The following is a 111761-nucleotide window of genomic DNA, read 5'->3' on the forward strand; positions in this document are numbered from 1 at the left end:
TTGCCGCGTATGTCCGCGCTGGAAGGTAGCGTCATCGAAGTCGACTGCCAGAACCCGGCGCTGACCCTGTTCCTGCTCCCCGGCGGCGACGGCCTGAAGCTTTCCGCACATTGGTCCGCCCCCGCCGATTGCCGCCTGCGCGCGCCGGCCAGTAACCTGCTGAAGCTGGCCACCTCGAGGGAGAAGACCGCCGTCCTGCACAGCCCGGAAGTGACCCTTGAAGGCGACAGCGCCGTGCTGCTGGAACTGGCCGCCATCCTCCAAGACCTCGAACTGGACTGGGAATACGAACTGTCGCGCTGGTTGGGCCCGGTGGGTACCCAGTTGCTCGCCGGCCACCTGCGTAGCCGCGCCAACTGGGCCGGACAGGGGCTGGACAACCTGCGCCAGAACCTCGCCGACTACCTGGCCGAAGAGTCACGCACCCTGGTCGGTCGCCGTGAAGCCGATGCGCGCTTCGCCGAACTGGACCGCCTCAAGCTCGCCCTCGATCGCCTCGATGCCCGCGTCGAACACCTGAACCAGAGAACCAAGCCCAACGCATGAAGCTGCTCGCCGCCCGTCGCCTGTTGCGCATCCAGCAAGTCGTCATCCGCTACCAACTGGATGACCTGCTGCTCGAACTGCCACTGCCCTGGTGGCTGCGCACGTTGAGCTACGCCCTGCCGTGGCGCTGGTTGCCGCGCAAACCGTTGACGCTGACCCGCGGCGAGCGCCTGCGCCTGGCCCTGGAAGACCTCGGCCCGATCTTCATCAAGTTCGGCCAGTTGCTTTCCACCCGCCGTGACCTGATGCCGCCGGATATCGCCGATGAACTGGCGCGCCTGCAGGACCAGGTGCCACCTTTCGCCCCAGAGAAAGCCGTGGCACGCATTGAGGAACAGCTCGGCGCCAAGGTCAGCCAGGTCTTCGCGCGCTTCGATTTCGAGCCTTTGGCCTCGGCCTCGGTGGCTCAGGTCCACGCCGCGCAGTTGAAGTCTGGCGAAGAAGTGGTGGTGAAGGTGATCCGCCCCAACCTGCGGCCGATCATCCGCCAGGACCTCGCCTGGCTGTTCATCCTCGCCCGCCTCGCTGAGCGCGTGTCCGCCGACGCCCGCCGCCTGCGCCCGGTGGAAGTGGTGGATGACTACGAAAAGACCATCTACGACGAGCTCGACCTGCTCCGCGAGGCAGCCAACGCCAGCCAGCTGCGGCGCAATTTCGACGGCTCGCCGCTGCTCTATGTGCCCCAGGTCTACTGGGACTGGTGCCGCCCGAAAGTGCTGGTGATGGAGCGCATCTACGGCATTCCGGTGACCGATCTCGCCACCCTGGCCGATCAGCGCACCGACATGAAACTGCTGGCAGAGCGCGGCGTGGAGATCTTCTTCACCCAGGTCTTCCGCGACAGCTTCTTCCACGCCGACATGCACCCCGGCAACATCTTCGTCGCCACCCGCCAGCCCTGGAACCCGCAGTACATTGCCATCGACTGCGGGATCATCGGCAGCCTCACACCCGAGGACCAGGACTACCTGGCGCGCAACCTGATCGCCTTCTTCAAGCGCGACTACCGCCGTGTGGCGCAGCTGCACATCGATTCCGGCTGGGTTCCGGCGGAAACCAAGGTCAACGATTTCGAGGCCGCTATTCGTACGGTCTGCGAGCCGATCTTCGAGAAGCCGCTCAAGGACATCTCCTTCGGCCAGCTGTTGCTGCGCCTGTTCCAGACCGCCCGCCGCTTCAACATGGAAGTGCAGCCGCAGCTGGTGCTGCTGCAGAAGACCCTGCTGAACATCGAAGGCCTGGGTCGCCAGCTCTATCCGGATCTGGACCTCTGGAGCACCGCCCAGCCGTTCCTCGAGCGCTGGATGCGCGAACGTGTCAGCCCCCTGCACCTGCTGCGCAACCTGCAGCAGCAGGCCGAGCAGGTACCGCACCTGTCACAGATCGCCCGCGATACCCTGGAGCGCCTGGCCTTGCCGGCCAGCGCCCCGCAGAAGGCCGAACAACCGTCCAGCGCCCATTGGCCTGCGCGGTTGCTGGGTGCCCTGCTGATCGCCGGCGCGGCAACCCAGGGCCTCGCACTCACGGTCGGAACCTGGCCGAGCTGGCTGATGCTGGCCGGTGGTCTATATCTGGTGCTGCGCCGATAGCCAGCCCCGAGTGGCACTGGCACACTATTTCGATCCGAGCGCCGGCCCCGTGAGGCCGGCCCAGTTGTGGAAGACACGATGAAAGACTGGCTGGAAGAGATTCAATGGAACGCCGAAGGCCTGGTCCCGGCGATCGCCCAGGACCACAAGACGGGCCGCGTGCTGATGATGGCCTGGATGAACCGCGAAGCCCTTGCCCTTACCGTTGCCGAGAACCGCGCCATCTACTGGTCACGCTCGCGTGGCAAGCTCTGGCGCAAGGGCGAAGAGTCCGGCCATGTGCAGCACCTCCACGAGCTGCGCCTGGACTGCGACGCCGACGTCGTCATCCTGATGGTCGAGCAGTTGGGCGGCATCGCCTGCCATACTGGTCGCGAAAGCTGCTTCTACCGCGTATTCGAGAACGGCGGCTGGAAGACGGTCGATCCCGTGCTCAAGGACCCGCATGTCATCTATGCCGCAGGACACAGCCATGAGTGATACCCTCGCCCGCCTGGCCGAAGTGCTGGAAGAGCGCAAGAATGCCGCGCCCGACAGCTCCTACGTCGCCAGCCTGTACCACAAGGGCCTGAACAAGATTCTGGAAAAGCTCGGCGAAGAAGCGGTGGAAACCATACTCGCCGCCAAAGACGCCGCTGCCAGCGGTGACCATAGCGACCTGATCTACGAAACCGCCGATCTCTGGTTCCACAGCCTGGTCATGCTCGCCGCCCTCGGCCAGCACCCCCAGGCCGTACTCGATGAACTGGACCGTCGCTTTGGCCTGTCCGGGCACGCCGAGAAGGCCGCCCGCCAGCCATCCGCCTGACAAAGACAATCAAGAGGAACACACCATGGGTATTTTCGACTGGAAACACTGGCTGGTCATTCTCATCGTCGTCGTGCTGGTATTCGGCACCAAGCGCCTGAAGACCCTCGGCTCCGACGTCGGCGACGCCATCAAGGGCTTCCGCAAGGCCATGAACACCGAAGAAGGCGACAAGGCCCCCGAGCAGACCACTGCCCACCAATCCGGCACCCCGCTGAACGAGCCGCACACCATCGACGGCCAGGCGCAGAAGGTGCAGGATCCGGTGACCCGCAAGGACTGATGACCCATGTTCGGTATCAGCTTCGGTGAACTGCTGCTGATCGGCCTGATCGCCCTGCTGGTGCTCGGGCCCGAGCGGCTGCCCGGCGCAGCACGCACCGCAGGCCTGTGGATCGGCCGCCTCAAGCGCAGCTTCAATGCGATCAAGACCGAGGTCGAGCGCGAGATCGGCGCTGACGAGATCCGTCGCCAGCTACATAACGAACACATCATGGCGCTGGAGAAGCAGATCAAGGAAAGCATCGTGCCTCCGACAGTCGAGTCCCTGCTTTCCGACCCCGAGCCTGAACGCGACACGGCGGCCACACCGCCGGCTGCCCAAGTGGCACCGGCAGCACCCGCCACGGCTACGCAGAACCAGTCCGGCCAAAGCGCACCCGCCCAGTCGCCCACCGCTGCGCCGGCCAACCCGGCAACGCCCGCTGCGCCCCAGCCTCCCCTCGAACCGCAACAGCCGTCCCGCATCCCATGAGCGAACAGAAGCCGGAACAAGACCAGGAAATGCCCCTGGTCTCGCACCTCACTGAACTGCGCACGCGCCTGTTGCGCTGCGTAGTGGCGATCTTCCTGATCTTCGCCGGCCTGTTCTACTTCGCCCAGAAGATCTACACCCTGGTCTCGGCGCCGCTGCGCCAGTACCTGCCGGAAGGCGCCACCATGATCGCCACCGACGTGGCCTCGCCCTTCCTCACGCCGTTCAAGCTGACCATGGTGGTGGCGCTGTTCCTCGCCATGCCGGTGATCCTGCACCAGGTCTGGGGCTTCATCGCGCCTGGTCTCTACAAGCACGAGAAACGCATCGCCCTGCCGTTGCTGGTCTCCAGCATCGTGCTGTTCTACGGCGGCATGGCCTTCGCCTATTTCCTGGTGTTCCCGCTGATCTTCCACTTCTTCGCCAGCGTGACGCCCGAAGGCGTGTCGATGATGACCGACATCAGCAGTTACCTCGACTTCGTGATGACGCTGTTCTTCGCCTTCGGCGTGGCCTTCGAGATCCCCGTGGCCGTGGTGCTGCTGATCTGGATCGGCGTGGTCGACGTGGCCTACCTCAAGCGCATCCGCCCCTACGTGATCATCGGCTGCTTCGTGGTGGGCATGATCCTCACCCCGCCGGACATTTTCTCCCAGACCCTGCTGGCCGTGCCCATGTGGCTGTTGTTCGAAGTCGGCGTATTCTTCGGCGGCCTGATCCGCAAGCGCGGCGATCACCCGGAAGACGACGCCGAAGAGCCCGGCGACCAGCCGCCCGCCACCCGCCCGTGAACCTGCTCCTCCTCGAAGACGCCGACTTCATCGCGGCGGACCGGGTACGCCTGGAAGGCCGCCGCCTGAAGCACCTGCATGAGGTCCACCGCGCCGAGGCTGGCGATAGCCTGCGGGTGGGCCGCCTCGGTGGCCAGATGGGCCAGGGGCGCTTGCTGAGCCTGGAGGCCAGTTGCGCAGAGCTGGAAGTCAACTTCGACCAGACACCGCCCGCCAAGCTGCCCATCACCCTGCTGCTCGCGCTGCCACGGCCAAAGATGCTCCGCCGTCTATTCCAGACTGTCGCCGCCATGGGCGTGCCGCGCCTGGTGCTGCTGAACAGCTACCGGGTGGAAAAAAGCTTCTGGCAAACCCCCTTCCTCGAACCGGCGGCCATCCGCGAGCAACTGATCCTCGGCCTGGAACAGGCACGGGACACCGTGCTTCCCGAGGTGATCATCGAGAAGCGCTTCAAGCCCTTCGTCGAAGACCGCCTGCCGCAACTGGCGGCCGGCACACTGGGCCTGGTCGGCCACCCCGGTAACTACCCACCCTGCCCGCGGGCGGTGGATGAGCCCATCACCCTGGCCATTGGCCCGGAAGGTGGCTGGATTCCCTACGAAGTCGAGAAACTGCACGAGGCCGGCCTGCAACCCGTCCAGCTCGGCGAACGCATCCTGCGCGTGGAAACGGCCGTCACGGCACTGCTCGCCCGGCTGTTCTGAAACATCTTGCTGGCGTAGGCTGGCGGCATTCTCCCGAAATCGAGATTGAGCCATGCGACCGCTGACCATCGACCTCGACCAGATCGCCTTCGCCCTCAACACCGTGGGGCTGGACCACTACCTGGACCTGCTGAGCGGCAAGGTCCTGCTGATTCCTGAAGAAGACGCCGACCCCGAGCTCGAAGCCCTGTTGCGCGAAGAACCTGAGCGATTCCTGCTGGTGGAGCCGCTAGGCCAGGGCGACGAACTGGCGTTGATGCAGGAGTTCCTCCACGAAGTGGTCCACCCTCACGCCTACGCGGCCCTCGAGCAAGCCCTGGCCAGCCGCAAGCCCGCGCGCACATTCCGCCATGTACTGATGGAATACCCAGTGCTGCTGGAGGCCTGGCACGCCTACGAGGCCGCCCGACTGCGTGAACTGGCCCAGGACTGGCTGGAAGAGAACGAGCTGCAGCCGGCGATGCCGCTGCACTGAGCCCCCCTTTGTGGGAGCGAATTCATTCGCGACAGCGATTGGCACCGAGCCGGCCTTCAACCACCCGGCCCCTCTCCCAAAGGGCGAGGGGTGACCAGCCTTGTAAGTCGCCCGGGTCGAGCCCCGTTGGTGGATCGGTGAAGCGTGATCCCCCTACCGATGCCGGCTTCTAGGTTGAGCCTCAGAGCACTTGCCGCAGGAAGCTCTGCGCGCGCGGGTCCTGGGGTTGGGCGAAGAACTGCGCGGGGGGCGCGTCTTCCAGCAACTTGCCGTGGTCGAAGAACAGCACCCGGTCAGCCACTTCGCGGGCAAAACCCATCTCGTGGGTCACGCAGACCATGGTCATGCCTTCCTGGGCGAGCTGCTTCATCACGTCCAGCACCTCGCCGACCATTTCCGGGTCCAGCGCCGAGGTGGGCTCGTCGAACAGCATGACCTTGGGTTCCATGCACAGGGCACGGGCGATGGCCACGCGCTGCTGCTGGCCACCCGACAGGCGCGACGGGTATTCGTTGGCCTTTTGCGCGATACCCACCTTGGCCAGCAGCGCCTGGGCCTTGGCCTCGCGCTCGGCCTTGCCGCGCTTGCGCACCACCTTCTGCGCCAGGCAGAGGTTTTCCAGCACGGTCATGTGCGGGAACAGGTTGAAGTGCTGGAACACCATGCCGACTTCGCGGCGGTAGGCGTTCACATCGGTCTTCGGGTTGGCGAGGTCGACGCCGTCGATGCTCACCGAGCCGGAATCCAGCTCTTCCAGGCCGTTCAGGCAGCGCAGGAAGGTGGATTTGCCCGAGCCCGAAGGGCCGATCACCACCACCACTTCGCCACGCTTGACCTGCGTGCTGACGTTATCCACCGCCCGCACTTCGTGGCCGCGGGCATCGAAGACTTTCACCAGGTTACGGACTTCAATCACTTTTCCCGAGCCTCCGCTCCAGACGGCTGGCGATTTGCGACAGCGGCAGGTTGATGACGAGGTAAAGCGCCGCGACGCAGAACCAGATTTCGAAGGTGGAGAAGGACGTGGTGATGGCTTCGCGCCCGCTCTTGGTCAGTTCGGTAATGGCGATCACCGAGACCAGCGAGGTGTCCTTGACCAGGCTGATGAACTGCCCGGCCAGCGGCGGCAGCACGCGCTTGAACGCCTGCGGCAGGATCACGTGGCGCATGGACTGGCTGGCAGTCAGGCCCAGGGAGCGCGCCGCCTCGTTCTGCCCACGGGCAACGGACTGCACGCCGGCACGGACGATCTCGCCGACGTAGGCGCCGGTGAACAGCGCCAGCGCCGCCACCCCGGCAAACTCGCGGGAGAGGTTCAGCACGGTGCCGATGAAGAAGTAGAAGATGAAGATCTGCACCAGCAGCGGCGTACCGCGTACCAGCTCCACATAGACGGTGGACAGGTCGCGCAGGGTGGGGTTGCTCGACAGTCGGCAGAGGCCGGTGATCAGGCCGATCACCAGACCGAATGCGCTGGCAGCCACGGATATCCACAGGGTGGTCCAGAGGCCCCAGAGCAGCGGACCGGCGGCCCAGTGGCGGGTCACACCGACCAGGTCGCCCTCGGAAACGTCATCACCCTGGCTCACCTGCAAGCTGTCGCGGGCCACTTCCAGCACCTGTTCCCCACCGCCCTCGGAGGTCAGGGTCACGCGTGCTTTGTCGCCAGCGTCGGCAATGCTGGTAACGGTGCCGTAATCGGCGGCGCGCAAGCCTTCTTCCGCCTGGTAGGCGAAGTACTGGGGCACGCGGTTCCAGCGCCATTCGTAGGAAATCAGCGATGTGGAGTACCAGAGACCCCAGCCCACCACGACCAGGATAAGACTGGTCAGGATGTGCCAGGGCCAGGTGCGGCGATGTTTGCTAGTCACGGGAAATCTCGCTCATGACGGGGAAAAAGGCAGGCCCGGCCTTGTGGGTCGGGCCTGTCAAAGCCAGCGTCAGCTGACTTATTCCATCTCTTTCAGCCACTCGGTCTTCTTGAACCACTTGGCATGGATGCGATCGTAGGTGCCGTCGTTGCGGATCTGACGCATCCAGTTGTTGATCCAGTTCAGGCTGTCGTAGTCGTTCTTCTTCAGGCCGAAGGCCAGGGGTTCGAAGGTGAAGGGCTCTTCCAGGAACACCAGTTTGCCGGCACCGGCCTTGTTCACCGCCACCACGTTGTAGGGCGCGTCGTAGATGAAGGCGTCGGCCTTGCCGTTGACCACGTCCATCAGCGCTTCCTGCTCGTTGTCGAAGCCGTGGTACTGGGCCTTGGCAATCAGCTTCTTGGCAACCATCTCGCCGGTGGTGCCGATCTTCGAGGTGATGCGGTACTTGGCATCGTTCAGGTCCTTGTAGGACTTGATGTCGCCTTGCAGCTCCTTGCGGATCAGCAGGGTCTGGCCGACCACGATGAAGGGCTCGGAGAAGTTGATGCGCAGGTTGCGCTCCTGGGTCAGGGTCATGCCGGAACCGATCATGTCGAACTTGTCGGTCAGCAGGGCCGGGATGATGCCGTCATAGCTGGTGGACACCAGTTCCAGCTTCACGCCCATGGCCTTGGACATGGCTTTGAGCAGGTCGACTTCGAAGCCAATGATCTCACCGCGCTTGTTGGTCATCTCGAAGGGCATGTAGGTCGGGTCCATGCCGACGCGCAGGGTGCCGCGCTTGACTGCATCATCGACCATGCCAGCGTGGGCCAGGCCGGTCAGGGCGCTGGCAGCAAACAGCAGTGACGCGAGAAACTTTTTCATTCTTTCTCCTAATGGGGCAGCTCGTTATTCTTGTGCAGCCCACGGACGACGGGGCATGGCGCGCATGCTAAACCTCATCTCCGTGGATGGCGAGTCGCAAGAAGCAGATATCGGGCCAGCTCAGCTTTCGAGCAGAAAGGTGACTGGCCCGTCGTTGACCAGGTGGACCTGCATGTTGGCGCCGAAGCGGCCGGTGGCGACCTGTGGATGCTTGAGGCGGGCCTGGCGCACCAGGTAGTCGAACAGCTCCTCGCCGCGCGCAGGAGCGGCAGCGGTGGAAAAGCTGGGGCGCAGGCCGCTCTTCGTATCCGCCGCCAGGGTGAACTGGGAAACCAGCAGCAGGCCGCCACCGGCCGCGCCCAGGGACAGGTTCATCTTGCCCTCGGCGTCGGCGAAAACCCGGTAATTGACCAGCTTGTGCAGCAGCTTGTCGGCGCTGGCCTCGGTGTCCTGGGGCTCGACACCCACCAGCACCAGCAAGCCCTGATCGATGGCGCCAACCACCTCGCCTTCCACCTCGACTCGCGCGGCGCTGACCCGCTGCAGCAGTGCCTTCATCAGGCGTCTTCCTCCGGGGGAAGATCCAGCAGGCGCCGGGCCATCTGGCTGGATGCACGCACCAGGGCATCGGTGATGCCTGCCTCGGAGGCGGCATGGCCAGCGTCGCGCACGATCTGCAGCTCGCTGTTGGGCCAGGCCTTGTGCAGCGCCCAGGCGTTGTCCAGCGGGCAGATGGCGTCGTAGCGGCCATGCACGATCACGCCCGGCAGATGGGCGATGCGCGGCATGTCGCGAAGCAACTGGTTGGGTTCGAGGAACGCGTTGTTGACGAAGTAATGGCACTCGATGCGGGCGATGGACAGGGCGCGCATCGGCTCGCTGAAGCGTTCCACCACCGGCGCGCTGGGGCGCAGGGTGGCGGTGCGGCCTTCCCAGGTGGACCAGGCCTTGGCGGCGTGCATCTGGGCGATCTGGTCCTGGCCGGTCAGACGCTTGTAGAAAGCCTGCATCAGGTCGCCGTGTTCCTCGGCCGGAATCGGCGCCAGGTAGTCCTCCCAGTAGTCCGGGAACATCCGGCTGCAGCCTTCCTGGTAGAACCAGTGGAAGTCCTCCGGGCGGCACAGGAAGATGCCCCGCAGGATCAGGCCGAGCACGCGCTCCGGGTGCACCTGGGCATAGGCCAGGGACAGGGTGGAACCCCAGGAGCCGCCGAACAGCACCCACTTGTCTACCCCTAAGTGCTGGCGGATGCGCTCGAGGTCGGCGACCAGGTCCCAGGTGGTGTTCTTTTCCAGGCTCGCGTGGGGCGTGGAGCGGCCACAGCCGCGCTGGTCGAAGGTGACGATGCGGTACAGATTCGGATCGAAGAAGCGCCGGCTCATGGCGTCGCAGCCAGCACCCGGCCCCCCGTGGATGAACACTACCGGCAGGCCTTCCGGCGTGCCGCTTTCGTCCACGTAGAGCACGTGCGGCGCATCCACCGCCAGCTCGTGCCGGGCGTAGGGTTTTATCTCCGGATACAAAGTCTGCATGCTGGGCTCCCGAAACTGTGCGTAAGGTCGACCCCTGGACGAGTCCGGCCTTCTAATCTGCCGGGCATCATAACGAGGAAAAAGGAGTTCAGCATGCTACTCAGGAAGTTCGCGCTGCCGACGCTCTGCGTTCTGGCAATCCTAGCCGGTTGTGGGCGTAACGACCCGGCGGCGGAGCTGGATGCAGCGGTGCAGCAGCTACAGGACAACCTCGAAGCGAAGAAGACCAGCGCGGTGCTGGAGCAGTTGCACCCGCAATTCATCGCCCAGCAGCAGAACGACCAGGACTGGGCGAAACGCACCATGACACTGATGTTCCTGCGCCACAAGAATGTCAGCGTGATCGCCCTCAGCAAGGCCAATACCCTCGACCCGACCTATCGCGAAAAGGGCTACACAGATGCCCAGGTGGCCCTTGCCGGCGCCGAGGGGCTGATCCCCGACAGTGCGCGCCATTACGGCGTGAAACTGGAGTGGTGGCTGGATGACGGCGAGTGGCAGCTCGCCCGGCTGGACTGGCAATGAGCGCACCGCTCACCCATCGCATCCGTGCCGCCGGCCTGCTGGTAAGGGATGGCCGTATCCTGCTGGTCAAGCACGTGGTGGGCGACGACACCTACTGGATTCCTCCCGGCGGCGGCTTCGAATCCCCAAGCGACGAATCCACCCGCGACACGGTGCGCCGCGAGTTCATGGAAGAAACCGGCCTGAACGTGGACGTCGGCCCGCTGGTCTACGTCCGCGAGTTCGCCGAGCCGGCCATGGGACGTTTCCATTTGGAGCTGTTCTACCGGATCGACGCGTGGCGCGGCGAACTCAGCCTGGCCAACCTGAAGGGCCTGGGTGGCGATGAATTCGAAATCCGTGAACTGGGCTGGGTCAGCCGCGAGGAACTGGCCACACTGCCCTTCTATCCGGCGGAGCTGCTGGATGACATGTGGGAGCGGGTGGCCGGAGAGGTCGTGGTGATCCGTCACCTGGGGTTGCAGCGGTAGGATCGATCGCTGCATGTCCTTGTAGGGGCGAATTCATTCGCCAAGGGTCGCGAAGCGGCCCCCGATTGCTCCAGAGGGCAGGCCTTTGACCTGCTTGGCGAATGAATTCGCCCCTACACAAAAGCAGCGCATGTCCAGGCTCAACGCCCGTAGGCTTCCCGTCCCCAGTCCAGCATCGCCTGCAGCACGTTGCGCAGCACCGCCTGGGTCGGCACCGCCAGATCCTCGCGGTAGTCGAAGGGCACCTGCTCGTCCATGTAGGTGCACTGCGCCAGTTCCAGTTGCACGGCGTGGATGTGCTGTTCAGGCTGGCCGTAGTGGCGGGTGATATGACCGCCCTTGAAGCGGCCATTGAGCACATGGCTGTAGTCCTGCGCACCGGCGCAGACCGCCACCAGAGCGTCGGCCAGGCTCGGGTCACAGCTGGCACCGGCGTTGGTGCCAAGGTTGAAGTCCGGCAGTCGGCCGTCGAACAGGCGTGGGACGAAGGAGCGGATGGAGTGCGCGTCGAACAGCAGCGCGTAGCCGAACTCGGCCTTCATCCGCGCCAGCTCATCGCGGAGGGTCTGGTGGTAAGGGGTCCAGATTTCCGCCAGGTAACGCGCGCGTTCCGCCGGCGAAGGTTCCTCGCCCTCGTGATAGAGCGGCTCTCCGTCGAACAGGGTGGCCGGGTAGAGGCCGGTGGTGGCGGTGGCGTAGAGCGGCGTGTCGTCGGCGGGCCGGTTCAGGTCGATGACGTAGCGCGAATATTGCGCCGCCAGTGTGCTTGCGCCCAGCTCGGCGGCGAAGTCGTAGAGACGCGGGATGTGCCAGTCGGTGTCGGTGAGGTCCCAGCCGGCCTCGACCATGCCGGCCTCCACCGCCGGGGTCAGATGGATGCCGGGGTGCGGCATGCTGATCAACAGCGGTGCGCTGCCGCGGCTGAAACTCAGAACGTTATCCACAGTCGATCTCCTGTCCGTGTCGAATCACCCGCTTGGGCAGGTCACCGCCCAGCCAGTAGGCAAGTTCCGCCGGGCGCTGGATGTCCCAGACGACGAAGTCAGCCATCTTGCCCACTTCCAGGCTGCCGTGGCTGTCGGCCAGCCCCAGGGCCTTGGCCGCATGCAGGGTGGCACCGGCAAGCGCCTCTTCCGGGGTCAGGCGGAACGAGGTGCAGGCCATATTCAGCATCATCCGCAGCGATAGCGCCGGGGATGTGCCAGGGTTGAGGTCGGTGGACACCGCCATGGCGACACCGTGCTTGCGCAGCACATCGATGGGCGGCAGCTGGGTTTCGCGCAGCAGGTAGAAGGCACCGGGCAGCAGCACGGCGACCGTTCCGGCCGCCGCCATGGCAATGGCGTCATCCTCGGTCATGTACTCCAGATGGTCCGCCGACAGCGCCTGGTAACGCGCCGCCAGGGTAGAACCGTGCAGGGAGGACAGTTGTTCGGCGTGCAGTTTCACCGGAAGCCCCAGGCGCTGGGCCACCTTGAACACCCGCTCCACCTGCTCGGGGGAGAACGCCAGGTACTCGCAGAAGGCATCCACCGCATCGACCAAGCCTTCATCGGCCAGTGCCGGCAGTATCTCGCTGCAGATGTGCTCGATGTAGTCGTCGGCACGACCCGCATATTCCGGCGGCAGGGCGTGGGCGGCCAGGCAGGTGGCACGCACGGTAATGGGCAAGGTCTCACCGAGGCGACGGGCGACCCGCAGCATCTTGCGCTCGCTGGCCAGGTCCAGGCCGTAGCCGGACTTCACTTCCAGGGTGGTGACGCCGTCGCGCAGCAACTGGCGCGCGCGCCGGGTAGCGCTATCCAGAAGCTCGTCCTCGCTGGCCTCGCGGGTGGCGCGCACGGTGCTGGCGATGCCGCCGCCCTGGGCGGCGATCTCGGCGTAACTGACGCCTTCCAGGCGCTGCTCGAACTCGCGACTGCGGTCGCCGCCGAACACCAGGTGGGTATGGCAGTCGATCAGCCCCGGGGTTACCCAGGCGCCGCCTAGATCGACTTCGACGTCGTAGGGAATGGCGGGCAGTTCAGTGCGCGGGCCGATCCACTCGATGCGCCCGGCATAGGTCACCAGCACGGCGTCTTCGATGATCGAGTACTTGCCGCCCTGCATCGTGGCGACGTGGCAGTTGTCCCAGAGGTGTTTCATTGCAGTCCTCCCATGCGCGCCGCGATGGCGTCCAGCACGGTGTGGTCGCGCAGCAGTTCGGTGGCACGGGCGATGTCCGGTGCCAGCCAGCGGTCCTGGTCATAAGCCGGCACCCGCTCGCGCAGGGCCTCCCAGGCCACCCCGGTGCCCGCGCCGAATCCCGTGGGCGCGTGGAACTCGAACGCCTGGGCAGCCAACAGGTATTCGATCGCGAGAATGCGTCTGCAGTTCTCCACGGCCTTGCCCAGCTTGAGGGCGGCGCTGGTACCCAGGCTCAGGTGATCCTCCTGCAGGCCGGAGGTGACGAAGTTATCCACAACGGCCGGTTGCGCCAGTTGGCGGTTCTCGCCGGCAAGCGCGGCGGCAACGTATTGGGCAATCATCATCCCCGAGTTGACGCCGGGCCGGCTCACCAGGAATGCGGGCAATCCGCTGACCAGTGGATTGACCAGGCGATCCAGGCGCCGTTCGGCAATGCCGCCGAGTTCAGCGACGGCGATCGCCAGCAGGTCAGCCGCCATGGCCACCGATTCGCCATGGGGGTTGGCCTGGGAGACGATCTTGTAACTGTCCGGCGTCCCCAGCAGTAGCGGGTTGTCGTTGGCCGATGCCAGTTCGGTATCTACCTGCTTCGCGGCATGGGCCAGCTGATCACGGCAGGCGCCGTGCACCTGCGGGATGGAGCGAATGCTCAGAGCGTCCTGGGTGCGGATGCCCTTGCTTGCAGCGACCACTTCGCTACCGGCCAGCAGCGCCAGCAGGTTGGCCCCTACCGCCTGCATGCCGGGGTGCGGCTTGAGGGCGATGATGTCCGGGTCGAACGCGGCGATCTGCCCGCGCAGAGCCTCGAAGCTCATGGCACCGATCACATCGGCCCAGCGCATCAGGCGTTCGGCGTCATCCAGGGCGAGGCAGGTCAGGCCAGTCATGCAGGGCAGGCCGTTGACCAGGCAGAGCCCGTCCTTGGCACCCAGGCGCACGGGTTCGAGGCCTTCGGCCGCCAGCGCTTCGGCAGCGGGCACCACGCGGCCGCGATAGCTCACTTCGCCGACACCGAGCAGAGCGATGCCGACATGGGCCATGTGGGTGAGATAGCCCACCGACCCCTGGGAAGGCACCTGTGGGGTGATGCCGCGCTCCAGCAGCGCCAGCAGCGCTTCCACCACAGCCCGTTGCAGACCCGAGCGGCCATGGCTGTAGTTGACGATGGCGCAGCAGATGATGGCGCGGGTCTGCTCATCGGCCAGCACCGGACCGACGCCGCAGGCGTGGCTGAGCAGGGTGTTGCGTGACATCGTCGCAAACTGTTCAGCTGTCAGTACGACTTCACTGAGCGCGCCGAGACCGGTGCTGATCCCGTAGGCGCGCTCGCCCCGCTCGACGATGCGCTCGACGATGCCACGAGCATTCTCGATACGAGCCCAAGCTGCCGGGGTCAGCTCCAGGCGCGCGCCGTGGCGGGCCACCGCCACCACCTGGCGCCAGTTCAACGGCGAATCACCTAGCAGCACTCTCTCGGGTAACGACATTCAGCTGTTCCTTACAGATTGGCCACGCGGCGCTGAACGAAGCGGTCGACGTAGTCGTCCGCCGGCTGGTGGAGGATTTCCCTCGGCGTACCGACCTGTATCAGTTGGCCGTCCTTGAGGATGGCGATGCGATTGCCGATGCGCACAGCCTCATCCAGGTCGTGAGTGATGAAAACGATGGTCTTCTGCAGGGTCTTCTGCAGCTCCAGCAGTTGCTCCTGCATATCGGCGCGGATCAGAGGGTCGAGGGCGCTGAAGGCCTCGTCCATGAGGATGATGTCGGTGTCGGAGGCCAATGCACGGGCCAGGCCCACGCGCTGGCGCATGCCGCCGGAGAGTTGGTGCGGGTAGGACTTCTCATAGCCCTTCAGGCCCACGGTGGTGATCCAGTGCTGGGCACGCTCCAAGCAGTAGTCCTTGGTCTCGCCGCGCACCTTGAGGCCGTAGGCAACGTTCTCCATCACCGTCTTGTGCGGCAGCAGGCCGAAGCTCTGGAACACCATGCTGATCTTCTTGCGGCGGAATTGGCGGAGCTCTTCCATGTCGTAGCGCAGGATGTCCTCGCCATCGACCAGGATCTGCCCGCTGGTGGGGTCGATCAGGCGGTTGAAGTGGCGCACCAGGGTGGATTTGCCGGAACCGGACAGACCCATGATCACGAAGATCTCACCGGCGCCGATGGATAGCGACAGGTCGTTGACCCCGACCACGCAACCGGTATTGGACAGGACATCAGCCTTGCTCTTCCCCTGCTGGATCAGTGCCAGGGCCTCGTCGGCACGCTGGCCGAAGATCTTGAATACGTTCTTGACGACAATCTTGCTCATGTTCTCGCCACTCATTTGCTGGCTGCGTGCCGCGAACGGCCGTATGCCTGGGTGATGCGGTCGAAGACCACGGCCAGGATGACGATGGCCAGGCCTGCTTCAAGGCCCTTGCCCACATTGAGCGTCTGGATGCCCACCAGCACGTCCTCGCCGAGGCCACGGGCGCCGATCATGGAGGCGATCACCACCATCGACAGGGCCATCATGGTGGTCTGGTTGATACCGGCCATGATGCTCGGCATGGCCAGCGGCAACTGCACGCCGAACAGTTGCTGCCAACGGTTGGCGCCGAAGGCGTTTACCGCCTCCATCACCTCATGATCCACCTGGCGGATACCGAGGTCGGTCAGGCGGATCAACGGCGGGGCGGCGTAGATCACGGTGGCGAAAATGGCCGGCACCTTGCCCAGACCGAAGAGCATCAGCACCGGGATCAGGTACACGAAGCTGGGCATGGTCTGCATGATGTCCAGCAGCGGCATCAGCACCGCGCGCAAGCGGTTGCTGCGGGCCGCGAGGATGCCCAGGGGAATGCCGATCAGCACCGAGATGAAAGTGGCCACCAGCATCAGCGCCACGGTTTGCATCAACTTGTCCCAGAGCCCCACGGCGCCCACCAGGAACAGCAGGCCGGTGATCACCACCGTCGGCAGGATGCGCCGGGTGGCGTGCCAGGAAATCCCGGCGACCACGATCAGTACCAGCCACCAGGGCGTGGCGCGCAGGATGCCTTCCAGATAGACGATGGCCCAGAGCAGGGTGTCGGAGATGTGGCGGAATACATCGCCGTAGTTGGTCACCAGGCTGTCTACCCAGCCATTGACCCAGTCAGCGATGGAGAAGGTGAAGCGTTCGGGGAACATAGCTCGCTCCGGTCAGGTAGGAAGCCTTCCCCCGCAAAGGGGAAGGCTGGTATCAGGGTTCGCTGGCGGCCTCAGAGCGCGGCCTGGATCTTCTTCGCCGCGTCCTCGCTGACCCAGGCGTGCCAAACCTCCGGGTGCTCCTTGAGGAAGGCCTTGGCCAGGTCCGCCGAGTCCATCTTCTCCTTGGCCATCTTCGCCAGGTTCTGGTTCAGCAGGTCGATTGGCAGGTTGACCTTCTCCAGCACCGCCACCAGTTCCGGGGCCTCGTCATGGAAGATCTTGGACAGGCCGACCTGGATGGTCACGCGCTTGTCCACGCCGGGCTTCTCGTCCAACTTGACCAAGTCGGCCTGGCCCATCAGCGGCGTCGGCGACCAGTAATAGAAAAGGATAGGCTCGCCACGGCGATAGCTCGACAGCACGGCCGCATCCAGGGCCGGGCCGGTGCCAGGGCGGAAGTTGGTGAACTTCTCTTCCAGGCCGTAGCTCTTGAGCATCTCGCTGTTGTCAAGCTCGCAGGTCCAGCCAGCCGGGCAGTTGTAGAAGCGGCCTTTGCCCGGCTCTTCCGGGTCGCGGAACAGTTCAGCGTACTGGCCGAGGTCAGCGATGGCTTTCAGCTGTGGCGCCTTGGCCTCGATGCCCCGTTTGGCGTCGCCCTCGACCACGTAGCGCGGCACATACCAGCCTTCGGTGGCGCCGACGATCGGCGCGCCGACACCCACTACCTTGCCGGCGGCGGCAGCCTTGTTCCAGGCATCGCTGCGGCCGATCCACTCTTCCGCGAAGATCTGGATATCGTTGTTGCCCAGCGCCTGTTCCATAGTGATGGAGTTGCCCGGCAGGCTGTCGGTCTCGCAACCGTAGCCGTTCTTGAGCACGAACTGCAGGAGGTCGGTGAGCAACATGCCGCTCTCCCAATTGAGCCCGGCAAATTTCACCGACTTGCCGGACTCGCACCAGCCCGCCGCTTGGGCGGAAGCCGCCCCTGCCAGCAGACCCGCCGCACACATGAGGCTCAACACTCGCTTCTTGAATTGCATGTTCCGACGCTCCTGAAACTTGGTAAGGGGTTAAGGCAGTTCGTTCATCGGCAGAAGCCGGTTGTGCCGGCTTCCGGTGCCAGTGACTGGCAATTGTTGTTTTTGACGACCGGTGACGACTCGTGATCGTCCCGGGCACCTCAAGCAGTTGCGGTCTTCCCGACCCCGGGCGGGACGTTCGCGCCCCGCCTTACCGCTCCCTACTTCAGGTTCACAGGCTTGGCAGCAGCTTCGCCGGCATCAGGCGGTTCAGGCAGCCGCTGGCCAGCAGCGTGCTGGCGGTTTCGATGTCCGGGGCGAAGAAACGGTCTTCCTGGTAGTAGGACACCTGTGCGCGCAGCAGGCCGCGAGCCTCTTCAAGCTTCGGCGAGCTCTTCAGGCCTTCGCGGAAGTCCAGGCCCTGACAGGCGCCGAGCCATTCGATGGCGAGGATGCCGCGCACGTTCTCGGCCATGGCCCAAAGGCGCTTGCCGGCGTTCGGGGCCATCGACACATGGTCTTCCTGGTTGGCCGAGGTGGGCAGGCTGTCGACGCTGGCCGGGTGGGCCAGGGCCTTGTTGTCGCTGGCCAGCGCAGCCGCAGTGACCTGGGCGATCATGAAGCCGGAGTTGACCCCGCCGTTCTCCACCAGGAAGGGCGGCAGCTGGGACATGTGCATGTCCATCATCAGCGAGATGCGGCGTTCGGACAGCGAGCCGATCTCGGCGATGGCCAGGGCCAGGTTGTCGGCGGCCATGGCCACCGGCTCGGCGTGGAAGTTGCCGCCGGAAATCACATCGCCCTCTTCGGCGAACACCAGCGGGTTGTCGGAGACGGCGTTGGACTCGATCTCCAGCACTTCAGCGGCCTGGCGCAGCTGGGTGAGGCAGGCGCCCATGACTTGCGGCTGGCAACGCAGGGAGTACGGGTCCTGCACCTTGTCGCACTTCTCGTGGGAGCGGGCGATCTCGGTGCTGGCGGTGAGCAGGTCACGGTAGGCGGCGGCCACATCGATCTGGCCGCGCTGGCCGCGGGCGGCGTGAATACGCGCATCGAAAGGAGCACGGGAACCTAACATGGCCTCGACGCTCAGGCCACCGCACACGGCGGCGCCGGCGAACAGGTCTTCGGCCTCGAACAGGCCGCGCAGGGCGTAGGCGGTGGAGACCTGGGTGCCGTTGAGCAGGGCCAGGCCCTCCTTCGCGGCCAGGGTCAGCGGCTCCAGGCCGGCAACCGCCAGGGCCTCGGTAGCCGGCAGCCATTGGCCCTTGTAGCGCGCCTTGCTCTCGCCAAGCAGGATCAGGGACATATGCGCCAGGGGCGCCAGGTCGCCAGAAGCGCCCACCGAGCCCTTCAGCGGAATGTGCGGGTAGACCTCGGCATTGATCAGCGCGACAAGGGCATCGATCACCTTGCGGCGGATACCGGAGAAACCGCGCGCCAGGCTGTTCACCTTGAGCAGCATGATCAGGCGCACCATGGCGTCGTCCAGCGGCTCGCCGACGCCGGCGGCGTGGGACAGCACCAGCGAACGCTGCAGCTTTTCCAGATCGGCCGGGGCGATGCGGGTTGAAGCCAACAGGCCGAAGCCGGTGTTGATGCCGTAGGCGGTGCGGCCTTCAGCGACAATGCTCTCGACGCAGGCAACACTGGCGTCGATGGCCTTGCCGGCACTGGCGTCCAGGGTCACTTGCACGGGGGCGAGGAAGGCCTGGCGCAGTTGCGCCAGGGTCAGGGTTCCGGGTTTCAGGTTCAGCACGTTCACACTTAAGCTCCTTTGCCAATCATCGGCAGGTTCAGGCCCTGCTCGCGGGCGCAATCAATGGCGATCTGGTATCCGGCATCGGCATGGCGCATCACGCCGGTGCCTGGGTCGTTGGTCAGTACGCGGGCGATCCGAGCCGCAGCCTCGTCGGTGCCATCGCAGACGATGACCATGCCCGAATGCTGGGAGAAGCCCATGCCCACGCCGCCGCCGTGGTGCAGCGACACCCAGGTGGCGCCGCTGGCGGTGTTCAGCAGGGCGTTGAGCAGCGGCCAGTCGGAAACGGCATCTGAACCGTCCTGCATGGCTTCGGTTTCGCGGTTCGGGCTGGAGACCGAGCCGGAGTCCAGGTGGTCGCGACCGATGACGATGGGGGCAGACAGTTCACCGCTACGCACCATCTCGTTGAAGGCCAGGCCGAGCTTGGCGCGCAGGCCCAGGCCGACCCAGCAGATACGCGCCGGCAGACCCTGGAAGCTGATGCGCTCGCGGGCCATGTCCAGCCAACGATGCAGGTGGGCGTCGTCCGGGATCAGCTCCTTCACCTTGGCGTCGGTCTTGTAGATGTCCTGCGGGTCGCCCGACAGCGCGGCCCAGCGGAACGGGCCGATGCCACGGCAGAACAGCGGACGGATATAGGCCGGGACGAAGCCGGGGAAGTCGAAGGCATTGGCCACGCCCTCTTCCTTGGCCATCTGGCGGATATTGTTGCCGTAATCGAAGGTCGGCACGCCCATCTTCTGGAAGTCGAGCATGGCTTGTACATGTACGGCCATGGACTGCTTGGCGGCCTTGACCACGGCGGCCGGCTCGGTCTGTGCGCGGTCGCGGTACTGTTCCCAGGTCCAGCCGATCGGCAGGTAACCGTTCAACGGGTCGTGGGCGCTGGTCTGGTCGGTGACCATGTCCGGACGTACACCACGACGCACGAGCTCAGGCAGGATCTCGGCGGCGTTGCCCAGCAGGGCGATGGAGATGGCCTTGCCTTCGGCGGTGTACTTGGCGATGCGCGCCAGGGCGTCGTCCAGGTCGGCGGCCTGCTCGTCGACGTAGCGGCTGCGCAGGCGGAAATCGATGCTGGTCTGCTGGCATTCGATGTTCAACGAGCAAGCGCCGGCCAGGGTCGCGGCCAGGGGCTGGGCGCCGCCCATGCCGCCGAGGCCGGCGGTGAGTACCCAGCGACCGGCGAGGTTGCCGTTGTAGTGCTGGCGGCCAGCCTCGACGAAGGTTTCATAGGTACCCTGGACGATGCCCTGGCTGCCGATGTAGATCCAGCTGCCGGCAGTCATCTGGCCGTACATGGCCAGACCTTTGGCATCCAGCTCGTTGAAGTGTTCCCAGGTCGCCCAGTGCGGCACCAGGTTGGAGTTGGCGATCAGCACGCGCGGCGCATTGGCGTGAGTCTTGAACACACCGACCGGCTTGCCGGACTGCACCAGCAGGGTTTCGTCTTCGTTCAGTTCCTTGAGAGTCTCGACGATCTTGTCGTAGCACTCCCAGTTACGCGCGGCGCGGCCGATGCCGCCGTAGACCACCAGTTCCTTCGGGTTTTCCGCCACCTCGGGGTCGAGGTTGTTCATCAGCATGCGCAGCGGCGCTTCGGTCAGCCAGCTTTTGGCGTTCAGCTTGTTGCCACGCGGGGCGCGGATTTCGGTGTCACGGAATTTGGTCATGCCTGGCTCCTCGTAGGGTGGTAGCGGTGGGCAGCGTCTCTGCCTATCGGCAGGGGAAGCAGAAGATATCTGCACACATATGAACTTGTACATACAAGCATATGCAAGCCAAGGGCCAAAATCCGGCAGACAACCAGGGAGGACAGCTGGAGGCCTTACCGAGCAAGGGCGCCAGCCTATTATCCTGTATAGACAAGTATAGAAAAGAAAGGTGAGAAAACTGTTACCGACCGGGTGACATGCCCGATTTCGAAGCAGCCACGTACCCAGGTGAGTATTCAGGTAACAGTCATTTCAAGGACGCATCCACTCGCTGGGCCACGTCCGCCGGCACCCAGTGCGACCAGATATTCCGGTGCTCGCGGAAGAACGCATCAGCCATGGGGCCAGCCTCGATGCGTTCTTCGGCCATGCGCGCGAGGATGCGGTTGAACAACGGCAAGGGGATTTCCACCTTCTCCAGCACCTGCACTAGCGCCGGCGCTTTCTCGTGCAGGTCGCGGGATACGCCGATGGAGATCTTCGCCGGCAGCGAGCGGGTGCCGATCGGCTTGGGGTTGCTTGGGTCGATCAGGGTTTCCCAGGCTTTCTGGTCGAAGGGCGGCTCTTCCAGCTGCACCAACGGGTAACGGCCCATCAAGGGTGTTGGCGACCAGTAATAGAAGAGGATCGGCTGGCGCTGGCGAATGGCCGAGCTGATGGCCGCATCCAGCGCAGGGCCGGTGCCGGTGCGGAAGTTCACGTAGCTGTCTTCCAGGCCATAAGCCTTGAGCTTCTGGCTGTTGACGCCCTCGCAGGTCCAGCCGGTGGGGCAGTTGTAGAAACGACCTTTAGTGCGATCCTCCGGGTCCTTGAACAGCGCCTTGAAACGCGGCAGGTCGCTGACCGAGCGCAATCCCGCAGCGGGCGCGCCCTCCCCTTTCACCAGGTATTCGGGCACCCACCAGCCCTCGGTAGCGCCCTTGACCGGCTCGCCAACGGCGAAGACCTCACCCGCCGCCTCGGCCTTGCGCCACAGCTCGCTGCGTCCGGCCCACTGCTCGGCGATCACCTGGATGTCGTTCTGCCGCAGGGCGTTTTCCATGGTCAGCGTGTTACCGGGCAGGACGTCGGTCTTGCAGCCAAAGCCCTTCTCCAGCAGCACCCGCAGGACTTCGGTGGTGAACATGCCGCTTTCCCAGTTCAGCCCGGCCAGCACCACGGGCTTGGGATAAGGGCATTCGGCGGCTTCGGCCTCCAGCGAGGCAGGCAGGGCAAGGGACAGGGCGATGGCGGCGAGAACACTGTGGCGGGGCATGGACGGCTCCGGCAGGCATGGCGAGCGACAGGGTTAGGTGTAGACCCTGTAGCGGCATCGTGCCCGGTCCTGTAGATCCTATGCAAAGGCCGCCCGCACGCCGATTCTTAATCCGGGGGATAGAAGGTTTGGCCCAGAGGAGGAATCGACATGCGAACGGCCTACGTTGAACAGCATAGTGCGAACGAACCGGTCTTGGCAGTGGCGCTGGAGTTGGCCAGGGCCAGTTGGAAAGTGGCGCTGAGTGATGCCCGGCGCGCCCCCCGGCTGAAGACAGTCGACGCACCGCAACCCCTGGCGCGCCTGGAGCAGGTGGTGCAAACGATCGCGGAGACGCGCGCGCTCTGGGCGTTGCCAGCGTCCGCCAGAGTGGTCGTGGTGTATGAAGCGGGCCAGGATGGCTTCTGGCTACAGCGCGCCTTGCAGGCGCGTGCGCTGGAGGTCCTGGTGATCGATCCAGCGAGCCTGCTGATGGCGCGGCGGAGGCGTCTGGCCAAGACTGACCGGCTGGACGCCTTGCGCCTGGTGGAGGCCCTGCTGGCCTGGCTGCGTGGCGAGCAGCGGCGTTTTCAGGTGGTGTGCCCGCCCAGCGTCGAGGACGAGGATCGCCGGCACTGGGGGCGCGAGCGCCAGCAGTTGCAGCGCGAGCTGCAGCAGCACCGCAACCGGATCGAGAAGCTGCTGGCGACGGTGGGCTGCTGGACCCGGCTGGATCGTGCCGGCCGCCAACAACTGGCCGAGGGCACGCTGCAGGACTGGGCTGGCCAGGCGCTGGGGGCGGCGCTGCAGGCCCGCCTGCAGCGGGAGCTGCAACGCTGGCAGGAGGCCCGGACCCAGCTGCGGCGGCTGGAGCACGAACACGCGCAGCGCTTCGGCACCCGCCAGGCCGAACAAGTGGCGCGACTGAGCCAGTTGCGCGGCATCGGCACCGTCGGCGCCCGGCAACTGGTACTCGAGCTGTTCTGGCGGCAGTTTCGCAACCGCCGTCAGTTGGGGGCCTGCGTTGGCCTGGTGCCCTCGCCCTACGACAGCGGCACGCTGCGGGTCGACCAGGGCATCAGCAAGCAGGGTAATCCCCGGGTCCGCGCGCTGCTGGTCGAACAGGCCTGGCTATGGCTGCACTACCAGCCGAACAGCGCCCTCAGCCACTGGTTCGCCAAGAAGGCCGGCGGTGATTGCCGTCGCAGTCGACGGGTAGCGATCGTGGCCCTGGCGCGACGCCTGGTGATCGCCTTGTGGCGCTACCTGGAGCGCGGTGAGCTGCCGGCGGGTGCAACACTGAAAGCCGTGCCCTGACACCACCACTCAGCCAGCGAGCCGCGACGAAAGAGTTACGCAGTCAACACGCCCGTAATTCGCCCGGGTCATCAGCGCGATGACCGATCTTGTAGAAAGGGTGTGGTGCAAAGGGGTATGCCTGAGCGCAACGCGCAAGCAGGATCGTGTTGGTCCTCGTGACCAGCGGATAGAAGGTGGTGAGACGCTAGGTCTCACGAGCAGCATGCCCCGCTGCCTTGATGCGTGCCCCAAGTCATGAATCGGAGGAACAGGCCTTGACACCGAGATCTTCATAGAAGGGGCGAATTCATTCGCCGAGGGCAGCGCAGCTGCCCTCTTTCGGGCCTTGTAAGGCAGACCTCCGGCCTGCTTGGCGAATGAATTCGCCCCTACAAGATGAATTGGCCGTGCGCCTTAGCGCGGCGTCAGCTCGATCAGGCAGCAGGCGGAGCCGTTGCCGTTCAGCGTTACCTGGGCGAGAGCGCCGGGGTTTTCGAGGTGCAGGCAATCATGCCGACCCAGCACGTCGGAACGCTTGCCGTCGAGATCGAGGGTCACACCGTCGTCGGCAGCAAACAGCAGCAGGGTGCTCGCGGACGAGAAGAACCTGACCTCACCCTCGACCCGCAGCCATTGCAGGCGCGCGGCGCAGCGCTGCGGCGAGTAGATGAGGTTGAAGTCGCGGATCGGCCCGTCGATCAGCTCGCACTGCACCACGCTGCCGCCATCGAAGGCGAAGGCATCCAGGGCAGTGAGATCGCGGGAGCGCTGGCCATCCACCTCCAGGTGCATGCCGGCGCCTTCCAGCACGGTGATGACGCGCTGGTAGCCGGTGAACGCGGAAAAGCCGCCGGACTCACTGACATCGGCAATGGACAACCGCCAGCCGAAGCCGTCGAGACCGTCACCTGCATCGCGGGCGATTTCCAGGGTGGAACCGGCGCCGTTCTTCCACGGCATGCGGGGGTAATCGGCGGCGCGTAGCAGGCGGGATGGGGTCATGAACCGAAACGTCCTTCGAGGCGGTAGCGGGAGCCGGGGTAGAGAAGGCGCGCGCTGGTCACGGTATTACGCCCGGACCAGGTGCGCCGGCGAATCAGCAGGCAGGGCTCGCCGCGCTCGATCTGCAGCAGCTTGCATTCATCAGCGTCGGCCAGGATGGCCTCGACCACGTGCTCACCCTCAGTCAGCGGGGCCACGCTGGACAGGTAGGCGTAGGGCGTCTGGCGAGTGAAGTCCTGCTTCAGGTAATCCGGGGCGACGGACGGGTTCACGAAGCGGTCTTCGATCTGCACCGGCACATCGTTCTCGAAATGCACGATGCGCGAGTGGAACACCCGCTGCCCCTCACGCAAGTCCAGCGCCAGCGCACGCTCGGGGCCGGCCACTTCATCCACCAGGCTGACCACCACGCAATGATGGCGATGGCCGCGTGCGGCGATCTCTTCGGCGATGTTGTGCACTTCGAACAGCGCCGACTGGCCCTTGGGCTCGGCGACGAAGGTGCCCACGCCCTGCATGCGCACCAGCAGCCCTTCGGCGGTCAGCTCGCGCAACGCGCGGTTGATGGTCATGCGGCTGAACCCCAGTTCGTTGACCAGCTCGCTCTCGGACGGCACGCGATAGTGTGGCGGCCAGGCTCCGCTCTGGATCTGCTGGCTGATCATCTGCTTGACGCGCGCATAAAGCGGTGCGGGAGCGTCGCCGATCTGGGCGGAGAGTGAAGATGGCGCGGCGGGCGAACTGGGCACGGGAAACTCCTTGTCGGCGAAGAGGCAGGGCCCTGGGAAGTAGACAGGCGGAGACCGGAGCCGGTTATCCGCTTCCGGCATGTACCGGATTCGACAACTCCAGACAAGTGCGCGACTGACGTGAGTTTACGTTACCCACAAACATCTGTATATGTATATACAAATAAAACAACCCATCTCCGGGGCCTTACCATGTCCGCTTTCTTCGCAGAACGCGCCCTGCTGCCGCAGGGCTGGGCACGCAACGTCCGCTTCGAAGTTTCCTCCCTGGGCCTGATCGAACAGGTCGTTGCCGATGCCAATCCGCAAGGCGCCGAACAGCTCGCGGGACCGGTACTGGCGGGTATGCCGAACCTGCACTCCCATGCATTCCAGCGCGCCATGGCCGGGCTCGCCGAAGTGGCGGGCAACCCCAATGACAGCTTCTGGACCTGGCGCGACCTGATGTACCGGCTGGTGGGCCGGCTCGACCCGGAGCAGGTGGAGGTCATCGCCCGCCAGCTCTATATCGAGATGCTCAAGGCCGGCTATACCAGCGTCGCCGAGTTCCATTACGTGCACCACGATGTCGATGGCCGCCGCTACGCCGACCCTGCAGAACTGTCCCTGCGCGTCAGCCAGGCTGCCCGCGATGCCGGCATCGGCCTGACCCTGCTACCGGTGCTCTACAGCCACGCCGGTTTCGGCGGACAGGCGCCCAACGACGGGCAACGCCGCTTCATCAACAGCACCGACAGCTACCTGACCCTGCAGGAACGCCTGCGCGGCGAGATCGCCCGCCAGCCCAACCAGCAACTGGGCCTGTGCTTCCACTCCCTGCGCGCGGTGACTCCCGAACAGATCAACGCGGTGCTGGCAGCGGAGCACGACAAGCGCCCCATCCATATCCATATCGCCGAGCAGCAGAAAGAAGTGGACGACTGCCTGGCCTGGAGCGGCCGCCGGCCGTTGCAATGGCTGTATGAAAACGCTCCGGTGGATGAGCGCTGGTGCCTGGTCCATGCCACCCATGCCGAGCCGGACGAAGTGGCCGCCATGGCGTCCAGCGGCGCAGTGGCGGGCCTCTGCCTGACCACCGAAGCCAACCTGGGCGACGGCATCTTCCCGGCGGTGGACTTCCTCGCCCGAGGCGGTCGCCTGGGCATAGGCTCCGACAGCCATGTATCGGTCAGCGTGGTGGAGGAACTGCGCTGGCTGGAATACGGCCAGCGCCTGCGCGATCAGCGCCGCAATCGCCTCTACCGCGCCAACCAGCCCCAGGTCGGACGCACCCTGTTCGACGCCGCCCTGGCCGGCGGAGCCCAAGCCCTCGGCCAACCCATAGGCGCCCTGGACGTCGGCAAGCGGGCTGACTGGATTGTGCTGGATGGTAACGACCCTTACCTCGCCACGGTCGAAGGCGATGCCCTGCTCAACCGCTGGCTGTTTGCCGGCGGCGATCGCCAGGTGCGCGATGTGATGGTAGGGGGTAAGTGGGTGGTACGGGACGGCAGGCATGCGGCCGAAGTGGAAACGGCAAAGGCGTTTGCGGGGGTGTTGAAGGAAGTCCTGCGCTGACACGGATAACCCTCTCCCCCGCCCCTCTCCCTGAAGGGCGAGGGGGGCTTGTCCGTGCCGGTGGCAGGTTCAATGCCTGGAAGGACTCGGAGTCGCCGATGGTCTTCGCGGTGCCAGGCGCGAGTCACCCCTCTCCTCTTCAGGGGCGAAGAGGCACGCTTTTGGAAGCACTGCTTCCGGTGCCGATAAGCGCCCTGACGCGCAGCGTCAGGGCTGGGGCGCAGAGCGGGGGCTGGGGGTGAGGGCATTGTCCGGCACGCGCCAGATCAGCAGGTCGGTGTCGTATCCCTGTTCTTCCGCCACTTCCAGCAGTTGCTCGCGGGTCTTCGCCGATACCACCGGCGTGCGCGAGAGCAGCCAGAGGTACTTGCGATCCGGGTTGCCAACCACGGCGGTGCGGTAGTCGTCGTCCAGGTAGAGCACCCAGTAATCGCCTTTCGCAACACCCGGGAAGAGTCGGGAAAACCAGTTGTCGAAACGCACCCAGAGTTTGTCGGTATGGCCTTTCACCTGGGGCACGGCGTTGCCACGGGCTTCCTTCCAGTCGCCGTCCAGGGTGCGGCAGCGGTTCAGCACACCCACGCTACCGTCACCCTGCAGGCTGTAATGGGCCTCGGACTGAGCGCATCCGCGCTGGAAGAACATCGGCAACCGCGCCAACTCGTACCAGGTGCCCTGGTAACGCTCCAGATCCACCGCCGCCACCGTGCGCGGCGGCTGCGAGTCCTCGCCATGACTGGCGCAGCCTGCCAGCAGCAGCGCCGCCAGCAATGCGCCCAGGCGTTTCACTTGAGTCCCTTGCCGGAGAACATCAGCACCTTGTCTCCGGCGTACTGCACGCTGACGAACGCCTTCTCATCTCCCCAGGTGCAGCTGGTGAAGCCGACCGCGCCTGCGCATTCGGTGGGGTTGCCCAGCAGCTGCTCCACCTCGGCCTTGGTCATGCCGGACTTGAGCTTGGAATAGTTCTCTTGACTGAGTTTGTTGCAGGCCGCCAGCACCAGGCAGCAGGACAAGAGGGCGAGGGTACGCAGGGACATGGAGCACTCCTTGGTGGATAGGACGCGACAAGCTTGGCACAGCGGTCGCGAGAGTGCCCCATTTGAACCTAGAAGCGTGAGCCGGGTTCCAGCAGGAAAGCGGATTCTTCGGCGCTGGAGGGGCGGCCAAGAACGGCATTGCGATGCGGAAAGCGACCGAAGCGGGCGATGACGACGCGATGGCGCTCGGAGAAATCGAGAAAGCCTTCGAACAGCTCCCGTTCCGACGCAGCGGCGCCGTCCAGCAGCAGGCGATAGCAATAGAGGGCGCGCTCCTGGCTGGCCAGGTCCTCGGCGTGCTCCAGCACCAGATAGATGAACACCTGGCGAATGGGGGGTAGCTTCCGCTCCAGGCCACGGGCCAGGCCGTCAGCCACCAGCGCCTGGGCTCGGGCGTCGCCGGCGAAACCGCGCGGGGTGTTGCGGAAGATCATGCGCGGCAGCTGGTCCAGTAGGAGGACCAGCGCCAGCCAGCCATCGGGCTGCCCGGCCCAGTCGCCGAGCCCACCGGCCAGGGCCTGCTCGACGAGGTCACCGAAGCGCTCGCGCGCCTCGATGTCCTGGCTGTCTTTCTTGCCGAACCAGAGCTTCTGGCGCGCCGCTGCGGTCTCGCTGGCGATGGCCTCGGGGCCGAACCACCAGTCGAGCAGCGGCTGCCAGGGCGTCACGGCTTACTCCTGGTGGTAGCCAGTAACGCGGGCGACTTCTTCCTTGGAGCCCAGGAACACCGGCACGCGCTGGTGCAGGGAGGTCGGCTGGATATCGAGGATGCGCTGGCGACCATCGGTCGAGGCGCCGCCGGCCTGCTCGATGATGAACGACATCGGATTAGCTTCGTACATCAGGCGCAGCTTGCCGGGCTTCTCCGGCTCGCGGGCGTCCCATGGGTACATGAAGATGCCACCGCGGGTGAGGATGCGGTGCACGTCGGCCACCATGGAGGCGATCCAGCGCATGTTGTAGTTCTTGCTCAACGGGCCTTCCTTGCCGGCCAGCATCTCGCTGACGTAGCGCTTCACCGGGGCTTCCCAGTGACGCTCGTTGGACATGTTGATGGCGAACTCGGCGGTGGTTTCCGGCACGCGGATGTTGTCGTGGGTGAGCACGAAGCTGCCCAGCTCGCGGTCAAGGGTGAAGCCCTTCACGCCGTCGCCCAGGGTCAGCAGCAGCATGGTCTGCGGGCCATAGATGGCATAACCGGCAGCGACCTGCCTGGAGCCCGGCTGAAGGAAGGCCTGCTCGTTGAGGCTGTCATTCTGGGAGAGGTGCTGCTCGGGGCAACGCAGCACCGAGAAGATGGTGCCTACCGACACGTTCACGTCGATGTTGGAGGAGCCGTCCAGCGGGTCGAATACCAGCAGGTAGGCACCTTTCGGGTACTTGCCGGGAATCTGGTAGGCATTGTCCATCTCCTCGGACGCCATGCCGGCCAGGTGGCCACCCCACTCGTTGGCTTCCAGCAGGATTTCGTTGGACATCACGTCCAGCTTCTTCTGCACTTCGCCCTGCACGTTCTCGGTGCCCATGCTGCCGAGTACGCCACCCAGGGCACCCTTGGACACCGCATGGCTGATTTCCTTGCAGGCGCGCGCGACGACCTCGATGAGGAAGCGCAGATCGGCAGGGGTGTTGTGGCTTCTGGTCTGCTCGATCAGGTAGCGACTCAGGGTAACGCGGGACATGGAATGGCTCCGGAGGGTGGAAAAATGCGCGCAGTTTAGCGCGAGTCGATTCGCAATGCCTCTCAGCGGGATGGAAGGTGCTGAAACGGCCACGGTTGCAGCCGGTAAAGGCTACGAATTCATCTGACGCCGACGTCAGCCGGGGGTTCAGCCGGCAGCGGACTCCGCCAGCCATCGCACCTGGTTGCGGCCGTTGCGCTTGGCCTCATAAAGCGCGGCATCCGCCACCTGCATCAATTCTTCCAGCGTCTGCCCCTGCGCGGGCCAGACCGCCAGCCCCGCCGACAGGGTGACCGACAGCAGCCCCTCGCGCGTGGGCAATGGCTGACCGGCCAGCTCCTGGCAAAGCACATTCAGGCGCAGGCAGGCCTCTTCGGCCGTGGCGCCGGGCAACAGCAGCAGGAACTCCTCGCCGCCGATGCGGAACACGGCATCGCTGCCACGCAGGTTGCCCGTGAGGTGAATAGCCACTGCACGCAACACGTCGTCACCGACCAGGTGACCGTGGCGGTCATTGAGCTGCTTGAAATGGTCGAGGTCGATCAGCGCCAGGGCGATGGGCGTGCGCTCACGCTGGCTGCGCGCCAGTTCACGGGCGAACAGCTCGCCGAGGTGACGGCGGTTGTAGAGGCCGGTCAGCGGGTCACGCAGGGCCTGCTCCTGCAGCTGCTCGTGCAGGCGAGTAATGGTGCGCAGGCGTTCTTCGCTGGTGGCCAGGGCTTCGGCCAGCTTGAGCTCGCTGCAATGGCGCTCGGTGATGTCGCGCAGGTAGAGCATCTGCCCGAGGATGAAAGTGCCGCCACGGGTGACCCGTTCGATATCGCGCGAGCGCACCTCGAAATAGCGCGAGGAACTGGCCGGAATCAGCAACATCTCCCGCCCGCCCGCCGCCAGCATCGCCTCCAGCTCGACGCCATAGATCGGCCAGCGCGCCAGCGGCATGCCCTGCCAGGCACCGGGTTGCTCCGCCAGCGCCAGGGCTGCGGGGTTGGCGTCGATCACCCGACGCCGGGGGTCGACCACCAGCACCGGGTCGGGCAGCTCCTCCAGCAGCAGGTGACGGGCCACCGGCAACAGGTCGAACAGACGGACGCCGAGGATCAGGCAGGTGAAAGCCACCAGGGTGAAGGCGAAGCTGAACGGCGTGGGGTCGAAGCCGAACAACGTCCAGCCAAAGGCCACGTAACTCAGGTTGGCGCCCCAGGGCACACAGGTGACCAACACGAAGGCCAGGTAATGCCGCCGGTGCAGGCCCTGGCTCGCCAGGGCGGCGCGGGTTACCACGGCCAGGCAGAAAATCATGAAGACGTAGACGTAGACGGCCACCACATCGAAGAGCGGACCGTGGTCATAGCGGATCGCCGCGCCGGGCGTGTCGTCCATCGGCAGGCTGCCGGGGCCGTAGAACAGCTGGTGCCAGGGATTGCTGAGCGCCATGCCGGACGCCACCAGCGGGCCGATGCCCAACAGCATGAAGCCACGCAGGCTCAAGGGTTCACGAATACTGTTGACGTATTGCCAGAGGAACACCGCCCAGAAGGTCGGCACGCCGACGATTCCCGGCCACGCCATGCTGGCCCAGAACACCTTGCATTGTGGCCCTTGCGCGGCGAGTTCCAGGGCGGCGGCGACCAGCCACCAGAAGATGCCGGCGTGCAGGACAAGAAAGCTTTCGCGCCCGGGGAAATGCCGCTGCCGGCCGACCCAGCGGGCCATGAGGATCACCCCCAGGCCGAGCACCAGCGCCACCGCTGTCGGCAGGTTCAGGCTCCAGTCGCTGCTCAGGCAAGCGTTCATCGCCAGGCTCCGGACTGAGTGGCCTGGCGTTTATGCGGGCGCGGGTAAAACTGCTGAAGGCTGGGCACTGGCCGTCCTGACCTGAGGTTGGGGCCACATGCCGGGGCCCGAGCAGAAACAGGGCAAAGATACATCAAAAAGCCAGTACTGCCGCCGTCACGAGCGTGCGGCCGGTCGGCGCAGCAGGCTGAAAGCCATAGCACCGAGCAGGCCAACACCCAGCAACAACACCGCCCAGAGCCCGATTCGCTTCCAGACGACCTGCTCGCGCGTCTGGCGTTCGGCAGCGTACTGCCCGGTCTGCGGCGGAATCGCCACGGCCTTAGCGCGGCCCATCTCTTCCAGGCTGGCGCTGCTGAAGCCGGGCACCAGGGTGGCCAGGGGCAGCTCCGTGCGGCTCGCGTCGAGGTTGCCCAGTGCCAGGGTGAACGGCGGGTTGCCACGGGCGAGGAACACCACCTGAGTGGCATGCATGCCCACCTCAAGGCTCGGCACCTGCTGGCCGAAACCGCCGGCGCGCTGGTCGACAGTCAGGCGCAGTTGCTTGACCGCCATCCAGCCGGGCAGGTCCAGTTCTTCCTGGGCCACTTCCTTGCCCTCTTGTGGTAGCCGATAAAGCAGACCAGAGGCCAGGGACTGCCACTGCGGCGTCCCGTCGCGGCGCGCCTCCACCTGCACCGGCAGCAGGCTGCCAGGCCGTTCGACGGCAATGCGCAGGCGCTCGACAGGCAGGCCCAGGGGCAGGTCCCAGAGATACTGCCCGTCCTTGGCGCTGGCCGGCTCCAGCGGCGCCGACCAGGCCATCGCGGCGGGCAGACTTTCGCGGCTGGAGCTCACCACCTTTACCGCGGTCAGGGCCGGCGCCTGTTGAGGGCTCAGCCAGAGCAGGCGCAGGTAACGCGCGCGGCGGCCCGGCAGGCTGACGTCGTGCTGGTCGATGCGCTGATCGGCGAACGACAGCCGCGCGACCTGCCCGTCGCCCCAGGACGTCCAGTGCTGGAGATCATCGCTGGCCTCGATCCTGAAGTGCTGGAAGCCTTCGCTATCGGAAGCCCAGTCAAGGCTGAGCTTCTCCAGGGGCGCCTGTACGCCGCTGGTATCCAGCAACCAGCCGCGCAATTGCTCACCCGCCGAGACTGGGCTTTCCGGCACTACCTGCACCACGGTGCCGGTGGTGCTGCGCTCCACCCGCACGCCGGGCAGCCCGGCGGCGCCTTCGGCGGGCCCGCGCAGGGGGAACCAGCGCACGGCATGCTCATGGCGGGCACGGCGCTCGCTGCTACTGCTGCGAGTCAGGGCGTAAGCCAGGGCCTCGCCTTCGGCATTGAACACCCGCAGGTCGCGCAGGTCGGCGTGGCGCGCGGCGAAGTGCAGGGCCATGGGCAGGTCCAGCCGGTACCAGGGCCCCTGGCCGTCCAGGCTCAATTCGACGCGCGTGGTGAAATCGTCCGGCTGCTCGGCAGCGAGCAACGGTTGGCAAAACAGCCCGAGGCTGGCCAGCAGGGCCAGGCAAGGGCGGCGCAGATAGGAAAGTCCGATCATGCGTTGACCCGCTCCTGTTCAGATTCCGCGCGCCTGGGCGGCAGGGGCGCGAAGTAGCCGACGACCAGCAACAGGACGCCGACCCCAATGAAAGACACGATGCGTTCCAGGCCGCCCCGGTTGCCTAGTTCGACGAAGAACAACTTGGCCACGACCATCGCGATCAACCCCGCCCCCACCAGCCAGAGTTCGCGGCGGGCACGCAGGTGCCCCCCGACCATCAGGCCAAGGGCGATGCTGGTCCAGACGATAGACAGCCCGGCCTGTACCAGCATGGAGTCCAGTTGAGCGTCCAGCTGATAGGGCACGCCGCCCCAATGGTGGGCGCAGCGGAACACGGCGGCGGTGGCCAGGGCGAACAACGAAACGCCCGCCACCGCCTGCGGCAGCCAGACCGGAAGCGCGGGCAGGCCGGACTGCGGCAGGCAATCCCGCAACCACAGGCATACCCCGAGCAGTGCGAAGAGCAGGCCCAGCTCCAGGGGGTTGAGCAGCGGCAGATACGGCAGCGGCTCTGCGGCGCCGTCGCTCCAGGCATTGGCTATCCAGAACCAGGCGAGCATCAGCACGGCCAGCGGCAGCGACGCCCAGAGGCGGTACTCACGCGGGTAGGTGGCGACCGGCCAGGGCAGCCGCGGGCGCAGCGCCACCACCAGCAGCCAGGCACTGGGCAACAGCGCCCAACCCAGCCAGCGCCAGGCGTTGTACTGCTCGGACAACAGCAACAGCAGGTAGCGCAGCTCCAGCGCCAGCACCCCGAGCACCAGCCAGCAGCCCAGCACGTGCGCCGCGCCCCGCGCACCGGCAGGCAGCAATCCATCAAGACGGCGCAAGGCCGACAGGTGAACGACGAACAGCGCGCCCCAGCCCGCCCAGCCCAGGTGGGCCGCCGGGTGATACTGCGGTTCCCAGGCGACCGCCAGTGCCACAACGCCCGCCGGAGCGAGTGACAGACAGAGCAGCGCCAGCGCGCGCCATTGCTCACGCCCAGCCAGCCAGGTCGAGAATGCGACGCTGGCCGCCGCCAGCAGCAAGGCCAGCGGCACTTGCCGCTCCAGCTGGGCGAAGCGACCGATTTCCGCCAGCCAGCTCAGGGCCCACCAGCCGGCGCTCCAGGCCAGCAGCAGCTGCGCCAGGTGGCCCAGGCTGAGCGTCCCCATGGATGCCTCGCCGAGCGCCGCTCGCTGCAGCCGCCAGGCGCCCACAAAGGCAGCCAGGGCCAGCACTGTCGGCGTCCAGAAACCGGCATGGGCCAGCGGGCGCAGGCCTTCGCCGCTCAGCTCACCCAGAAGCACCGGACTCACCGCAAGGAAGCTCATGCCTGCCAGCAGTTGCAGGAACAGCCCGAAATAAAAGCCGGCGCGCTGCTGCAAGTGCAGGCTGAGCCAGAGAATCAGCAGCCCGCTGCCTGCCCAGACTGCGCCCGCGGTTCGCCACGGCAAGACGAACAGCACCGCCAGATTGACGAAGGCCAGCCCCGCCAGCAGCACCAGCGAAAGGCCGCGCAGCAACCCAGCGTCCTCACGTACCCGTTCGTCGCGGGCGGCCAGCAGCATGCCGGCGATCAGCGCCAATCCAATCAGCGAAGCCACCATCAGCCCACGCCAGCCCGGCACACCGCCGGTACCCAGCCCGGAGCCATCCAGATCCAGCAGGAAGATCGCGCCGCCGAGCAATTGCACCGCAAAGGCACTGAACAGGAACGCGCGGGACTGCAGGCGCAGCCCCACGAACAGCGTCGCCAACCCGGCCAGAGCCCAGGCGATGGCCGTGCCTTCAGCCGCGAACAGCTGCGGCGCCATCACGTAGAGGAACGCCAGCCCCGTGCAGGCCAGCAACGACTGGCTCCGTTGCTCCAGCGAAGTGGCCGCCTCGGCAGGGGCCTGGCGCAACTGCCAGAACACGAACAACAGCGCTGCGCCGAGCATCAGGGCACCGAGCGGCGAGCCATCCAGCAGGGTACCGTCGCCAGCACTCAGCCTACCGAGGAAGGCCACTGCCGCGCCGAACTGCAACAACAGGGCGAAAGCCCGCGCCAGCGGGCGCCCCTGGCGCAAGCCCAGCCAATAGATGCCGGCGCCTTCCACGGCCCAGGCGGCGGAGGTCCAGCGCGCATCCAGCCCCAGCGGAATCGCCAGGCTGCCGAACACCACGCCCAGCGCCAGGCAGGTTTCCACCAACAGCAGCGCGCGGCCTGCGGTACGGCCCGCCAGAATGCGCGCCAGAACGATATAGAACAGCCCCAGGGCGAGGGCACTGAAGGCAGCACCGAACTCGAGATGGCGGATCAACGCCACCTGCAGGCCGAAGCCGATGATCGGCGGACCGAAGAGTACGGTGCCGTCTACCGTGTCGCCCTGGCGAGCGGACCAGCGCAGCAACTCGCCGCGCTCCTCGGGGGCATCCACCGCCTCCGCCAGCTTGCGCCGGGCGAACAGCAGGCCGATCCCCACGTACATCAGGAAGAACAGCACCAGGAACGGCTCGGTACTGGCGAAGAGTTCCGGCCGATAGGAACGCAGACCCCAGGCGAAGCCGATGCCGAAGGTGCCGACGAAACCGATCAGGTTGAGCAGCCGCCAGGCCTTGAACCAGGCGATCGCGAAGATGCCCGCATTGAGCAGGGCGAAGTAGCTGAACAGTGCCACGTGGTTGCCGCTGCCGCTGGAGGTGAGGATGGGCGCAGCAAAGCCGCCCAGCGCGGCGACGGCAGCCAGACCGAGGGCGTTCTGGGCCACGGCGAGAATGGCGGAAAACAGCGTCACCGCCACCAACAGCCCGAAGGCCATCGCCGGGTCCAGCAGGGGATGCAGGCGCATGGCGGCGAAGATCGTCAGATACAGCACGGCAATCCCGGCGCCCTGCAGCATCAGGCCGTAATTGGGATTGCGTCGGCGCAGCCACCAGCCCAGCCCGAGCAAGGCAGTGGCCGCCAGGGCGACCCCGGCATAGCGCACCTCGATGGGCACCACCATGCCTTCGGTGGCGTAACGCAGCAGGAACGCCAGGCCCAGGAACAGCAGCACGATGCCGATGCGCAGCACTGTATTGCCGCCGAACAGCCAGTCGCGGGCGGCAGCCAAGCCACGTTCGAGCAACGAGGGTTCACGGGGTTTGGGCGGGATCGGAGGTACGTTGCGCGGCGCGCTGGGGCGGGTCTCCTGGCCCCAGGCATCGGCGGCTACCGGAGCCGGAGCTGGCGTGGGCGCAGGTTCAGCGGCAGCCACAGGCTCGGCCAGCACATCCGCCGGCAATTCCCAGACGAGGTCGGAGTCGTCCTCGGCTTCGGCTACCGCCTCGACAGGGGTGGAGGCAGGCTGGGCAGCGGGCGGCATCTGCTCGGCCTGCTGCGCCCTGCCCTGCTCCACCTTGAGCAATCGCTCGTGAATGGCCTGGGTGCCCTTGTCGAACCGGGCGGAAAAACTGGCGAGCGACTTGCGCAGCTCGGCGTTCTCCCGCGCCAGCCCCTGGAGGCGAACGGCCTGGCCCAGCCCCAGGCCCATCAGGCCACCAATCAGGGCTCCCACGACGCTTTCATCAATCCCGACCCCGAAGGCCAGGCCAACCAGCATGAAGATCCATTGCATGCAGCGTTCACTCGGATGATTGAGCACTCTGGACCGCATCCATCGCAGCCACGACCGGCCGGAAGCTACAGGAGATCCGGCGCCTACCCAATACAGACGCCTGTCATCTGGCTCACAGATACAGAGATTCCTACAGCTCAGTACGCCATCGGTACAAATACGGCAAGACAAAGGGAAATTTCGCATTCCCCGACGGGAAACTGTTCACTTTTTCACCGACATCGCTATGATGCCCGCCCCTCTTTCCTAGCCTGCTCGCCGACCATGAAGACCATGATGATCGTCGGTGCCGACCTCGACCGGACGGACACCTGGATCAAATACGAAAAGACCATGTGCCACGCATGCGTCTCCAGCTGCTGCACCATGCCGGTCGAAGTGCGGCTGAGCGACCTGATCCGCCTGGAGCTGGTGGCCGAGTTCGAACGCGGCGAACCGCCGAAGAACATCGCGAAAAGGCTGATGAAAGACGGTGTGGTGGAGCGCTTCAACCAGAAGTCCGGCATCTTCACCCTCACCCGCATGGGCAACAATGACTGCTACTTCCTCGACCGCAGGAGCCGTCTGTGCACCGTGTACGACAAGCGCCCGGAAACCTGCCGCAACCACCCGAAAATCGGCCCGCGCCCCGGCTATTGCGCCTTCAAGCCGAAGGACTGAGATTCAGCGGGTCCCGCCATGGTGAAGCTGTCGGCTGTGTGAGCGATTTCAATCGCGATGCGGACCGCAGGTTCGCCCGGCCAGGTTCCTGGGGCAGCTGCGCTGCCCTCTCGCGAATGAGTTCGCCCCGACCGTCAGATGGCCGGTTCTTGAAGGTTGTGGCTGAGCTCTGCAAAGCCCAACGCGCAGCCCGACCGGGAATCGTTGGGTTTCGCTTCGCTCTACACCAACCTACAGGACCGGCATCATCCTGCTGGTTCGCTGACTCGTAGGGTGCGCCATGCGCACCGGGAAACCTGCACCTTGACCTCGGTGCGCACAGCACAGCCACAAAATCGCAGGATGCAGAGACAGGGATCAGCCCCGGACGGCACCTAGCACCTTTTTCACCAGGCTCACCCCAGCCAGCACCAGCGCGCCGGCGGCGATGCCCGCCAGGCCATCGACCAGGATCTGCACCAGCCAGGAGAAACCGCCGGACGCGGCCAGCACCGGTTCCAGCAGGTGGTGGGCCGCGGGAATGCCATGGAGGATGATGCTGCCACCCACCAGGAACATGGCCGCAGTGCCCAGCACCGACAGCCCCTTCATCATCCAGGGCGCGGTGGCCAGGATGGCGCGTCCAATGGCCTGGGCCACTGAACTGTTCTGACGTACCAGGTAGAAGCCGAGGTCATCCAGCTTGACGATGCCGGCCACCAGGCCATACACGCCCACCGTCATGATCAGCGCAATGCCCACGAGCACCGCCACCTGGTTGCCAAAGGTCGCCGCAGACACGGTGCCCAGGGTGATGACGATGATCTCGGCGGAAAGGATGAAGTCGGTGCGGATGGCGCCCTTGATCTTGTCCTTCTCCATGGCCACCAGATCTACCTCCGGGTTGGCCACGGCTTCGGTCAGCGCCGCATGGGCCTGCTCATCCTCTTCGTGGCTGTGCAGCCACTTGTGCGCCAGCTTCTCGAACCCTTCGAAACAGAGGAAGGCGCCACCCACCATCAGCAGCGGGATGACCGCCCAGGGCGCAAAGGCACTGATCAGCAGGGCCGCAGGGACCAATATGGCCTTGTTCACCAGCGACCCCTTGGCCACCGCCCAGACCACTGGCAGCTCGCGCTCGGCGCGTACGCCGCTGACCTGCTGGGCATTGAGCGCCAGGTCATCGCCCAGCACGCCTGCGGTCTTCTTCGCAGCGACTTTGGTCATTACCGAGACGTCATCGAGCAGGGTCGCGATGTCGTCGATCAGGGTCAGCAGGCTGGCTCCGGCCATGGTGTGTCCTTCAAAGGGAGTCGGGGCGCCGTAGGTCGGCGAAGACGAACTACAGACAAAAACGCCCCGCGGGTCAACCCGGCGGCGCCGTTCTGCCAGCCCCTTTACCGTCTTCGCTGACCACTTTCAGGTCCGCCGCCCTGGCTTTGGGCTTGATCAGGCTGAAATCGATCAGTGCCTTTGGCTGGTACGGATCGCCGATCAGCAACGGCCGGGCCTGGAAACCGGCGTTGACCAGGCTTCGACTCGGGTCGAAATCGTCGAAGCGGAGCCCGGCAAGGTCCGCCCAGGTGTGAATGAAACTGGAACTGCTGTAAGGCCGCCCGAGGTTGGCGCCGAGCTCCTGGGGGTGCTCGGCGCGCCACTGAGGCGAGCGCCAGAGCATGAACGGAATGGTGTACATGGGCGCGGTAGGTGCCGCCTCGTTGCGCCCCAGCACGTGCGGGTGTTCCTGGTCGAACACCGCCTCGCCGTGATCGGAGAGGTAGAGCAAAAAACCATTGGCGCGGCTGCCGGAGAACTTGTCGATCAGGCTCGACACCACGTGGTCGTTGAACAGCACGGCGTTGTCATAGCTGTTGTAGGTGGGCAACTGGTCGTCGGTGACGTTGGCCGGTACGCCCTGGCGGTCGGTGAAGCGCTCGTACTCCGGCGGATAGCGGTATTGGTAGCTCATATGAGTGCCCAGCAGGTGCACCACGATGAACTTGCGCGGCGCCGGGTCGGCCAGCACCTTCTCGAAGGGCGGCAGCACATCATCGTCGTACTGGCGCGCGTTCTGGTTACGGTTGTTGTTCAGGTAGACCTGCTCATCCGCCTGCCTGGAGAAGGTGGTGAGCATGGTGTTGCGCTTGGTCAGCGTCTGCTGGTTGGTGATCCAGTACGTCTTGTAGCCGGCCTGCTTCATCATGTTCAGCAGCGACGGCTTGGTCAGGTAGAGGTCGGGGTTGTTTTCATCAGCGAAGGTCAGCACCTGTTGCAGCGCTTCGATGGTGTAGGGGCGTGGCGTGATGACGTTATTGAAAACGTCGAGCTGATCGCGGAGGCGATCGAGGTTCGGCGTGGTCTGGCGCGGATAACCGTAGAGGCTCATGCGCTGGCGATTGGTGGATTCGCCGATCACCAGCACCAGGGTCGCCGGCAGGCCGGCATTGGCATCCTTGAAATGGGCCAGCGGTGCGATGCGAGCGTTGCCTTCCAGCAGGTCGTGCATGCTGTCCAACTGCTGGCGGTATTGCCGGTAACCCACCAGCAGTTGCCAGGGCACGGCCGGCTCCATGCGCTTCTCGAAGCTGTCGCGCGCCGCCTCGAAGGTCGCGTTGCCCAGCCCCTGCTTCACAGCCGGATACCCCACCAGCGCAGCCAGCAGCGCCACACTTGCAAGCATCGCCTTGCTGCGGGGTAGATGAACCGGGCGCAGGCGCATCCACAACAACACGGCCCCCAGGGCATAGCCGAGGAAAGCCGGCACCATCCACCAGGCAAAGTATTGGGTCAGGTATTCCGAGCCTTCCGCCACGTTCGATTCGAACATGATGAAGATGACACTCTGGGAAAACTCCTGGCCGTAGATCAGGAAGTAACCGAAGGCCGGCAGCGACGCGAGCCAGAGCAGCCCGCCGACGACCGCCGCGATGGCCCGCGTGCGCCCCGGGAACAACAACACCGGGATCAGCCACAGGCCACTGAGCAGGAACGCCTGGCGAAACCCGGTGAATCCACTGACGCCCGTTACCTGGATCAGCAGTTGGGTGACGCCCGAGAAGTACCAGAAAAAGAGGAAGAGCCAGCCAAGCCCAGCCCAGTCGAAACGCCGCTCCCCGGCCTTGTGTAAATCGAACTGCATAGACATCTGCCCTAGTCGAGCCCTGACCAGACCATCTGATCGAAAAGCAGGGAATATGACTGCGAATACGTGAAAAGTTCGTCAATAGTCCCTCAACCCGGCCGGGAACACCGTTCTCGAAATGGGCTCAGGAATATGAACCCGCCGCTGGTTTCCTGGGCTGGAAACTTCTTCGCTGCTTGTATGAACGCGAAACCCAGCGCCAAGAAAAAGCCCCCGCCGGATCGCTCCGACGGGGGCTTTTCATTCACTGGGACCGAAAGGGGACAGAAAAACAGGAAAAAAGAGAAAAAGGGGACGACTAAAAAGGGGACCGACTAAAAAGGACTAAAAAGGGGACAGATTTATTTAAGCACTCTAACCCTGACCTCAAAGACAGCTTTAGAGTAGGGGAAATAAATCTGTCCCCTTTTCGTTTCTTCGCTTTTCCTTTCGGAAAAATAAATCCGTCTACTTTTCTCTGCGCTCACTCATTCTTTATTATTCACACTCAAATAATCACTAGGAAGACGATAGTCCTCAGGAATTACGGGCCATCCATACTCTTCCGAAAAAGCAACACTCTCAATATCCTCAAAAATCCCCTCAAACTGATTAAGAAGCCTTAGAGCCACACCTCTTGCCACAACCAAAGCAGCAACCTGAACCAACTTATCATTTTTTTCCAGCGCCTTACTGAATATACAGATCTGTTCATTAAGCTTTCTTAGAGACCCACAGAATTCATCACTCCAGTCAATAGAGAAATCACTAGAAAAATCGTTAATGCGCTCTATCGGAAATCCTTTAGATTCAAATAAATTCAAAAGCGCGATCCTCACACAATTCAGTTCAATATCATTTTTCACTCTATTTTCCTCCCAACTGCAGCCTGTGTCTTTGACGCATTAATTTCACCATCTAAGTTTAGGACATACCTGAACCTTCCTTTACTATCAAACACCTCAAGGTGGTTCTTGTGCTGCGCAAAAAAGGGGACAGATTTATTTAAGCGCTCTAATCCTGACATCAAAGACAGTTTTAGAGTATGAAAAATAAATCTGTCCCCTTTTCCGGTCTTGACGCCAAAAGCATCTTTCAACTCACGCAGATCATCGACGTAGCGCAGAAAATCGCCGTCCTCTGCAAAAACGACTTGCCGGTTGTGGCCCCGCTGCACAATGTGATGCGGATAGTTTGGTAACAACACCCGCCCGACCCTAGGCATGTTCTCTCCCTCCGTAGCTAGCTTCAGTCGGAATTAGAGTAAGTAAAATAAATCCACCCCTTCTCTGCGCTTTATTTAATAACCTTTAAAGAAAAACAACATAACATACACAAACAATGCCACCACACCCATTAGCCCCCTAACGTATGGATTCGAGTCTTTACCAACCCCTCCTCCAGCGGAAAACACAATCTCCCGCCCACTAACAAACGAATAAAAGCATTGCCCAAACCATAACTGCCCCAACAAGACCCCCCAAAAAACATCACGCCCCCCCTGAAATAAAAATAAATTAACAAGCGAAGACACAACCATGACAACAAGGACAACATACCTAACACCATATAACAAACCAAGAAATTTACTCATCATTTGATAGAACCCTCTTTGCGTTTCGACGAAAAAAGGGGACAGATTTATTTAAGCACTCTAATCCTGACCTAAAAGACAGCTTTAGAGCAGGAAAAAATAAATCCGCCCCCTTTTCCACGCCTTTTCCAATCACCCCCCCCAAGCCTTGCCGTAACCATTAAATGCAAACATCCCCAAATAAACCAATAGCGCCCATCCACCAACTAAGAGCCTAACCCCCCAAGGATGATCAACCTTAACCCCGCCGGGCGCCAAGCGAATAGTTTTGTTTGCAATGTAACAATAAAACCCTTGACCAAAAAAAAGCTGCACAGAAATAACGCCCCAAAAATTACTCCACTCTCCGACAAACCTAATAGAGTTCAGCGCACTACCTAAAAACATCAAAAAAACCACAAAACCCTTGTACCGGCAGAGAAACTCAAGAAACTTCATTCAAATAATTCCCGTCCATTTTCGACCAATCGGAAAAAAGGGGACAGATTTATTTTCCCTACTCTAATTTCGGTCTGCCCTGCGTCCTTCGTTCAATCCGTACTCCAGCAATACGCTCAACCTCATCCGCGAAGCGATTGCTGCCTGTTAATTGCCCACGTTGTATTGCCTCCCGAATGAGGCTCAATTCCTCGGCGGGCACCACTTGCCTTATGAACTCGACATACCGGCGGCGGCGTTCTTCATCCGTAGCTCCAAGAGCTTCGAAGCACGGATCGATGTCCAGCCAGTTTTGGCTTGGCACTTCGCCCACACGACGGGCATAGCTCGACCAGGGATAGTCTCCCGCATCGGAAACCATACGAGCCCGAACCGGGTTCAGTTCGATATATCGGCTACAGGCCAACAGGTAACTATCAGACTGCACGATGCTTGACTTGTAGCGGCCTTCCCACAAGGTGCCCGATCGCCCTTCCAGACGATTTCGGTAACGCGTTGCGCGAGCCGCCAAGGTCTTCATCAACTGACTTAGCCCCGTCAGCGAATCGCCAGGGGCCAACAGTAGATGGACATGATTGGTCATCAGGCAGTACGCATATACCTTGACACCAAAAGCATCTTTCAACTCACGCAGATCATCGACGTAACGCTGAAAATCACAGTCCTCTGCAAAAACGACTTGCCGGTTGTGACCACGTTGCACAATGTGATGCGGATAGTTTGGTAACAACACCCGCCCAACCCTGGGCATGTTTTCTCCCTCCGTAGCTAGCTTCAGTCGGAATTAGAGCAAGGAAAATAAATCCGTCCCCTTTTCTTTTCATCCCAATCCTTCCCCTTTTCTGTGGAATCAACTTTTATACCTAGAATACATAACAAGATGTCTTATCAGCTGTTTCCCTCCGCCAAGACTTAATAAAACCGCCGGAAGAAACCAGTATTGAATAACTACAAATAGAAACCCCTCCACTAGACTGCAAGTAAATTATGTAATACCTAGTACTCCCGCCCTCCTTCACAGCCTTCTCGAATCCTCGCTTATCACTTCCAACCCCTCTCATATAGAGCCCTCTTTCCGGCCAAGCATATAGAGACACTGCAGGGTTGAATGTCTTACCTATAAGATCATCTCTACTGAGCTCCCAAGCTCTATAGGACAGGCACCCCGAAACGATCATTGCCAACCCCAAGACTCCTAGAAGCTCCACCGATTTAATTTTTATTTCTTTTTTTGGCATTCGCATCAAGCAAGCCTTCTATAACAGGTCGATATTTTTCATAAACAGCGCCGTAATTCACAAAAACCGCCGGAGGCATGCTGCCTATATTTTCAAGCACTGTCATATCCGCACCCTTTGACCTTTCAAGAGAAATCATCCACTGATCATGCAGGGTTGCAAATGCATTAAATCCTGGAATTTCATTCAGCACATTACTCATAGCGGCCCCATGACATATAGAATAGAACCCCGCACAAGCCGAATCATTCAAAGGCAAGTTAATACCTATATTCTTTCCTTCCTGTAAATATCCATTAATATTTACCTGAGGAACAACCCCAGAAGAATCATCGAAATTTGAACCACTAGGCCTGTCTACACCGGGCCTTACATCTGGCTCTCGTCCTACGGAATACTGATACAACTCCATCAAGGCTCCAGTTGCCGCCAGACTCAGCCAACTTTCTTTATCTTGGTTTAAAAAAGGGGACTAAAAAAGGGGACAGATTTATTTAAGCACTCTAATCCTGACCTCAAAGGCAGCTTTAGAGTAGGAAAAATAAATCAACCCCCTTTTCCAGTCGAATCAATACTCCCTAAAGAAAAACAAAAGAATATATAGAAATAGTGCAAACCCACCCACCGCCCCCCTCAAATAGACACTTGACTCCTTCCCAACCCTAGCCCCTGCCGAATAAATAATCTCTCGCCCACATATAAATGAATAAACGCACTGCCCAAACCATATCTGCCCCAAAAACACTCCCCAAAACACGCCCCACTCACCCAGCAACGACAACAAATTAACTAGCGAAGACACAACCATAAGCACCAAAATAGCTCTTCTCTTAAAATACAACCACCTCACAAACCTACTCATCACTTGAAAAGACCTCTCTCGCATTTTCCACTATGGCGTCCCACACTCCCATAGACGTAAGTGAGTTTGCTATTTTCCCCGCAACCTCTATAGGAACCCCTTTAGATGCAGCATAACTCTCAAACCCTGTACTTAACCCCACGGACGTGGCAGCACCTACAAAGTCTCCTTTCAGATAGCCCGCCATAAGCCCCACAGTTGTTGATGCCCCCGCCATAAAAGATGCAGCACCTCCACTACTAACCACAGCTCCTGCAGCCATCACCCTACTAAGGTCGCTCACCGCTTTAGCATCAGTGGCTCTAACCCATCGCAAAGTATTAACATCTGAGAAATCTATATTTACTCCACTTGCCAAGCACTCAACGGTGCCACATGAATGGAATCTTGGCGCATAAGTCGACCCATCAACAACAACTGGAATTCTATAGCCATTACGATCATCCAGAACATAACCAGTAAGACGGTCCCTAGAATCTCCTCCGGCACTAGCTGGCCACTCAGACTTAATTAGCCGTGAATACCCATATTCAACCTCAGACAACCACGTGTATTCGTCGGTGCTTTGTTTTATGTACGCAACAACATCCATATCTCCTTTAGATATCTTCTGAAGCTGATACCCTCCACCTAAATCCACCCAATTCCCATCAGGATCATAAATACCAAGACTATTTTCTACGACCATATCAGTAGACGGGGTAACTTCTGTCCCTTTTACAAAAGAGAGCCTCAACTGCTCTTCAATTTCATCAGCTGTAAATCGTCCATTGCTTTTATCTGCCAAATCTTTTGCTAGATCTTTTTCTTCCAAATGCAACTGCCGGTTATATTGCGTCGCGTTCTGCGCCACCCAAGCACCGGTCTGCACACTCTCCGCATCCGCATTGCTCTGGGTCGCCGCTGCCAGCAAGCCGATCAGCTGCGAGTTCATCACCAGCAGACCTTTCTTCTGATCCGGGTCCATGCCGGCGTATTGCTGCGCCAGGCTATCTACCAGCGCTTCGTTCACTCCAGCTGCTAGTGCGCCGGTGCGGAAGTCGCCGCCCGCCGCTTCAGCGGCGAGGCCGCCCATCACGGCGTGCAAGCCGATCTTGGCCAGGCCGCCTTCGCTCAGGTCGAACTTGTCCCCCAGGTCACCAACGAAGTTGAACCCCGCCGCCGCAAAGGTGTTCGCCAGGCTGGAGCGCAAGGCATCGCCGAGCTTGGAGTCGCCACCCAACGCACGGTCCAGCAGGGTGGAGGTGCCGTTCTGCAGCAACTGGTTGCCCGCAAAGCTGCCGATACCGTTCCAACTGCTCAGGCCACCTTCGGACAGCACCTTCACGCTGTCCTGGACGGCGTTGCCCGTGCTGGTCTGGGTGCTGGTCCAGTCGTTGAAGTAACCGGCGGTCAGGCCGGCGGTGGCACCGGCCACCACGTAACCCCGCAGCGCATCGCTGGAGGTGACATCGTCGACGACCGCCCCCAGGTTGCCGCGGTTGTTGATGGTGCTGATGGCGGTATTGCTGGCAGCCCCGGTCACGGCTGCGGTAGCGGCGGCATTGGCCCAGCCGATGCCCTGGAGCGAGGCGCCAGCCCCAGCGGCCCAGGCACTGCTGGCGGCAGTGGATGCCCCCGCTGCGGAAGCACCACTTGCGGCCAATCCGCTTGCCGCGCCCGCCGTGAAGTAGGCCACCAGAATGGCAATCGCCAACTGCGCCCCCGCCCCCAACCCGGAATGGCTGTACTTGAAGCTGTCGTGGACTTCCCTCACCCGCTGCCAGTCCACATCGCCGCGCTGTTCCAGCTCCTTGATCCAGGCCAGGCTCGGATCCGCCTGCACCATGGCATCAATGGTCTGGCTGACGCTCTGCTGGTCAATGTGCTTTAGATCCACCTTCAGGCCGTCCACGGCCTGGGTAATGCTCTCGTCCCGGTATCCAGCACCGAAGGCCTGGCCGACCCGTTCCTCGCGGGAGAGGATCTGCACGTCCCGACCGGCATTCAGGAAGAGGTCACCACCGGACTGCAACACGCTGCCGATGTTGGTGATATCGCGCCCGGCGATTCAAAAGCGCCCCCGGTCTGGGCGCCTTTGACGGTCAAATCGATTGGGTTGTTAATGAACGGAAACAGCCCAGCATGAAGCCAGACTTCGAACTACGTGTATGCACGAGCCAGGATGATTGGGCTAAAGAAATGTCCGCAACCACCGTCCGAAGCTGACGTGAAGCGATAGTCCACTGAAAGTTAGAGTAGGAAAAATAAATCTGTCCCCTTTACGGTCGGAAGCGATTTCGCGCATGTCGGAGGAAGAACAGGAATTGGTGCGCGGCCTGCTCGATGCGGTGATCGTGAAACATCAGGTCGCTGGGGCCATTGCCCGCGCGGCAACACCGGCAACGAAGGGAAAGGAGTAAACGAAGAAGCGCGGGCCAACGGTGCGCGAACACCGAAAGCCCGCTAACCACAAGCAGCTAAGAAGGAGCTGACCATGGCTAAGGCCGATCATAGGGCAGTCACGCCCAGAACTGAACGTTTCGCCACCATCGCCGCCGATTACTATCCGCCGCTCGGGGAACAAGTCCACGTCGGCGATAGGGCCATTCAGGGCTGTTTGGTGATTACGGCGGAGTGACACAAATAGCCCCGGCAGTGCCGGGGCTATTTTTATTCAAGGAAACTCAATCTTGCACTCTGACAAAGGAGGGGGATCACGACGCATTCATGCAATTAAACGTGAGCCAAAATCCGCTTACACAGAAACTCATAAAAGCTCCCCGCATAGTGCAAACTTTCCCCCGATGGAATTCTGACTTTTATTGAGCACTCCCCGTCCTTGTACGTGGAGAAATCAAAAAAGAATACTTCCCCGAAGTCTGTTTCACTCACCACAAGGCTCTGATCATCCACAAGACCATTTCTCAGCCCAACCAAGTGCTGATGGACAATATCCCCGCCATTAACGGTATCAAAGTCCATACCGTAGAGGCTGTATATCTCCTCACCACCAATTTCCCCTCCGGCATATCTCCTCAAGAACCATTTATATGAGGCCGGCAAGACCAGTCCCAATCTTTGCTCGGCTCTCTTGACCCACTCATCATCCACTGCGCCAGATTCATCGCCAAAATCAACAATCTCGCAGTGTGCCCCTACAAACTCTTCGACTTTTTCCGCACTATAAGAACTCATTGAGCACCACCATATCCGTAACCGCTCCATAAACCCCGTCTTCCTTTGACGGGGTATCGCGATCAGGATGTGCTAGTCGGCGGGCAGTTCCACGGCAGCAGGGCTTCGTAGTCTTCGACACTGTTGGCCGTTGGCAGGCGCTCCAGGACGTGGCGCAGCCAGGCATAGGGTTCTTGCCCGTTGGCTTTGGCCGTTTCGATCAGGCTGTAGAGCTGCGCGCTGGCCGTGGCGCCCTTGGGCGTGTCGCTGAACAGCCAGTTCTTGCGGCCGATCACGAAAGGACGGATGGCGTTCTCGGCACGGTTGTTGTCGATGGGCAGATGCCCGCCTTCGACATAGCGCACGAGCCGGCTCCAGTTGCTGGCCAGGTAGTTCACCGCCTTGCCCAGGGCATTCTGCGCGGCGACCTGTGGCTGGGTCTTGTCCAGCCAGGCCTTGAGCTGTTCCAGGAGGGGCCGGCTGCGCTGCTGTCGTGCGGCGTGACGTTCCAGGTTGCCGCTGTCCTTGTGATCGCGCTCGATGCCGTACAGCTGGTTGATCAGGTTCAAGGCCATGTCGGCGCGCCCGATCTTGCCCTTGGGCTGCACCGTCTGTGCCTCGATGAATTTGCGTCGAGCGTGAGCCCAGCAGGCCAGGCGCTCGATGCCGTCTTGCGCGGCCACGGCGTTGTAGCCGGCATAGTCGTCGGTCATCAGGTAGCCGCGATAGCCGGCGAGCAGGCGCAACGGCACCTCCTGCGCGCGGCTGGTGCTGTAGTCGAAGAGGACGACGGGTTTCTCCGGCGGGCCGCCGCTCTGTACCCACATCCAGGACTGCGCGGTGGGATCGCGCCCGGGTTCGTGCAGTACCTGCAGCCGGGTTTCGTCGCAGTGCAACACCGGGTAGCCCAGCAACTGGTCGCGCATGAGGTTGAGCAGGGGCTGCAACTGCTCGCCAGACTGGATCACCCAGCGCGCCAGGGTCTGGCGGGGGATGTCGAGGCCGTGGCGGCTGAGCATCCTCTCGAAGCGATACAGCGGGATGCCATCGGCGTACTTGGTGGTCAGCAGCATGGCCAGCACGCTAGGGCTGGCCACACTTTTCTCGATCAGTTGGGCCGGCTTGTCGGCCGTGACCGGAGCGCTTTCGCAGGCTTTGCAGGCGTAGGTTTTGCGGATATGGCGGATCACCCGTACCTGCATCGGGATGATCTCCAATTGCTCGCTGGTCTCCTCGCCGATCACCTGCTTGCAGGCGCCGCAGGCACAGGTCAACTCGTGCTCGGGCAGTTCATGGATGATTTCAACGCGCGGCAAGTCAGCCGGGAGGGGCTTGCGCTTGCCACGTCGCTTCACTGGGGCGACGACTTCTTCGGCTTCACCCGATCCGCCAGCAGGTTCTTCGAGCAACTCCTCAGCCTCGTTGAACATGGCCAACTGAGGGGAGTCGGCATCCTCGGGGCTACGCTCGGACTTTGGCGAGAACAGTTTGTGGCGCAGCAGAGCAACCTGTTCCTGCAATTGCAGAACCAAGGCCTTGAGCAGGACGGGATCGTCGGGAAGGGAGTCTGCGCCAGATTTCATGGCGCCGGATTATACCGACTCAGCTCACAAAACGCGGGGTCAGCACCTTGTGTGGCTGGTTCCCCCAGAGGTCGAATCCTGCCAGCAACTGATTCAGTTCCCGCACCGTCAACACGATGGGCTCTTCAGCATCAGGCTTGGTCTTGAAACGCTCGGCCTGCAGGCGCTTGAGCCACAGGCAAAAGCCATTGCGTTCCCAATAGAGGATCTTCACCCGGTTGCGTGTTTTGTTGAGGAAGACGAACAACACCGGGTCGAACACGGCCACCTTGATATCCAGCTCCACCAAGGCCGCCAGACCATCAATGGACTTCCGGAAGTCGACGGGTTTCGGATAGAGGTAGACGGCTTTGACCTTGGCGTCCGGACGCATCATGACGGGGCTCCACTGGGAAAACGGGAGCCCAGCATCCGCAAGCGGATCGTTCAGTTGAAGGTGGGGTTCATGGAGCGCTTACAATTGTCGAAGACAGACAATGCGATACTACTGGGTCGATACGAGAGTAATCATTAGCGTCATAGATATCTCTCCAGGCCTGAGGATAATCGCTGAATAGTGCTGCCTGTAAATTGTCGGCATTGCTGTTCGGTTTCAACGCAAATAGCAGGCCATCGCAACCCAAGGTGCGTGTGTTGGCCTTGAGCGCTTCAAACCAGCTCTTCCGACATGCAAGCCCAGACATGGCCAAGAGCTCATCCATTGAGATCATAAGTATTCCTTTTTCTGTCGCACACAATTAAAAAGAACACAGCACTGGCGGGGAGAAATACATCTTCAACCCATCAATAGGGAGATGAGGAGAAAACGAGAGCCGGACAAGACTGGCAATCCTCTGCATTCGGCTAAGCGAATAGAACCAGAGAGCCATTCAAAGGTATTTAGGAGGAGTCTGATGTTCCTCGAAGAACACTCCCAGCTGTGCGTAAGCGTCCGCCGCTAAGAAAGGTGGCAGTCTCTCTCCCCACGAATCAAATGCCGAAGACGCAGCGCACGGGGCTATAACGGATACTGACACCCGAGCAAGACTCCACGATTCTTGTACGTGGACTTGCTATTAGCCTCCCAGAAAAACGCGATGCACATCCGGACTGCGTAGTGGCTGATGCGGGCCGCGCTGGTCCGAGCGCAGCGAGGATCCAACAACCAACAACGTACGACAAACTGCATCAAGCAAGGGTTAATGTTGGTGGCGCGCCCTACCCAAGTTTGCCAGCAGGCCTCTACCGACTGGGCACCGCGAAGCCCTAAGCTCGGCCAGGCCTCGAACCGTTGGGTTTCGCTTCGCTCTACGCCAACCTACAGTTGTCGGCACAGTCGGAGACGCATCTCAAAGAAAAAGCCCCCGCCGGATCGCTCCGGCGGGGGCTTTTCATTCACTGCGCGAGGATCAGACCTTGGCGCGCTCGTAGCGCTTGCGGTCGTTCTCGTTCAGCAGCTTCTTGCGCAGGCGGATGGACTTCGGCGTCACTTCCACCAGCTCGTCGTCGGCGATGAATTCCAGCGCCTGTTCCAGGGTGAACTTGATCGGCGGAACCAGGGCGATGACTTCGTCCTTGCCGGAAGCACGCATGTTGTCGAGCTTCTTGCCTTTGGTGGGGTTGATCACCAGGTCGTTGTCACGGCTGTTGATGCCACTCAGCTGGCCTTCGTAGATCTCGTCGCCCGGGGCGAGGAACAGCTTGCCGCGGCTCTGCAGGGTTTCCAGCGAGTAGGTCAGCGCGGTGCCGGTGGCCATGGAGACCAGTACGCCGTTCTGACGGTTGCTGACTTCGCCGGCCTTGATCGGGCCGTAGTGGCTGAAGGTCGAGGTCAGGATGCCGGTACCCGAGGTCAGCGTCAGGAAGTTGTTACGGAAGCCGATCAGACCACGCGCCGGGATGGTGTATTCCAGGCGAACGCGGCCCTTGCCGTCGGGGATCATGTTGGTCAGATCGCCCTTGCGCAGGCCCATCTGCTCCATCACCGAGCCCTGGTGCTGCTCTTCGATGTCGATGGTGACGTTCTCGTAGGGCTCCTGCTTCTCGCCATCCTTCTCGATGATCACCACTTCCGGACGGCCGACAGCCATCTCGAAGCCTTCGCGGCGCATGGTTTCGATCAGTACGGAGAGGTGCAGCTCGCCACGGCCGGAGACCTTGAACTTCTCGGCGGATTCGCCCGCTTCAACGCGCAGGGCAACGTTGTGCAGCAGCTCCTTGTCCAGACGGTCCTTGATGTTGCGGCTGGTGACGAACTTGCCTTCCTTGCCGGCGAACGGCGAGTCGTTGACCTGGAAGGTCATGCTCACGGTGGGCTGGTCGACGGTCAGAGGCGGACGCGCCTCGACGTTCAGCGGGTCGCACAGGGTGTCGGAGATGAACAGCTCGTCCATGCCGCTGACGCAGACGATATCGCCGGCTTCGGCTTCAGCCACTTCCACGCGCTGCAGGCCGGAGTGGCCCATGATTTTCAGGATACGGCCGCTGCGCTTGGTGCCGTCGTCGCTGATGGCGACCACCTGGGTGTTGGACTTGACGCGGCCACGGGCGATGCGGCCGATGCCGATCACGCCGAGGAAGCTGTTGTAGTCGAGCTGGGAGATCTGCATCTGGAACGGGCCGTCGACGTCGACGTCCGGAACCGGCACGTGGTCGATGATGGCCTGGAACAGGGCGTCCATGTTGTCGTCCATCTTCTCGTGGTCCATGCCGGCGATGCCGTTCAGGGCACTGGCGTAGACGATCGGGAAGTCCAGCTGCTCGTCGGTGGCGCCGAGGTTGTCGAACAGGTCGAATATCTGGTCGATAACCCAGTCAGGACGCGCGCCCGGACGGTCGATCTTGTTCACCACCACGATCGGACGCAGACCGGCCTTGAAGGCCTTCTGGGTCACGAAGCGGGTCTGCGGCATGGGGCCGTCCTGGGCGTCGACCACCAGCAGTACGGAGTCGACCATGGACATTACGCGCTCAACCTCGCCACCGAAGTCGGCGTGGCCGGGGGTGTCGACGATGTTGATGTTGTAGCCGTTCCACTTGATGGCGGTGTTCTTCGCCAGAATGGTAATGCCGCGCTCTTTTTCCTGTTCGTTGGAGTCCATCACGCGCTCGCTTTCCGCTTCTTTGCGGTCGAGGGTGCCGGACAGCTTCAGGAGCTTGTCTACCAGGGTGGTCTTGCCATGGTCGACGTGGGCGATGATGGCGATGTTGCGGAGTTTTTCGATCACGTTTGTATCTCGATCAGAGGATTCGGTGTGCCGCGAAGTCTAAGCGGCTGATATGAACTAACTGCGTATCAGGCGGCCCGATGGTCGGGAGGGCGATGGCGGATACTGCCGCCAAACAGCCCTGGCTGTTTAAGCCGGACGATAAACGCGCACATTGGCGTGTCCCTCGCTGAGCAGGTGATGGGCATGCAGGCGGCTCATAACGCCTTTGTCGCAATACAGGAGGTACTGGCGGTTGGCGTCCAGTTCCTTGAAGCGGTTATTGACCGCATAGAACGGCAGGGCCTGGACTTCGATGCCAGGCAGCTCCAGGGGCTCGTCTTCCTGGGTATCGGGGTGGCGGATGTCGATGACGATCTGCCCCGGCAGGGCTTCGCTCACTTCTTCCACCTTGAGGTCCTGGCCCAGTTCGTCGATCACGCGATCGATGGGCACCAGGCGCGCACGTTCCAGGGCGCGCTCGAGGATGGCCATGTCGAATTGTGCTTCTTCGTACTCGATACGGCTGGGTTTGGCCTTGGTAGTCGGGTTCACCGAGATCACGCCGCAGTACTCGGGCATGTGCTTGGCGAACTCGGCAGTGCCGATGCGGGTGGCGGTGTCGATGATGTCCTGCTTGTGACTGGCGATCAGCGGGCGCAGCACTAGCATGTCGGTGGCCGAGTCGATCACCGAGAGGTTGGGCAGGGTCTGGCTGGACACCTGGGAGATGGCTTCGCCAGTCACCAGCGCATCCAGGGTCAGCTTGCGCGCCATGTGGGTGGAGGCGCGCAGCATCATGCGCTTGAGCACCACACCCATCTGGCTGTTGTCGACCTTGCTGAGGATTTCGCCGACCACTTCCTCGAAGGGCACGCTGATGAACAGCACGCGCTGGGAGCGGCCGAACTTTTCCCAGAGGTAGTGCGCCACTTCCATCACGCCCAGTTCGTGGGCACGGCCACCGAGGTTGAAGAAGCAGAAGTGGGTCATCAGGCCGCGACGCATCATCTGGTAGGCGGCCACGGTGGAGTCGAAGCCACCGGACATCAGTACCAGGGTCTGCTCCAGGGAGCCCAGCGGGTAGCCGCCGATGCCGTCGTGCTGGTGGTGGATGACGAACAGGCGCTGGTCGCGTACTTCCATCCGCACTTCCACTTCCGGGTTCTTCAGGGAGATGCCGGCCGCGTTGCACTCCTGGCGCAGGCGGCTGCCGACATGGCGCTCCAGCTCCATGGAGGTGAATTCATGCTTGCCCGCACGCTTGCAGCGCACGGCGAAGATCTTGCCGGGGATCTGGTCGGCGTAGTGCAGCTTGCACTTTTCCAGCACATCGTCGAAGTCGCCCAGCGGGTACTCATGCACTTCAAGGAAGTGGGTGATGCCCGGGGTGCAGGTCAGCCGCTCGATCATTTCGCGCAGGAGCTTCGGCTCGGTCTGGCGCGTCTGGACTTCAAGGTTGTCCCAGACGCCGGTCACCTCGAGCTCCGGGTCCAGGTCTTTCAGGACGGCGCGGATGTTCTTCGAGAGCTGGCGGATGAAATGCTTGCGCACCGGCCGGCTCTTGATGGTGATTTCCGGGAAGACTTTGACGATGAGTTTCATGAAAACGTCGCTTGCGACGGCGGCCGAAAAAGAGGGGCGCGGATTATAGCGGAAATTGTTCAAGCTTTGACCAAAATCATTCAGCAAAGCTTTCAGCGCACCAAAACGGATCACGCACACCATGACAAGCACGAAAACGGTGCGCAAAACTGTGCACAATCAGGGCGAAGCCCCCGCCAGGCGCGAGTTTTGGGGCTCCAGCCCATTCCGGGGCACTGGCACGCAATTTGCTCCCTTGTGAGGCAGGTCGCCCTGGCGGACTATCCCGCTCCGGCTTCACCCCGAATTTTTTTGGGAGGCAAGGTTTCCTGCCCCCATCCACCTGGAGGACAACATGTCGAAGTCGCTTCAACTGATTAAAGAACACGACGTGAAGTGGATTGATCTGCGCTTCACCGATACCAAAGGCAAGCAGCAGCACGTGACCATGCCGGCCCGTGATGCCGATGACGATTTCTTCGAGCACGGCAAGATGTTCGACGGCTCCTCCATCGAAGGTTGGAAAGGCATCGAAGCCTCCGACATGATCCTGCTGCCGGACGACAGCACTGCCGTTCTGGACCCGTTCACCGAAGAGCCGACCATCATCCTGGTCTGCGACATCATTGAGCCGAGCACCATGCAAGGCTACGACCGCGACCCGCGCGCCATCGCCCGTCGCGCCGAGGAATACCTGAAGACCACCGGTATCGGTGACACCGTATTCGTCGGCCCGGAGCCGGAGTTCTTCATCTTCGACGAAGTGAAGTTCAAGTCCGACATCTCCGGCTCCATGTTCAAGATCTTCTCCGAGCAGGCTTCCTGGAACACCGACGCCGACATCGAAGGCGGCAACAAGGGCCACCGTCCGGGCGTGAAGGGCGGCTACTTCCCGGTACCGCCGGTCGATCACGACCACGAAATCCGTACCGCCATGTGCAACGCCCTGGAAGAAATGGGCCTGGTCGTGGAAGTTCACCACCACGAAGTGGCGACTGCCGGCCAGAACGAAATCGGCGTGAAGTTCAACACCCTGGTTGCCAAGGCTGACGAAGTTCAGACCCTGAAGTACTGCGTGCACAACGTTGCCGACGCTTACGGCAAGACCGTGACCTTCATGCCGAAGCCCCTGTACGGCGACAACGGCTCGGGCATGCACGTTCACATGTCCATCTCCAAAGATGGCAAGAACACCTTCGCTGGCGAAGGCTATGCCGGTCTGTCCGATACCGCCCTGTACTTCATCGGCGGCATCATCAAGCACGGTAAGGCCCTGAACGGCTTCACCAACCCGGCTACCAACTCCTACAAGCGCCTGGTGCCTGGCTTCGAAGCTCCGGTAATGCTGGCCTACTCCGCCCGCAACCGTTCCGCCTCGATCCGCATCCCGTACGTGAACAGCCCGAAAGCCCGCCGTATCGAAGCGCGCTTCCCGGACCCGGCTGCCAACCCCTACCTGTGCTTCGCAGCTCTGCTGATGGCCGGTCTGGACGGCATCCAGAACAAGATTCACCCCGGCGATGCCGCTGACAAGAACCTGTATGACCTGCCGCCGGAAGAGGCGAAGGAAATCCCGCAGGTTTGCGGCAGCCTGAAAGAAGCGCTGGAAGAACTGGACAAGGGCCGCGCGTTCCTGACCAAGGGCGGCGTGTTCAGCGACGACTTCATCGATGCCTACATCGAGCTGAAGAGCGAAGAAGAAATCAAGGTGCGCACCTTCGTGCACCCGCTGGAATACGACCTGTACTACAGCGTCTGATCCAGTTGTGACCGCGCAAGCGGCATGATTGAGAGGCCTCCTTCGGGAGGCCTTTTTTATGGTTCCGTACCTGCCGTTCCCGGTGAGTGGCGAACGCCTTCGCCCTTCAGGCCGCAAGCCTTTGTTGCATCGCCGCACACCCGCGCCGCGCGTCGCTTGCCAGCCAGCCTCGCCAGTGCAAGTCTTAGCGGCATTGCATCTACGGAGATCACCCGATGCGTCCCTTGCTCGCCGGCCTGCTTCTGGTACTGGCCCTGCCTGCCATCGCACAGATCTACAAGTACACCGACGCCAACGGCAATACGGTGTTCACCAACCAGCCGCCGGACGGCGCCGCCATCGAAAAAGTGGAGCTGCCCCCCACCAATGCGGTGCAGGCGCAGCCACCGAGCGAACCCGTCAGCGCAGCGGACGATGCCACACAGCAAGCGACCTACCAGCTGCTTGAGCTGACCGATATTCCGGACGATGAAGCCTTGCGCGCCAACAACGGCACCTTCAGCGTCGGGGTCAAACTGGAGCCGCGCCTGCAGCCTGGCCATCAACTTCGCCTGCGCCTGGACGGCCAGCCCTATGGCACACCGAGCAATGTCCCGCGTCTGCAACTGACCAACATCGACCGTGGCGAGCACAGCCTGGTGGTGGATGTCCTGGCAGGCACCAGAGTGGTGCAGAGTAGCGCCGCCGTCTCCTTCACCATTCAGCGCGTGCACCTCGGCACGCCCTGATTACCTGATTGAACTCCATGCACCGCTTATTGATCTGCTTGCTGCTCTTCGCCCTGCCCGTGGCCGCCGAGGTCTATACCTACGTCGACGAGGAGGGCAACCGCGTCTTCACCGACCGCCCCAAGCCCGGCAACGCCAAACGCCTGGAGATGGCGCCCGCCAACGGCGCGACCCTGCCGGCGCCCATCCAGCCACCGCCGCTCTATGCCAAGCCCATTCCACGGGAGCAGGGTTACCAGGTCCTGCGCATCCTGGTGCCCGAGCCCGACGCCACTGTCCGTGATGGCGAAGGCAATCTGATCGTCAGCGCCGTGAGCGAGCCTGGACTGCGCGCCAACCACAGCTATCGCCTGCTGCTGGACGGCAATCCCGTGGGCGAGCCGGGCCGCAGCCCGGTCTTCCCGCTGCAGAACCTGGATCGGGGCACCCACCAGCTGGCGGTGGAAATCATCGACGAGCAAGGCCGCATGGTGGAGCGCACGCCCAGCCAACCCGTACACATCGTGCGGATGTCGCTGTCGCAGAAGCGCCTGGCCCGCCCCTGCAAGAAAGATGACTTCGGTGTGCGCCCGGAATGCCCGCTGAAGGACAAACCCGAGGAAGACGACGACATCGCCATCCTGCCGTTCATCTGAACGGCAACCATCCGGCGATACCCGGCAGCATCCGCCCGGGTATCGCCCTGCCCACTCAAGAAACCGTCCGCACCGCACCAATCCGGTGCAACACCCTGCACCGCTTTCTATACTCTCCCCATTTTGGTTCAGCCAAGTCCGTACGATCTGCTCTGAAAAGCGGCCTCGGCCAGCAGAAACCCTGTTTTCCCGCGTCTTTTCAGGGCTTTGGTTTGCTTCTTGCATTTTCCTGTCATCGCCACGAGCGCCGAAGCCATGACCATCAACGACGCCCTGCATCGCCTGTTGCTCGACAACCTGACCACTGCGGTGATCCTGCTCAACGCCGACCTGCGCCTCGAGTACATGAACCCGGCCGCCGAAATGCTCCTGGCCGTCAGCGGCCAGCGCAGCCATGGCCAGTTCATCAGCGAGCTGTTCACCGAGTCGCCCGAGGCCCTGGCCTCCCTGCGCCAGGCGGTGGAGCAGGCGCACCCCTTTACCAAGCGTGAGGCCATGCTGACCTCACTCTCCGGCCAGAGCCTGACCGTGGACTACGCGGTAACGCCCATCCTCAATCGCGGCGAAACCCTCCTGCTGCTGGAAGTCCATCCGCGTGACCGCCTGCTGCGAATCACCAAGGAAGAGGCCCAGCTGTCCAAGCAGGAAACCACCAAACTGCTGGTACGGGGCCTCGCCCACGAGATCAAGAACCCCCTGGGCGGCATCCGTGGTGCAGCCCAGCTGCTCTCCCGCGAACTGCCGGAAGAGCACCTGAAGGATTACACCAACGTCATCATTGAAGAGGCCGACCGCCTGCGGAACCTGGTGGACCGCATGCTCGGCTCGAACAAGCTGCCGTCACTGGCCATGACCAACGTCCACGAGGTGCTGGAGCGCGTCTGCAGCCTGGTGGACGCAGAAAGCCAGGGCGGCATCAATCTGGTGCGCGACTACGACCCGAGCATCCCCGATGTGTTCATCGACAAGGAACAGATGATCCAGGCGGTGCTCAACATCGTGCGTAATGCCATGCAGGCCCTCTCCGCGCAGAGCGACCTGCGCCTGGGCCGCATCACCCTGCGCACGCGCACCCTGCGCCAGTTCACCATCGGCCATACCCGCCATCGCCTGGTGACCAAGGTGGAAATCATCGACAACGGCCCGGGCATCCCGGCCGAGCTCCAGGAAACCATTTTCTATCCCATGGTCAGCGGTCGTCCGGACGGTACCGGACTGGGGCTGGCCATCGCCCAGAACATCATCAGTCAGCACCAGGGCCTGATCGAGTGCGAGAGCCATCCCGGCCACACCGTCTTCTCGATCTTCCTGCCGCTTGAACAAGGAGCTTCCTCGTCATGAGCCGTAGTGAAACCGTCTGGATCGTCGACGACGACCGTTCCATCCGCTGGGTGCTGGAAAAGGCGTTGCAGCAGGAAGGCATGAACACCCAGGCCTTCGAGAGCGCCGACAGCCTGCTCGGCCGCCTCACCCGGCAGCAACCGGACGTGATCATTTCCGACATTCGCATGCCCGGTGCCAGCGGCCTGGACCTGCTGGCACGCATCCGCGAGCTGCACCCGCGCCTGCCGGTGATCATCATGACCGCCCATTCCGACCTGGACAGCGCGGTGGCCTCCTACCAGGGCGGTGCCTTCGAGTACCTGCCCAAGCCATTCGACGTGGACGAAGCGGTCTCCCTGGTCAAGCGCGCCTTCCAGCACGCCCAGGAGCAGCAGGGCCTCGAAGCCCCGGCCGCCCAGGCGCGCACCCCGGAGATCATCGGCGAAGCACCGGCCATGCAGGAGGTGTTCCGCGCCATCGGCCGCCTCAGCCACTCCAACATCACCGTGCTGATCAACGGCGAGTCCGGTACCGGCAAGGAACTGGTGGCTCATGCCCTGCACCGCCACAGCCCGCGCGCCGCCTCGCCCTTCATCGCGCTGAACATGGCGGCGATTCCGAAGGACCTGATGGAGTCCGAGCTGTTCGGCCATGAAAAAGGCGCCTTCACCGGCGCAGCCAACCAGCGTCGCGGCCGCTTCGAGCAGGCCGACGGCGGCACCCTGTTCCTCGATGAGATCGGCGACATGCCGGCGGACACCCAGACCCGTCTGCTGCGGGTACTGGCCGACGGCGAGTTCTACCGCGTGGGCGGCCACACCCCGGTGAAGGTGGATGTGCGCATCATCGCCGCCACCCACCAGAACCTGGAAAACCTCGTGCAGGCGGGCAAGTTCCGCGAAGACCTGTTCCACCGCCTCAACGTCATCCGCATCCATATTCCGCGTCTGTCCGACCGCCGTGAGGACATCCCGGCCCTGGCCCGACATTTCCTCGCCCGCGCCGCCCAGGAGCTGGCGGTGGAGCCCAAGCTGCTGAAGAGCGAGACAGAGGACTACCTCAAGCACCTGCCTTGGCCGGGCAACGTGCGCCAGCTGGAGAACACCTGCCGCTGGATAACCGTGATGGCGTCGGGCCGCGAAGTGCACGTCGACGACCTGCCGCCGGAGCTGCTCACCCAGCCTCAGGACACCGCCCCGGTGACCAACTGGGAGCAGGCCCTGCGCCAGTGGGCCGACCAGGCCCTCGCCCGTGGCCAGTCCAGCCTGCTGGACAGCGCCGTGCCGGCCTTCGAGCGGATCATGATCGAGACTGCGCTCAAGCACACCGCCGGTCGCCGCCGCGATGCCGCCGTGCTCCTGGGCTGGGGCCGCAACACCCTGACTCGCAAGATCAAGGAGTTGGGCATGAAAGTGGATGGCGCTGACGACGACGACGGCGACGACGCCTGACCCTCACCAGGCGGGGCGCCCTCCCTGCGCCCCGTCGACCTCCCTCCTGCGGCGTCCGCCGCCAATCCCCTGTCGGCTGCCTGCGCCGTCATCGCCTCCAACTTCTCCCGTACGAATTTTCCGGTTTCTCCGGGGGCCGTGGACCGCCACGGAGCAGCGCGGGATGCTGTCCGGACCTGAACCAAAGACAGGATGAAAACCATGCAGTTACATATTGGAGTTCGAAAGGAAGGAGACGTACTCAGGCTCAAGGCAATGGATGGCTGCAGTGATGCCGAGCTGGCGCAGATGCTGCGAACGGCCGGTATCGAAATAGTGGTAGGGCCGATGGCAGGTGGCCGCTCACGAATTGGAGTCCGCGCACCAAGAAGCCTATCGCTCAAGGTGGAAAGGCTACGGAACTGCAAATCAACGGAGTCTTATCTATCTTCCACCAACCACTGACCCAGGACCCCGCTTCGGCGGGGTCTTCGTTTCCCGCCCCCTCGATCGGGAAAAGGACCATCCCTGGTGCCTGAACAGTGCTCACGCCTCAAAAAAGTGCCGCCCTTCAAGGCACAGCAGCCCTCGGATGACCGCTATAAAAGCTCGTCACCCCCTCCGCGCCAGATCGCCAAAGCCACGGATTACGTGGCCTCCAGGCAATCCTTGAAAAATCTCACCGTGGTTTTTGAAAAGCTGGCACGCCCCCTGCAATAGTCCAGATAACAGCGGTTTCGGGGGCCCTGGTACAGGCAGGCCAGGGATTCCCCTCTCTTATGACAGGCAGGCTGACCTCCAGCCGCCACGGTTCCAGAAGAGCCGAAAGCAAGACAGCGTCGCCCGAAGGCGACCAGGTTTCAGGGGGCCTTGGTACAGGCAGGCCGGGGAATCCCCTCTTTTATCCACAGGCGCGCTGGATTGCCAGCCGCCCGGGTTCTTCAGGAACCCACTGCGAGACAGCGTCATCCGCCAGCGCGGGCGACCACCCTTCAGGGGGCCCTGGTACAGGCAGGCCGGGGATTCCCCTCTCTTATTCGGCGCGCAAGCTGACTTCCAGCCGCCAGCGCCCATCCACCTCGGCCCCATGCCATTCCCCTTGCAGGGGCCGCGCCGCGACGAATCGCACCATCACCCCCTGGGTCGAACGCAGTACCTTCCAGCTCACTGGCGCCGTCCCCAGGGTAAGTTGCCCCTTGGCGGTCTGACCGTCCGCCCCCAGCACCAGCGCATAGGCACCCTCCAGTGCTTCGGCCCGCACCTCGGGTTCATGGTCGAACCAGAGCGCCAAGCCGTCCTGGCGTACTTCGATTTGTTCCAGGTGCACGGGTTCCGGCGCCGTCAGGCGGCCAAGCATCATTCCCACCAGCAGGCCGAGCAGGGCGAGGGCGAACAAAAAGCGCGGCCACAGGCTCGGTCGCGGATCATCATCAGGAGTAGAATGCCGCCCGTCTTCGGGCTCGGGGTCACCCATGTTTCACGTCATCCTGTTTCAACCGGAAATTCCGCCGAATACCGGCAACATTATCAGGCTGTGCGCCAATTCTGGCTGCCACCTTCATCTGATCGAACCGCTCGGCTTTGAACTGGACGACAAGCGTCTGCGCCGAGCCGGCCTGGACTACCACGAGTACGCCACCCTCAAGCGCTACAGCGACCTGGAAAGCTGCCTGGTAGCCCTGAGCCACCCCCGGGTGTTCGCCTTCACTACCAAGGGCACCAAGCTGTTCCACGAAGTGGCCTTCGAGAAGGGTGATGCCTTCCTCTTCGGCCCGGAAAGCCGCGGCCTGCCCCAGGAAGTGCGGGAAGGCCTGCCACCGGAACAGCGCCTGCGCCTGCCGATGCGCCCCAACTGCCGCAGCCTGAACCTGTCCAATACCGTCGCCGTGGCGGTGTACGAGGCCTGGCGGCAGCACGATTTCAGTTTGGATTGAATTGCGCAGAGCGTCTTCGGGCGCACTTTCCCTGTAGGGGCGAATTCATTCGCCAAGCAGGCCGAAGGCCTGCCTCCCGAGAGGCTCCAGGGGGGATGCTTCGCATCCCTTGGCGAATGAATTCGCCCCTACAAGGTTTTCCTCACTCCAAACAAAAAAGCGCCCCGAAGGGCGCTTTTTCGTGGAGCCGGATGACTCAGGCCTGGGCTTCGCCAGCGGCCTGCAGGCGCGCCAGTTCCTGCGCGTAGAGCGCATCGAAGTTCACCGGGGAGAGCATCAGCGCCGGGAAGGAACCACGGATAACCAGGCTATCCAGGGTTTCACGGGCGTAGGGGAAAAGGATGTTCGGGCAGAAGGCGCCCAGGGTGTGGCTCATGGACGCCGCATCCAGGCCCTTGATCAGGAAGATACCGGCCTGCTGCACTTCGGCGATGAAGGCAGTTTCTTCGCCGTTCTTCACGGTTACGGACAGGGTCAGCACGACTTCGTGGAAGTCGCCGTCCAGTTGCTTCTGACGGGTGTTCAGATCGAGGGAAACGTTCGGAGCCCATTCCTGACGGAAGATTTCCGGGCTCTTCGGCGCTTCGAAGGACAGGTCGCGCACGTAGATGCGCTGCAGGGAGAACTGGGGCTGGTTGGCGCCGTTGCTTGCTTGTTCGGTCATGGTTCTACCTTGTTCTAGTGCGTTTCCGTTTGCGGGCTGGCCTGGAGCAGCGCGTCGAGCCTGCCGGCGCGCTCCAGGGCGTACAGGTCGTCACAGCCGCCCACGTGGGTCTGGCCGATCCAGATCTGCGGTACCGAGGTGCGCCCGGCCTTGCGGGTCATCTCGGCACGAATTGCAGGATTTCCATCGACGCTGATTTCTTCGTACTTGACGCCCTTGCTGTCCAGCAGATGCTTGGCACGGATGCAGTAGGGGCACCAGGCGCTCGAATAGACGACGATCTCGGCCATGTCACTTCACCAGCGGCAGGTTGTCGCCACGCCAGGTGCCGATACCGCCGGACAGCTTGATCGCGTTGAAACCGGCCTTCTTCAGGTCACGGCAGACGGTGCCGGCGTGCTGGCCCATGGCATCGACCACGATGATGGCCTTGTCCTTGTGCTTTTCCAGCTCGGCGATGCGGGCGGCCAGCTTCTCGTAGGGAATATTCAGGGCATCGACGATGTGGCCGCCGGAGAAATCCTTGTTGGCGCGTACGTCCAGCACCACGGCCTGGCCGCCGTTGACCATCGCGGTCAGCTCGCGGGTGGAGATGGCGCGGCCACTGCGGCGCAGTTCATGGGCCAGCAGCAGGGCCAGCAGCACCACGAACGATCCACTCAGTACATAGTGGTTAGTGGCAAATTCAATCAGCTTAGCGAGCATCGTCGGCTTCCGGGACGGTAAAATGCCGGCCAGTATACACAGGCCCACAGGTCGGCCAAACCCCGTCCAGCGGTGACGCCGACGGAACCAGGCCGTAGAATGCCGCGTCTTTTTTCCGGGGCCTTGCCCGCCACTTTCCTCCCATTGCCGCAGACGAGTCGGACACTATGACAGCCACGCCCAAACCCCTGGTCCTGATCATCCTGGACGGTTTCGGTCACAGTGACAGCCCCGAATACAACGCCATCTACGCCGCCAGCACCCCGGTCTACGACCGCCTGCGCGCCACCCGGCCCCACGGCCTGATTTCCGGCAGCGGCATGGACGTTGGTCTGCCCGACGGCCAGATGGGCAACTCCGAAGTCGGCCACATGAACCTGGGCGCCGGCCGCGTGGTGTACCAGGACTTCACCCGCGTGACCAAGGCGATCCGCGACGGCGACTTCTTCCAGAACCCGGAAATCACCGAAGCCGTGGACAAGGCCGTGGCCGCCGGCAAGGCCGTGCACTTCATGGGCCTGCTGTCCGACGGCGGCGTACACAGCCACCAGGACCACCTGGTCGCCATGGCCGAACTGGCTTCCCAGCGTGGCGCCGAGAAGCTCTACCTGCACGCCTTCCTCGATGGCCGCGATACCCCGCCCAAGAGCGCCGAGCCCTCCATCAAGCTGCTGGACGAGGCATTCGCCCGCCTCGGCAAGGGCCGCACCGCCAGCCTGATCGGCCGCTACTTCGCCATGGACCGCGACAATCGCTGGGACCGTGTCGAGGCCGCCTACAACCTGATCACCGAAGGCCAGGCCGAATTCACCGCTGCCAGCGCGGTCGAAGGCCTCGCCGCTGCCTACGAGCGCGGTGAAAGCGACGAGTTCGTCAAGGCCACCCGCATCGGCGAGCCGGTGAAAGTGGAAGATGGCGACGCCGTGATCTTCATGAACTTCCGCGCCGACCGCGCCCGCGAACTGTCCCGCGCTTTCGTCGAGCCGGGCTTCAAGGAGTTCGCCCGCCAGCGCGAGCTGAACCTCGCCGGCTACGTGATGCTGACCCAGTACGCGGCGAGCATCCCCGCTCCCAGCGCCTTCAAGCCGGAGTCCCTGGACAATGTGCTGGGCGAGTACCTGGCCAAGAACGGCAAGACCCAGCTGCGCATCGCCGAGACCGAGAAATACGCCCACGTGACCTTCTTCTTCTCCGGCGGCCGCGAAGAGCCCTTCGAAGGCGAAGAGCGCATCCTGATCCCGTCGCCCAAGGTCGCCACCTATGACCTGCAGCCGGAAATGAGCGCGCCCGAAGTCACCGACAAGATCGTCGACGCCATCGAGAACCAGCGCTACGACGTGATCGTGGTGAACTACGCCAACGGCGACATGGTCGGCCATACCGGCGTGTTCGAAGCGGCGGTCAAGGCCGTGGAATGCCTGGACACTTGCGTCGGCCGCATCGTCGAAGCCCTGGACAAGGTGGGTGGCGAAGCGCTGATCACCGCCGACCATGGCAATGTCGAGCAGATGGAAGACGAAATGACCGGCCAGGCGCACACCGCCCACACCTGTGAGCCAGTGCCGTTCATCTATGTAGGCAAGCGCGCGGCGAAGATTCGCGAAGGCGGCGTGCTGGCCGACGTGGCCCCGACCCTGCTGACCCTCATGGGCCTGCCGGTACCGGCCGAGATGACCGGCAAGACCATCGTCGAGCTGCAGTGATCGGCGCGGGCCGCGCCAGCGCGGCCCCTTGCGTTGAAATTCTGCGCGCCTCATCAGGAAACGCCCGAACCTCTGGTTCCGGGCGTTTTTTTTGCCCGGAACCACGGGCATACTAGGCCGGTCATCTCCCCCCGGTGCCTCAAGCCCCATGTTTCGCGCCCTTGTCCTCGTTATCCTCGCCAGCCTGATCAATCCGGTCATGGCCGACCAGCGCGCCGAAACCCAGCAGCAGCTGGACCAGGCCGCCAAGGACGTCACCGAGCTGAAAAAGCTCCTGAAGCAATTGCAGCAGGAGAAATCCGGCGTCCAGTCCGACCTGAAGAAGACCGAATCCGAAATGGGCAACCTGGAGCAGCAGGTCAAGGATCTGCAACAGGAGCTCAAAAACAGCGAAGGGGAGATCCAGCGCCTGGACCAGGAGAAAAAAAAACTCCAGGACGCACGCGCTGAACAGCAACGGCTGATCGGCATCCAGGCCCGCGCCGCCTACCAGAGCGGCCAGCAGGAATACGTCAAGTTGCTGCTCAACCAGCAGCATCCCGAGAAATTCGCCCGCACCCTCACCTACTACGACTACCTCAGCAAGGCGCGTCTGGAACAGCTCAGCGCATTCAACGAGACCCTGCGCCAGCTGGCCAACGTCGAGCAGGAAATCACCGCCCAGCAGAACCAGCTCAACGAGCAGAAGGCCGCGCTGGATGGCCGTCGCGAACAGTTGGCCACCGCCCGCAAGGAGCGCCAGCTGGCCCTGGCCAAGCTGAATCAGGACGTCAGCGACCGCGACAAGAAGCTCAAGGCTCGCCAACTGGATCAAGCCGAGCTGGGCAAGGTGCTCAAGACCATCGAAGAAACCCTGGCCCGTCAGGCGCGCGAAGCCCGTGAAGCCGAGGAAGCACGCAAGCGAGCGCTGGCCGAACAGCAGCGCCAGCTGCGCGAACATCCGGCCGGCAGCCCCGCCAGGGCCGACAACGGCCCGATGGTGTCCAGTGCCGGCGGCAACTTCGGCGGCCCCTTCGCCAAGGCTCGCGGCCAACTGCCCTGGCCGGTGGACGGCCGCGTGGTCGCGCGCTTCGGCTCGGCCCGTGGTGGTGACTCCCGTGCCAAATGGGACGGCGTGCTGATCGGCGCCTCCGAGGGCAGCTCGGTTCGCGCCGTGCATGGCGGCCGCGTGGTCTTCGCAGACTGGTTGCGCGGCGCCGGGCTTCTGGTCATTCTCGACCATGGCAACGGCTACCTGAGCCTCTACGGGCACAACCAGCGCCTACTGAAAAATGCCGGCGATATCGTCAAAGCGGGCGAGTCGATCGCCACCGTCGGCACCAGCGGCGGGCAGGAGACGCCCGCCCTGTACTTCGCCATACGCCAGCAGGGCCGACCGACCGACCCGGCACAATGGTGCCGCGCGCAAGGATAGGCGCTACCCCATCTAGCAGGAGTTTCGCATGCCGCATCTGTCCCGCCTCACTTCCCTGGCCATGGCATTGGCGCTGCTCGGCAGCGCCCCGCAGCTACTGGCCGCCGAGGAGCCGGCAAACCTCCCCGCCACAGCGGTGAACGGCAAGGCACCGCTGCCGCTGGATGAGCTGCGCACCTTCGCCGAGGTGCTGGACCGGATCAAGTCCGCCTACGTTGAGCCGGTGGATGACAAGACCCTGCTGGAAAACGCCATCAAGGGCATGCTCAGCAACCTCGACCCACACTCGGCCTATCTGGAACCGGAAGACTTCCAGGAGCTGCAGGAAAGCACCAGCGGCGAGTTCGGCGGCCTCGGCATCGAAGTCGGCACCGAAGATGGCTTCGTCAAGGTCGTTTCCCCCATCGACGACACCCCGGCCTCCAAGGCCGGCATCCAGCCGGGCGACCTGATTGTCAAAATTGATGGCCAGCCGACCAAGGGCATCTCGTTGATGGAAGCGGTGGACAAGATGCGCGGCAAGGCCGGCAGCAAGATCACCCTGACCCTGGTACGTGAAGGCGGTCAACCCTTCGACGTGGAACTGGTCCGCGCGGCGATCAAGGTCAAGAGCGTGAAGAGCCAGATGCTGGAGAAGGGCTACGGCTACCTGCGCATCACCCAGTTCCAGGTCAATACCGGCGAAGAAGTCGGCAAGGCCTTGGCCAAGATGCGCAAGGACAATGGCGGCCGCCTGAGCGGGCTGGTGCTCGACCTGCGCAACAACCCCGGCGGCGTGCTGCAGGCTGCCGTGGAAGTCTCCGACCACTTCCTGAAGAAAGGCCTGATCGTTTACACCAAGGGCCGCATCGCCAACTCCGAGCTGCGCTTCTCCGCCGACCCGGCCGACGCCAGCGAGGGCGTGCCGCTGGTGGTGTTGATCAACGGCGGCAGTGCCTCGGCGGCCGAGATCGTCGCCGGCGCCCTGCAGGACCAAAAGCGTGGCGTGCTGATGGGCACAGACAGCTTCGGCAAGGGCTCGGTGCAGACCGTCCTGCCGCTGAACAATGACCGCGCCCTGAAACTGACCACTGCCCTCTACTACACGCCCAACGGGCGTTCGATCCAGGCCCAGGGCATCGTGCCGGATATCGAAGTGGCGCGCGCCAAGGTCACCCGCGAAAAGGACGGCGAAACCTTCAAGGAAGCCGATCTCGCCGGCCACCTCGGCAATGGCAATGGCGGCGCCGACCGCCCCAGTGCGAGCAAGAAAACCGAGGAACCGCGCCCGCAGGATGACGACTTCCAACTGGGCCAGGCCCTCAACCTGCTGAAAGGCCTGAACGTCACCCGCAAGAACTGACATGAAGTGGGGGACTTGGCTGCTGGCGCTGTGGTTGAGCGCAACGGCAGCCGGTGCCTGGGCCTCCCCTGTCGCGCGGCTGGCACTGGTCATCGACGACCTGGGCCAGACCCCGGCTCGCGATTGCCGCGTCATCGCCCTCCCCGGCCCGGTGGCGCTGTCCATCCTTCCGGATACGCCCCACTCCCGCGAGCTGGCCGAAGCTGCCCACTCCGCAGGCAAGACGGTGATGCTGCACCTGCCCATGGACCCGGCCACCGGCCCCTATGCCTGGCACCCCGGGTTATCCACAGCCGAGCTGGAGCGGCGCCTGGACGCCGCCCTGCAGCAGGTGCCTTATGCCCGCGGCCTGAACAACCACATGGGCAGCCGCATGACCGCCCAGCGCCCGGCCATGACCTGGCTGATGCATCGCCTGCAGCAGGAGCACCGTTTCTTCATCGACAGCCGCACCAGCGCCGCCACGGTGGCTGCCGCCGAAGCCCAGAAAGCCGGGCTCGCCAGCCTCTCGCGGGATATCTTCCTCGACGACGACCAGAGTCCGGCCGCAGTGGCCGCGCAGTTCGACGCCGCCCTCAAACTGGCCCGCAAGCAGGGCTCGGCACTGATGATCGGCCATCCGCATCCGGTCACCCTTGAACTGCTCGAACGCGAGCTGCCGCGCCTGAAGGAACGCGGTTTCGAACTGATCGATGTGGAAATGCTGATCGCCCTGCGTGGCAATCGCGCCATGACGGCCCATGGGAAGGCGGGGGTTTACCGGTAGGAGACCGCTACGCGGTCTTTTCGCGAAGCAGGCCGCAGGCCTGCCCAACATTCATCACAGATAGTTCTGGGTGATCTCGTCGACGAATCCGTCGCTGCGCATCTGGTCCAGGGCCTTCTGCAGGCGTTCGATCACCTCGTCCGGGGTGTCCTTGTTGAACGCCAGATAGAGCTCGGCACTGTTGAAACGCAGCACGGTCTGCAGGCCGGTCACGCCTTCCTGCTTGGCCAGGTAGCGACCCACCGGATCGGTGGTGGCCCAGAGGTCGATCTGGCCCTTGAGCAGCTTCTTCACGTTTTCCTGGTCGCGCAGGGCGTTCTGCGGTGCCATGCCCTGGCTTTCCAGGTGCTGGCTCACGGCGTCGTTCTTGTAGGCGCCGATGCGGTACTGGGAGGCGCTCTTCAGGTCCTTGACGCTGAGGTTGTTGCCCGGCGCGGCAAGCAGCACCCACTCGGTCTTGGCGATGGGGCCGACCCACTTGAACAGCGGTTGGCGTTCAGCGGTGAAGGTGGTGGAGAACAGACCGTAGTTGGGCTTGTCCAGGGTCAGGCGATAGAGACGATCCCAAGGGAAGCGCAGTGTCAGGCTGTAATTGATGCCGGCACGCTTGAACATCTCGCGGACGATGTCGGTGCTGATACCGTCGATGCCATCGTCACGGGCAAAGTTCTTGTCATCCACCGCCATGTTGAACGGCGGGAAGTTCTCGGTAAGCAATACCACTTTGTAATCCGCCGGCACTCCGGCGCGCGCCGTAAAGGCGAGGAACATCAGGCCCAGGGTCAGGGCGCGTTGAATCAACTTCTGCATTGTCATACCGCTCGCTTGAGTTGTGGTTGTGGCTAAGCGGCTTCCCTGCGTGGGCTCCCCACCCACGGACGTACGACTCGACCCGTCCTGCCTTCCATGGCAAGCGACCGGCTTGTGGCCGGTCGCTGAGGTCTTGTTGCTACTGTTGAAGCACTACCGGCTACAGGTAGCTGTTCAGGATCTCGTCGACGAAGCCCTCGGCGCGCATCTGATCCAGCGCGCCTTGCAGCTTCTTCACCACCTCGTCGGGGACCTCTTTGTTCAGCGCCAGGAACAGTTCGGCCTGGTTGAAACGCAGCACGGTCTTCAGGCCACCCACGCCCTCTTGCTTGGCGAGGTAACGGCCGGCGGGATCGCCGGTGGCCCAGAGGTCGATCTGGCCCTTCTCCAGTTTTTTGGCGTTTTCCTGGTCACGCAGCGCAGTGATGGGGTCGAGCTTCTGCTGGGCCAGGTACTCGGCAATGGCGTCGCCCTTGTAGGCACCCACCTTGTACTTGCGCGCATCGTCCAGGCTGCCGAGGGCGATTGCGCTGTCGGCTCGGGCCAGCATGATCCAGTCGTCCGGACCGATCGGGCCGACCCACTTGAAGGACTCTTCGCGCTCGGGCAGTCGAGCCGTCACGAATACGCCGTAACCCGGCTTTTCCAGCGCCAGTTTGTAGATACGGTCCCAGGGGAAACGCAGGGTCAGGCTGTATTTAACCCCGGCGCGCTTGAACATCTCACGCACGATGTCGACGGCAATGCCATCGATGTTGTCTTCCTGGGCAAAGTTCTTCCCGTTGATCGACATGTTGTAGGGCGGGAAGTTTTCGGTCAGGAGAACGACGCTATAGTTCTCATCCACTTCGGCGCGGGCCGCACCGGCAAGCACCATCAGGGTACCGGCCAGCGCCAGCAGCAGGCGTTTCGACATGAGCGATTACCTTCCAGGAGAGAGGGGAAATGCGCTGAGCTTAACCTCGCGGGAGCGAAGCTTGTGCATCAGCAGCCCAGGCTGCGAAGTCCGTCACGGGAGCAGCCTGGGCGAATGCTAGGCAAGAATCGTGCTCAGCGCACCAGGATTCCGCGGCTGGCCAGGTAAGCCTTGGCCTCGGGCACGGTGTATTCGCCGAAGTGGAAGATGCTCGCTGCCAGAACGGCGTCGGCCTTGCCTTCGAGGATGCCTGCGGCCAGGTGCTCGAGATTGCCGACGCCGCCTGAGGCGATCACCGGAATGCCGACGGTCTCGCTGATGGCGCGGGTAACGCCCAGGTCGTAGCCGCTCTTCACGCCGTCCTGGTCCATGCTGGTGAGGAGGATTTCACCAGCGCCCAGTTCTTCCATCTTTTTCGCCCAAGCCACGGCATCGAGGCCGGTGGGTTTGCGCCCACCGTGGGTGAAAATTTCCCAGCGCGGTGTTTCCCCGGGGCCGGAGACTTTCTTGGCGTCGATGGCGACCACAATGCATTGGGAGCCGAAGCGCGAGGCAGCCTCACCCACGAACTCGGGCGTGAAGACAGCCGCAGTGTTGATCGACACCTTGTCGGCGCCGGCGTTGAGCAGGTTGCGGATGTCCTGCACGGTGCGCACACCACCACCCACGGTCAGCGGAATGAACACCTGGCTGGCCATGCGCTCCACGGTGTGCAGGGTGGTGTCGCGGCCATCGACGCTGGCAGTGATGTCGAGGAAGGTGATCTCGTCGGCGCCCTGTTCGTCGTAGCGACGAGCAATTTCCACCGGGTCGCCGGCGTCGCGGATGTTCTCGAACTTGACGCCCTTGACCACACGGCCGTTGTCGACATCGAGGCAGGGAATGATGCGTTTTGCGAGAGCCATAACAGTGTTCCCGTAGGGTGCGCCGCGCGCACCGTTAGCCGTCGATTAACCCTTATAGCTGTCGCAGAAGGCCTGCGCTTCAGCCACGTCCAGGGTGCCTTCGTAGATCGCGCGACCGGTGATGGCGCCGATGATGCCGGGGGCCTTGGCGGCCAGCAGCTTCTCGATGTCACCGAGGTTGTGGATACCGCCGGAGGCGATCACCGGGATACGGCTGGCGGCGGCCAGGGCCGCGGTGGCCTCGACGTTACAGCCCTGCATCATCCCGTCCTTGGCGATGTCGGTGTAGACGATGGCGGACACGCCGTCGGCTTCGAAGCGGCGGGCCAGATCGACTGCCTGCACGCTGCTGACTTCTGCCCAGCCATCGGTGGCGACGAATCCGTCCTTGGCATCCAGGCCAACGATGACCTTGCCCGGGAAGGCCTTGCAGGCCTCCGTGACGAACTCAGGCTCTTTCACCGCCTTGGTGCCGATGATGACGTAGCTGACGCCGGCCTTGACGTAGTGCTCGATGGTTTCCAGCGAGCGGATGCCGCCGCCGATCTGGATCGGCAGATTCGGGTAGCGCTTGGCAATGGCGGTGACCACTTCACCGTTCACCGGCTTGCCTTCGAAGGCGCCGTTCAGGTCCACCAGGTGCAGGCGGCGGCAACCACCTTCCACCCATTTGGCGGCCATGCTCACCGGGTCGTCGGAGAACACGGTGGAGTCTTCCATACGGCCCTGGCGCAGGCGCACGCAGGCGCCGTCCTTCAGATCGATAGCGGGGATAATCAGCATCGGTTCAACCTGTTCGAAGTCAGTGGAATCGGCGAGGCGCTCAGTCTTTCTCGAGCGCCCACAAGTCGCTCTCGATGCTTTCGAACCTGTCCTTCAGGTGCGCTTGCACATCGGTGATCGCCTTGTTGTAGAAATGCGGCGCAAACTCCCGGGCGAAGAAGTCGAGTACCTCCTCGGCCTCGAAGGAACCCAGTTCCAGTTCGAAGCGATCCGCCAAGAAACGCTTGATCGCCAACGTCGCGTCCTGGGTCTGGGCGGCGTCGAGCTGCAGGCTCGGGGCCTTCTTCGCGCGGCTCATGGGCTTACCAGCGGCCGTCCCAGGCGGCGAAATTCTGCAGCAGTTGCAGGCCGTGGGTGTGGCTCTTTTCCGGGTGGAACTGCACGGCGAAACGCGAACCCTCGGCCAGCGCGGCGGCGAAGTCCTTGCCATAGTGACCGCGACCGACCACCTGCTTGGGGTTGCCGGCCTCGATGTAGTAGCTGTGCACGAAGTAGAAGCGCGCCCGGTCGGGAATGTTGTGCCAGAGCGGGTGGGCAACGCTCTGCTCCACTTCGTTCCAGCCCATGTGCGGCACTTTCAGCTGCTCGCCATCTTCCACCAGCCCCTTGCCGAAGAAGCGTACCTGGCCGGGGAACAGGCCGATGCAATCGACGCCGTCGTTCTCCTCGCTGCGTTCCAGCAGCGCCTGCATCCCCACGCAGATGCCGAGGAACGGGCGATCCTTGCTGACTTCGCGTACCAGCTCGTCGAAGCCCAGGCGACGGATCTCGGCCATGCAATCGCGGATGGCGCCGACACCGGGGAAGACCACCCGATCGGCTTCGCGGATCACATTGGCGTCACTGCTGACCAGGACTCGGCCCGCGCCGACGTGTTCCAGGGCCTTGGCAACCGAGTGGAGGTTACCCATGCCGTAGTCGATGACTGCAACCGTCTGCATCAGAGCACGCCCTTGGTGGAGGGCATCTGGCCGGCCATGCGCGGATCACGCTCGACGGCCATGCGCAGCGCGCGGCCGAAGGCCTTGAACACGGTTTCGATCTGGTGGTGGGTGTTGTGGCCACGCAGGTTGTCGATGTGCAGGCTCACCAGGGCGTGGTTGACGAAGCCCTGGAAGAACTCCTGGAACAGGTCGACGTCGAAGCCTCCCACCACGGCACGGGTGAAGGGTACGTGCATCTGCAGGCCGGGGCGGCCGGAGAAATCGATGACCACGCGGGACAGCGCCTCATCCAGCGGCACATAGGAATGGCCGTAACGGACGATGCCCTTCTTGTCGCCAATGGCCTGGGTGAAAGCCTGGCCGAGGGTGATGCCGACATCTTCCACGGTGTGGTGATCGTCGATATGCAGATCGCCCTTGCACTCGATGTCCAGGTCGATCAGGCCATGGCGGGCGATCTGGTCAAGCATGTGCTCGAGGAAAGGTACGCCGATATCGAATCGCGCCTTGCCAGTGCCATCCAGGTTGATCGAAACCTTGATCTGGGTTTCCAGGGTATTGCGTTCGACGGACGCCGTACGTTCGGCCATCACCAGCTCCACAAAAAAGGCTCACGAAAAAAGATCGCCATTATAGGCCGCGGGCCCTTGGCGCCGCTACCGACGGTGGTCGGCCGGGTTTACACTGCCGGGCCGCGCCCGTAACGCCCGCAAGGAACACACCATGCCCGTGATCGTCGAGACCCTGAACAGCCCCTCCGAGCAGGACCGCGGCGACCTGGCGAAAATCTACGCCGACGCCCCGGCCTGGCTGCTGGCGCCTTACGCCGATGCGGCAGAACTGGTGGAACGCGGCCTGGCCGAGGGCCTGCTGGTAGCCGGGCGCTTCAACGATCGGCTGCTTGGCGCGGCGCTGGTCGTACGCGGCGAAGACCACTGGCGCCTGTCCCACCTTTGCGTGCGCAAGGTGACCCGCCATCGCGGGGTAGGTCGTCGCCTGGTGGACGAAGCCGCACGCCTGGCGCGGGAAGCGGGCAAACCGCTGCATCTGGCCGCCCCCGGTGACCATCTGGAAAGCCAGGCCCTGGCCGCACGCTTGCACCTGCCGCTGGAAAGCCTTTGAGCCGCGGACGCCCCCGTCGCTGAACCGACGGCGCGAAACACCATCCAAAGTCCCTGACCCGGGCGTCGAGCCCCGCATCGCCGCACGCCATGGCTGATGGCCCGGCGCTATACTCGGCACCTTCAATTCACGCGATCCATCACAAGGACTGGCCAATGAAAGCCTTCGGCAAAATCCTGGGCCTCATCTTCCTCGGGCTGTTGCTGATCATAGTGGCCCTGGGCTTCGCCCTGACCCACCTGTTCGACCCGAACGACTACAAGGACGAAATCCAGCAAATGGCCCGGGACAAGGCCAATCTGGAGCTGACCCTCAACGGCGACATCGGCTGGAGCCTATTCCCGTGGCTCGGCCTCGAACTGCACCAGGCGACCCTGGCGAGCGCCGCCACCCCGGCCAAGCCCTTCGCCAACCTCGACATGATCGGCCTGTCCGTCCGGGTAATGCCGCTGCTGCGCCGCGAAGTGCAGATGAGCGACATTCGCGTCGAAGGCCTGAACCTCGACCTGCAGCGCGACGACAAGGGCCGTGGCAACTGGGAAGACATTGGCCGTCCGGCCAAGGCACAGGAAAGCGCCCAAGCCGGCACACCGGCCAGCCCTGCACCCGCCGACGAAGCCAGGCAGTCGCCCGCCACCGAAGCGCCCGCGCGACCGATCAAGCTGGATATCGACAGCCTGACCGTGCGCAATGCGCGTATCGACTACACCGACGCCAAGAGTGGCAAGCAGTTCAGCGCCGAAGGTATCGAGCTCACCACCGGTGCCATCCGCGAAGGCGCCAGCATTCCGTTCAAGCTCAACGCGTTCTTCGGCACCAACCAGCCGGTCCTGCGTGCCAAGACCGAGCTCACTGCCAACCTGCGCTTCGAGCGCGCCCTCAAGCGCTACCAGCTGGAAGACCTCAAGCTCAATGGCGAAGCCTCGGGCGAACCGCTCAAAGGCAAGACCCTGGCCTTCAACGCCCAGGGCCAGTTGCTGGCCGATCTCGCCGCCAACGTCGCCGAGTGGAACAGCCTGAAGCTTTCCGCCAACCAGCTGCGCGCCCTCGGCGAACTGAAGGTGCATGACCTCGACAAGGACGCGCGCCTGGAAGGCGGCCTGTCCATCGCCCCGCTCAACCTGCGGGAGTTCCTCACCGGGGTCGGCGTCGAGCTGCCGCCGACGAGCGACGCCACCACCCTGCAGAAGTTCGAACTGGTGACCAAGCTGGGCGGCAGCGCCAACAGCCTCGCCCTCGAAGGCCTGAACCTGAAGCTCGACGATAGCGTTTTCAGCGGCCGCCTGGCCGTGGCTGACTTCGCCAGGAAGGCCGTGCGCATCCAGCTCAAGGGCGACAAGCTCGACCTCGACCGTTACCTGCCGCCCAAATCCAAGGCAAAGCAGGAAGCCCAGACTGCCCGCCAGGCCGAAGTGAAGCCCGCCGTGGCCGCCGCGAGCCAGGGCAACACCCCGCTGCCCAATGCACCGACCCAGGCCGCCTGGAGCGAGGCACCGATGCTGCCGGTAGATCAGCTGCGCAAGGTCGACCTGGAAGCCGCCCTGAACTTTGGCCAGTTCACCGTCGACAAGCTGCCCATGGACGACGTCAGCCTCAAGGCCAATGGCAAGGGCGGCCTGCTGACACTGGAGGATCTGCGCGGCGATCTGTTCGGCGGCAGCTTCCAGGCCAGCGCACAGATCGATGCCCGTCCGGCCGTTCCATTGCTCAAGGCACAGAAGCGCATCAGCAACGTGCCCGTGGAAAAGCTCCTCCAGACGCAAGAGCAGAAGCCGCCGGTACGCGGGCTGCTGGACATGAGCGCCGATATCACCAGCAGCGGCAACAGCCAGAAAGCCTGGATCGACGGCCTGAACGGCACCGCCAGCTTCGTCCTGAACAACGGCGCGCTGCTCGACGCCAACCTCGAACAACAGCTCTGCCAGGGTATCGCCACCCTCAACCGCAAGGAGCTGACCAGCACCCGTGGTGGCAATGAAACGCCCTTCGAGGAGCTCAAGGGCTCGCTCACCTTCAACAATGGCGTGGCCAACAACCCCGACATGCGCGCCAGCATTCCCGGCCTCAGCGTGAAGGGCGACGGCGCGGTGGACCTGCGCGTACTGGGCCTCGACTATCGCCTGGGCGTGGTCATCGAAGGAGACAAGAGCGCAATGCCCGACCCGGCCTGCCAGGTCAACGAGCGCTATGTCGGCATCGAGTGGCCATTGCGCTGCCGTGGTCCGCTGGAGCTTGGCGCCAAGGCCTGCCGCCTGGACAAGGACGGCATGGGCAAGGTCGCCGCCAAACTGGCCGGTGACAAGCTCTCCGAAAAGCTCGAAGAAAAACTCGGCGACAAGGTCAGTCCGGAACTGAAGGACGCGCTCAAGGGGCTGTTCAAACGATGACTCCCGAGCAGTTCTCCGGCGCCGTACTCGACTGGTACGACCACCACGGTCGCAAGGACCTGCCCTGGCAACACGGCATCACGCCCTATCGCGTGTGGGTTTCCGAGATCATGCTGCAGCAGACCCAGGTCAGCACCGTCCTGGGTTACTTCGACCGCTTCATGGAAGCGCTGCCAACCGTGCAGGCCCTGGCGGCAGCGCCCGAAGACGAGGTACTGCACCTCTGGACCGGCCTCGGCTACTACACCCGCGCCCGCAACCTGCAAAAGACCGCGAAGCAGGTAGTGGCCAATTACGGCGGCGAATTCCCGAGCGATGTAGACCAGCTTGCGGAGCTGCCGGGCATTGGCCGCTCCACTGCCGGCGCAATCGCCAGCCTGTCCATGGGATTGCGCGCCCCGATTCTTGACGGCAACGTCAAGCGTGTACTGGCCCGCTATGTCGCCCAGGACGGCTATCCGGGCGAACCGAAAGTCGCCAGGCAACTCTGGGACGTAGCCGAGCGCTTCACCCCTCACGCACGGGTCAACCATTACACCCAGGCGATGATGGATCTCGGCGCCACCCTCTGCACCCGAAGCAAGCCCAGCTGCCTGCTGTGTCCGCTACAGAGCGGCTGCCGCGCGCACCAGCTTGGCCGGGAAACCGCCTACCCCGCTCCGAAACCGCGCAAGGCCCTGCCGCAGAGGCGCACCCTGATGCCGCTGCTGGCCAGCCGCGACGGCGCAATCCTGCTCTATCGCCGGCCTTCGAGCGGGCTCTGGGGCGGGCTATGGAGCCTGCCGGAGCTGGACAATCTCGACGCCCTCGCCCCGCTGGCCAGCCGGCACGCCCTGCACCTCGGCGAGCGCCGCGAGCTGCCCGGACTGACACATACCTTCAGTCATTTCCAGTTGGCCATCGAACCCTGGCTGGTGGACGTGCAGGGCAGCGCCCCTGTCGTGGCCGAGGGCGATTGGCTCTGGTATAACCTCGCCACCCCGCCGCGCCTTGGCCTCGCCGCACCGGTGAAGAAGCTGCTCAAGCGCGCGGCCGACGTATTGAATGCAGGAGAACCGCGATGACCCGCACCGTGATGTGCCGCAAGTACAAAGAGGAACTGCCGGGCCTGGAGCGCGCGCCGTATCCGGGTGCCAAGGGCGAGGACATCTTCAACCACGTTTCGCAAAAGGCCTGGGATGAGTGGCAGGCCCACCAGACCATGCTGATCAACGAGCGTCGCCTGAACATGATGAACGCCGAAGACCGCAAGTTCCTCCAGGCCGAGATGGACAAGTTCCTTTCGGGCGAGGAATACGCCCAAGCCGACGGCTATGTCCCCCCGAGCGCGTAAGCGCCCGTAATAGCTAAATTTTTTTTCAAAAGGGTGTTGACGAGGGGCCGGCAAATCCGTTTAATAGCGCCCCGTTGCCCAGGTAGCTCAGTTGGTAGAGCAGGGGATTGAAAATCCCCGTGTCGGCGGTTCGATTCCGTCCCTGGGCACCACCTTCTTCTTTCAGGTGGTGCCAAAACCTCCCGAAAGTCCACAGAAAGCCCGCCCAGTGCGGGCTTTTTGTTTTCTACCCTTCCCATACCTTCCCTTGTAAGCCCAAAGTTTTAGGGGCATTGTTAGGGGCATTGCCGGTTCGGTCATGTTTCATGCCCCTACGAGGTGCCCCAATGCCCCGCGCAGCAACGCCCCTGACGGATAGCGCCATCAAGGCAGCCAAGCCCAAGGAAAAGCCCTACAAGCTCTCAGACGGCCAGGGGCTGTACCTAGAGGTGATGCCCAACGGCTCCAAGCTGTGGCGCCTCAAGTACCGTCACGCGGACAAGGAAAAGCGCCTTGCCTTTGGGGCATACCCCGCCGTGCCCCTACAGCAAGCCCGCAAACGCCGCGATGAAGCGCGCCAGCAACTGGCCGAGGGGGTAGACCCTGGCGAGCAGAAGAAAGCCGCTAAACAGGCGCAGAAGGCCGACGGCCTGAGCTTTGAGACACTGGCGCGCGAGTGGTACGCCTACAACGCGCCTCGCTGGGCCAAAAGCACTGCCTACAAAGCGAAGCTGTACCTAGAGAACGACCTAATACCCGGCATCGGTTCGCGGCCCATTGCCAAAATCACCCGCCCCGACCTAGTGGACCTGGTGCGCAAAGTGGAAGCACGCGGCTCCCTGAACGCAGCCGGAAAGATTCGCCAATGGCTACACCAGATTTTCCGCTTCGGGCTGGCCAAAGGAGTGGCGCCCAACAACCCGGCCACCGACCTGGACGTAGTAGCGGCACCACCTAAGGCAGCCCGCCGCCATCCGCACGTCAGTTTTGCCGAGTTACCAGAGCTGCTGGACAAGATTGGCACAACCAACATCCACACCCTGACTCGCTGCGCCATCCGCCTATTGGTACTTACAGCCGCTCGCCCTGGCGAACTGCGCGCCGCGCCCTGGGCTGAGTTCGACCTAGACACCGCAACGTGGACAATTCCTAAAGAACGCATGAAGGTCGGACGCCGGCACGTGGTGCCGCTGCCACACCAGGCCGTGGCCATCCTGCGGCAGCTAGAGCAAATCAGTGGGAGCTATCCGTTACTGTTCCCCGGCCAGCGAAAGGCAGACCGACCAATGAGCGAGAACACGATTAACAAGGCGCTCGGCCTGATGGGCTACAAAGGCCGACAAACCGGCCATGGCTTCCGTCACCTGTTGAGCACCGAACTCAACGAACGGGGCTACAACCGCGATTGGATTGAACGCCAGCTGGCCCACGGTGACTCCGACGAAATCCGCGACACGTACAATCACGCAACCTATCTGGAGCAGCGGCGGGAGATGATGCAAGAGTGGGCCGACTCGATAGACGCGCTAACCGTCGGCATCAACGTGGTGAGCATCAAGCACACGGCTTAGCTCTCACCAGCAAGCCTCAGAGCATGAACTAGACGGCACGGTTAACCGTGCCCACCAGGGAACACCGGCACCGAAAGGGCGCGCATGGATAAGCCAGATCTTCTGCCAATCATCGAAGCACAAATCACCCAGTGGGATTGTGGGGTAAGCGAGCACGCCAGAGAGTTTTTGACGGACGTTCTCCGCTGCGCTGAGGTTTCTAACCGACCAGTCGATATTGATGCTGCCTTCGAGCTACCTTGCCAGGACCTGGCGGCCATGGCTCTTGATGGCCTGGTTAAAACAACAGGCTACAGCGCCGACGACTTTGAATCGTTAAGCGATTGCCAGCACATGAAGTTTTCCCCCTCAGGTTTTCCGCTTCGTGAGTATGTCAACGCGCTACTAGACGTCAGGTCTTCTTGCCTAATGGTGCTGGGGCACATTGAGGATGCCAGGGAGTTTGACAGGGAAGGCCATACTGAATGCGCGACAGCAGAGGTGGGCGAACTGATTGTGCGCCTAAGGTCACTGGAAACCGTTGTGGAATCGCGCCACTGGATCGACCAAGACCTTTGGAGAGTTCTGAAGAGCGCCAAGGCTGAGCAAGAAGAAGCCCGCACGAAAAACCAGAAGAAGATGCAAAAAGCCCGCGCAGGCAAAACCGGCAAGCATAACTGGAACGCAGTAATGGCGCTGGAGGCCAAACTGCTGGCCACTGGCAAGGCTGACCGGGATCTGGCGAGCATCATTCAGGCACGGCTCGAAATCCCACCCTCCACCTACCGGGCTTGGAGAAAAAAACGACAGCTCAATCATTGAGCTGTCGTCCCAACAAATAACCTGCAAACCATGTACCCCACGCCACCCAAGGAGGCGCACAACATGGCTGCATACACCCACCCCGCCCAACTCCCCCGTCGCTTTATCAAGCTGGTGGACGTCAAAGCCCTGACCACCCTTTCTACATCCGAGATCTATCGGCGCATCGCTGCTGGCACCTTTCCGGCTCAAGTCACCCTCGGCCCGAAGTCCGTCGCCTGGATTGAGGCTGAGGTACTGGCGTGGTGTGATGAACTAGTCGCACAACGCGAGGTGGCCTAAATGAACAAGGCCACCCGTCCCGGAGAACAAGGCGGCCCTTTACAAGCCGAACCTAGCCACGCCCCGAGCAAGATTGCCCGTGTCCTGGCGCATTTGCTGTACAGCAGTTCGCTGAATCGCTTCGAGGCCGAACGCATTGGCGACCATTGCTTGCACAGCACTATAAGTAGCCTCACGCACAGCTATGGTTTGAGACTAATGCGCATCCCGGAAAAGGTGCCAAACCATTGGGGAGCGCCCTGCGGCGTAACCCGCTACAGCCTGCCGAGCAGCGAACACTGCCGCGCCCAAAACGTGCTGCTGCTCCTGAACCAACGAAACACCGCGCGCCCCCTTCGCTCTGAACTGAGGGCCTAACCCATGATGAATTTCCAACCCTGCAAAGCAGCGGGGACGCCGAAGACTTGTCCGAATTTAGCTCTACGCGCCCTGCTCACCCTTGCCCCCGCTGGCGCCGAACTCGTCCTGCTTATCACCGTGGAGGTGCTGATATGGATTGCCTAAGTCTGTTCCGCGAAGCCCTGCAAGCCCATTACGGGAAGCTTGATTGGCTGCCGATAGCAGATGGCACCATCCGTCGCTTTCACGTGCCAGGTGACAAGCCCGGCACCCGGAATGGCGCTTACCAACTTTTCCTTGGTTACATTGCCTCGGGCTGGTTCGGCACTTGGAAGGATGGCGGCAATTGGCATATCTGGAGCAGCCGCAAGCCTGCCAATCACGTTGAGGCACAGCTGCTCTCCCTGCGCATCGAGCGGGCCCGAAGCCAACGCGAGGCCGGGCAGCATCAGCGTCAGCAAGCTGCCGCCGAATTGGCCGTCCGGCTGTGGCGTGATGCTCGCCGCGCGGCTCCCGACCACCCCTACCTGGCGACCAAGGGCTGCCGTTCCTATGCCTTGCGCCAGTCGGGTGACGTGCTGCTGGTGCCGATGATTTCTGGCGGGCAACTGGTGAACTTGCAACGTATCCGCCCGAACGGCGACAAGCGTTTCCTGGATGGCGGCATGGTAACGGGTTGCTATTCCCCCTTGGGCAGCATCAGCGCCGGCAAGCCGCTGTACATCTGCGAAGGCTGGGCAACCGGCGCCACGCTCCACGCCGAAACCGGCGCTGCGGTGGCCTGCGCCATGTCTGTCGGAAACCTATTGGCAGTTGGCCAACGCCTCCAGCGCGAGCACCCCGACGCCCAGCTAATCGTAGCCGGCGACGACGACCGTTTGAAGGTTGCCAATCCGGGGCGAACCGCCGCCACCCAGGTCGCCGCCGCACTGGGCTGTGGCCTGATCTTCCCACCCTGGAACGGAGCCGAACCGCTGGAGCTGAGCGACTTCAACGACCTTGCCCAGTGGAGGGCCGAGCAATGAGCGCATCCGAATTTGCCCCGCTAGTGCCAGAGGCTGAGGCGGCCAAGATCGAAAGCCCGTCCTATCGCGTCTATGACCAGCCAATCACTCTGGAAGGAATCAAGCTGCGCCCTGGCGTCTGGTATCACGACATCGAGGACGGCAAGGCAACCGGCGACAGCCTGCCGCTCGGCGAATGGCTGTGCGGGCCATTGCATGTAGACGCGGTAACACGCAATGAAGGCCAGGACGGCGACTATGGGCGCCTGCTGCGCTTTCGCAATGAGGACGACAAGTGGCAGGTCTGGGCAATGCCCAATGAGCTGCTGGCCGGGAGGCCTGACGCCATTCTGGCTGTACTGCTGAGCATGGGACTTAACGTGAACTACAAGCGCCGCAATCGGATCTGCCAGTACATTGCCGCTCAGCACCCCACGCACCGGGTCTTTGCGGCCACCTCAACCGGTTGGTACACGCCCAAGCTATTCGTCATGCCGAGGGAGCGCATTGGCGAGGGCGATGCCATTTACCAGGCCGAGGCCGCCAACTGCGACGACTATCGCAAAGGCGGTACCCTGGACGGCTGGAAATCGAGCATTGGCGCTAGGTGCGAGGGCAACCCACTGTTAGTGTTGAGCGTTTGCGCTTCGTTGGCCGGGCCATTGCTGTATCCCGTCCAACGTCAAGGCGGGGGCTTTCACATCATCGGCGACTCCAGCACCGGCAAGAGCAGCGCCATCCTCGCCGGTGCCTCGGTATGGGGCCACGGCGACGACTTCAAGCGCACTTGGCGCGCCACCGGCAACGGACTGGAGGGCATCGCCAGCCAGCGCAATGACACCTTGCTAGCCCTGGACGAAATCGGCGAGGCCGACCCGAGGGAAATTGGTGCCGTGGTCTATGCAATGGCCAACGGTACCGGCAAGGCCAGGGCCAGCCGTACAGGCGCAGCACGGGCCGCCAAGCGCTGGCGTGTCATACTACTTTCATCTGGTGAGCTGGGGTTATCGGCCCTGATGGCAGAAGGTGGCAAACGCTGCCGCGCCGGCCAAGAAATTCGCCTGCTGGATGTTCCAGCCCGTCGAATCTACGGAGCCTGGGACAACTTGCACGGCATGGCCGGAGGCCGTGAGTTCTCTGACGCCATCCAACGTGCCAGCGTGACCCACTACGGCCACGCCGGGCCTGAGTTCATCCGCCAACTGCTGGCGTCTGGCGAGGTCGGAAAGCTGCCAGAGTGGTTGGCTGCAATGGTTAACAAGTATCCGAGCACCAGCGGACAAGAGAGCCGCGCCGCAGAACGCTTTGCCCTGGTCGCATTGGCTGGGGAGCTGGCCATCAAGTTTGGTCTGCTTCCGCTTCCCGCCGGACACGTTCAGGCTGCCCTGCTGGACCTGTTCGACTTGTGGTGTGCCGGCCGAGGTGACGGCCCAAGCGAGAATCGGCAAATACTCAAGAGCATCGCTGACTTCATCGCACGGCATGGCGACACGCGTTTTTCAAGGGTCGACGACCGGCACGGCGAAGCCCGCGACCGCGCGGGTTACTGGGAGGATTTGCCATCCGGGCGCCTGTACCTGTTCAACCGCCCTGGCCTAGAGGAAGCCGCCAAGGGCTACGACTTGGCCCGCGTGGTGCTGGCGCTTGATTCGGTTGGGGCCATCGCCAAGCGCGACACGGGCAAGCACCAAGCATTAAAGCGTCTGCCAGACGGAAGCCGGCAACGCCTGTACTTCATCAACCCAGCCAGCCTGGAGCCTGAAAACTAAATGCAATTTGCTTTTTCCACGGGTGACAGGGGAAACATGAGTGACAACCTAGAGCCACGGGGCTTTCAGCAATCACCCTAGGAAATCTTCCAAGGGTGACGAAGGTGACAAGTAAGGAAGTTGTCACTCCCGCCACCCCAGCACAACAGGCACGGGGACAGCTATAGACCACGCCGTTTCTGCTGTTCACCCTTGTCGCCCTTGGCACCCTCACAAAAATCAAAAGAAAGATGCAAATGAGCCAAATGACACTGCTCGCCGGGCATCTTGGCGCAATACTGTGCTCTGACGCTTCTCGGCTCTCCCGAGCCCGCCTGGATAGACAACCTAGGGTTATACGAATAATGTCGTATACGGATTTTGCAGAAAATTGAATCAGCAATTTTGACTTGGCGTCCATGGCGCATAACTCACTTCTGATGCCAGCACATCGCTAGAACCCGCAGAACAAGCAGGGAAAGCCAAAGACGACCGGAGCGTTATTCACCAATTGACGCATTTAAATACATCAATTGATGACCAAATATAGTTATACGAAGGAATATCATGGAAAGCTACGTATTTAAAACGTCATGCGGAACCATTGGATACTTTCAAAAGAATGAAAACGCCTGCCGCCTGTATTTGGATGAAGAATTCTGGCCAAGAAATAAACTTTTTAACTGGGAAAGCTGGATTCAATATAGCACTGGAGATTATTCGAGGAGCTTACCAAAGACCACCTTAACAGATCCTGTAAGTAGCGCGGTTAGCTATTTTGTCTGGCAATGCGACGGAGAGTCATCTCCCGACATAGTTGAGCTAGAAAAAAGTATCTTACCCCCAGGAATACGCTACAAAAGAATGAATCGCGGCAGCCCTTATTTATTTGAAGCTACCAGAAAAGATCACGCCACCATTGACGAGGTCAGATCATTTAACAACCTCGTTAGCGCAATGAACGATGTGTTTAATGTAATTGAGCCAGACAAAATAAACGAGTTCGCATACGGCCATCGAACTAGAGAGCTGCTCACCATTGCATGCACCGAGGTCGAATATCTTTTACTTCAAATACTTAAAGAAAATGGCTACGCCTCGTCCAGGTTCACTACGAACGACTATGTAAAAACACTCCCAGCACTTAAACTCAATGAGTATTCCGTAGAACTAAAGATGCACCCATCTATGGGGACTTTTTCCCCGTTTAGCGATTGGACCGCCGATAAACCGACAGAGTCATTGCCTTGGTACTCTTCATACAATGCAGCCAAGCATGATAGAGGCGGAAACTTTCATAGGGCCACACTAGGTGCAACGATAAATGCCATTGCAGCAGTTCATATACTACTTGAAGCTCAGTACGGACAGCGGTTATTTGAAAAGCCCTTATATTCCGAATACGAGAGTTGCTTTCAAACTAAAAAATACCCAGCATGGGGTACCGGCGAGATATTTTCACCACTCATAGAAAACGACGAAAAAATTTCGTGGGTCGATACTCGTGATTTTTTTACCACAAGCCCCGCATAACAATTAGCTCAAATCGTTCACCCCGCTCGCTGGGACGAACTAAAGCCCGCCCCTAACTTAATCGTCAGATAGCAAGGAGACCCCATGCGCACATACAAAATCAAAGTCACCTACACACGAAAAAGTTTGGATAAAAAAGAAATAGAACTGGAGTGCAACGAATACCCCGTAGCCTCTATCGTGGACTCATTCATAATCGAAGAAATCATGACAAGAGAAGAACCTAATCTCCTCTCAATATATCCATTAATAAAATCCGTACCACGTGGTGCTGAAGCAAGCAGGATGCCTAGTAACAAAGAGCTAATGGAGTTACACGGAATATCTGACCTCGTGTATGAAATCGATGAACGGCTATTCTGCATTACAACCTAACCAGTGGTTCAAGTCGTTCGCTTCGCTCACTGGGACGAACCAATGCCAGCCCCTGGCTTAATCGATATTCCGCACCTGGGATTTAATCCATGAAAAAATACAGTGAACTGACTATCGACATTAAAAAAAGCATCGCCAGCGCTTATGACCTCAACCTTCCAAAGAAAAAAATGGAAGAGGTCAAATCTCACCTTGCATACATCCTACCTAGGCTTCACGAACCAAACACACTAATCAACCAAATTAAAGAGGCGCTAGCCTTTATCCACGAACAAGAAGGCAGGACACAATCATGGAAAGACTGGCTAGTAAAACCTGTTCTTGTCGCCATTGCTACAGGACTAATAACCGCACCGATATCTTTTTATGTAGGCATAACCATTGAAAAATCGAAGGCTGCTGAATGCGAAGCCCACACGAAAAATAAAGGCATAACAAATCAATAAAACGGACAACGTACCGGGGCCGCTTAACTCCAATCCCGGCGCTCCCGCCCTTTGAACTCTGACAAACCCAGAATCCTACGGATTTATGTACACGTGTCTCCCAGGTCGGTCTTTGGAGAAAATCCCCCAGACTTTTACCACCCCCTACCCATAGTTGAGCTTTCGAGCAGAGCCCGCACACGGCAGGGCGGCGAAGCGGCGAAAAGCAACACAACAACCACCCCGCTAGGCCGTACCGGGCCTCATCCAGTTCAACACCAGGCCTCGAATTACACCCTCCCATGGGAACCTCTAATAAGGAGGGCTTGCCCGCAGTCCTGCGCTACGCGAGGGTGCGCTAGGTCGCAAGCGATGAAGGCGTCCTGAATGGCGCCAGCCTCCCACAGGAGTGCGGCAGGACTTTTTGTTTTGGGGGCATTTTTGGGGGCATATCCAGAAGACGCCGAGCGCAATGGCTAGCAAATGCTGGCCATGTAGCCATCAGTTCGATTCCGTCCCTGGCACCACTAATACCAAACAAAAAACCCCAGCCGTGTGCTGGGGTTTTTTGTTTTCGAAGTCCCCTTCTCCCCCGCAAGCATGAAGCCGGCGGCGCTGCTAACCTCTCACCGAGCCACCGCGCCCGGCAGTGAGCCTCGGGCCGTGATTGTTCGGGAAGCGCCCATCCAATGGACATGGGGGACCGCATGAAGGGAATAGTCTTCAACCTGCTGGAAGAAGTGGTAATCCGTCATCAAGGCGAGAACGCCTGGGACGCCTTGCTGGATAGCGCTGGACTGGATGGCGTCTACACCTCCCTTGGCAGCTATCCCGACGAACAGATCTACCGCCTGGTTGGCGCTGCTTCACAGATGCTGGCCATGCCGCCCTTCGAAGTCCTGCGCTGGTTTGGCCAGGAAGCCATGCCCGCATTGGCCAATCGCTACCCTGCCTACTTCAGCCCCCACGATTCGACGCGCACTTTCGTCCTCAGCGTCAACGCCATCATTCATCCCGAAGTCCGCAAGATCTACCCAGGCGCCGACGTGCCCACCTTCGGCTTCCACGACGAGCTGGACGGCGCGCTACTGATGGTTTACCGCTCGCCGCGTCGCCTCTGCGCACTGGCTCAGGGATTTGTCGAAGGTGCAGCTGCGCACTTCCACGAGAAGCTGGACTTCGAGCATCTCCACTGCATGCATCGAGGCGATCCGGAGTGCCGCTGCCGTATCACCTTTCATGGCAAACACCTGGACTGATGACCATGGAAAGCACCACACCAGGGGACTCCGAAGCCGACAAACTGCGCCGCCGCCTGCATCGAGAGCACCAGGCGCGACTGGAAGCGGAACTCATTGCCGAACACGGCTTACGCGAACTCTATGAAAAGCAGCAACAACTGCAGCTACTGGAAGCCATAGCCGACGCAGCCAACGGTGCCGCTTCGGTCGCCGACGGCCTCGAATTCACAGTGCGCAGCGTTTGCCAATTCACCGGCTGGCAGATCGGCCATGCCTACCTGACGATTCAAATCGAAGGCGAACCACGCCTGCGCTCTGCGACCATCTGGCACTACGCCGACGAGCCGCGCTTTCGGGACTTCCGCCAGGTAACCGAAGCCATGGAGTTCACTCCGGGCCTCGGCCTCCCCGGCCAGGTCCTGTCCAGCGCGGCTCCAGCCTGGATTGCGGACATTTCCCTGGCAGCGGGCTTCTGCCGATCAAAGGCCGCATCGGACGCCGCACTCAGGGCAGCGGCAGCCTTCCCGGTTCTGGTGGGCAGCGAAGTGGTCGGGGTTCTGGAGTTTTTCACCAATCGCGTCCTGGTTCCGGATGACACGCTACTGAGCCTGATGGCTCAGATCGGGGTGCAGATGGGCCGGGTGGTGGAGCGCAAGCGTGCCGAAGAACAGTTGATCGATGCCTTTCATGATCCACTGACCGGCCTGCCGAATCGGGCGCTCTTCGCCGATCGCCTGTCCCGCGCGGTGGCCCGCTGCAATCGGCACCAGGATGCAGCCTTCGCCGTGATGTTCATCGACCTGGACCGCTTCAAGCTGGTCAATGACAGCCTCGGCCATATGGCCGGCGACCTGCTCATCATCCAGGTCGCCGCGCGCCTGGGTACCTGCCTGCGGCAGAGCGACACCCTGGCTCGAATGGGCGGCGACGAGTTCACCATTCTGCTCGATTGCACGGACGGCCCCGATGCCCTGGTCGTGGTCGCCGAACGCCTGTTGAACGCCCTGGAACCGCCCTTCTTCATCAATGGCGAGCAGCTCTACATCAGCGCCAGCATCGGCATCGCGCCGAGCGGTTCAGGCCACGAGTCGGCGGAGGAAATCCTCCGCCAGGCCGACCTGGCCATGTACCGCGCCAAGACGCTGGGCAAGCACCGCTTCGAGCTCTTCGACCGCAGCATGCATGAGCTGGCCTTGGGGCGCCTGACCCTGGAAACCCGACTGCGCCAGGCGCTGCAGAACGGCGAGTTCGTCCTGCACTACCAGCCCATCGTCCGGCTGGAAGACAGCGAAACCGTGGGCGCCGAGGCCCTGGTGCGCTGGCAGAAATCGTCTACTGAACTGATTTACCCCGGCGACTTCATCCAGGTCGCCGAAGACACCGGCCTGATCCTCCCTCTTGGGCTCTGGGTGCTGCGCGAAGCCTGCGTCACCCTGGCCCGCTGGCCCCGGGAACACCCACGCCCAAAGCCCCTGACTGTGAGCGTCAACCTTTCTGGCCGGCAGTTCGCCCAGCAGGATCTCGTGATGCGCGTTGCCGGCATCATTGCCGAGACCGGCATCCGCCCGGATTGCTTGCGCCTGGAAATCACCGAAAGCGTTTCCATGGCCGACTCCGAACGGACCACCACGGTGCTCAAGCAGCTCCATGATCTGGGCGTGCGCATCAGCCTGGATGACTTCGGTACCGGCTACTCCTCATTGAGTTACCTGCATCGCTTCCACCTGGACGTGTTGAAGATCGATCGCTCCTTCGTGACCCAACTCGACCGGTGCCCTGAAGGCGTGCAGCTCGTTCAGACCATTCTGAGTCTGGCCCGCAACCTGGGAATCGAAGCTGTCGCGGAAGGCGTTGAAACCGAGCAGCACCTGTCGATACTCAAGTCCCTGGGCTGCGCCTTCGGCCAGGGCTACTTCTTCGACCAAGCACTGCCCGCCTCAGCCTTCATTGCGCGGCTGCAAGACAAGGTCCCGCCGAATGGACAGAAAGCGACCGATTCCACCCCCTTCGCCACCACATCCGACTAAGCGATTGATTCACAAAAGGAAACTTGAACAAATCAGGACAACCCGCGTCCGCCAGGCCCCACAGGGCGATTTCGGCGCTTTTTTGTTACCGCGACAAGCAACTGCAGCGATGCGACAACCTTGTACGCAGCGCCGTTACAGCGCGCCCGGCACGCTTGGCGCCTGGCAAAGCGCTATGCTAGCTTCCCCCTCGCCAGGAAGGCCGCCCCACCGCCAGAGTGCCCCCGAACAATAAGAGGACCCCCCATGGCCCAAGCCACGCCAGCGCTTGAAATCCGCAACCTGCACAAACGCTACGGCGATCTCGAAGTGCTCAAGGGCATCTCCCTCACCGCCAACGACGGTGACGTGATCTCCATCCTCGGTTCCTCGGGTTCCGGCAAGTCCACCTTCCTGCGCTGCATCAACCTCCTCGAAAACCCGCACGACGGGCAGATTCTCGTGGCAGGCGAAGAGTTGAAGCTCAAGAAAAGCCGCGCCGGCGAACTGGTCGCAGCCGACAACAAGCAGATCAATCGCATGCGCAGCGAGATCGGCTTCGTCTTCCAGAACTTCAATCTCTGGCCGCATATGACGGTGCTCGACAACATCATCGAAGCGCCGCGCCGCGTGCTCGGCCATAGCAGGGCCGAAGCCACCGAGATTGCCGAAGCCCTGCTGGCCAAAGTCGGCATCGCCGACAAGCGCCACGTTTATCCGACCCAGCTTTCCGGCGGCCAGCAACAGCGCGCGGCCATCGCCCGCACCCTGGCCATGCAGCCAAAGGTGATCCTGTTCGACGAACCCACCTCGGCGCTCGATCCCGAGATGGTACAAGAAGTGCTTAACGTGATCCGAGCGCTGGCCGAGGAAGGCCGCACCATGCTGCTGGTCACCCACGAAATGAACTTCGCCCGGAACGTTTCCAGCGAAGTGGTTTTCCTTCACCAGGGGTTGGTAGAAGAGCAGGGACCGCCACAGCAGGTATTTGACAACCCGCAATCGGCGCGCTGTAAACAATTCATGTCCAGCAATCGCTAAAACACGGAGCAAGATCGCATGAAGAACTACAAGAAGATTCTGCTGGCCGCGGCCGCCACGCTCGCTTTCGGCACCAGCGCCGTTGCCGCCGAAAAACTGAAGATCGGAACCGAAGGCGCCTACCCGCCCTTCAACCTGATTGACGCCAGCGGCCAGGTCGGCGGCTTCGACGTCGAGATCGCCCAGGCCCTGTGCGCCAAGATGAAGGCCGAGTGCGAAGTGGTCACGTCCGACTGGGACGGCATCATCCCCGCCCTGAACGCCAAGAAGTTCGACTTCCTCGCCGCCTCCATGTCCATCACGGAAGAGCGCAAGCAAGCCGTCGACTTCACCGAACCCTACTACACCAACAAGCTGCAGTTCATCGCTCCGAAAGGCGCGGACTTCAAGACCGACAAAGCCAGCCTGAAAGGCAAGGTAATCGGTGCCCAGCGCGCCACCATCGCCGGCACCTGGCTGGAAGACAACATGGCTGATGTGGTCGACATCAAGCTCTACGACACCCAGGAAAACGCCTACCTGGACCTGTCCTCCGGCCGCGTCGACGGCGTGCTGGCCGACAAGTTCGTCAACTGGGAATGGCTGAAGAGCGACGCCGGCAAGGACTTCGAGTTCAAAGGCGAGCCGGTGTTCGACAACGACAAGATCGGCATTGCCGTGCGCAAGGGCGATCCGCTGCGCGAAAAGCTGAACGCAGCCCTCAAGGAAATCGTTGCTGACGGCACCTACAAGAAGATCAACGACAAGTACTTCCCCTTCAGCATCTACTGACCTGCCCGACCGGTGCCGCCTCCGCGCGGCACCGGCGCCTGAGCCCTCATGAACCTAGACCTTTACGGATTCGGCCCGGCCCTGGCCGCGGGCGCGCTCATGACCATCAAGCTGGCGCTGTCTGCGCTTGCGGTTGGCCTGGTGCTCGGCCTGCTCGGCGCGCTGGCCAGGACATCTTCCACCAAGCCGCTGCAATGGCTGGGTGGCACCTATTCCACCATCGTGCGTGGCGTGCCCGAGCTGCTCTGGGTTCTGCTGATCTACTTCGGCACGGTCAACCTGATGCGCACCCTGGGCGAATGGCTCGGCATGCCCGGACTGGAGCTCAACGCATTCGCCGCTGGCACCATCGCCCTGGGCCTGTGCTTCGGCTCCTACGCCACCGAAGTCTTCCGCGGCGCCATCCTTGCCATCCCCAAGGGACACCGCGAAGCCGGCATGGCCCTGGGGCTTTCCAGCAGCCGCATTCTCTGGCGCGTGATCCTGCCGCAGATGTGGCGCATCGCCCTGCCGGGCCTGGGCAACTTGTTCATGATCCTGATGAAGGACACCGCGCTGGTCTCCGTGATCGGCCTGGAAGAGATCATGCGTCGCTCGCAGATCGCCGTAACGGCCAGTAAGCAGCCGTTCACCTTCTTCATGGTCGCCGCATTCATCTACTTGGGCCTTACCATCCTCGCAATGATCGGCATGCATTGGCTTGAGAAGCGCGCTGGCCGTGGCTTCAAACGGAGCGCAGCATGAACTGGGAAGTCATCTTCAAGTACCTGCCGCAACTGGCACAGGGCGCCATCCTCACGCTAGAACTGGTGGCCATCGCGGTCATCGCCGGACTGATCCTGGCGCTGCCGATGGGCATCGCCCGCGCCTCCCGTCACTGGTACGTGCGCGCCCTGCCCTACGGCTACATCTTCTTCTTCCGTGGCACGCCGCTGCTGGTCCAGTTGTTCCTGGTGTATTACGGACTGGCGCAGTTCGATGCGGTACGCAAGGGCCCGCTCTGGCCGTACCTGCGCGATCCGTTCTGGTGCGCGGTGCTCACCATGACACTGCACACCGCGGCCTACATCGCCGAGATCCTGCGCGGTGCCATCCAGGCCGTCCCGCCCGGCGAGATCGAGGCCGCGCGCGCCCTTGGCATGTCGCGATTCCAGGCGCTGTTCTTCATCATCCTGCCGCGTGCAGCGCGCATCGGTCTGCCGGCCTACAGCAACGAAGTGATCCTGATGGTCAAGGCCAGCGCCCTGGCCAGCACCGTCACCCTGCTGGAACTCACCGGCATGTCGCGCACGATCATCGCCCGCACCTACCTGCCGGTGGAGATCTTCTTCGCGGCGGGCCTGTTCTACCTGTTGATCGCGTACGTGCTGGTGCGGGCCTTCCGCCTGCTCGAACGTAAGCTGCGGGTGGACGCCCTGCAAGGCCGCTGAGCCCAATACCGCTCCTCGTCCGTGGATGAGGAGCGGTGCTGGCGGCGCTATAATCGCCGCCCCTGATTACCCACCGCTTCGCCAGCATGACCAGCCCTGCGCCCCTCAAAGGCCCGCACCTGCGGGAACGATTCGCCGCCCTGGACGATTTCCTGCGCACCCACCAGGACATCTGGCGCCCGACGCCCTTCACCGAGCTTCGGCTGCCCTGGGAAAACCAGCATCCCGAACTGGCCAACTGGCTGCGTCAACGCACGCTGGTCGAAGCGGACACCATCCACAATCATCCCGAGCGATTACAGGCACCGGCACCTTATCCACAGCTTGCCGCGCAGTCGGCGGCCCTCAGCCAGGTTGGCGAACTCCCGGCCATCCATACCGAAGCCTTGCCGACCGCCTTCACTGTCGATGTGCCCGGTCGCAAATGGCAGCAGATAGATGCCTTTGCCAGCCGACTGCTCTTTTGCCAGGAACCTGCGCACTGGCTGGACTGGTGCGCTGGAAAAGGCCACCTGGGGCGTCGGCTGGCCCATGACGGCACGCCGCTGACCTGCATCGAACTGGACCCGCAACTGGTCGCCAGCGGACAGCACCTCAGCCAGCGCCTGGGCCTGACCGCCAGTCACCACGAACAGGATGCCCTGGCCGAAAGCGCCGCCAAGCGGCTTTCCGCCGACCACACCGTGGTGGCCCTGCACGCCTGCGGCGACCTCCATGTACGGCTGTTGCAACTGGCCAGCGCTGCGGGCTGCCGACAACTGGCAGTGGTGCCCTGCTGCTACAACCGAATCCAGACCTCGGACTACCAGCCGCTCTCCGCGCCAGCCAAGGCCTCCACCCTGCGTCTCAGCCAAGCCGACTTGCGCCTGCCCCTGAGCGAAACAGTAACCGCCGGCGCTCGCGTCCGCCGCCAGCGCGATCAATCCATGGCTCGCCGCCTGGCCTTCGACCTGCTGCAGCGAGAACTGCGCGGCGAAGACCACTACTTGTCCACCCCCTCCCTTGCCACGTACTGGCTGGACAAGCCATTCGCCACGTACTGCCATGACCTGTGCGAACTCAAGGGACTGCCCACCCCACTCGACCGCGACTGGATGGCGCTGGAAGCTGCGGGCTGGCGTCGCCTGGCCGAGGTACGCAATCTGGAACTTCCCCGCAGCCTGTTCCGTCGCCCGCTGGAACTCTGGCTGTTGCTGGATCGCACCCTCTTCCTTGAAGAGCAGGGCTATCAGGTGACACTCGGCAGCTTCTGCCCGCCCCAGCTCACACCTCGCAACATCCTGCTGCTGGCCGAGCGCTGAGATTACCCACAGAAGCTGTGGATAACTCTGTTGATGGAATCTGGGTAATCGACCGCAAAGCCTTGCCGTGCGCAGTCAGCGACAGCTGAACATTTTTTGGACAACTTACAAAAATCCATTTAAAACAGCAGCTTGTGAGAAACCGAGATATAGCTCACAAAATTTCAGGACTGGCGTACCAAAAATAGTCCCTTTGTGCATAAGCCACGCCCCACTGATTCCATGCCCCTGAAAGCTGCATCGCAGAGGTTTACTCGTAACGCCCAATCGCTATAATGGCGGCCCTTTCTGGCCGGTATAGCTCAGCTGGTAGAGCAACTGACTTGTAATCAGTAGGTCCCGGGTTCGATTCCTGGTGCCGGCACCAATAAACAGATTCATGCAGTGCCAAGCAGTGTCATGAATCCCCCACAAAGCCCGCCTCGTGCGGGCTTTGTGTTTCATGCAGTGCCATCCCGTTTCAGCCAAGCGCTTGCCCTTTGAGTACCCATGCAAGTACCTTTGATTGGTTCAATAATCTTTAGGTACTCACCCCATGCCATTAACCGTCCTACAGGTGAAGAACGCCGCACCACGCGACAAGGATTACGGCCTTGCCGATGGAGGCGGATTGTTCCTGTGGATTCGTGCTGCCGGAGGAAAATCCTGGCGTTTCCGCTTCCGTCTGGATGGTAAGCAGTCCCACATTTCCGTAGGCACTGTCGACAAGGTAACGCTGGCTCAAGCCCGTCAGTTGGCCTCTGAGGCCCGCCAGCTCGTGGCACAAGGCAAGCACCCAGGGTTTGAGCGCGATACCAAGAAAGCACAGGCAGCAATAGCCCGCGCTAATACCTTCAAGGTGCTAGCGCTAGAGTGGCATCAACACAAAGCGCCTCGATGGTCAGCGGGATACTCCAGCGACGTGATGGAGGCCTTCGAGCGGGACATCTTCCCCCACGTGGGAAGCCTACCCCTTGCCGACATCAAGCCTATGCAGTGGTTGCAGGTATTCCGCAGGGTCGAAGCGCGAGGGGCGCTGGAGGTACTGCGCAAGACTCGCCAGCGCTGCCAAGAGGTGTACCGATATGCAATCGCCACTGGCCGTGCGGAATACAACCCTATCGCCGATATTGGTGGCGCACTACAGACTCCCACCTCAAAACACTACCCATTCTTACCTGTTGCGGAGCTGCCAGAGCTGTTGCTCGCCATCCAAGCCTGCCCTGGTAACGACATAGTAAAGATCGCCACTCGCCTGCTGATCCTGACGGGGGTTAGAACCGCCGAACTGCGAGGCGCCCCTTGGACGGAGTTCGACCTCGAAAATCGGCTCTGGCTGATCCCTGCTGCGCGCATGAAAATGCGCCGCGCTCATCTAATCCCGCTCTCCGAGCAGGCAATCGCTGCTCTGCGTGAACTGCAAAGCATTACTGGCGGCTACACACTTGCGTTCCCTGGCCGTAACGATCCAGCAAAACCCATGAGTGAGGCCGCCATCAACCAACTGCTGAAGCGCTCTGACTACGACGGGCGCGCCACAGGTCATGGATTCCGCCACACGATGTCCACCACCCTGCATGAACAGGGATACCCCAGCGAGTGGGTCGAGACCCAGTTGGCCCATGTGGACAAGAACAGCATTCGCGGCACCTACAACCATGCTCAGTATTTGGAAGGACGGCGAGAGATGCTGCAGTGGTATGCCGATCACTTGGATGCTTTGCTATCCAGCAGTAATGGAGCTGCCATCGCAGTGGGGAAGAAAATCGCATGAATAATGATGTAATGCGTCTTTCTGACTTGGTGCCGGAGTACGCTCGCCACTATAGAGTTAGCCCCCAAGAAGCTGCACATGCCCTGCATGAACTTATTGAAGAGCTATACATTGAACACGGTGAAAAACGGGGAAACAGATCATCTCTCAATGATATATTTTGGGTAGGAATGGCTGGATTCCCACAGCGCTCAGCTAGGGCTTACAGTTTTTATTTTGAATTGCTAAGCAAATATTTTTATGATTCCTGCGACGCCCCATCTTCAGCCAATAACGGCCTCGTAAACTGCTACTCCAGAGATGATGAACAGTTTAAAGATATTCCAGCAAGTGTAATATATTTTACTAGAAGCTCCCTCAATGAGTGGATCATTGATGCGGGAATTACTCCCCCAGGATTCATATTAAGTAGCAATGCATGTGATCAACCCAAGGAAGACAAGAGGGGAAGCGAGCTTAAAACAATAGAGCTGGGAACCATCAGCAAGATTATGAATGGCCTGGTTAATCTGATTAAGGAAGTCGACAAAGCTCATCGTGAGAGACCAGCTGACCGCGACGGCAAGAAGCGGATAGAGAGTATCTTGAGTGCCGCATCTAGACTCCACTCGCCGCGCGAGAATTTTGACCTGTACTCTGCCGTGATATCTCTCGCAGAGGATGCGGGAGTCGACATGCCAAAAGATCATAAAACGCTTAGAAAATACATGCGCGCCCAGTCCAATTCCGGCGAATAATTTTTTATAGCTAAAAGTTGGGGTTTCCTATGGGAATTTGGGCATTCCCATGACTACTCAGTTGAAGTGCCATTGAATGCCTAGCCATCTAACTCAGGTCCAAGGAGACCCACCCAGATGGCTACTCAATCTGTTACACCTGCCCTGCTTCGCCTTCCTGGTGTCTGCGCTTTGGTGGGATTGAGCAAATCACAGATTTATCGCTTAGTTCGGGCAGGTGATTTCCCTGAACCGGTGCGTATTGGTGCTAACTCGGTTGCTTGGTCTGCAGAGCGGGTTAACGCCTGGGTGAATGAGAAAATCAACTCATCCGCGTGCAAGTGACCTTATGGGTAGTCGAACGGTAGAGTCGCAAGAGTTGCTTGCGTTAGAGGCGCAAACCCAGTGGTTTCATGTATTCAAATCGATGATTGATCAGGGAGACGTGGCCAAGATTGGTCCACATGCGTTCACTGTCTACGCAGTCATCAAAGCGCATACGAACTACTCATCGGGCGTTGCCTTCCCAGGAATTGATCTTATCTCTGAAAAATCAGGTGTTAGCCCGGCTCAGATCAAGCGTGAACTGAAAGTGTTGGAGGAGGCCGGTTACATTACAAGAGAACGAGTTGGTCGCTCTAACCGCTACACCCTGCGTGAAAAAATACAGGTCACTGATGAGCATGGCCGACCGCATGCTGTAGCAACTTGGGATTACGTTCCCAGTGGTGTAAAACGAGCGGTGGCGGATCTTAAGAACCTTCTTGTCGCTGGAGAATTGGCAGGTACTAGAATCGTGCATATAGAGAGACTAAGTATGCAAATCAACGTCGGCGGAGAAAACACTCAGATAAACCTAGCTTCCTTGCTCTCTGACCTAGATAAGCTACCTATAAGCATAAGGAGCAAACTTCGCAGCAAGCTCCACCACAACCTTGATGAAGTTATACACAGCTCAGACTGATACGTATCAGTCTGAGCCTTATCATGGATCAGCATGGCTCTGTTAGAGCTCTGTTTATCCCTTAGACAGCTCAGGATGAGCCCCTAAAAAGAAAAATAAATAAAACTAAAAAGAGTCAATGCCTGGCAATCGAGGCCGCTGTCCTATCATTATTTTCTGAGAAGCCCATTCTAGCGTCCGAGATAATGCGTGGACACGTCCTCGCGAGAGTGTCCCAGTTCCTCGACAACCGCCATGCGCGCAAAGCGATCCAACTCCCCGTCCTGGGAACTGAGGCTTCCCCCCTCAACCGGGGAGCGACTGCCCGAGTAGTGGGTATAACGCTCATTGGCGAAGGCATGGCGCAAGCCATGTGAGGTCACGCCGAGCTGAGCCTTGGTCAGCCCCGCTTTGGCGACAACGCGGCTGTAGTGGCCCAACGCCTGTTTCAAGGACTTGCCAGGATCGGCGGTGCTGGCGGTGCGGCGATCTGCAAAGGTTTTAGCTCGATCAACGAGCTCTCGCCGCTCTGGCGTGTCGATAGGAACCGTGCGGTCCCGTCCACCTTTCGTGCCAATACTGACAGCCAGGTAGCCGCCCTTGTCAGCTAGGTGAGGACGCAGCATGACGCTCTCCTTTACCCGGAGACCAAATCGCAGTTGCAACTCGACCTGGAGCGCAACGCGCTCATCCAGGGCGCGCAAATCATCCAGTTTTTGCGCAACGCTCACGCCGTTCGCTTCCCAGCTTTTGTCCTGGGTATTGATCGAGGTTCTGGCGGCCTCATGGTTTTGAAAATAGCGCTCCGTGCTCTCCACCATGCCATCCTTGCCGATCCAAGAGGCAAATGTCCTCAGGGTGGAGAGACGATTCTGCAGGGTAGAGGGGGAAAGCCCTTTGCTTAGCCAGTGCTTGGTCAGCGCCTCCACATGGCGCCCTTTTAACTGCCTGACATTGTCCAGCTTGTAGCCCATCTCTCTCAGCTCGGCGAACGCCTGATAAAGGACGGTCGCGCGCTTGTGTTGCGTCTCGTGACTGGCGATTGTCCCGTCTGACGCCTTGATACCGTTGCGCTCCTTGAGCACCGATGCCAGTGAAGATTTCCAGCCAGCCATAATTGCTCCTGGTGATTCTGATGGGGGAGGTGCGCGTATGGAGATACGTGAAAGCGAACTTGCTGCCTTGAGCACCATTTCTGGCACACAGGACACCCCTGGAGGGGCAGACAACCCGATCTGGGTTCTGGCCAGCCTGCTGGGCTGGTTTTGCATCCTTGATACGGACTTGCTGCATGGCTAATCCTGTCGCGTCATCATCGAGCCGCGAGCAATGCTCAGAGCGTGCAGCGATGAAGAACGCGATGAAGATTGCCGGTACCGCAAATCCGCACCTGGATGCGACTACTACGGTTTACGCAACGTGCGCTCCAGGACTCCGATCCTCCTGGCCGTTACGTGGCGTGTGCCAGCGAGGCGAGTGCGGTTTGCACCCACGTTCACTGCCTGCCCCCGCTGGCAGACCACACCTTGGGCGGGAAGCGCTGCGCGCTCTGTGCGGATCATCATCACTACATCCCGCTCGATCTGAGATCCCAAGCCGAGCGTTTAGAACCACCTCCTTCGTTGATTGGAACCCGTCCAGCCAACAACCCAAGGGTGCTGGAACGGACACCCTTGGTCTGTAGTTGCGGGCCTGGCTGATGACAGCCTCAGCCCACATCGACCCTCTCGCCTTTGCGATGACGCAGAAAGGTCGAGGGCGGTTGTTCCAGAGAATCAAACAACCCTTAGCACGAGACTCGGTCGCGAGTTTCGCCCTGCCGGGCTCATCAGTCGTGCGAGAAAATTTCCTTCACCTGCTGCGATCATCTTTCAGGAAGCCTCAGGCCCAGTTCAACCGAACCTGATGCAGTTGCTGCGACCCACTCTCTTTTCTGGCTTTCAGCTCAGAAAAGAGAGTGGGTGTTGTGTGCTGGGATGCCGCTGAATGGATGGAACAAAGGGAGGTGTCAGACAAAGAGCCACGCCGACATGAATGTGAACTCTCTCTTCTGGTGACCGCCCAGAAAAGAGAGTCAGCGCTACCCGGTGCGATCAGCGCCGGGATGACCGAAGAATTTTCGCAGCGAATAGAAGTGCCAGGCCCAGGATTTTCGCCAGTGTGAGTGTCCAGCTCAGCAGCATCATTGCGCCGTGCTTGATTGCTCCTGGTGGCACCAGACTGGTTGTCCCAGCGTTAGGCGTGGCTACCTGAGCATTTTCTTTTTCGATTCGAGCCAAGAATTCCTGTTCCCACTGAATCGAGCGGGAAATCCAGTCTCGGTCAGTGGTACTGACGATTTTCTGCACATTGGCATAGTCCCCAGTGAAGCGGTGCATGGTGTAGTAATAGTTCGAGCAGCCGTCATTGCGGCTGTATTTCTCGAGCCGCACGTTCAGTACCGCGTTACCCCCACGATCTGCGCTTGCGTTCTCCAAAAGCGCTCGAGCCTCATTGGGGTTGTTAGATTCAGCCCAGCCACTGCCCAGGGTGAAAATGGTTTCGAAACCACGGGCAGCAGAGTCCCTTGTCCATACGAATCGGTTCGGGGACTCATAGGCGTAGCCGGCAGGTGGCGGGCGCTCTCCCGGTGTCACCCTCAGCGCCCGATATCCTTTCGGGCCTGGCTGGCCTTCAAATGCTACGGCCTGACCATCAAATAGTTCTCCACCTTCGACGCTTTTGATGTGTACGAAGTAGCTGCGCCCGTCCTCCCCCTGGATGAACCCAAATCCCTTCTCCGGCATGAAGCTGCGTACCACACCTGAAATGCGAGAGGCTTTCTGATCCGATCTATCGCTCATGACCTTCCTGTCCTTTTGTGGAGGTCGCCATGGTATCTCAGGGCACTCCGTGTCACCGCCAAGCAACTACACCGAGTTCGGTGGAAGGGAGGGGCACGAAGTCTTTATCCTGACTTGACCATTGGTAATTCGGGCCGCTGATGATGCACGCAATACATATAGATGAAACAGGCTACATTAATAATCCTTGCCTTATTAATAAACCCGAGCTTAGTTGCCAAAAGGCATGGGGCGCACTCGTTTTTCGACGCGGCAAAAAAATTAAGATTGCGAGCTTCCTGCCCAGAGAAAATAACGGGAAAAAGATCGGGATTAGCGGCATCCCTAGAGGAGTTTATTTGGAGTTTTGCGCGAAAACCGAAAATGGAAAGACCCGCTCTCTCTATGTGGTAGATCAGGTGACGGAAAGCGAAATTTCATTGCTACCCGTAGTGGATGCTGCCGTTCCTAGCATCTACGATGTAGACTCCATGACACCAACTAGAACTTACATATTAGAAGCCAAGTTGACAATGATGGAGGCTCAGCTGGATGATCTCCGAAGATCAATATTAGATATGAAGGGGGCAACCTCTTAATTCGCTCAAGAGGCAAAAGCTTCTTACCATCTAGTTTCGGGCAGGAGGAGCGGCGCCGATCGTTCTGGTGCCGACGATGACGCCACCTCAGGTGGGGCACGCCGGCACAGCCCACCATCTCCAGAAAACTTCAGAAAACCATTGGAAAACCGCACTATCGCATCGCGCTTTCCGCTGCGCCGCCGAGAAAACACCCTGGGAAATGCTGCGTCCCCACAGTCCTGGCGCTGAGAATGCACAGTGACTTTACCGTTGCATCCCAGCGGCGCTCTTCCCACACACTGGCAAACCCGCAAAAACCACTGAGAAATAAGCGGTCTTCACCATCGCACCATCTGGGCACCATTGCCACCATCCCGAACCCCACTGCGGCGTCCTCAACTTCCAGCACGGGAACTAACGATTTTTTCCGATTGCTCGCTGACACCAACCTACCTCGGAGTAGCGTGGCCCCTCAACATGAATGGAGGTGGTCTGTATGGGGCGAACTCTAGCGTGGATCGCGTGTGCTGGCGCCGGCTTCTGGTTGGGCTCTCATCGGTTGGTGCCGCTGTGGGCCATCGTGGTGCTGGCGTTTATTGGGGTGGGTCTGTGGGGCCTGGCGGAATGGCTGGAGCGGCGGGAGGATCATGATGATGATGCGGGCTGATCTGGATGAATTGATGATCGTCAGCTGTCTGTTTCCCCGTATGAAGTGGACGTCCTCCGTGACGCGACCGGTACTCATCGCTAGAGAAGGTAATGTCCTGCGCCTGTACTGGATGCCGCTGTTGCTGTGGCTGGATGAATGTTGCGCCGAACTTTTCATCGAGCAGCTCAACGCAAGGGTTGTGCGTCAGCTCAGCAAATGATGTCAAAATAGCATCAATCTGCAGATGCAGATCACTGCCTACCGAAAGGCGACAAAAACCAATGGAAGGACGTTATGCGCACGCTATTTAAATTCGCTGCAGCCGTTGTTACTGGAACTCTCCTCTCTGGCTGCGGCGGCGAAGACTTCACAGGGGCTTACCGATTCAAAGACTCAAGCATGAACGGGACGATGGTTCTCAATGTTCATGGTGATGAAGCAGAGCTATTTGGGGACCTCGGAAAAGGCGGCATTAAACCGCTCGGCAAAATGAGTGTATCGGTAAAGGATGAAAAGCTTCTTCTTGATGCCGTGAACAGCTCCACACGTCTGGTGATGAAGCGTAACGTCGATGAGCGAAGCCTTGACTGCCTTAATTGCAAGGTACTCGGTATGAGAACGGACGAGCATGTTTGGAAATATGACCCCGAGGGGCCGTATGACGTAGATCAGATGCTTAAGGAGCAAGCCCGCAAGAACGAGGAAGCATTGAACGCCGAACTGGAAAAAATACAGAAGGAAGCCTTGGAGCAGGCGCGTCGGGATTCAGAGGCTCCGAAGCTGACGCCGTATGAAGGCGATTGGGTTTATCAACGCACTACGAAGCATGATCCGTTGACCATCATGGGTATCTGGCGCGAGAAACAGGTCAGGGTCTGGTCATTCAAGTTCGAGAATATGGATCGTCTGGGGTATGAGGTGCCAGGGTTTGAGGTAACGGATGCCGGCTTGAAGATCGGCGATGGCTCGAAAACTCACCTGTACACCCTCAGCGCTGACGAAAAGGTGCTGACCTGCCAGGACTGTAATAAGCCAGTGAGTTGGGCCAAGGCTGATCCCAAGAAGAATCTCAGTGATCGTCACTACGCCCGGAAGATGGCTGGCAACCCGTAACACCCTGACTACAGGGAACTCCATGCAATCGGCGAGCGCTCTTGGGCACTCGCCGGTCGCGGCCAGATCAGCCCAAACCCCGGAAGCAGGCTGAGAACCCGTGGAAGCCGAGCCTTAATCAGGCAAAAGGTACTTTCCGCCAATCTTCTAGGCCAGGCTTCGCATGCAGCTATCGCCAGTGGAATTTGAAAAGCGCTATTTTCAAAGCTTTGAGAGTGTCTAGGAAAGCCGGGGCGATTCAAGTCACCGATCAACTGTGGCCTGATCGGAGGCATCTTTTGGGGACGGCTGATCATCAGAGGCAAGGAACCAGAGCACGCGACGCGCAAAAGCCTCGAACGTTGCTATCGTTGATAACGAAGGTGGACAGTAAAGGGTGGAGGGGGCGATTGCCCCCTCCGGAGGGTGACAGGCGCTGTGAAACGCCCTGGATGGCTTAGTGGAGCGGGGTATCACCCGACTCCTCAAGGTCATCGAGCTCCAGCTGAACCTCAAGCGAACCTTGCGGTTTTGCTGGTTTCACTTCATCAACCTCAAAGCAGAAGGCAGTTTTACCTACCTCATGGGCGTACAGGCGACGGCCATTGCGAAGGGTGATGAACGGCCTGCAGATCATAGTACTCATACGAAGTTCTCCAAAGAGAGACCTCGGAGGCACCTTGGGTCGAATGACCGCCGGTCAAGCAGGCTTGTCAGGGATAATTGATATCCGTAGAATGTTTTCCCGCGATTGAAAAAACCTGACCTCCAAGGTTGGTTGAGTTAAATGTGCTCTTGGGTTCGGCAAAACCTTCGATGCACGGCTCTCAGCTCACTCCCCTTACCAACAAGGGCGGTGGGCTTTTTGCTGCTTAAGACGCTAATGCAGCAAATCTCATATTCCCACATGTTCTGTCGCTAGTCAACAACGACATAAGGGGAATTTCAGAAATTTCAGGCGCTTACAAAATTTTGTCCTCCCCTCGGCGCTCGCTGGTCAATTTTCAAGCATCGGCTGCGCCGGTTCAGTACGGAGACTGATGTGGTCTGCCTGCCATTTCTTGAGCAGTTGCGACTGGGCGTATGACAGGGCCTCGTCCGACATGACTTCTATGCCGACGAGCTCGATCCAATGCCAGCCTTCGCTATCACCCTTCTTGATCCGGCAGCCACCGTCAAAAATTGACTGGATGATCTCCGCTGTCGCGATGGCCGCAGCCTCGGCAGCAGCCGGGTCGACATCCGTTGCATAGAGCAGCGTAATCAGGAGCTCATAGGGATCGTCGGCGCCGTCTCGGGCATTCTCAACGCCGCCATCTACGTCAAAGAATACGGCGACGATATGGTTGCCACTGTCCTTGAACGCCTTGGCCAGCTTCTCGGCAACCTTAGTTTCCGATTTCAGTCGCCGATCGAACTCATCCGGGAAAGCCGACCTGCGATACCGGGCGGCCAGCCAGCGCTGAAACACGCTGTGCTCCCTCGCGGTCATCTTGTGCGAAGGGACTGGCGAATGCGCACTCAGCCCACGCCTGGGGTCCTCAACCACCTCTTTCGGGATGAAGACCCGCTTGTTGGCATCGATTTCGACATGGATTTCTTCGCCAGTTGCCGTGCACCCCACATGCAGGCGCCGGAGATTTTTGCAGTTGGTGTAGTTGCCATTGGGTGCCCCATCCAGAATCGTCCCCAGCACCACCTCCACCACCGGTTCGCTGTCAGGTAGCTGGGCAAGATCGCAGTCATGAGTGGCAACGACTGCGGCAACCTTCTCCGGCGGGAGGTGTGTAGCAAGCTCCAGCTCCCGAATGGTATCCGGTTGAAGGAGGCTTCCTTGTCGCCAGGGTGTTTCTCTGCTCCAGCTACCCATTCAGCTACTTCATCCTCTATGCCTGCTCATCAAGATGAGGAGCGCCCGCATCAGACAAATCGACGGAGGCGACAACTCTTCCTCTGAGGCGCTGAGCCGCTTCCGAGCGCTGCTTGCTCTCCCGCTGAATCATGGCAACGAGCGCCTTGGCGGCAGACTCACCTGATTCCCCGCTGCGCATCTGCTCAAGAAGCGTTTTCCCCCCAGGCAGCTTCCGCTTGATCAAGCTGGCACTCCCCGCGAGCCCCTCCTGACGCAAGAGACTTGCGGCATCCGCTAACTGCTGGAGCAGCGCCTCGTTTTGCGCGGAGATAGGTTCTCCTGCCTGCCAGTTGTAGATGGCCTGACGCGAAACACCGAAGTAGGATGCCAACTCGGTCACCGGCGGCTTAAGTGTGTCGCGCACGAACGCAAGATTCTCGGCCGAGCTGCGTATCCTGGCAGGCTGTGCGCCCGCGCCAGTCTTCCTTTCCGAGTATTGGACGTCGTACAGGCGATAACCCTTACCATCACGAGCCGCAACGTAATCAGGCGTCACGGCGCCGCCAGTGCCTACCAACAACGCAAGAGCGACCCCTCCGCAGCCTCGAATAAATCGCGAGGATGCCCCCTTAGTCGACCCACCTTGGTCGCCGGCAGTCGTAGCCGTAGAAAGCTCACGCCTCTCAAGAGTCGCCCGGCACTCAAGGCGCCGAGACGCCCGAAAGCTACTTGCAAGCTGCGAGCTTGTTCGATCTGAGTGTGCGATGTGCATGGGTCAGAGACTCCTTTCAAGTATCCCAGGCTGTACGCGCAAAATCGGTAACCGTGGCATTGAAGCACTGACCGATAAGCTCGTGCAGAGCATCCATTCTGGATCGTACTTCGTCGATTTCATATGGGCGACGCTCAATGGAGAAGCCGTCCGTATCAATGATTGCATGCATGCCTACAATCGACTCAAAGCGCGCCTGCAGCTTCAGCGGAGCCGGATCAAGGTCTGGTGAGAATGCGAGCTTACCGTTCTGGATGACGGTGCGCGCCACCACCTGACCAAGCCCCTCAGCCATCAGAACCGCCTCCGTAAAGGAATGGCTAAACATTGCCTCCTCCATCTTGAAGGGAAGACCCAACACCTGCGGCACAAGGTACTGACCCAGATCCTCCTCAGGCTGTGGAGCCACCGCATCCAAGTAACGCAGACCAAGCCGCTCAACAAAGCTCAGTCCGCCGACGACCTCGTTCAGGATGCTGAGCCCCATCTCCAGCTGCTCATAGAAGCCCTCGAACCGATCGTAAACCGTCGTTTGAAACGAAATGGCGTTCGGCTGCAGGATGAAACCTTGGGTGCTATTGAGGTCAGAAAATACGAAGCGGTCCATTTTCTGAAACGCCGGGACTGGACCGTTCTCGTCGGTTCCATCTGAGACGCTCTGCAGCGCAAGCCTCATCTGAGCTGATCGCTCGAAGCCTGGGTAGCCAGCTTTGCGCATGCGCTCCTGGATTTGCGGGATATAGGAGCCAAGCGAAAGCAAAGGGTTGTGCTGCACCTGGCCAATCGTGAAGAAGACCGGCGCGTTCTTAAGTTTTTTGCCCATTGCACTCATCCATGCTTGACACTTTGATTGACAGTTTACACGCCACTTTACACGCCGGCAATTCGTCGAGCAATCGCGCCTGCTTTGTCCGACTGCACGTTTAGCCAGCGCTTCGACTGGGGAGCATGATGTCGCCTGGATTGAGCATCGAGCTGGTTTGGCGAACCACGCCCCCTGGTCTGCCCCGAACTGCAAAGGCCCTCCCAGGACAGATCGCTACTAATTGATTTGGAACTCCACATCGAGTACCTATTTGAGTACCCTATCCAATATCTGAATAGGCGTAAGCCAATAGCCACGTAGCTCATGCCAAGCCAATTTCACTCCTGGTGCCGGCACCATCCAAGGTTCCATAGAAAGCTTTCAACATCTCTGGAACCCCCGAAAAACCCGCCTTCTGGCGGGTTTTTTCGTTTTGGCGTTCCATCGGTTTCCGTCAGAAACTGGTGGATTCCAACCGTTTTAGGGGTAGTGTTAGGGGTAAGGTAATTCGATAAAGGGGGAGTACCCTTATGTCGCGCACCACTGCTCCACTCTCCGATTCGGCTTGCCGCTCAGCCAAGCCCACCGACCGCGCTTACAAGCTTTTCGACGGCGACGGCCTCTACCTTCTAGTCCAACCCAATGGCCGTAAAGGCTGGCGTCTCAGGTATGTAAAACCTGATGGCCGCGAAGGACTGACCCTCGTTCGGCAGCTACCCCGTGGTCGGCCTCGCCGATGCGCGCAACAAGCGCCTGGAGGTCAAGCGGATGCTGGCGAAAGGCATCGACCCTATCGAGACCAAACACCAATCCAAGACACAGGCCGCAATCAAAGGCCGTACCTTTGAAAGCGCTGCACTGGAATGGCACAAAGCGATGTCTGCCAAATGGGCACCGGGTCATGCGAAGACGGTTCTGAGCCGCCTAAAAACCCATGTATTCCCGCTGATCGGCGCTCGCTCTATTGTCGATCTGGATACCCATGACCTGATGCAACCTCTGGAAGCGATCCAAAAACGCGGCACGATTGACGTCGCTTTAAGGGTACAAAACTACCTACAAAGCATCATGCGCGAGGCGAAACGCGCTCGACAGATCGCGGCAAACCCTGCCTCCGACCTTGAAGGTTTGATCAAAGCCCCGAGGGTGATTCACCGCCCTGCTTTACCCTTATCGCGTCTGCCTGAATTGCAGGAGCGTATCGACACCTACAGAGGCCGCGCACTTACCCGGCTGACGGTCATGCTCTCGCTGCATGTGTTCGTCCGCTCCAGCGAACTGCGCTTCGCCCGTTGGAGCGAGTTCGACCTCAAGCGCGGCACCTGGGAGATACCGGACACTCGACCCGCGTTGGACGGAGTACCCTTTTCAACAAGGGGTACGAAGATGGCCGGGGACATCCACCTTGTACCCTTATCGCCGCAAGCCGTGACCCTGCTTGAACAGATCCACGTCCTCACCGGCAAATTCGACTTGGTGTTTGCAGGCGATGCCAAGCCCTGGAAGCCCATGTCTGAAAACACGGTGAACAGCGCGCTTAGAAAGATGGGCTACGACACCAAAACGGAAATCTGCGGCCATGGCTTTCGATCGATGGCCTGCAGCGCACTGATCGAGTCAGGATTGTGGTCGGAGACAGCCATTGAACGGCAGATGAGCCACAAGGAGCGCAACAACGTCCGCGCCGCTTACATCCACAAGGCCGAGTTCATCGAGGAGCGCAGGCTGATTATGAACTGGTGGAGCCGGTACCTGGAGGCCAACCGGCAGGAGCATGTCACTCCACACGAATTCGCGAACCAGACAGGCGCGAACGTCACTCGCCTAAAAGCAAAACGTGGCGCAACTGAGTAAGTGTCCGGTCTTCATATCTCAGCGATCCGCTTGTCCACGCGGGTCCATCCAAACAGGGCTGCAAAGCCGCCCTGTTTGGATGGACCTCACTTAAAAAATCTAAAGCCCACACAACTGTCTGTGGAAAACCACTGATTTCCACCAGTGGATAATTTCATCCACAGCCGCAGAACTCCCGAAAACTCGAGCCTTGACCCGAGTTACCCACAGGCGTAGAAAAGATCGGGCAAGCGCTGTCGTTGACAGCAACCCAGGTAGCCAGAACCTTTAAGGCTACGCCACACCGTGGTGGTTCTCCCAAAGTGCGATTAGCGTCCGGCGGCTCGCACGGTCACAACGATGTGATGGATGCCTACTTTTACCAGTGTGCCCACTGCGGCAACTCATCCCCTTTCATAGCTGCCCTGCTGCAACCTATCCGCTTGGCCATTCCCGTGCGCCAACCTGCGCCCGTCTCTTTCTCCCGGAAAGAGACGGGCGCTCCTACCACTGCTGCAGCCCAACTCGTACAAGGCTTTGCGGCATTCCCTCTCGTGACAATCGGCGTGACAAACACCGAAGTCACCAGCAACAGCGATGCAGATGATGGTGCCGCAGCCTAAGGAATGGACTGCACCTGACTGACAGTCAGGCACGCCCCGGTCATCGCTTTACTGCCTTCACCCGACTCAGGATCTCGCGGCACCGGTCTCGTCAGCCAACGCAGCCTCCACCCGCCCACTTCCTCGGAAGTGCTCAGGAGGCCAGATCATGAGATGCCCGTGCTCCCGGTCGTAAGGAGCCGCCAGTCCCGCATGAGGACATCCCCACAGGTCGCAGGGGCCTTGATCCCTGATAACACTCAGCATTCTTGGCGGGATGACGTGGGGGTGAGGATCGGAGAACGGAAGATGAGGTGACCGACATGGCATTGGTGGGTAGACGCGATGGTCGTAATTTCGGCTATGGCAGGCAATTGAGCTACGCAGGGCCGCAAGCGCTGAAAGACATGTTCGGCGGCGGTCATTACGGCACGGTCAAAGCGCACTGTGATCGGTGGCAGGCATTCGTCAAATGGTGCCGTTCCGAACAGGGGCCTGGTATCAATGATGCGCGGCAGATTGATCGGAAGGTATTGGCCGACTATGCGGCGTATCTGCGCGACGTGGTTGGGCGCGGTGACCTCGCCGTCAGCACCGCACAAAATCGGCTATCCAGCGTTAACAGGACCATGGCGGCGCTTCGCGGTGATCAGTATGTGAAATTGCCAAGTCCAAGCAAGGCGTTGGGTATGCAGCGTACCGGGGTTCGACACTCAGTTCCGCAAGGCCAGGATCGCGAGCAGGTTAAGCAGATAGTCGACACGTTTTGCCGCCATCATCAGCTGCGGGCCGCCGCGATCATTCTGTTAGCGCGAGCCACCGGTATGCGCTTGCGTGAGGCCATCCTGGCTAACCTGCCGCGGCTAAGTCGTGAGGCTAAAGAGTTCGGCAGGATCAACATCCAGGACGGCACCAAAGGCGGCCGCGCTGGCGCCTCGGCGCCACGTTGGATTGCGGTGGACGACCATGTTCGCGACGCACTTGGGTTTGCATTGCAAGTGTCGCCTGTGGGTAGCCGCAACTTGATTGCACCACACGAAAGCTACCTGAGTCTTCTGCAAGAAATCATCCGCCCAGCGCGGGACATCCTGCATGCACACAACCTCAAAGGCTTCCATGAGCTACGAGCGGCGTACGCATGTGAGCGCTATGAGCAAATCACCCAACACCCCGCGCCTATCATCGGCGGCCAATGTTGCCAGGTACTACGGTACCTTGATCGTGATGCCCGGAGGCAAATCAGCTATGAGCTGGGGCACGGTCGGATCGACGTGGTCGCTGCGTACATTGGAGGACGTACATGAACAAGCCATTCGATATGGAGCTGTTCTTGGCTGCGGTGCTGACAGGGTCGTACGCAACGCGGCAGCGTCATTTGCGGCAGGCGAAAATTATTCAGGCGGCTATCGCAGATCGCTGGAAGCAGGAAACACCTTGGTGTTGGCGAAGGAAGCATATGGCCTGGTTCGTTCAGCACCATCTCGCTGGGCATAGTAATGCGACGAAGTACTACTATTCACTGACGTTGAAACTACTCATCCGGCGACTAGACAAAAAATGGGTGTTTGGCAGTTAAGCTAGCAATCACCCGCACAAATCTAAAAGTCATATATGCATGACACTATACATACAGAGCAAGCTTGGGAGCCTTTGCAACGAAAGTATTTAAACGAGATTTTATCATCCAGCTGCGGATTCCACGCCATCCGGCCACCCAATCCACGCTGATCCGGCCGGGTATTCCACGCACATCCGGCCACCTGTTCCACGGCCATCCGGCCGGGCAGTCGGAGCGCAGCGACGCAGGGCTGGCATTGTTAATCTGATTGCCCGGGTGCCGTCAATTTCCGAGTTCTTTTACGCATCGATTCGCCCTTGAGCTGGAGGCGATAGGCGTTGTGTACCAAACGGTCGAGGATGGCATCGGCCAGGGTTGGATCGCCGATCAGCTCGTGCCAGTTTTCCACGGGCATCTGGCTGGTCACCAGGGTCGAGCGTTGGCCGTAGCGGTCATCCAGCAGTTCCAGCATGTCGCGGCGCTGTTCGGCGGTGAACGGGGCCAGTCCCCAGTCATCGAGGATCAACAGGTCGGTCTTGGCATAGCTGCTCATCAGCTTGGCGAAGCGACCATCGCCGTGAGCCAGGCCCAAGTCCTCCAGCAGGCGTGGCAGGCGCAGGTAGCGCACGCTGAAACCATCCCGGCAGGCCTTGTGGGCCAGGGCACAGGCGAGCCAGGTTTTGCCCACGCCGGTGGGGCCGCCGATGATCAGGTTGAGCCCTTCACGCAGCCACTGGCCGCTGCTCAGCTGGAGGATCAGCCCCTTGTCCAGGCCGCGCGGACTGCGGTAGTCGAGGTCTTCGATACAGGCGTTATGCCGGAGTCGGGCCTGGCGCAGCCGGCTGCTCAAGCGCTTGTCCTCGCGCTCGGTCAGTTCACGGTCGATGAGCAGACCGAGGCGTTCCTCGAAGCTCAGGCTGCTGATATCCGGGGTTGTCAGCTGCTCGCTCAGCGCTTTGAGCATGCCGTGCAGGCGCAGGTTCTGGAGCTTGTCCAGAGTCGGGTGATGCAACATGGGGGCGTTCCTTCAGGTCAGTGGTAGTAGCGCGGGCCACGCAGGTTTTCGTGGTTATCCGGCAGCAGCGGCAGGTGCTGTTGAGGCAGCGGCAGACGCTCAAGGCCTTGGCGCAGGATGGATTCGAGGCTCTTGTAGCTACAGGCCCCCAAGCTCAATGCGCGCTGGCAGGCCGCCTCCAGACGATCTTCGCCATGGGCTTTGCCGAGGCGCAGGATGCCCAGGCAGGCCCGATAGCCGTGGCTCGGATGGCTGCGCCGTTCGAGGATGTGCTGGATCACGCCAGCCGTATGGGGGCCGGTCTGCTCCGCCCAGCGCACCAGGCGCTGGGGCGTCCACTCGGCATGTTCGCGATGACTCTTGGGCATGTGCCCGACCTGGGTGCTATGCCGCCCCTTAAGCTGGGCGCGGACATGGCTGGCCACCCGCTGATTGCCGTGGAAGCACTCCACCGTGCGCGCCGTCAGGCGCACCTCCAGTTGTTGCTTCACCAGTTGGTAGGGCACCGAGTAGTAATGCCCATCGACCTCGACGTGGTAGTCGATATGCACCCGGACTTTCTTCCATTCGGCGTAGACATAGGGCTGCTCCGGAAGAGCGCGCAGTGCCGGTTGATCCAGCGTTTCGAAGGCTGACTGCCGGGAACCCGGCAGCTTCTTGAACGTAACCGCTCCATAAACCCCGTCTTCCTTTGACGGGGTATCGCGATCAGGATGTGCTAGTCGGCGGGCAGTTCCACGGCAGCAGGGCTTCGTAGTCTTCGACACTGTTGGCCGTTGGCAGGCGCTCCAGGACGTGGCGCAGCCAGGCATAGGGTTCTTGCCCGTTGGCTTTGGCCGTTTCGATCAGGCTGTAGAGCTGCGCGCTGGCCGTGGCGCCCTTGGGCGTGTCGCTGAACAGCCAGTTCTTGCGGCCGATCACGAAAGGACGGATGGCGTTCTCGGCACGGTTGTTGTCGATGGGCAGATGCCCGCCTTCGACATAGCGCACGAGCCGGCTCCAGTTGCTGGCCAGGTAGTTCACCGCCTTGCCCAGGGCATTCTGCGCGGCGACCTGTGGCTGGGTCTTGTCCAGCCAGGCCTTGAGCTGTTCCAGGAGGGGCCGGCTGCGCTGCTGTCGTGCGGCGTGACGTTCCAGGTTGCCGCTGTCCTTGTGATCGCGCTCGATGCCGTACAGCTGGTTGATCAGGTTCAAGGCCATGTCGGCGCGCCCGATCTTGCCCTTGGGCTGCACCGTCTGTGCCTCGATGAATTTGCGTCGAGCGTGAGCCCAGCAGGCCAGGCGCTCGATGCCGTCTTGCGCGGCCACGGCGTTGTAGCCGGCATAGTCGTCGGTCATCAGGTAGCCGCGATAGCCGGCGAGCAGGCGCAACGGCACCTCCTGCGCGCGGCTGGTGCTGTAGTCGAAGAGGACGACGGGTTTCTCCGGCGGGCCGCCGCTCTGTACCCACATCCAGGACTGCGCGGTGGGATCGCGCCCGGGTTCGTGCAGTACCTGCAGCCGGGTTTCGTCGCAGTGCAACACCGGGTAGCCCAGCAACTGGTCGCGCATGAGGTTGAGCAGGGGCTGCAACTGCTCGCCAGACTGGATCACCCAGCGCGCCAGGGTCTGGCGGGGGATGTCGAGGCCGT

At 61.4% G+C, this 111761-nt stretch carries 111 protein-coding genes, 2 tRNA genes and 3 pseudogenes (2 of these 116 cut by a window edge); 58 read left to right on the plus strand and 58 right to left on the minus strand.

The window, feature by feature from the left end; translation table 11 throughout:
• The 9 genes from THL1_RS26425 to THL1_RS26465 all read left to right on the plus strand — a co-directional run.
• Positions 1-546 carry the 3' portion of a ubiquinone biosynthesis accessory factor UbiJ gene (locus THL1_RS26425; RefSeq protein WP_069086014.1) on the plus strand. The gene continues 72 nt to the left of window position 1, outside the view, so the window shows 546 of its 618 coding nt (coding positions 73-618); the start codon falls outside the window, past its left edge; the stop codon is at positions 544-546.
• Positions 543-2135, plus strand: a complete 1593-nt coding sequence (ubiB, locus tag THL1_RS26430; protein ID WP_069086015.1) for a ubiquinone biosynthesis regulatory protein kinase UbiB — start codon at positions 543-545, stop codon at positions 2133-2135. The genes THL1_RS26425 and ubiB overlap by 4 nt, the downstream gene beginning before the upstream one ends.
• A gap of 78 nt (positions 2136-2213) precedes the next feature.
• Positions 2214-2615, plus strand: a complete 402-nt coding sequence (hisI, locus tag THL1_RS26435; protein WP_069086016.1) for a phosphoribosyl-AMP cyclohydrolase — start codon at positions 2214-2216, stop codon at positions 2613-2615.
• The gene (locus THL1_RS26440) at positions 2608-2943 is read left to right on the plus strand and encodes a phosphoribosyl-ATP diphosphatase (RefSeq protein ID WP_069086017.1); all 336 of its coding nucleotides are present in this window, start codon (positions 2608-2610) and stop codon (positions 2941-2943) included. Before hisI ends, THL1_RS26440 begins: the two co-directional genes overlap by 8 nt.
• Before the next feature lie 25 nt (positions 2944-2968).
• A complete protein-coding gene (locus THL1_RS26445) occupies positions 2969-3226 on the plus strand; it encodes a twin-arginine translocase TatA/TatE family subunit (RefSeq protein WP_069086018.1) in 258 nt (85 codons plus the stop codon).
• A 6-nt stretch (positions 3227-3232) separates the two neighbouring features.
• The gene (gene tatB, locus THL1_RS26450; RefSeq protein ID WP_069086019.1) at positions 3233-3697 is read left to right on the plus strand and encodes a Sec-independent protein translocase protein TatB; all 465 of its coding nucleotides are present in this window, start codon (positions 3233-3235) and stop codon (positions 3695-3697) included.
• Positions 3694-4488, plus strand: coding sequence for a twin-arginine translocase subunit TatC (tatC, locus tag THL1_RS26455; RefSeq protein ID WP_069086020.1), 795 nt, complete (start codon positions 3694-3696; stop codon positions 4486-4488). Before tatB ends, tatC begins: the two co-directional genes overlap by 4 nt.
• Positions 4485-5192 carry a 16S rRNA (uracil(1498)-N(3))-methyltransferase gene (locus THL1_RS26460; protein ID WP_069086021.1) on the plus strand — a complete coding sequence of 236 codons (708 nt, stop codon included), beginning with the start codon at positions 4485-4487 and terminating at the stop codon, positions 5190-5192. Before tatC ends, THL1_RS26460 begins: the two co-directional genes overlap by 4 nt.
• Positions 5193-5244: 52 nt before the next feature.
• Positions 5245-5667: a UPF0158 family protein gene (locus tag THL1_RS26465; RefSeq protein WP_069086022.1), complete on the plus strand. Its 423-nt coding sequence runs from the start codon at positions 5245-5247 to the stop codon at positions 5665-5667.
• Positions 5668-5848: 181 nt separating this feature from the next.
• Here THL1_RS26465 and THL1_RS26470 read toward each other — a convergent pair whose 3' ends face one another.
• The 5 genes from THL1_RS26470 to pip form a co-directional block, all read right to left on the minus strand.
• Positions 5849-6583 (minus strand): amino acid ABC transporter ATP-binding protein, encoded by a 735-nt coding sequence (locus THL1_RS26470; protein ID WP_069086023.1) that lies wholly within the window; start codon positions 6581-6583, stop codon positions 5849-5851.
• The gene (locus THL1_RS26475) at positions 6576-7538 is read right to left on the minus strand and encodes an amino acid ABC transporter permease (protein ID WP_069086024.1); all 963 of its coding nucleotides are present in this window, start codon (positions 7536-7538) and stop codon (positions 6576-6578) included. The genes THL1_RS26470 and THL1_RS26475 overlap by 8 nt, the downstream gene beginning before the upstream one ends.
• Before the next feature lie 78 nt (positions 7539-7616).
• The gene (locus THL1_RS26480; protein WP_069086025.1) at positions 7617-8408 is read right to left on the minus strand and encodes a transporter substrate-binding domain-containing protein; all 792 of its coding nucleotides are present in this window, start codon (positions 8406-8408) and stop codon (positions 7617-7619) included.
• Between the two features lie 120 nt (positions 8409-8528).
• The gene (gene dtd / locus THL1_RS26485; protein WP_069086026.1) at positions 8529-8966 is read right to left on the minus strand and encodes a D-aminoacyl-tRNA deacylase; all 438 of its coding nucleotides are present in this window, start codon (positions 8964-8966) and stop codon (positions 8529-8531) included.
• On the minus strand, positions 8966-9940 hold the full coding sequence (gene pip, locus THL1_RS26490; RefSeq protein WP_069086027.1) for a prolyl aminopeptidase: 975 nt from the start codon (positions 9938-9940) through the stop codon (positions 8966-8968). Before pip ends, dtd begins: the two co-directional genes overlap by 1 nt.
• A gap of 93 nt (positions 9941-10033) precedes the next feature.
• On the opposite strand from pip, the gene THL1_RS26495 reads away from it, so the two are divergent.
• Both THL1_RS26495 and THL1_RS26500 read left to right on the plus strand, forming a co-directional pair.
• The gene (locus THL1_RS26495) at positions 10034-10465 is read left to right on the plus strand and encodes a hypothetical protein (RefSeq protein ID WP_069086028.1); all 432 of its coding nucleotides are present in this window, start codon (positions 10034-10036) and stop codon (positions 10463-10465) included.
• Positions 10462-10935 carry an NUDIX domain-containing protein gene (locus tag THL1_RS26500; protein WP_069086029.1) on the plus strand — a complete coding sequence of 158 codons (474 nt, stop codon included), beginning with the start codon at positions 10462-10464 and terminating at the stop codon, positions 10933-10935. Before THL1_RS26495 ends, THL1_RS26500 begins: the two co-directional genes overlap by 4 nt.
• A 140-nt stretch (positions 10936-11075) precedes the next feature.
• Here the strand turns inward: THL1_RS26500 and hutG are convergent, their stop codons facing one another.
• From hutG to THL1_RS26545, 9 genes are all read right to left on the minus strand, one after another.
• Complete coding sequence (hutG, locus tag THL1_RS26505; protein ID WP_069086030.1) at positions 11076-11879, minus strand: N-formylglutamate deformylase; 804 nt, start codon at positions 11877-11879, stop codon at positions 11076-11078.
• Positions 11872-13080 (minus strand): imidazolonepropionase, encoded by a 1209-nt coding sequence (hutI, locus tag THL1_RS26510; RefSeq protein WP_069086031.1) that lies wholly within the window; start codon positions 13078-13080, stop codon positions 11872-11874. Before hutI ends, hutG begins: the two co-directional genes overlap by 8 nt.
• Positions 13077-14609 carry an HAL/PAL/TAL family ammonia-lyase gene (locus THL1_RS26515; protein ID WP_069086032.1) on the minus strand — a complete coding sequence of 511 codons (1533 nt, stop codon included), beginning with the start codon at positions 14607-14609 and terminating at the stop codon, positions 13077-13079. Before THL1_RS26515 ends, hutI begins: the two co-directional genes overlap by 4 nt.
• A gap of 11 nt (positions 14610-14620) precedes the next feature.
• Complete coding sequence (locus THL1_RS26520) at positions 14621-15451, minus strand: quaternary amine ABC transporter ATP-binding protein (protein ID WP_083246015.1); 831 nt, start codon at positions 15449-15451, stop codon at positions 14621-14623.
• The gene (locus THL1_RS26525) at positions 15448-16299 is read right to left on the minus strand and encodes an ABC transporter permease (RefSeq protein WP_069086034.1); all 852 of its coding nucleotides are present in this window, start codon (positions 16297-16299) and stop codon (positions 15448-15450) included. Before THL1_RS26525 ends, THL1_RS26520 begins: the two co-directional genes overlap by 4 nt.
• 71 nt (positions 16300-16370) lie before the next feature.
• Positions 16371-17339: an ABC transporter substrate-binding protein gene (locus tag THL1_RS26530; RefSeq protein WP_069086035.1), complete on the minus strand. Its 969-nt coding sequence runs from the start codon at positions 17337-17339 to the stop codon at positions 16371-16373.
• 211 nt (positions 17340-17550) lie between these two features.
• Positions 17551-19083, minus strand: a complete 1533-nt coding sequence (gene hutH, locus THL1_RS26535) for a histidine ammonia-lyase (RefSeq protein WP_069086036.1) — start codon at positions 19081-19083, stop codon at positions 17551-17553.
• 2 nt (positions 19084-19085) lie between these two features.
• A complete protein-coding gene (hutU, locus tag THL1_RS26540) occupies positions 19086-20756 on the minus strand; it encodes a urocanate hydratase (protein WP_069086037.1) in 1671 nt (556 codons plus the stop codon).
• A gap of 289 nt (positions 20757-21045) precedes the next feature.
• Positions 21046-22053 (minus strand): ABC transporter substrate-binding protein, encoded by a 1008-nt coding sequence (locus tag THL1_RS26545; RefSeq protein ID WP_145928390.1) that lies wholly within the window; start codon positions 22051-22053, stop codon positions 21046-21048.
• A gap of 150 nt (positions 22054-22203) precedes the next feature.
• Here THL1_RS26545 and THL1_RS26550 point away from each other — a divergent pair, with 150 nt between their 5' ends.
• On the plus strand, positions 22204-23349 hold the full coding sequence (locus tag THL1_RS26550; protein WP_069082015.1) for an IS110 family transposase: 1146 nt from the start codon (positions 22204-22206) through the stop codon (positions 23347-23349).
• Between the two features lie 396 nt (positions 23350-23745).
• Here the strand turns inward: THL1_RS26550 and THL1_RS26555 are convergent, their stop codons facing one another.
• Together THL1_RS26555 and hutC are read right to left on the minus strand one after the other, a co-directional pair.
• Entirely contained in the window at positions 23746-24333 is a 588-nt protein-coding gene (locus tag THL1_RS26555; protein WP_069086038.1) for a HutD family protein, read from the minus strand.
• A complete protein-coding gene (gene hutC / locus THL1_RS26560) occupies positions 24330-25082 on the minus strand; it encodes a histidine utilization repressor (RefSeq protein WP_069086039.1) in 753 nt (250 codons plus the stop codon). The genes THL1_RS26555 and hutC overlap by 4 nt, the downstream gene beginning before the upstream one ends.
• Before the next feature lie 192 nt (positions 25083-25274).
• Between hutC and THL1_RS26565 the strand changes: the two genes are divergently transcribed.
• On the plus strand, positions 25275-26639 hold the full coding sequence (locus THL1_RS26565; RefSeq protein WP_069086040.1) for a formimidoylglutamate deiminase: 1365 nt from the start codon (positions 25275-25277) through the stop codon (positions 26637-26639).
• A gap of 207 nt (positions 26640-26846) precedes the next feature.
• Here THL1_RS26565 and THL1_RS26570 read toward each other — a convergent pair whose 3' ends face one another.
• The 7 genes from THL1_RS26570 to THL1_RS26600 all read right to left on the minus strand — a co-directional run bounded on the left by THL1_RS26570 (position 26847) and on the right by THL1_RS26600 (position 36287).
• Positions 26847-27428, minus strand: coding sequence for a lipocalin family protein (locus tag THL1_RS26570; RefSeq protein WP_069086041.1), 582 nt, complete (start codon positions 27426-27428; stop codon positions 26847-26849).
• On the minus strand, positions 27425-27679 hold the full coding sequence (bamE, locus tag THL1_RS26575; protein ID WP_069086042.1) for an outer membrane protein assembly factor BamE domain-containing protein: 255 nt from the start codon (positions 27677-27679) through the stop codon (positions 27425-27427). The genes THL1_RS26570 and bamE overlap by 4 nt, the downstream gene beginning before the upstream one ends.
• Before the next feature lie 68 nt (positions 27680-27747).
• The gene (locus THL1_RS26580; protein ID WP_069086043.1) at positions 27748-28347 is read right to left on the minus strand and encodes a DUF924 family protein; all 600 of its coding nucleotides are present in this window, start codon (positions 28345-28347) and stop codon (positions 27748-27750) included.
• Positions 28348-28350: 3 nt separating this feature from the next.
• A complete protein-coding gene (locus tag THL1_RS26585; RefSeq protein WP_069086044.1) occupies positions 28351-29361 on the minus strand; it encodes a class 1 fructose-bisphosphatase in 1011 nt (336 codons plus the stop codon).
• A gap of 147 nt (positions 29362-29508) precedes the next feature.
• Positions 29509-31158 (minus strand): histidine kinase N-terminal 7TM domain-containing diguanylate cyclase, encoded by a 1650-nt coding sequence (locus tag THL1_RS26590; RefSeq protein WP_069086045.1) that lies wholly within the window; start codon positions 31156-31158, stop codon positions 29509-29511.
• Between the two features lie 156 nt (positions 31159-31314).
• Positions 31315-32700 carry a DUF3999 domain-containing protein gene (locus THL1_RS26595; protein ID WP_069086046.1) on the minus strand — a complete coding sequence of 462 codons (1386 nt, stop codon included), beginning with the start codon at positions 32698-32700 and terminating at the stop codon, positions 31315-31317.
• Positions 32697-36287: a DUF2339 domain-containing protein gene (locus tag THL1_RS26600; RefSeq protein WP_069086047.1), complete on the minus strand. Its 3591-nt coding sequence runs from the start codon at positions 36285-36287 to the stop codon at positions 32697-32699. The genes THL1_RS26595 and THL1_RS26600 overlap by 4 nt, the downstream gene beginning before the upstream one ends.
• Positions 36288-36551: 264 nt before the next feature.
• On the opposite strand from THL1_RS26600, the gene THL1_RS26605 reads away from it, so the two are divergent.
• Positions 36552-36947: a YkgJ family cysteine cluster protein gene (locus tag THL1_RS26605; protein ID WP_069086048.1), complete on the plus strand. Its 396-nt coding sequence runs from the start codon at positions 36552-36554 to the stop codon at positions 36945-36947.
• 357 nt (positions 36948-37304) lie between these two features.
• On the opposite strand, the gene THL1_RS26610 is transcribed toward THL1_RS26605, so the two are convergent.
• From THL1_RS26610 to THL1_RS31220, 9 genes and pseudogenes are all read right to left on the minus strand, one after another.
• A complete protein-coding gene (locus THL1_RS26610; protein ID WP_069086049.1) occupies positions 37305-38219 on the minus strand; it encodes a DUF808 domain-containing protein in 915 nt (304 codons plus the stop codon).
• 73 nt (positions 38220-38292) lie between these two features.
• Entirely contained in the window at positions 38293-40071 is a 1779-nt protein-coding gene (gene cptA / locus THL1_RS26615) for a phosphoethanolamine transferase CptA (RefSeq protein WP_069086050.1), read from the minus strand.
• A 464-nt stretch (positions 40072-40535) separates the two neighbouring features.
• Entirely contained in the window at positions 40536-40913 is a 378-nt protein-coding gene (locus THL1_RS29955) for a hypothetical protein (RefSeq protein WP_145928392.1), read from the minus strand.
• A 209-nt stretch (positions 40914-41122) separates the two neighbouring features.
• Positions 41123-41272, minus strand: a pseudogene (locus tag THL1_RS29315) (transposase); the annotation flags it as partial.
• 75 nt (positions 41273-41347) lie between these two features.
• Positions 41348-41644, minus strand: a complete 297-nt coding sequence (locus tag THL1_RS29960; protein WP_145928393.1) for a hypothetical protein — start codon at positions 41642-41644, stop codon at positions 41348-41350.
• Positions 41645-41773: 129 nt separating this feature from the next.
• Positions 41774-42079, minus strand: a complete 306-nt coding sequence (locus THL1_RS26620; RefSeq protein ID WP_069086051.1) for a hypothetical protein — start codon at positions 42077-42079, stop codon at positions 41774-41776.
• 58 nt (positions 42080-42137) lie between these two features.
• Positions 42138-42830, minus strand: coding sequence for a transposase (locus THL1_RS29320; RefSeq protein ID WP_083246016.1), 693 nt, complete (start codon positions 42828-42830; stop codon positions 42138-42140).
• Between the two features lie 461 nt (positions 42831-43291).
• Complete coding sequence (locus tag THL1_RS29965) at positions 43292-43729, minus strand: hypothetical protein (protein WP_145928394.1); 438 nt, start codon at positions 43727-43729, stop codon at positions 43292-43294.
• Positions 43730-44171: 442 nt separating this feature from the next.
• Complete coding sequence (locus THL1_RS31220; protein ID WP_069086053.1) at positions 44172-46196, minus strand: DUF637 domain-containing protein; 2025 nt, start codon at positions 46194-46196, stop codon at positions 44172-44174.
• Between the two features lie 459 nt (positions 46197-46655).
• Here THL1_RS31220 and THL1_RS30195 point away from each other — a divergent pair, with 459 nt between their 5' ends.
• Positions 46656-46799, plus strand: coding sequence for a hypothetical protein (locus tag THL1_RS30195; RefSeq protein WP_161490991.1), 144 nt, complete (start codon positions 46656-46658; stop codon positions 46797-46799).
• Between the two features lie 95 nt (positions 46800-46894).
• Here THL1_RS30195 and THL1_RS26635 read toward each other — a convergent pair whose 3' ends face one another.
• The 6 genes from THL1_RS26635 to thiI form a co-directional block, all read right to left on the minus strand.
• Positions 46895-47356: an SMI1/KNR4 family protein gene (locus THL1_RS26635; RefSeq protein WP_069086643.1), complete on the minus strand. Its 462-nt coding sequence runs from the start codon at positions 47354-47356 to the stop codon at positions 46895-46897.
• Between the two features lie 62 nt (positions 47357-47418).
• The gene (gene tnpC / locus THL1_RS26640; protein WP_083245827.1) at positions 47419-48918 is read right to left on the minus strand and encodes an IS66 family transposase; all 1500 of its coding nucleotides are present in this window, start codon (positions 48916-48918) and stop codon (positions 47419-47421) included.
• 19 nt (positions 48919-48937) lie between these two features.
• Positions 48938-49294 (minus strand): IS66 family insertion sequence element accessory protein TnpB, encoded by a 357-nt coding sequence (gene tnpB, locus THL1_RS26645; RefSeq protein WP_003449170.1) that lies wholly within the window; start codon positions 49292-49294, stop codon positions 48938-48940.
• A 67-nt stretch (positions 49295-49361) separates the two neighbouring features.
• Positions 49362-49628 carry an autoinducer binding domain-containing protein gene (locus THL1_RS29325; RefSeq protein ID WP_083246018.1) on the minus strand — a complete coding sequence of 89 codons (267 nt, stop codon included), beginning with the start codon at positions 49626-49628 and terminating at the stop codon, positions 49362-49364.
• A gap of 678 nt (positions 49629-50306) precedes the next feature.
• A complete protein-coding gene (gene typA, locus THL1_RS26650; RefSeq protein WP_069086054.1) occupies positions 50307-52124 on the minus strand; it encodes a translational GTPase TypA in 1818 nt (605 codons plus the stop codon).
• 129 nt (positions 52125-52253) lie between these two features.
• Complete coding sequence (gene thiI, locus THL1_RS26655; protein ID WP_069086055.1) at positions 52254-53708, minus strand: tRNA uracil 4-sulfurtransferase ThiI; 1455 nt, start codon at positions 53706-53708, stop codon at positions 52254-52256.
• A gap of 334 nt (positions 53709-54042) precedes the next feature.
• Here thiI and glnA point away from each other — a divergent pair, with 334 nt between their 5' ends.
• The 5 genes from glnA to ntrC all read left to right on the plus strand — a co-directional run bounded on the left by glnA (position 54043) and on the right by ntrC (position 59583).
• The gene (gene glnA / locus THL1_RS26660; protein ID WP_069086056.1) at positions 54043-55446 is read left to right on the plus strand and encodes a glutamate--ammonia ligase; all 1404 of its coding nucleotides are present in this window, start codon (positions 54043-54045) and stop codon (positions 55444-55446) included.
• 215 nt (positions 55447-55661) lie between these two features.
• Complete coding sequence (locus tag THL1_RS26665) at positions 55662-56174, plus strand: DUF4124 domain-containing protein (protein WP_069086057.1); 513 nt, start codon at positions 55662-55664, stop codon at positions 56172-56174.
• A gap of 17 nt (positions 56175-56191) precedes the next feature.
• Complete coding sequence (locus THL1_RS26670; RefSeq protein WP_069086058.1) at positions 56192-56809, plus strand: DUF4124 domain-containing protein; 618 nt, start codon at positions 56192-56194, stop codon at positions 56807-56809.
• 255 nt (positions 56810-57064) lie between these two features.
• On the plus strand, positions 57065-58150 hold the full coding sequence (gene glnL / locus THL1_RS26675) for a nitrogen regulation protein NR(II) (protein WP_069086059.1): 1086 nt from the start codon (positions 57065-57067) through the stop codon (positions 58148-58150).
• The gene (gene ntrC / locus THL1_RS26680; protein WP_069086060.1) at positions 58147-59583 is read left to right on the plus strand and encodes a nitrogen regulation protein NR(I); all 1437 of its coding nucleotides are present in this window, start codon (positions 58147-58149) and stop codon (positions 59581-59583) included. The genes glnL and ntrC overlap by 4 nt, the downstream gene beginning before the upstream one ends.
• Before the next feature lie 1012 nt (positions 59584-60595).
• Here the strand turns inward: ntrC and THL1_RS26685 are convergent.
• Positions 60596-61036 (minus strand): hypothetical protein, encoded by a 441-nt coding sequence (locus THL1_RS26685; protein WP_069086061.1) that lies wholly within the window; start codon positions 61034-61036, stop codon positions 60596-60598.
• Between THL1_RS26685 and trmL the strand changes: the two genes are divergently transcribed.
• A complete protein-coding gene (gene trmL, locus THL1_RS26690) occupies positions 61035-61496 on the plus strand; it encodes a tRNA (uridine(34)/cytosine(34)/5-carboxymethylaminomethyluridine(34)-2'-O)-methyltransferase TrmL (protein WP_069086062.1) in 462 nt (153 codons plus the stop codon). The two genes, THL1_RS26685 and trmL, sit on opposite strands and share 2 nt — an antisense overlap.
• A 196-nt stretch (positions 61497-61692) precedes the next feature.
• Here trmL and secB read toward each other — a convergent pair whose 3' ends face one another.
• The 3 genes from secB to THL1_RS26705 are packed head-to-tail and all read right to left on the minus strand — an operon-like array spanning position 61693 to position 62865.
• Positions 61693-62160, minus strand: coding sequence for a protein-export chaperone SecB (secB, locus tag THL1_RS26695; RefSeq protein ID WP_069086063.1), 468 nt, complete (start codon positions 62158-62160; stop codon positions 61693-61695).
• A 14-nt stretch (positions 62161-62174) separates the two neighbouring features.
• Positions 62175-62450, minus strand: coding sequence for a glutaredoxin 3 (gene grxC, locus THL1_RS26700; RefSeq protein ID WP_069086064.1), 276 nt, complete (start codon positions 62448-62450; stop codon positions 62175-62177).
• A gap of 1 nt (position 62451) precedes the next feature.
• The gene (locus tag THL1_RS26705; protein WP_069086065.1) at positions 62452-62865 is read right to left on the minus strand and encodes a rhodanese-like domain-containing protein; all 414 of its coding nucleotides are present in this window, start codon (positions 62863-62865) and stop codon (positions 62452-62454) included.
• A gap of 167 nt (positions 62866-63032) precedes the next feature.
• Here THL1_RS26705 and gpmI point away from each other — a divergent pair, with 167 nt between their 5' ends.
• From gpmI to THL1_RS26725, 4 genes are all read left to right on the plus strand, one after another.
• Positions 63033-64568 (plus strand): 2,3-bisphosphoglycerate-independent phosphoglycerate mutase, encoded by a 1536-nt coding sequence (gpmI, locus tag THL1_RS26710; RefSeq protein WP_069086066.1) that lies wholly within the window; start codon positions 63033-63035, stop codon positions 64566-64568.
• Positions 64569-64716: 148 nt separating this feature from the next.
• On the plus strand, positions 64717-65982 hold the full coding sequence (locus tag THL1_RS26715) for a murein hydrolase activator EnvC family protein (RefSeq protein WP_069086067.1): 1266 nt from the start codon (positions 64717-64719) through the stop codon (positions 65980-65982).
• Positions 65983-66010: 28 nt separating this feature from the next.
• On the plus strand, positions 66011-67324 hold the full coding sequence (locus THL1_RS26720) for a S41 family peptidase (RefSeq protein WP_069086068.1): 1314 nt from the start codon (positions 66011-66013) through the stop codon (positions 67322-67324).
• 1 nt (position 67325) lies between these two features.
• The gene (locus THL1_RS26725; protein WP_069086069.1) at positions 67326-68090 is read left to right on the plus strand and encodes a divergent polysaccharide deacetylase family protein; all 765 of its coding nucleotides are present in this window, start codon (positions 67326-67328) and stop codon (positions 68088-68090) included.
• Positions 68091-68144: 54 nt separating this feature from the next.
• Here the strand turns inward: THL1_RS26725 and THL1_RS26730 are convergent, their stop codons facing one another.
• From THL1_RS26730 to hisB, 7 genes are all read right to left on the minus strand, one after another.
• Positions 68145-68900, minus strand: coding sequence for a substrate-binding periplasmic protein (locus THL1_RS26730; protein ID WP_069086070.1), 756 nt, complete (start codon positions 68898-68900; stop codon positions 68145-68147).
• Positions 68901-69060: 160 nt separating this feature from the next.
• Positions 69061-69816 carry a substrate-binding periplasmic protein gene (locus tag THL1_RS26735; protein ID WP_069086071.1) on the minus strand — a complete coding sequence of 252 codons (756 nt, stop codon included), beginning with the start codon at positions 69814-69816 and terminating at the stop codon, positions 69061-69063.
• Between the two features lie 134 nt (positions 69817-69950).
• Positions 69951-70721: an imidazole glycerol phosphate synthase subunit HisF gene (gene hisF / locus THL1_RS26740; RefSeq protein WP_069086072.1), complete on the minus strand. Its 771-nt coding sequence runs from the start codon at positions 70719-70721 to the stop codon at positions 69951-69953.
• Between the two features lie 45 nt (positions 70722-70766).
• Entirely contained in the window at positions 70767-71504 is a 738-nt protein-coding gene (hisA, locus tag THL1_RS26745; protein ID WP_016495212.1) for a 1-(5-phosphoribosyl)-5-[(5-phosphoribosylamino)methylideneamino]imidazole-4-carboxamide isomerase, read from the minus strand.
• Positions 71505-71544: 40 nt separating this feature from the next.
• Entirely contained in the window at positions 71545-71802 is a 258-nt protein-coding gene (locus THL1_RS26750) for a DUF2164 domain-containing protein (protein ID WP_069086073.1), read from the minus strand.
• Positions 71803-71806: 4 nt separating this feature from the next.
• Positions 71807-72445, minus strand: coding sequence for an imidazole glycerol phosphate synthase subunit HisH (hisH, locus tag THL1_RS26755; protein WP_069086074.1), 639 nt, complete (start codon positions 72443-72445; stop codon positions 71807-71809).
• On the minus strand, positions 72445-73038 hold the full coding sequence (gene hisB, locus THL1_RS26760) for an imidazoleglycerol-phosphate dehydratase HisB (protein WP_028629882.1): 594 nt from the start codon (positions 73036-73038) through the stop codon (positions 72445-72447). Before hisB ends, hisH begins: the two co-directional genes overlap by 1 nt.
• 133 nt (positions 73039-73171) lie before the next feature.
• Here hisB and THL1_RS26765 point away from each other — a divergent pair, with 133 nt between their 5' ends.
• The 26 genes from THL1_RS26765 to THL1_RS26870 all read left to right on the plus strand — a co-directional run bounded on the left by THL1_RS26765 (position 73172) and on the right by THL1_RS26870 (position 96570).
• Positions 73172-73570 (plus strand): acetyl-CoA sensor PanZ family protein, encoded by a 399-nt coding sequence (locus THL1_RS26765; RefSeq protein ID WP_069086075.1) that lies wholly within the window; start codon positions 73172-73174, stop codon positions 73568-73570.
• 155 nt (positions 73571-73725) lie between these two features.
• The gene (locus THL1_RS26770) at positions 73726-75957 is read left to right on the plus strand and encodes an AsmA family protein (protein WP_069086076.1); all 2232 of its coding nucleotides are present in this window, start codon (positions 73726-73728) and stop codon (positions 75955-75957) included.
• On the plus strand, positions 75954-77021 hold the full coding sequence (gene mutY, locus THL1_RS26775) for an A/G-specific adenine glycosylase (RefSeq protein WP_069086077.1): 1068 nt from the start codon (positions 75954-75956) through the stop codon (positions 77019-77021). Before THL1_RS26770 ends, mutY begins: the two co-directional genes overlap by 4 nt.
• Positions 77018-77290: an oxidative damage protection protein gene (locus THL1_RS26780; protein WP_069086078.1), complete on the plus strand. Its 273-nt coding sequence runs from the start codon at positions 77018-77020 to the stop codon at positions 77288-77290. The genes mutY and THL1_RS26780 overlap by 4 nt, the downstream gene beginning before the upstream one ends.
• A 76-nt stretch (positions 77291-77366) precedes the next feature.
• A tRNA-Phe gene (locus tag THL1_RS26785) sits at positions 77367-77442 on the plus strand.
• A 174-nt stretch (positions 77443-77616) separates the two neighbouring features.
• Positions 77617-78840: a tyrosine-type recombinase/integrase gene (locus tag THL1_RS26790; RefSeq protein ID WP_069086079.1), complete on the plus strand. Its 1224-nt coding sequence runs from the start codon at positions 77617-77619 to the stop codon at positions 78838-78840.
• Between the two features lie 84 nt (positions 78841-78924).
• Positions 78925-79641, plus strand: coding sequence for a hypothetical protein (locus THL1_RS26795; protein ID WP_069086080.1), 717 nt, complete (start codon positions 78925-78927; stop codon positions 79639-79641).
• Between the two features lie 63 nt (positions 79642-79704).
• Positions 79705-79923, plus strand: a complete 219-nt coding sequence (locus THL1_RS26800; protein WP_069086081.1) for a helix-turn-helix transcriptional regulator — start codon at positions 79705-79707, stop codon at positions 79921-79923.
• Entirely contained in the window at positions 79924-80280 is a 357-nt protein-coding gene (locus THL1_RS29335) for a hypothetical protein (RefSeq protein ID WP_083246020.1), read from the plus strand. It begins immediately after the preceding gene.
• Positions 80281-80414: 134 nt separating this feature from the next.
• On the plus strand, positions 80415-81287 hold the full coding sequence (locus THL1_RS26805) for a toprim domain-containing protein (RefSeq protein WP_069086082.1): 873 nt from the start codon (positions 80415-80417) through the stop codon (positions 81285-81287).
• Complete coding sequence (locus tag THL1_RS26810) at positions 81284-83035, plus strand: DUF927 domain-containing protein (protein WP_069086083.1); 1752 nt, start codon at positions 81284-81286, stop codon at positions 83033-83035. The genes THL1_RS26805 and THL1_RS26810 overlap by 4 nt, the downstream gene beginning before the upstream one ends.
• Before the next feature lie 546 nt (positions 83036-83581).
• Positions 83582-84547 carry a hypothetical protein gene (locus THL1_RS29970; protein WP_145928395.1) on the plus strand — a complete coding sequence of 322 codons (966 nt, stop codon included), beginning with the start codon at positions 83582-83584 and terminating at the stop codon, positions 84545-84547.
• Positions 84548-84631: 84 nt separating this feature from the next.
• On the plus strand, positions 84632-84922 hold the full coding sequence (locus THL1_RS26815) for a hypothetical protein (RefSeq protein WP_069086084.1): 291 nt from the start codon (positions 84632-84634) through the stop codon (positions 84920-84922).
• Between the two features lie 89 nt (positions 84923-85011).
• A complete protein-coding gene (locus THL1_RS29975; RefSeq protein WP_145928396.1) occupies positions 85012-85368 on the plus strand; it encodes a hypothetical protein in 357 nt (118 codons plus the stop codon).
• A gap of 686 nt (positions 85369-86054) precedes the next feature.
• Positions 86055-86606, plus strand: coding sequence for a heme NO-binding domain-containing protein (locus THL1_RS26820; RefSeq protein ID WP_069086644.1), 552 nt, complete (start codon positions 86055-86057; stop codon positions 86604-86606).
• Positions 86607-86611: 5 nt separating this feature from the next.
• On the plus strand, positions 86612-88615 hold the full coding sequence (locus THL1_RS26825; protein WP_202969617.1) for a putative bifunctional diguanylate cyclase/phosphodiesterase: 2004 nt from the start codon (positions 86612-86614) through the stop codon (positions 88613-88615).
• A gap of 246 nt (positions 88616-88861) precedes the next feature.
• The gene (locus tag THL1_RS26830; RefSeq protein ID WP_069086086.1) at positions 88862-89635 is read left to right on the plus strand and encodes an ABC transporter ATP-binding protein; all 774 of its coding nucleotides are present in this window, start codon (positions 88862-88864) and stop codon (positions 89633-89635) included.
• A gap of 18 nt (positions 89636-89653) precedes the next feature.
• Positions 89654-90406 carry an ABC transporter substrate-binding protein gene (locus THL1_RS26835; protein ID WP_069086087.1) on the plus strand — a complete coding sequence of 251 codons (753 nt, stop codon included), beginning with the start codon at positions 89654-89656 and terminating at the stop codon, positions 90404-90406.
• Between the two features lie 48 nt (positions 90407-90454).
• Entirely contained in the window at positions 90455-91150 is a 696-nt protein-coding gene (locus THL1_RS26840; protein WP_069086088.1) for an ABC transporter permease, read from the plus strand.
• Positions 91147-91836 (plus strand): ABC transporter permease, encoded by a 690-nt coding sequence (locus THL1_RS26845; protein WP_069086089.1) that lies wholly within the window; start codon positions 91147-91149, stop codon positions 91834-91836. Before THL1_RS26840 ends, THL1_RS26845 begins: the two co-directional genes overlap by 4 nt.
• Positions 91837-91922: 86 nt before the next feature.
• Entirely contained in the window at positions 91923-93137 is a 1215-nt protein-coding gene (locus THL1_RS26850; protein ID WP_069086090.1) for a methyltransferase, read from the plus strand.
• A 291-nt stretch (positions 93138-93428) separates the two neighbouring features.
• A tRNA-Thr gene (locus THL1_RS26855) sits at positions 93429-93504 on the plus strand.
• Between the two features lie 168 nt (positions 93505-93672).
• Positions 93673-94890 carry a tyrosine-type recombinase/integrase gene (locus THL1_RS26860; RefSeq protein WP_069086091.1) on the plus strand — a complete coding sequence of 406 codons (1218 nt, stop codon included), beginning with the start codon at positions 93673-93675 and terminating at the stop codon, positions 94888-94890.
• The gene (locus THL1_RS29980; RefSeq protein ID WP_145928397.1) at positions 94887-95627 is read left to right on the plus strand and encodes a hypothetical protein; all 741 of its coding nucleotides are present in this window, start codon (positions 94887-94889) and stop codon (positions 95625-95627) included. The genes THL1_RS26860 and THL1_RS29980 overlap by 4 nt, the downstream gene beginning before the upstream one ends.
• A 117-nt stretch (positions 95628-95744) precedes the next feature.
• Positions 95745-95951 (plus strand): helix-turn-helix transcriptional regulator, encoded by a 207-nt coding sequence (locus THL1_RS29340; protein WP_083246021.1) that lies wholly within the window; start codon positions 95745-95747, stop codon positions 95949-95951.
• Positions 95952-95955: 4 nt separating this feature from the next.
• On the plus strand, positions 95956-96570 hold the full coding sequence (locus THL1_RS26870; protein WP_069086093.1) for a helix-turn-helix domain-containing protein: 615 nt from the start codon (positions 95956-95958) through the stop codon (positions 96568-96570).
• Between the two features lie 170 nt (positions 96571-96740).
• On the opposite strand, the gene THL1_RS26875 is transcribed toward THL1_RS26870, so the two are convergent.
• Complete coding sequence (locus THL1_RS26875) at positions 96741-97664, minus strand: phage integrase N-terminal domain-containing protein (RefSeq protein WP_069086094.1); 924 nt, start codon at positions 97662-97664, stop codon at positions 96741-96743.
• Between the two features lie 37 nt (positions 97665-97701).
• On the opposite strand from THL1_RS26875, the gene THL1_RS30200 reads away from it, so the two are divergent.
• On the plus strand, positions 97702-97848 hold the full coding sequence (locus THL1_RS30200; RefSeq protein WP_161490992.1) for a hypothetical protein: 147 nt from the start codon (positions 97702-97704) through the stop codon (positions 97846-97848).
• Between the two features lie 794 nt (positions 97849-98642).
• Here THL1_RS30200 and THL1_RS26880 read toward each other — a convergent pair.
• Positions 98643-99392 carry a cold-shock protein gene (locus THL1_RS26880; protein WP_069086095.1) on the minus strand — a complete coding sequence of 250 codons (750 nt, stop codon included), beginning with the start codon at positions 99390-99392 and terminating at the stop codon, positions 98643-98645.
• A gap of 140 nt (positions 99393-99532) precedes the next feature.
• Here THL1_RS26880 and THL1_RS29985 point away from each other — a divergent pair, with 140 nt between their 5' ends.
• The 3 genes from THL1_RS29985 to THL1_RS26890 all read left to right on the plus strand — a co-directional run bounded on the left by THL1_RS29985 (position 99533) and on the right by THL1_RS26890 (position 101714).
• Positions 99533-99970 carry a hypothetical protein gene (locus THL1_RS29985; protein WP_145928398.1) on the plus strand — a complete coding sequence of 146 codons (438 nt, stop codon included), beginning with the start codon at positions 99533-99535 and terminating at the stop codon, positions 99968-99970.
• A 629-nt stretch (positions 99971-100599) separates the two neighbouring features.
• Positions 100600-100821, plus strand: coding sequence for a hypothetical protein (locus tag THL1_RS26885; RefSeq protein WP_145928399.1), 222 nt, complete (start codon positions 100600-100602; stop codon positions 100819-100821).
• A 74-nt stretch (positions 100822-100895) separates the two neighbouring features.
• On the plus strand, positions 100896-101714 hold the full coding sequence (locus tag THL1_RS26890) for a hypothetical protein (protein ID WP_069086097.1): 819 nt from the start codon (positions 100896-100898) through the stop codon (positions 101712-101714).
• A 436-nt stretch (positions 101715-102150) separates the two neighbouring features.
• On the opposite strand, the gene THL1_RS26895 is transcribed toward THL1_RS26890, so the two are convergent.
• From THL1_RS26895 to THL1_RS26910, 4 genes are all read right to left on the minus strand, one after another.
• Positions 102151-102339, minus strand: coding sequence for a hypothetical protein (locus THL1_RS26895; RefSeq protein WP_069086098.1), 189 nt, complete (start codon positions 102337-102339; stop codon positions 102151-102153).
• Positions 102340-102690: 351 nt separating this feature from the next.
• The gene (locus tag THL1_RS26900) at positions 102691-103563 is read right to left on the minus strand and encodes a hypothetical protein (RefSeq protein WP_069086099.1); all 873 of its coding nucleotides are present in this window, start codon (positions 103561-103563) and stop codon (positions 102691-102693) included.
• Between the two features lie 16 nt (positions 103564-103579).
• Positions 103580-104101, minus strand: coding sequence for a hypothetical protein (locus THL1_RS26905; RefSeq protein WP_237234750.1), 522 nt, complete (start codon positions 104099-104101; stop codon positions 103580-103582).
• 232 nt (positions 104102-104333) lie between these two features.
• Entirely contained in the window at positions 104334-105140 is an 807-nt protein-coding gene (locus THL1_RS26910) for a TIGR04255 family protein (RefSeq protein ID WP_069086101.1), read from the minus strand.
• Between the two features lie 512 nt (positions 105141-105652).
• On the opposite strand from THL1_RS26910, the pseudogene THL1_RS26915 reads away from it, so the two are divergent.
• The 3 genes and pseudogenes from THL1_RS26915 (at position 105653) to THL1_RS26925 (ending at position 109133) form a co-directional block, all read left to right on the plus strand.
• Positions 105653-106976 (plus strand): annotated as a pseudogene (locus THL1_RS26915) (tyrosine-type recombinase/integrase).
• Between the two features lie 904 nt (positions 106977-107880).
• Positions 107881-108861: an integrase domain-containing protein gene (locus tag THL1_RS26920; protein WP_060613183.1), complete on the plus strand. Its 981-nt coding sequence runs from the start codon at positions 107881-107883 to the stop codon at positions 108859-108861.
• On the plus strand, positions 108858-109133 hold the full coding sequence (locus tag THL1_RS26925; RefSeq protein WP_060613182.1) for a hypothetical protein: 276 nt from the start codon (positions 108858-108860) through the stop codon (positions 109131-109133). The genes THL1_RS26920 and THL1_RS26925 overlap by 4 nt, the downstream gene beginning before the upstream one ends.
• Positions 109134-109374: 241 nt before the next feature.
• Here the strand turns inward: THL1_RS26925 and istB are convergent, their stop codons facing one another.
• The 3 genes and pseudogenes from istB to tnpC (THL1_RS26940) form a co-directional block, all read right to left on the minus strand.
• Positions 109375-110130, minus strand: a complete 756-nt coding sequence (gene istB / locus THL1_RS26930) for an IS21-like element helper ATPase IstB (protein ID WP_069082059.1) — start codon at positions 110128-110130, stop codon at positions 109375-109377.
• Between the two features lie 17 nt (positions 110131-110147).
• Positions 110148-110792, minus strand: a pseudogene (locus THL1_RS26935) (Mu transposase domain-containing protein); the annotation flags it as partial.
• Between the two features lie 46 nt (positions 110793-110838).
• Positions 110839-111761, minus strand: the 3' portion of a protein-coding gene (tnpC, locus tag THL1_RS26940; protein WP_083245827.1) for an IS66 family transposase. The gene runs 577 nt beyond the window's last position; 923 of the gene's 1500 nt are visible here — the last part of the coding sequence; its start codon lies beyond the right edge, outside the window; it ends in the stop codon at positions 110839-110841.

The organism is Pseudomonas sp. TCU-HL1 (assembly GCF_001708505.1).
Taxonomy (GTDB): domain Bacteria; phylum Pseudomonadota; class Gammaproteobacteria; order Pseudomonadales; family Pseudomonadaceae; genus Metapseudomonas.

Excerpts from the sequence above, each read along its gene's own strand:
- ubiB (WP_069086015.1), top strand. The coding sequence starts at position 543 with ATGAAGCTGCTCGCCGCCCGTCGCCTGTTGCGCATCCAGCAAGTCGTC.
- hisI (WP_069086016.1), top strand. The coding sequence starts at position 2,214 with ATGAAAGACTGGCTGGAAGAGATTCAATGGAACGCCGAAGGCCTGGTC.
- THL1_RS26440 (WP_069086017.1), top strand. The coding sequence starts at position 2,608 with ATGAGTGATACCCTCGCCCGCCTGGCCGAAGTGCTGGAAGAGCGCAAG.
- THL1_RS26445 (WP_069086018.1), top strand. The coding sequence starts at position 2,969 with ATGGGTATTTTCGACTGGAAACACTGGCTGGTCATTCTCATCGTCGTC.
- tatB (WP_069086019.1), top strand. The coding sequence starts at position 3,233 with ATGTTCGGTATCAGCTTCGGTGAACTGCTGCTGATCGGCCTGATCGCC.
- tatC (WP_069086020.1), top strand. The coding sequence starts at position 3,694 with ATGAGCGAACAGAAGCCGGAACAAGACCAGGAAATGCCCCTGGTCTCG.
- THL1_RS26465 (WP_069086022.1), top strand. The coding sequence starts at position 5,245 with ATGCGACCGCTGACCATCGACCTCGACCAGATCGCCTTCGCCCTCAAC.
- THL1_RS26480 (WP_069086025.1), bottom strand. The coding sequence starts at position 8,408 with ATGAAAAAGTTTCTCGCGTCACTGCTGTTTGCTGCCAGCGCCCTGACC.
- dtd (WP_069086026.1), bottom strand. The coding sequence starts at position 8,966 with ATGAAGGCACTGCTGCAGCGGGTCAGCGCCGCGCGAGTCGAGGTGGAA.
- pip (WP_069086027.1), bottom strand. The coding sequence starts at position 9,940 with ATGCAGACTTTGTATCCGGAGATAAAACCCTACGCCCGGCACGAGCTG.
- THL1_RS26495 (WP_069086028.1), top strand. The coding sequence starts at position 10,034 with ATGCTACTCAGGAAGTTCGCGCTGCCGACGCTCTGCGTTCTGGCAATC.
- THL1_RS26500 (WP_069086029.1), top strand. The coding sequence starts at position 10,462 with ATGAGCGCACCGCTCACCCATCGCATCCGTGCCGCCGGCCTGCTGGTA.
- hutI (WP_069086031.1), bottom strand. The coding sequence starts at position 13,080 with ATGAAACACCTCTGGGACAACTGCCACGTCGCCACGATGCAGGGCGGC.
- THL1_RS26515 (WP_069086032.1), bottom strand. The coding sequence starts at position 14,609 with ATGTCGTTACCCGAGAGAGTGCTGCTAGGTGATTCGCCGTTGAACTGG.
- THL1_RS26520 (WP_083246015.1), bottom strand. The coding sequence starts at position 15,451 with ATGAGTGGCGAGAACATGAGCAAGATTGTCGTCAAGAACGTATTCAAG.
- THL1_RS26525 (WP_069086034.1), bottom strand. The coding sequence starts at position 16,299 with ATGTTCCCCGAACGCTTCACCTTCTCCATCGCTGACTGGGTCAATGGC.
- THL1_RS26530 (WP_069086035.1), bottom strand. The coding sequence starts at position 17,339 with ATGCAATTCAAGAAGCGAGTGTTGAGCCTCATGTGTGCGGCGGGTCTG.
- hutU (WP_069086037.1), bottom strand. The coding sequence starts at position 20,756 with ATGACCAAATTCCGTGACACCGAAATCCGCGCCCCGCGTGGCAACAAG.
- THL1_RS26545 (WP_145928390.1), bottom strand. The coding sequence starts at position 22,053 with ATGCCCCGCCACAGTGTTCTCGCCGCCATCGCCCTGTCCCTTGCCCTG.
- THL1_RS26550 (WP_069082015.1), top strand. The coding sequence starts at position 22,204 with ATGCGAACGGCCTACGTTGAACAGCATAGTGCGAACGAACCGGTCTTG.
- THL1_RS26555 (WP_069086038.1), bottom strand. The coding sequence starts at position 24,333 with ATGACCCCATCCCGCCTGCTACGCGCCGCCGATTACCCCCGCATGCCG.
- THL1_RS26565 (WP_069086040.1), top strand. The coding sequence starts at position 25,275 with ATGTCCGCTTTCTTCGCAGAACGCGCCCTGCTGCCGCAGGGCTGGGCA.
- bamE (WP_069086042.1), bottom strand. The coding sequence starts at position 27,679 with ATGTCCCTGCGTACCCTCGCCCTCTTGTCCTGCTGCCTGGTGCTGGCG.
- THL1_RS26585 (WP_069086044.1), bottom strand. The coding sequence starts at position 29,361 with ATGTCCCGCGTTACCCTGAGTCGCTACCTGATCGAGCAGACCAGAAGC.
- THL1_RS26590 (WP_069086045.1), bottom strand. The coding sequence starts at position 31,158 with ATGAACGCTTGCCTGAGCAGCGACTGGAGCCTGAACCTGCCGACAGCG.
- THL1_RS26595 (WP_069086046.1), bottom strand. The coding sequence starts at position 32,700 with ATGATCGGACTTTCCTATCTGCGCCGCCCTTGCCTGGCCCTGCTGGCC.
- THL1_RS26600 (WP_069086047.1), bottom strand. The coding sequence starts at position 36,287 with ATGCAATGGATCTTCATGCTGGTTGGCCTGGCCTTCGGGGTCGGGATT.
- THL1_RS26605 (WP_069086048.1), top strand. The coding sequence starts at position 36,552 with ATGAAGACCATGATGATCGTCGGTGCCGACCTCGACCGGACGGACACC.
- THL1_RS26610 (WP_069086049.1), bottom strand. The coding sequence starts at position 38,219 with ATGGCCGGAGCCAGCCTGCTGACCCTGATCGACGACATCGCGACCCTG.
- cptA (WP_069086050.1), bottom strand. The coding sequence starts at position 40,071 with ATGTCTATGCAGTTCGATTTACACAAGGCCGGGGAGCGGCGTTTCGAC.
- THL1_RS29960 (WP_145928393.1), bottom strand. The coding sequence starts at position 41,644 with ATGATGAGTAAATTTCTTGGTTTGTTATATGGTGTTAGGTATGTTGTC.
- THL1_RS26620 (WP_069086051.1), bottom strand. The coding sequence starts at position 42,079 with ATGAAGTTTCTTGAGTTTCTCTGCCGGTACAAGGGTTTTGTGGTTTTT.
- THL1_RS29320 (WP_083246016.1), bottom strand. The coding sequence starts at position 42,830 with ATGCCCAGGGTTGGGCGGGTGTTGTTACCAAACTATCCGCATCACATT.
- THL1_RS29965 (WP_145928394.1), bottom strand. The coding sequence starts at position 43,729 with ATGGAGTTGTATCAGTATTCCGTAGGACGAGAGCCAGATGTAAGGCCC.
- THL1_RS30195 (WP_161490991.1), top strand. The coding sequence starts at position 46,656 with ATGGCTAAGGCCGATCATAGGGCAGTCACGCCCAGAACTGAACGTTTC.
- THL1_RS26635 (WP_069086643.1), bottom strand. The coding sequence starts at position 47,356 with ATGAGTTCTTATAGTGCGGAAAAAGTCGAAGAGTTTGTAGGGGCACAC.
- tnpC (WP_083245827.1), bottom strand. The coding sequence starts at position 48,918 with ATGAAATCTGGCGCAGACTCCCTTCCCGACGATCCCGTCCTGCTCAAG.
- tnpB (WP_003449170.1), bottom strand. The coding sequence starts at position 49,294 with ATGATGCGTCCGGACGCCAAGGTCAAAGCCGTCTACCTCTATCCGAAA.
- THL1_RS29325 (WP_083246018.1), bottom strand. The coding sequence starts at position 49,628 with ATGATCTCAATGGATGAGCTCTTGGCCATGTCTGGGCTTGCATGTCGG.
- thiI (WP_069086055.1), bottom strand. The coding sequence starts at position 53,708 with ATGAAACTCATCGTCAAAGTCTTCCCGGAAATCACCATCAAGAGCCGG.
- glnA (WP_069086056.1), top strand. The coding sequence starts at position 54,043 with ATGTCGAAGTCGCTTCAACTGATTAAAGAACACGACGTGAAGTGGATT.
- THL1_RS26665 (WP_069086057.1), top strand. The coding sequence starts at position 55,662 with ATGCGTCCCTTGCTCGCCGGCCTGCTTCTGGTACTGGCCCTGCCTGCC.
- THL1_RS26670 (WP_069086058.1), top strand. The coding sequence starts at position 56,192 with ATGCACCGCTTATTGATCTGCTTGCTGCTCTTCGCCCTGCCCGTGGCC.
- glnL (WP_069086059.1), top strand. The coding sequence starts at position 57,065 with ATGACCATCAACGACGCCCTGCATCGCCTGTTGCTCGACAACCTGACC.
- ntrC (WP_069086060.1), top strand. The coding sequence starts at position 58,147 with ATGAGCCGTAGTGAAACCGTCTGGATCGTCGACGACGACCGTTCCATC.
- trmL (WP_069086062.1), top strand. The coding sequence starts at position 61,035 with ATGTTTCACGTCATCCTGTTTCAACCGGAAATTCCGCCGAATACCGGC.
- THL1_RS26685 (WP_069086061.1), bottom strand. The coding sequence starts at position 61,036 with ATGGGTGACCCCGAGCCCGAAGACGGGCGGCATTCTACTCCTGATGAT.
- secB (WP_069086063.1), bottom strand. The coding sequence starts at position 62,160 with ATGACCGAACAAGCAAGCAACGGCGCCAACCAGCCCCAGTTCTCCCTG.
- grxC (WP_069086064.1), bottom strand. The coding sequence starts at position 62,450 with ATGGCCGAGATCGTCGTCTATTCGAGCGCCTGGTGCCCCTACTGCATC.
- THL1_RS26705 (WP_069086065.1), bottom strand. The coding sequence starts at position 62,865 with ATGCTCGCTAAGCTGATTGAATTTGCCACTAACCACTATGTACTGAGT.
- gpmI (WP_069086066.1), top strand. The coding sequence starts at position 63,033 with ATGACAGCCACGCCCAAACCCCTGGTCCTGATCATCCTGGACGGTTTC.
- THL1_RS26715 (WP_069086067.1), top strand. The coding sequence starts at position 64,717 with ATGTTTCGCGCCCTTGTCCTCGTTATCCTCGCCAGCCTGATCAATCCG.
- THL1_RS26720 (WP_069086068.1), top strand. The coding sequence starts at position 66,011 with ATGCCGCATCTGTCCCGCCTCACTTCCCTGGCCATGGCATTGGCGCTG.
- THL1_RS26725 (WP_069086069.1), top strand. The coding sequence starts at position 67,326 with ATGAAGTGGGGGACTTGGCTGCTGGCGCTGTGGTTGAGCGCAACGGCA.
- THL1_RS26730 (WP_069086070.1), bottom strand. The coding sequence starts at position 68,900 with ATGCAGAAGTTGATTCAACGCGCCCTGACCCTGGGCCTGATGTTCCTC.
- THL1_RS26735 (WP_069086071.1), bottom strand. The coding sequence starts at position 69,816 with ATGTCGAAACGCCTGCTGCTGGCGCTGGCCGGTACCCTGATGGTGCTT.
- hisF (WP_069086072.1), bottom strand. The coding sequence starts at position 70,721 with ATGGCTCTCGCAAAACGCATCATTCCCTGCCTCGATGTCGACAACGGC.
- hisA (WP_016495212.1), bottom strand. The coding sequence starts at position 71,504 with ATGCTGATTATCCCCGCTATCGATCTGAAGGACGGCGCCTGCGTGCGC.
- THL1_RS26750 (WP_069086073.1), bottom strand. The coding sequence starts at position 71,802 with ATGAGCCGCGCGAAGAAGGCCCCGAGCCTGCAGCTCGACGCCGCCCAG.
- hisH (WP_069086074.1), bottom strand. The coding sequence starts at position 72,445 with ATGCAGACGGTTGCAGTCATCGACTACGGCATGGGTAACCTCCACTCG.
- hisB (WP_028629882.1), bottom strand. The coding sequence starts at position 73,038 with ATGGCCGAACGTACGGCGTCCGTCGAACGCAATACCCTGGAAACCCAG.
- THL1_RS26765 (WP_069086075.1), top strand. The coding sequence starts at position 73,172 with ATGCCCGTGATCGTCGAGACCCTGAACAGCCCCTCCGAGCAGGACCGC.
- THL1_RS26770 (WP_069086076.1), top strand. The coding sequence starts at position 73,726 with ATGAAAGCCTTCGGCAAAATCCTGGGCCTCATCTTCCTCGGGCTGTTG.
- mutY (WP_069086077.1), top strand. The coding sequence starts at position 75,954 with ATGACTCCCGAGCAGTTCTCCGGCGCCGTACTCGACTGGTACGACCAC.
- THL1_RS26780 (WP_069086078.1), top strand. The coding sequence starts at position 77,018 with ATGACCCGCACCGTGATGTGCCGCAAGTACAAAGAGGAACTGCCGGGC.
- THL1_RS26790 (WP_069086079.1), top strand. The coding sequence starts at position 77,617 with ATGCCCCGCGCAGCAACGCCCCTGACGGATAGCGCCATCAAGGCAGCC.
- THL1_RS26795 (WP_069086080.1), top strand. The coding sequence starts at position 78,925 with ATGGATAAGCCAGATCTTCTGCCAATCATCGAAGCACAAATCACCCAG.
- THL1_RS26800 (WP_069086081.1), top strand. The coding sequence starts at position 79,705 with ATGGCTGCATACACCCACCCCGCCCAACTCCCCCGTCGCTTTATCAAG.
- THL1_RS29335 (WP_083246020.1), top strand. The coding sequence starts at position 79,924 with ATGAACAAGGCCACCCGTCCCGGAGAACAAGGCGGCCCTTTACAAGCC.
- THL1_RS26805 (WP_069086082.1), top strand. The coding sequence starts at position 80,415 with ATGGATTGCCTAAGTCTGTTCCGCGAAGCCCTGCAAGCCCATTACGGG.
- THL1_RS26810 (WP_069086083.1), top strand. The coding sequence starts at position 81,284 with ATGAGCGCATCCGAATTTGCCCCGCTAGTGCCAGAGGCTGAGGCGGCC.
- THL1_RS29970 (WP_145928395.1), top strand. The coding sequence starts at position 83,582 with ATGGAAAGCTACGTATTTAAAACGTCATGCGGAACCATTGGATACTTT.
- THL1_RS26815 (WP_069086084.1), top strand. The coding sequence starts at position 84,632 with ATGCGCACATACAAAATCAAAGTCACCTACACACGAAAAAGTTTGGAT.
- THL1_RS29975 (WP_145928396.1), top strand. The coding sequence starts at position 85,012 with ATGAAAAAATACAGTGAACTGACTATCGACATTAAAAAAAGCATCGCC.
- THL1_RS26820 (WP_069086644.1), top strand. The coding sequence starts at position 86,055 with ATGAAGGGAATAGTCTTCAACCTGCTGGAAGAAGTGGTAATCCGTCAT.
- THL1_RS26825 (WP_202969617.1), top strand. The coding sequence starts at position 86,612 with ATGGAAAGCACCACACCAGGGGACTCCGAAGCCGACAAACTGCGCCGC.
- THL1_RS26830 (WP_069086086.1), top strand. The coding sequence starts at position 88,862 with ATGGCCCAAGCCACGCCAGCGCTTGAAATCCGCAACCTGCACAAACGC.
- THL1_RS26835 (WP_069086087.1), top strand. The coding sequence starts at position 89,654 with ATGAAGAACTACAAGAAGATTCTGCTGGCCGCGGCCGCCACGCTCGCT.
- THL1_RS26840 (WP_069086088.1), top strand. The coding sequence starts at position 90,455 with ATGAACCTAGACCTTTACGGATTCGGCCCGGCCCTGGCCGCGGGCGCG.
- THL1_RS26845 (WP_069086089.1), top strand. The coding sequence starts at position 91,147 with ATGAACTGGGAAGTCATCTTCAAGTACCTGCCGCAACTGGCACAGGGC.
- THL1_RS26850 (WP_069086090.1), top strand. The coding sequence starts at position 91,923 with ATGACCAGCCCTGCGCCCCTCAAAGGCCCGCACCTGCGGGAACGATTC.
- THL1_RS26860 (WP_069086091.1), top strand. The coding sequence starts at position 93,673 with ATGCCATTAACCGTCCTACAGGTGAAGAACGCCGCACCACGCGACAAG.
- THL1_RS29980 (WP_145928397.1), top strand. The coding sequence starts at position 94,887 with ATGAATAATGATGTAATGCGTCTTTCTGACTTGGTGCCGGAGTACGCT.
- THL1_RS29340 (WP_083246021.1), top strand. The coding sequence starts at position 95,745 with ATGGCTACTCAATCTGTTACACCTGCCCTGCTTCGCCTTCCTGGTGTC.
- THL1_RS26870 (WP_069086093.1), top strand. The coding sequence starts at position 95,956 with ATGGGTAGTCGAACGGTAGAGTCGCAAGAGTTGCTTGCGTTAGAGGCG.
- THL1_RS26875 (WP_069086094.1), bottom strand. The coding sequence starts at position 97,664 with ATGGCTGGCTGGAAATCTTCACTGGCATCGGTGCTCAAGGAGCGCAAC.
- THL1_RS30200 (WP_161490992.1), top strand. The coding sequence starts at position 97,702 with ATGGAGATACGTGAAAGCGAACTTGCTGCCTTGAGCACCATTTCTGGC.
- THL1_RS26880 (WP_069086095.1), bottom strand. The coding sequence starts at position 99,392 with ATGAGCGATAGATCGGATCAGAAAGCCTCTCGCATTTCAGGTGTGGTA.
- THL1_RS29985 (WP_145928398.1), top strand. The coding sequence starts at position 99,533 with ATGATGCACGCAATACATATAGATGAAACAGGCTACATTAATAATCCT.
- THL1_RS26885 (WP_145928399.1), top strand. The coding sequence starts at position 100,600 with ATGATGATGATGCGGGCTGATCTGGATGAATTGATGATCGTCAGCTGT.
- THL1_RS26890 (WP_069086097.1), top strand. The coding sequence starts at position 100,896 with ATGCGCACGCTATTTAAATTCGCTGCAGCCGTTGTTACTGGAACTCTC.
- THL1_RS26895 (WP_069086098.1), bottom strand. The coding sequence starts at position 102,339 with ATGAGTACTATGATCTGCAGGCCGTTCATCACCCTTCGCAATGGCCGT.
- THL1_RS26900 (WP_069086099.1), bottom strand. The coding sequence starts at position 103,563 with ATGGGTAGCTGGAGCAGAGAAACACCCTGGCGACAAGGAAGCCTCCTT.
- THL1_RS26910 (WP_069086101.1), bottom strand. The coding sequence starts at position 105,140 with ATGGGCAAAAAACTTAAGAACGCGCCGGTCTTCTTCACGATTGGCCAG.
- THL1_RS26920 (WP_060613183.1), top strand. The coding sequence starts at position 107,881 with ATGGCATTGGTGGGTAGACGCGATGGTCGTAATTTCGGCTATGGCAGG.
- THL1_RS26925 (WP_060613182.1), top strand. The coding sequence starts at position 108,858 with ATGAACAAGCCATTCGATATGGAGCTGTTCTTGGCTGCGGTGCTGACA.
- istB (WP_069082059.1), bottom strand. The coding sequence starts at position 110,130 with ATGTTGCATCACCCGACTCTGGACAAGCTCCAGAACCTGCGCCTGCAC.